Genomic DNA, 112,081 nt, shown 5'->3' with positions numbered 1-112,081 from the left:
AAAAAATGAAAAGTTGCGGAATCAAGGAATTGTCTACCAAGTTCCGCTTGGGCAAGCGACTAATAATGCGCTGCTTGGAAATCTGGGTCCGCTGATTCCGGTTAAATTTCATGCTATTGGTGACGTTCAAACAGACGTAGTGCGAAAAATCGAGGAGTATGGAATAAATAATGCGTTTCTTGAAGTATCTATCAAAGTGAAAGTAAACATGCAAATCATTATCCCATTTGCAACTAAAAAAACAACCGTTACGGCTACAATCCCAGTCGGAGGCACCGTTATTCCTGGAAATGTTCCTGACTATTTTAACGGTGGAAACTCGTCTTCTCCGGCGATTGAACTTCCGAAGAAAAATTAACAATATTATATTAACGTGATAAAGTATTATTGAAAAAGCAGGTACGGAAGTTCAAAAAGACTTTCATACTTGCTTTTATTCATTGGTTAATTTGTCTGAATTTTCTATAAAAAATATTTTGACATACTATCTTCTCCCTTCTATAATTTGAGATAGGAAGTTATAGAAAGAATAATCTAAAAATTATAAAAATTCTCGTTGATCTGCGATAAAAAGAGAGTAGGGAGAGAACAAGAGGGGGAATTACGGTGGAAAATAGGCCGCAGTGGGGATCAAGAGCAGGGTTTATTTTAGCAGCAGCAGGTTCAGCAATTGGACTAGGGAATATATGGAGGTTTCCAGCTACTGCATATGAAAACGGAGGAGGAGCATTTTTTCTTCCCTATTTATTTGCTTTGTTGACGGCAGGGATTCCTATTTTAATCATGGAGTTTGCTATAGGTCATAAATATAAAGGTTCTTCTCCTTTATCATTAGCGAGACTAAGTCCAAAGGCTGAGTGGCTAGGCTGGTGGCAAGTAGCTATTTCCTTTTTTATTTCAGTTTACTATTCCGTTATTATCGCATGGGCGATGTCGTATTTTATCTTTTCATTTAAGTTAAGCTGGGGAAAGGATACGGAAGCGTTTTTATATGGAGATTACTTAAAGTTAGCCGAAGCACCAGGACAAACAGGAAGCATCGTATTACATGTTTTAATTCCGCTTGTACTTGTATGGATTGTGACGTTAGGTGTGTTATTAAAAGGAATCAAAAAAGGAATTGAAGCGGCAAATAAAATCTTTTTACCAACACTAATTGTTCTATTTTTAATCATTGTCATTCGAGCAGTAACATTGGACGGAGCAATGGAAGGTCTGCACGCTTTTTTTAAACCAAACTGGAGCGCAATTGGAGATGGAAAGGTTTGGATCGCAGCATATGGTCAAATTTTCTTTAGTTTATCTGTTGGTTTTGCTATTATGATCACTTATTCCAGTTACCTTCCAAAGAAATCTGATTTAACTAATAATGCGTTTATTACTGGATTCGGTAATTCCGCTTTTGAATTACTAGCAGGAATCGGTGTGTTTAGCGCACTTGGTTTTATGGCCACTCAGCAAGGTATCCCAATCGATAAGGTGGTTCAGGGAGGGGTAGGACTAGCCTTTGTTGTTTTCCCGCAAATTATTAATGAATTTCCAGCCTTTAAACAGCTGTTTGGCATGTTATTCTTTGCTTCCTTAACATTAGCAGGATTAACGTCACTTATTTCAATTATTGAAACATTTGTAGCAGGCATTCAAGATAAATTTACTATCTCACGTACAAAATCCGTATTAATAGGCGGAGGAATCGCTTCAATTTGCTCCCTATTATTTGCAACACAGGGCGGACTTTATTTCTTAGATGTGGTCGATTATTTCATTAATAACTTTGGAGTTGCTTTAGCAGGCTTAGTAGAAGTTGTATTAGTTGCTTGGGTATTTAAAAAGCTGAGCAGCCTTCAGCAGCATGCAAACGAAGTTTCTGATATTCGAATCGGTTCATGGTGGAAGATATGTTTAGGAGTAGTTACACCGCTTGTACTTGGGTATATGATGTTTGATAACTTCCGAAAAAATATTTCAGAAAATTACGAGCAGTATGCAACGACTTTTGTAGGTCCTTTTGGTTGGGGCGTGGCAGCTCTGGCTGTTATTTTAGGAATTGCTTTTTCTTTTGCACGATGGAAAGATGGGGCGACTCGTTTGTCAGTTAAAGAGAAGGGGGTTTCTAAATAATGGATGGAAGTTCAATTACAATGCTGGTTGTAGGGATGGTCATCATATGGGGCGGCTTGGCCGCGAGTATTGCTCATGCTGTGAAAAAAGCAAAAGAAAGTAAACCATCAGGATAAAAAAACAGGAAGCATTAGCTTCCTGTTTTTTTATTTTTTCTTTAGTTCTAAACGATCATTTCTTTCCCACGTTCTTAACTGAGGATATGGGTCAAACGACCACTCATTTTTGCCGTTATCTTTATACATTCCGTAATGCAAGTGAGGAGGGAATTTCCCAGAAGTTCCAGGAGGTCCATAACCTGAACTTCCTACTCCGCCAATAAGTGTTCCTGGTTCTACAATTTGTCCTACTTTTAAATTTTTTGCAAATCCGCTTAAATGAGCTAAATAGTGATAGTTATTATGAAGGTCACGAATACCGATTCGCCAGCCTCCATATTTATTCCATCCTTTAAGCTCAATAATGCCATAGCAAGGGGATTTTACTGGAACTCCATAATCTGCAAAAATGTCTGTTCCTTCATGGATTCGTTTTCCACCCCAGCCGCGCGCATCTCCCCATGTACTGCGATAACTGTAGTTCGCACGGAGAGGGACAGGAAATGAAGAACCTTTTAAATCAATGCGACCGTAATGGCGAAAAATTTTAGCATTCCCTAAAATAATATCAACCGCTTTAGCCCGGTGATAATAGTTCCAAAGCGCAATTTTAATATAGTCTTCGGACACCCCGAACGTCCGAATATAGTCTGCCATGGTAAAAAGCATATCTTCATCATTAAATTGGTCTGCTTTTTTGTCTCCGTTCCCATCTTTACCCATTCCCCCGAGAAGAGAAATAGTAAGTGGGTTTGTATCTTCCAAATTTGGATTTAAAGAACCTGACCATTTTTCTGGAGGATAATAAATGGCGATCGCACCTTTTTCTCTTGGAATATCTTTATGAGAGCGTCGAATATTTCGTTCATACTGGTCAATCCCAGCAAAGTAATACCAAGGAATTGTAGTAGCGGCTTCCATTTGGTTATACAGCTCTAATCTCTTTTGAATAAGCATTTTTTCTTGATCTGCTGAAGATTCAGCTGTTACGTGGTGCCATCCTGTGAATATAGACATGAACATAAAAAGTAAGATAATCGTTTTGCGCATCGTGTTTCCCCCTTTCTAAAAATAGTGTGTAACACTAGTTTGCAGCGAGAAAAAAGATTTCATAAATATTAATTAATGGAAATCGCTTCAAAACTTTTTAAAAGAATTTTATTCAGAAGATAAATGGAAATTATACGGAGGATGAAAACGCACACATTTGGATGGAAAATAGAAGAAAACTGAGGAAAATAAAGAGCAGACAACTTGTCGAATCTCACTTTTTTATGATAAAGTGACATATAGTTATGTTTTTAATATGTAGTTAAAATTAAGCATATAGGTTATAGACATTTTCTAGATTGGTGGAGTTGATAATATGGCAACAAAAGAAGAGCATGTCCGCAAACCCGAGTGGCTGAAGATTAAGCTAAACACAAACGAAAATTACACAGGCTTAAAGAAAATGATGCGTGAAAAAAACCTTCATACAGTTTGTGAAGAAGCAAGATGTCCAAATATTCATGAGTGTTGGGCTGTTCGTCGTACGGCAACTTTTATGATTTTAGGAGAAGTATGTACACGTGCCTGTCGTTTTTGCGCGGTTAAGACAGGTTTACCAACAGAATTAGATTTAGAAGAGCCAGAACGCGTAGCAGATTCTGTTCAGCTAATGAACTTAAAACATGCGGTTATCACAGTAGTAGCTCGCGATGATTTAAAAGACGGAGGAGCAAGCGTATTAGCTGAAACAATTCGTGCGATTCGTCGTAAAAATCCATTCACAACAATTGAAGTATTGCCTTCTGATATGGGCGGTGTGGAAGAGAACTTACGTATTGTAATGGACGCACGTCCTGATATTTTAAACCATAATATTGAAACAGTACGCAGCCTTACGCCTCGTGTTCGTGCTCGTGCTAAATATGAGCGTTCTCTTGAGTTCCTTCGCCGTGCAAAAGAAATGCAGCCGGATATCCCTACAAAATCAAGTATCATGCTTGGTCTAGGAGAAACAAAAGAAGAAATTATTGAAACGATGGATGATTTGCGTGCGAACAATGTAGATATTATGACGCTAGGCCAATATCTACAGCCAACTAAAAAGCACATAAAAGTTCAGAAATATTACCATCCAAATGAGTTTGAAGAGCTAAAAGAAATTGCATTATCAAAAGGATTCAGCCATGTCGAAGCAGGTCCTCTTGTACGTTCTTCTTACCATGCAGATGAGCAAGTTAACGCTGCTGCCAAAAACAAAGCACAAGAAAGCAAATAAGGTAAAAAGAGGCTGGGACGAAAGTAGTTTAGCCGAAGTGAAAAACGAACCATTAATCAAATTGTTTGATTAGTGGTTCGTTTTTTTGTTACGGTTAACGTGAAATTTATCTGTTTTGTTCCTTCTAGCAGTTGATTGGAGGGCAAGGCGAAGACTCCTGCGGGAACAGCGGAACAGGTGAGACCCCACAGGAGCGCAAGCGACGAGGAGGCTCAGCGGCCGCCCGCGGAAAGCGAAGCCATGCACGGAAATCAACTGCGGTGTCACAAGCGGTTCAGCTCATGTGTCTCATTTCTTCGTCTTTCGATTACATTCTTTTAGTTACGTCTCAACTTTTTTGTCTATTCCACCATATCTTTGTCAGTCATCGGTTCATTCAATTCGTTTTTCTCTCTTCCATTTGCATCTTCTCCGCCGTTCATTTTACGCCCTTGGGGAGATTTTAGCATTTGTTGAATAACAGCATCGATTCGTTTTCTAGCATCATTTGTTTGTGTATTCATTTCACTGATATTTTCGATTTGGTCCATCTGTTTCGGATTATCTGAGACGTATACATGATAATAACGAGGGACTACAGACATAGCTGTACGTTTTACCTGATCGGCTGCGTTATTCCTGTTTTTAGCATCTGTTTTATAAGCAACAAGCACATCTTTATCCGTTACTAGCGTAGCGGCTTGTTTAACATTTGGGATAGCGGTGCTCAGTTTACTAATATTGTCGGCTGCTTCCTCTCGGTTAAATGTTCCTACTTGGTTCATATTGGAACTTTGTTCATTTGTGTTTTTAGTGTATCGGACATATCCATAATTTGTGCCGCTATTATTATTTGGATTATAATAATGATTAGGCTCGTTTACATTAATGGCATCTGGGTTGTTTGGTGATAAATTTTCATTTTCAGCTGTGTTTTTATTTTGACAGCCAATGGTTAAAATACTTGTTATCAAAGCGATTCCAAGAATAGATTTCTTCACCATTTCCACCTCCTGTAGTTAAATATCGTACGCCAGGTAAACCGGCGAACCTTCATGTGGAGCATAAAAGATCAGTAGGTATACCGATAAAACTCCTACAGGATTAGAGTGCTGCTTATACGTGAAAAATTTCATGTTAATTGATGGTTTCATCATCATAATTATGGTATGGTAAATTTTAAGAGAAGAGGTGTGAGCAATGGTCTGTATCAATAATATTTGTTATGAAGTATTAAAAGATGAGCGCGAGGCATTTAATGAAGAGGCGTTTAGAGGTCGCTTTATTGACGTGCTGAGCCGCTATGACTATATTGTGGGAGATTGGGGATACAATCAGCTTCGACTGCGAGGCTTTTTTGATGATCGTAACCAGAAGGCAACGTACGATACGAAGATTAGTACGCTTCAAGACTATTTACATGAATATTGTAATTTTGGCTGTGCGTATTTTGTCTTAAAAAAAGTCCATAAGTAAAAAAAGGCAAGCCGAAGACACTAATTGTCCTTCACGCTGCCTTTTTTTTTAGATGATTTCATATAAAAATTCGCGAAGTTCCTGACCATCTTCGCTGTTTAGTTTAAATACTTCTTCAAGATAGTGGGGTTCTTCAAGGTCATCTTGTCCAATAATGGCAAAGCGTCCTCCTTGAATATCAAGAACAACTTGTTTGCCATAATAACGGTCGGTTTGGATAATAGCTAAATCAAATCGTTGATTTTCGCCCATAAAGCTGACAAACCGGGTCTTTGTAGAGACGACATCGTCATATAGATAAAAGCGTTCGCTCATAGGTATACTCCTTTCATAGGTTGTATTTGTATCATATCAAATAAGGTCAAAAACAAAAATGAATTTATCAAATGGATAATGGGTCATGATAAAATAGAACAGGAACCCCGTTTGTTTATGAAAGAAGATTTATACAGAGCTGACAACTAGGGAGGAAATAATATGTACTTTGTAGATCGTGAAAAAATAGAAGCCACGCTTGTTTTTTTTGATGAACACGTTCGTTTGTTTGCTGAGCATTCGAGCTGGAACACAGAAATAGAGAAAAAGGCATTAGAGAGAATTGTACATCTTTTAATTGAAAACGTTTTAGATGTAGGAAATGCAATGATTGATGGTTTTATTATGAGAGACCCAGGCAGTTACGATGATATCATTGACATTTTAGTTGATGAGAAAGTGGTTAAAAAAGAGGAAGAAACACCATTAAAAGAGATTGTTCAATTGCGTAAAAGCCTTGTTCAAGAATATGTGGATGTTAATCATCAGGATATTTATCAAAAAGTGATGCAGCATAAAGACGTACTGGCAGCATTTTCAGAGCGCGTAAGGACATATCTAGAGACAGAGTTAGGACCTGTGTCTGCTTTTCGTAACTAAAGGCAAGCAATTTGTAGTTGTATAAAAAATAAGCTATGATTTCAAGTATGAGACTTGAAAGGAGATCACACAACATGAAGGAATATAAAGGATATTTGATTGATTTAGATGGAACCATGTACAAAGGAACAGAGCTAATTGCCGAGGCGCGTGATTTTGTTATTAAATTAAAGGAAAAAGGAATTCCTTATTTATTTGTAACAAACAACTCAACAAAAACGCCCGATAAAGTAGCTGAAAAGCTAGAGGCATTTGGCATTCCTGCAACAGAAGAGCAAGTTTTTACAACGAGCCAGGCAACAGCTAATTATTTGCATGAACGCAAAGCAAACGCTTCAGCTTATGTAATTGGTGGAGAAGGAATCCGACATGCGTTGCTTGAAAAAGGATTTACCATTGAAGAGGAAGATACGGATTTCGTAGTTGTTGGTTTGGATCAGGAAATTACATATGAAAAATTAGCAAAAGCATGTTTAAACGTTCGAAACGGCGCCTTTTTTGTTTCGACGAACGGAGATATTGCGATTCCTACTGAAAGAGGCTTACTGCCTGGTAATGGATCTATCACGTCCGTTATTACTGTTTCTACTCAAACAAATCCAGTATTTATTGGTAAACCAGAAAGTATTATTATGGAGCAAGCCCTTGAAGTCATCGGTACGCCAAAAGAAGAAACAATCATGATTGGTGATTACTATGATACAGATATTTTAGCAGGGATGAATGCAGGCTTAGATACATTATTAGTCCATACAGGGGTAACAACAAGAGAGTTACTAGAAGGATATGAGAAAAAGCCAACTTATACGGTAGATTCACTAAAAGAGTGGATGGAGCGAATTTAAAAAGCTGTCAATTGACAGCTTTTTTTGTTTTTAAAACCTATTCTTGACTGGCAGCCCGATGCGCTAACCGGCTAGAAGCAGCGGCAGCAATTGCGCCTACTAAATCATCTAAGAAAGTGTGGCACTCTCCAGTAGATTTATCGTTTAATCTTTCTAAAATACCCGGCTTTTGTTTATCAATATACCCGTAATTGGTAAAGCCGATTGATCCGTACACATTTACAATCGATAATGCTAAAATTTCGTCGATACCATATAAACCTTCATCTTTCTCAAGAATATCCAACAGAGGCGGCTCAATCACTTTTTTTTCCGTGAGGACATCTAGTTGAATACCCGTTAAAATAGCATTTTGAACTTCTCGTTTAGAAATGACGCGCTCAACGTTATATAAACAGTCTTCGATTGTTAAGTTTGGGTGATACTTTTTTTGCAAGTAATAGACCAGTTCAGCAATGTCTGTAAGAGCCACGCCGCGTTCTATTAACCATTCTCTTGCTTTTTTTTCTAATTCACTTTGTGTATGTTTTTTCTCCAAGTATCATCACCTGTTTTCTATATATTTTTAAGTCTAAAGTTGTTTCATACTACTAACCCGGAGTAAATAACTATAAATGGTGTATTTCTAATCTATTCATTCCTCCGTAAATATTATGACAAGTAATGTTGTTTTCCATCATATAATTTCTTGAATGAATGAAGAGAGGGATTAAAATGATACAAACCATTTATGAGCATTACGGATTACGTCCAAATGAATTTATGCCCGTTGGTAAATTTGAAGGTTTTCAGTATCGAGATATTTTATATACAATCATTAATGTAAAGCAAATGGAACAAGACGAGTTAAATGAACTATATCAAATGAGTCAATTTCTGATGGGCCAAGGTGATCGCCATGTGGCAACATTTATGCCTAATTTAAATGGAGAAATGATTACAGAAACTGAAACTGAAAAATTTATCATTTGCCGCTGTCTTGCGGAAGAGAAAAACCCCAATTTTTCACCTGGGCACGAGCTAGCTGTTTTTCATCAAAAAGGGAGGCTGTTTCCTTATGAAGTGGAAAAAGCAAACCGGCTAGGGCAATGGAAGTCCATGTGGGAGAAGCGTCTCGACCAGATGGAGCAATTTTGGTATGGAAGATTACGTGCTTTACCTAATCAAGAGATGGAAAAACGTTTTTTAGAAACTTTTCCTTATTACCTAGGATTAACGGAAAATGCTATTCAATACCTAGTAGACACGGAAATTGACGATTTGCCCCGGTCAGTTGACGCTGCGACGATTTGTCATCATCGGTTCGGCCAAAAAACATGGGGGGAAGACCACGTTTACAAGCTCCCGGCAGACTGGGTTTTCGATCACCCTAGCAGAGATATAGCTGAATATATAAGGGAACAATATTTATTAACATACGCTGTCGATGAAAGGCACATGCATCAGTTTTTAAGTGAATACGAAAAGGTAAATCCACTTTCTTCTTTTTCATGGAGACTGTTATATGCTAGACTTCTTTTTCCCGTTCATTATTTTGAGGTCATTGAAGGATACTACAGTGTACAAGATGAGCGGGAAAAACAAAAGTATTATGAGAAGCTTGAGGGAGTCTTAGCTCATTCTTCTCACTACGAAGCTTTTCTGAAGCGCTTTTACCAGTCGGTAGGCATTTCAACGTCTCGTTATCACATTCCTGAATTAACATGGATTCATTAAAAAGCGATTACTATAGAATATGATAAAATAGAAAAATAGGTGTTGGATAATCCAAACCCGTTTTTCTATTTTGTTTTTGTGCATGCAGTTTAAAAAGGATAAAGAGGTGGCGTACATATGGACAAGCCGTTTGTATTTATTACGAGAAAAATACCGAATGAATTAATTGAACCTTTAAAGGCAGTAGCGAATGTGGAAATGTGGGATAAAGAAGATGAGGCAGTCCCTCATGAGCTGCTTTGTGAAAAAGCTAAGCACGCACATGCTCTATTAACAATGCTTTCAGACCGTATTGACAGTGAATTGCTTACGCAAGCTCCTCATTTAAAGCTTGTAGCTAACTTAGCGGTCGGATTCGATAATATTGACATAGAAGCGGCAACTGAACGCGGAGTTATCGTTTCTAATACACCCGATGTTTTATCTGATACAACAGCGGATTTAACGTTTGGTTTGTTAATGAGTGTAGCTAGACGTTTAGTAGAAGCTGCTGAATACGTGAAAGAAAATCAGTGGAAAAGCTGGAGCCCATTTTTGTTAGCGGGTAGAGATGTTCATCATAAAACATTAGGTATTGTTGGAATGGGGAAAATTGGAGAGACGCTTGCGAAACGTGCTACAGGTTTTGATATGGAAATCTTGTATCACAATCGGAGCCGCAACCTCCAAGCAGAACAAAAGCTCGATGCAGTTTACTGTGAGTTAAATGAGCTGCTTGAGCGATCTGATTTTATTGTTTGTTTGACACCGTTAACGGACGAAACCAAACATTTATTTAATGCTGAAGCATTTAAACAGATGAAAACAACTGCGATTTTTATTAATGCTTCAAGAGGAGCAGTGGTTGATGAGCAAGCATTGTTAAATGCGATTCAATCAGGTGAAATTGCCGGAGCTGGCTTGGATGTATTCGATCAAGAGCCTATTTCTGCTTCTCACCCTCTTCTTCAATTGCCTAATGTTGTAGCGCTTCCTCACATCGGCAGTGCGAGTATCGAAACGCGCACGGAAATGATTTCTTTATGCGTAAAAAACATTAAAGCAGTGCTCACAAAAGAGTCTCCTATTACAATTGTAAATAAAGAAGCGTTTGCGAAAAAATCATAATGGAAAAAGGCAATTTCATTTCGGTGAAATTGTCTTTTTTTTATTAAAAAACAGTGGTAGCCATGTTATGATAATAAAATGAAATATTTTAAAAATTTACATTTATCTTTATATACCAATTTTTTTAACAAGTTTACGAGAAAAGATGTCCAGTAAACCTTGTAAAAAAGAAAAATAAGGTCTATAATGTCCTCTATAAGAGAACAAATGTATACGTAGAAAGAACACAGAGGTGAGGAATATGACAAAAAGTATTTCAGTAGGATTATTAGGATTAGGAACGGTAGGAAGCGGAGTAGTCAAAATTATTGAAAATCATCAGGACAAATTAAGTCATCAAGTCGGGTGCCCAGTAGAAGTTAAAAAAGTAGTAGTTAAAGATATTGATAAGAAGCGTGACGTAGAAATTAGTGAAGATAGATTAACAACGAATGTTGAAGACGTTTTACATAACGCGGAGATTGACGTTGTCATTGAAGTAATGGGTGGAGTTGAAGAAACAAGGGATTATATCTTAACAGCCCTTCGTAATAAAAAGCATGTGGTAACGGCAAACAAAGATTTAATGGCAGTTTACGGCTCAGAATTGTTAACGGTAGCTTCTGAAAACAACTGTGATTTATTTTATGAAGCAAGTGTAGCAGGCGGTATTCCAATTCTTCGTGGATTAGCAGATGGGTTAGCATCTGATCGTATTACCAAAATGATGGGAATTGTCAATGGAACAACAAACTTCATTTTAACGAAAATGACAAAAGAAGGAAGCGCTTATGATGAAGTGTTAAAAGAAGCGCAGGATTTAGGATATGCTGAAGCTGATCCAACTTCTGACGTAGGTGGTTTAGATGCTGCTCGCAAAATGGCAATCTTGGCTACACTAGGGTTTTCAATGAAAATTGACTTGGACGATGTTCGTGTTCAAGGTATTACAGAAGTAACGGAAGAAGACTTGCAATATAGTAAACAATTAGGCTATACGATGAAACTGATTGGATATGCACATCGTGACGGCGACAATGTAGAAGTTAGTGTTCAGCCAACTCTTTTAGCAGATACACATCCCCTTGCTTCCGTAAGCGATGAGTACAATGCTGTGTATGTATACGGAGAAGCTGTTGGAGAAACGATGTTCTACGGACCGGGGGCAGGAAGCCTGCCAACTGCCACTGCTGTCGTATCCGATTTAGTAGGCGTTATGAAAAACATGCGTTTAGGTGTGAATGGTAAAAGTGCGGTAACACCTCAGTATCCAAAACAGTTAAAAGCAGAAGATGAAATGTTCTCAAAGCATTTCTTACGTATTCATGTTAAAGATCAAGTTGGCGCATTTGCAAAATTAACAACACTATTTTCAGAGCGTGGCGTGAGCTTCGAAAAAATTATCCAACTTCCTGTGAAAGGAAGCGAATTAGCTGAGATTGTTGTTGTTACACACAAAACATCTCAAAAAGATTATGAGGAAATCCTTCAGCAGCTTCGGGATTTACCAATTGTAGAAAATGTAAAAAGCAGTTACCGCGTAGAGGGAGTTGGCACAGTATGATGTGGAAAGGTCTATTAGCTGAATATAAAGAATTTTTACCTGTAACAGAGAAAACACCTATGCTTACGCTACATGAAGGAAATACGCCTTTAATTCATCTTGCTCATTTATCAAAAGAGCTAGGCATTGACTTACATGTAAAAGTAGAAGGGCTAAATCCAACGGGGTCATTTAAAGACCGCGGAATGGTAATGGCTGTAGCCAAAGCAAAAGAAGAAGGAAGCAATACGGTTATTTGTGCATCTACAGGTAACACATCCGCAGCTGCAGCAGCTTATGCATCACGCGCTGGCATGCGCTGTATCGTTGTTATTCCAAATGGAAAAATTGCGATGGGGAAATTAGCTCAAGCTGTTATGTATGGTGCAGAAATTGTAGCAATTGAAGGAAACTTTGACCAAGCGCTTTCTATGGTTCGTAAGCTAAGTGAAACATCACCTGTTGCACTTGTAAACTCTGTAAACCCATACCGTATTGAAGGGCAAAAAACAGCTTCTTTCGAAATTTGTGAACAGCTTGGAAAAGCGCCTGATGTTTTAGCTATTCCGGTAGGGAACGCAGGGAACATTACAGCTTACTGGAAAGGATTCAAAGAATACAGTGAGCGTCACCAAACGTCTCTTCCTCACATGCATGGTTTTGAAGCAGAGGGTGCAGCGGCGATCGTGCGTAATCAAGTTATCGAAAATCCAGAAACAATTGCAACGGCTATTCGAATCGGAAATCCAGCAAGCTGGGATTATGCTGTAAACGCAGCAAAAGAATCAAACGGAAAAATTGATGAAGTGACAGATGAACAAATCTTAGAAGCATATCGTACAATTGCACGCAAAGAAGGCGTATTTGCAGAGCCAGGTTCTTGCGCTTCAATTGCTGGTGTGTTTAAAGATGTAGCTTCTGGTAAAATTGCAAAAGGTTCAACGGTTGTAGCTGTACTAACAGGTAATGGATTAAAAGATCCAAATGTAGCAATCGATGCTCATAACGTAAAGCCAGTGGTTTTACCAAATGATGAAGAAAAGGTATTTGAGTATATCCAAGGTGTCGTTGCTTCATGCTAGAAAATGAGCGTTTTGTCATTACGGTCCCAGCTAGCTCTGCTAATTTAGGGCCAGGATTTGATTCCATTGGAGTGGCTTTATCCCGCTACTTAAGATTAGCAGTAGAGCGTCATGACGAATGGGTTTTTATCCCTGAAACGAAAGAAGTGCAAAGTATTCCTACAGGTACAGATAACTTAATGTATGAAGTGGCACAAGACGTGGCTCGTCAATTTAACATTGATCTTCCAAGTGCGAAGGTCAATGTTTGGAGCAATATTCCGTTAGCAAGGGGACTTGGAAGCAGTGCATCGGCTATCGTAGCTGGAATCGAGCTGGCCAATGTACTGTGTGACTTGCGTTTATCAAAAAGAGAAAAGCTTCGCATCAGCAGCTTAATGGAAGGACATCCCGATAACGTCAGCCCGTCTATTTACGGCGGCATCGTTGTTGGTTACCATCATGAAAAGGAAACATATATTGCTCAAATACCTGAATTTGATGTCGATATTGTGATGGCTATTCCAGAATATGAATTAAAAACAACGGATGCCCGTGATGTGCTGCCTTCCGATATTAATTATCGCCATGCAGTAGAAGCTGGAGCAATAGGCAACATGCTAGTAGCAGCTCTGTTAAATAAAGATTTACCTCTGGTAGGCGAATTTATGGAGAAAGATTTATATCACGAACCTTATCGTATGAGACTCGTGCCAGAGCTTTCTCTTGTGCGAAAAGAAGCAAAAGCTCTCGGCGCATACGGTGTGTCACTAAGCGGAGCCGGTCCGAGTGTATTATGTTTAGCACCAAAAGGAAAAGGAAAAGCGATTGCTGAACATATGTATGCTTTACTGCCGAACTGTGAAATAGATGTTTTACAAATTGACCGCAAAGGTGTATTTGTAGAAGCTGAAGTCACAACGAGCTAATAAAAAAATCCTCATTCATTTGAATGAGGATTTTTCATTTGCAAGCCCCAATACAATGGGAGGTTGCTTTTATAATAAAATCAAAGAGATTAGAATACTTGTTCTACTTCAACTACACCAGGTACTTCTTCTAAAAGGGCACGTTCGATACCAGCTTTTAGCGTAATTGTTGAACTTGGGCAGCTTCCGCAAGCGCCTAAAAGACGTAATTTTACAATACCATCCTCTACGTCTACTAGCTCACAGTCTCCACCGTCGCGAAGTAAAAACGGACGAAGTTTTTCTAATACTTCTTGAACTTGCTCGTGCATTTCTGACATAACTATCGACTCCTTTCTTCTACTCTTATTATAAACGGTCTTTCATGAAAAATCTATTGGAGTATACATCGTAATGTTACCTTAAAAGAAAAAGATGTGCAATGAATCAGTTTTGTGTAAAATAGTATTCATAATGAAGTAAAAGTGTGAATAATCGTACAGTTTATATGTAAAGATTCAAGGGGGATGTGCTATGCAGTCAACTGAGGTAGAAGTGTGTATTTATGGAGCTGAAATTGTTTGTGCAAGCTGTGTTAACCTGCCGTCTTCAAAAGACACCTATGATTGGCTAGAGGCAGCTATTTCTCGTAAATATCCGAACCAACCGTTTGCTATCACGTATGTAGATATAAACGAGCCGCATACGGATCCGGAAAAAGCAGCTTTTGCCAAGCGTGTGATTGAAGAAGATTTATTCTATCCTGTAGTGGTCATTAATGGAGAAATTGTTGGGGAAGGCAATCCGAAATTAAAGCGCGTATTTGAGGAAATGGAGAAGTATGGTTTCCGCGCATCATAACGAAAAAAGCCGTTAGATTGTCAGTCATCTAACGGCTTTTGTTTTATCCACTGTGGTGTTTATACATCCAAAGAATACCTGATTTCAATAATCGAGCTACGCGTCCTGTAATCGGACGTTCGGCAACTAAGCCAAACCCATGCTTTTTGCCTAATGAACCAAGTATGCCTTTTAATTTAATAGTTGGCAATTCATCAGGAAGCGCTTCGTCTTTCCAGCGGTGAAGAAGCACTTGCACAATTTGTTCAGCCTGACCTTCTGCAAGCTGAGCACTTGGGGCGTGCGGTAGGCTTGCACAGTCACCCAAAATGTAGACATTTTCATCGTCAGGCAAGTTATGGTATTTTGTCAATACGACGCGTCCTTGAGGATCTTTTTCCACGTCTAAATCGCGTACCACTTTATTTGGCTGAATGCCTGCTGTCCACACGATTGCATCGCTTTGAACGGGCTCATCATGATTATAAAGAATGTTCGGTTCTACTTTTGTAATATTAGCACTATTTACAATTTCGACACCGTTTGAAGTAAACCAAGTTTGAACGTAATTGCTTAAACGTTCTGGGAAAGCAGATAAAATTAATTTACCGCGGTCAAATAAGATGATTTTTAAATCCGGGCGGCTTTCTCTTAGCTCACTTGCCAGTTCTACTCCGCTTAATCCAGCTCCGACAATTGAAACAGTAGCGTGGGCCGGTAAGTTGTTTAATGTCTGATAAGTTGCTCGTGAAGCATCAATGGATTGAATGCTGTATGTATGCTCAAGAGCTCCGGGAACTCCATGATATTTATCTTCGCATCCGAGTCCTACAATCAGGTCATCGTAAGCGATCATTTGATCATCCACATAGACGCATTTCTCTTTCAGGTCTATTCGTTTTACACAGCCGTAGCGGATTTTTAAGCGAGGGTGTTCAGGAAAAGCAACACGGACATGTTGATCAGAGATTGTTCCAGCTGCAAGTGCATAGAATTCAGTTTTTAGTGAGTGATAAGGTGCTTTGTCAATAAGCGTTACTTCTACATCGTTAGGCAATTGATTCGGAAAAAGGCGCTGCAAAATGCGCATACCACCGTATCCGCCGCCCAGTATGACAAGGTTCTTCATGTGAATTTCCCCTTTAGCTTCATGCATTTTTGTTTTCTCTCTATTATTCTTGCTTTTAAGAATAGGAGGGTACAAATTACCGTTAATAAGGATGGTTGCCAAAAAGATATGAAAGGCTATATAAGATAACATATTTTACTTAAATAATAATTTAATATAACCTCGTTTGGTTTTCTATACATAAAAGTATAACTAAATTAATAAAAAACCACAATATGTTTCAACATAATTTCAAGCTATCCACGTAATAAAGCTTATTTATGCGTTTTTGAAAAAAGTCTATAAAGCTAAAAAACGCGCGCGAAATGAACGTGAATTTCTAAAGTTGACGTTGAAAATGAAAGGAGATAGGATAAACTAATAGTAGAGAGGTGAAAAAACGTGATACAGCCAATTATTGAATTTTGCGTTAGCAATTTAGCCAGCGGTTCTCAAGCAGCTTTAGAAAAGCTTGAAAAAGATCCAAATCTAGATATTATTGAATACGGATGTTTAGGTTATTGCGGGAAATGTTCACAATCTTTATTTGCCTTGGTAAATGGAGAGATTGTTACGGCGGAAACACCTGAACAGTTAGTAGATAATATCTACATTCATTTAGAAGAAAACCCAATGTTTTAAACTATCCCCGCTGTCGTATCTCTTTTTAGCAGGAGAGGGACATGAGGCTAATAGAATAGATGATGTAAGCATGGCTAGTCTTGCCGTGCTTTTTTATGCGTTTTTGCGCAAATATATGCGCTTTAACCATCCTTTTTGTAATCATAAAGCTTCTTTTGTTTTTTAATACTCTAAAGGAGAACAAAATAAAAAAACCCCTTAATCTTTATGATTAAGGAGCTAAAAAAACGGGGGATGATATTATTGTGTACAAAAGAGAATCACTTTATACTAGAGCTACATAAAAAAATAATGGGTGATAATATGAAAAAATTTCAGTTTACAAAAATGCATGCACTTGGCAACAACTATATCTACGTAAATATGTTTGAAGAACATATAGAAGAGCAAGAGTTAGCACCGCTTGCTGTAAAAGTCTCAAATGTTTATACGGGAATCGGATCGGATGGAATGATTCTTATTTGTCCATCTGAACGCGCAGATGTGAAAATGCGCGTATTTAATAATGACGGCTCGGAAGCAAAAAACTGCGGAAACGGTTTAAGATGTGTAGCTAAATATGCATACGAACATAATTTAGTAACAAGCGAAAGATTTTTTATCGAAACGCTTTCTGGAGTTGTAGAAGCAACGGTGCATCCGCAGGGAAATGAAGTTCCAGAAGTAACAATCGATATGGGAGAGCCTATTTTAGCTAGAGAACAAATTCCAATGACGGGAGCAAGCCAATACCAAGTTGTTGATGAAGAGATGGAATTTGGAAAAGAACGGTTAAAAGGGACGGCTGTATCAATGGGAAATCCTCACGTCGTCTTTTATGTAAATGATATTGAACAAGCGCCTCTTACTACACTAGGTCCGGTAGTTGAAAAAGATGCGCGTTTTCCAGAAGGAGTGAACGTTGAATTTGTCGAGGTAGTGAACGAAAGAGAGCTGAACTTTCGCGTATGGGAAAGAGGTTCGGGTATCACTCAAGCATGCGGGACAGGAGCATGCGCTGCTGTTGTTTCTTCTGTGTTAAATGAGAAGACGAAAAAAGATGTGCCTACTGTTGTACACCTCGCTGGAGGAGATTTAACGATTGTTTGGCAAAATAAAGGCAATGTGTTAATGACAGGTCCAGCCAATGTGATTTGCGACGGCATGTATTATTATTAAAAATGAAGAAGCAGACGATTTGTCGTCACAGACATTTCGTCGTATACTAAACAAAAAAGGAGGTCTGTTTAAAAATGAGTCAAGATATCCTAACAATTACAGAAGCTGCAAGCTTTCAAATAAAAGATATGATGAAAGAACATGAAGAAGAAAATGCTTATTTACGTGTTACTGTGAATGGAGGAGGCTGCTCAGGTCTTTCTTACGGCATGGGTTTTGCACACGAAGTAAATGAAAACGATACGCTGTTTGAACAACATGGCATTAAGATTCTTGTAGATAGCGAAAGTGCTCCAATTTTAAAAGATGTAAAAATTGATTACAAGCAATCTATGCTAGGCGGAGGGTTTACAATTGATAACCCGAACGCCATTGCAGCATGCGGCTGCGGCTCTTCTTTCCGTACAGCAAGCAACGCAGGTGCTCCTGAAGAGTGCTAAGTATATTTTTATAAAAAAGCTTTCTTCACCTCATCTGGTGAAGAAAGCTTTTTTAGTGAGAAATTTTTGTATGTTACATCATCTACCAAACTTATTGACCAAATAATCAGTCTTTTTTATACTCAATAAAAAAGAGGAGATGAACGGATTTGATAGATGCGACTCGTTACGACGCGGAACAAGTAGGAGGTTATGGAAGTTTTCGTAAAAAAAATACCCTGCCTATTCTATGGAAGGGGTTTATAAACTGGTTAAAACTTGAAAATAGGAAAATGGAGTCTAAGGATGCAAAAAGTATTCACTTCAGTGAATCGCATTTATTTGTTCAACATTTGCCTTTTTCCTCAGGTGAAGTCTGTCATCAAAACTCGTCCTCTGCGCCTCTTAACCATTCTGAACCTTACATTCGCTATTATGAAAATGCTAATGCATCTCTGGCCGAAAGCTATGGAGCAATGGAAGGAGAGCATATTCTGCTGGTTGAACGTATTGTCGGTCAATCAGAGGTAGTAAAATATTTAAGCAAGCTCGAAGGCTTGAAGGCCTACAGAATGAGCGTAACTAGTCAAGAAGGAAACCATTCCTTTTATGAAATCTGTTTAATAAGCAGTGATGCAGAAATGATGAGTGAAATCATTCATCGAATGGTTACACCAATCCAGCAATGAAAAAAAGCAGGCGAGAGCCTGCTTTTTTATGAGAACATTGACGTACTGTGCATAGGCTGTAAGCGAGCCTTTGGGTCAATGTATGCTTTAGCGTTATTAACGGCAGTCGGACCTTCGCCAAATCCTGCCACGATGAGTTTTACTTTTCCATCATATGTGCAGACATCACCTGCTGCATAGATGCCAGGAATATTTGTTTCTTGCTTTGAATTAACAACAATTGCATTTTTCTCTAAATCTAAGTCCCATTCTTTAATTGGACCTAGAGAAGAAACAAATCCAAAGTTTACAATAACATCATCTACGTCTACTACTGTCTTTTCTTCACCTTTTGTATTTTCTAACACAACTTGTGTAATACGGTCATCTCCAATAAATTCAACCGGTACATATGGTGTTTTAATATCAACTGATGAATTATGCAAGTTTTCTACGCTATGTTCATGAGCGCGGAACTTGTCTCGGCGATGCGTTAACGTTACTTTTTCTGCGATCGGCTCTAACATAAGAGACCAGTCTACAGCCGAATCCCCACCCCCGCATACTAATACTTTGCGGCCTTTGAATTTATTCATATCATCCACAAAATAATGAAGGTTCGTTTGCTCAAACTGTTCTGCGTTTTCTAGCTCAATTTTACGGGGCTTAAATGCACCGTTTCCAGCCGTAATAATAATTGTTTTTGAATAGTGGACTTCAGAATTAGTAGTTAATCGGAATACACCGTCCGCTTGTTTTTCTACCTTTTCTACTGCTTGCTCTAGTGCAACTGCAGGTTTAAATTGATCCATTTGCTCTTTTAGGTTATTGACTAATTCTTGAGCACGTACTTTTGGAAACCCAGCTACGTCATAAATATATTTTTCAGGATATAAAGCAGAAAGCTGTCCACCGAGCTGTGGTAAGCTTTCAATAATTTTTACGCTCGCCTGACGCATACCGCCATAAAATGCTGTAAATAAGCCTGTAGGGCCGCCTCCGATGATGGTAATATCGTATACTTGTTTATCTTCTTTCATTTATAATCACCTCTAGATTGTTCTGTGCCAATGCATATTCTACTTTATGATAGCATAGTAAATTATAAAATATCATTAAAACACGCTGGAATGTTTGAGAAACTTTCTCAGCTTAAAGATCAGTATTTGCAATCATTAACATAACCACACGTTTTGGTCAAATATAAAACTGGGTATACAGGAAAGTAATTGAAAATTTAAAAGCTTGTAAATACAAAGTGAAGGGTTGAAAAACCGATGAAAAAAGCATAAGATGTTTGTGTAAATCAAGCTAGGACTTATGCTTACATTTTTTTGAAAAAGAAAAAATGTATTTTTTTAAAAAAGAACGTGAAGTGATTCACATTATTTTTCTTATATGAATAATAAATGGATAGCGATGATCGTTCTTGCTCAAACTAACATAAAAAAGCAAACCAAATAAAATTGCTCTTATCATTATATTTGTAAGACATACTTGTGACTATAACTAAAAAAGGTGGATGACATTCCTATGAAAAAGCCTAAAATCGTCATTTTGGGTGCCGGGTATGGCGGCATTATGACAATTGTTAATTTACAAAAGAAACTGGGTGCTAGTGATGCGGAAATTGTTTTGGTAAATAAAAACGATTACCATTACGAAACGACATGGCTTCATGAAGTATCGGCAGGTACAATTCATCAAGATCGCTCTCGTGTTCCTGTTAAAAATTTAATTAACACGAATAAGGTTACATTTATTAAAGACACGGTCGTAGATATTAAGTTAGATGAAAAGCGTGTTCTTCTTGAAAACAGTGAGCTAACGTACGATTATTTAGTTGTTGCTTTAGGGTACGAAGCAGAAACTTTCGGAATTAAAGGTTTAAAAGAACATGCATTTACCATTACGAGCATTAATGCAGCACGTCAAATTCGTGAGCATATTGATTATGTGTTTGCGACGTACAACAATGAAGTGGAAAAAAGAGACGAACTTCTGACAATCATTGTTGGAGGTGCTGGCTTTACCGGCATTGAATTTGTGGGAGAATTAGCAAATCGAGTCCCTCAGCTTTGCAAAGAGTTTGATATCCCGCGTGAAAAAGTACGCGTTATTTGTGTAGAAGCAGCGCCTACGGCCTTGCCAGGTTTTGATCCGGAACTTGTAGAATATGCGGTAACACAGCTAGAACGAAAAGGAATCGAGTTCAAGATTGGAACAGCGATTAAAGAGTGTACAGAAGAAGGAATTATTGTATCAAAAGATGACCAAGTGGAAGAAATCAAATCAGCAACAGTTGTATGGGCTGCAGGTGTTCGAGGCAGTCATTTAATTGAAAAAGCTGGATTTGAGAACATGCGCGGACGTGTAAAAGTAAGCAATAGCTTGCTGGCACCAGGGCATGAAGATGTGTTTGTTATTGGAGATTGTTCACTAATGATTAACCCAGAAACAGAACGTCCTTATCCGCCAACAGCTCAAATCGCTATGCAACAAGGCGGTACCTGCGCTGAAAATATTAGCCGTTTGATGAAAGGGCAAAAAGAATTAAGCGAGTTCAAACCAGATATTAAAGGAACGGTATGTTCGTTAGGGCATGATGACGCAATTGGCGTTGTATACGGTCGAAAACTATTTGGTTCAAGCGCATCTTTTATGAAAAAAGTTGTTGATAATCGCTCGCTTTTCCTTCAAGGCGGAGCAGGTCTTGTATTGAAAAAGGGAAAATTTAATTTCTTTTAAAACAAAAAGCAAAAGGTCTTCAAACCTTTTGCTTTTTTTGGTATTAACTTACTTTTCTGTGATTGACGCCTTGATTACTCTTAAGTAAACTGAGAGTATAAAGAGTAACGGAGGCGAAAAGCAATGGAAATGAGTGTGCCTGTCCTAATTATCTCCATCTTGTTGTTTTTTGTGTTGTTTTTTGGAATCGGTTTCTTGTTGAATATGCTGCTTCGCATGTCTTGGATTATGGCCATTATTTATCCCGTAATTTTTATTCTTATTATTGATGATGTAAGAGCGGTTGATTACATTCAACATCCCGCTCACTCCTTTCAGCAGCTAGGTACAAAAGTGCTATCTTTAGCCACAGCTGACATTGCGATTTTAATGGCTGGTTTTATAGGTGCACTAACTTCAGGTATTACCATTAAATCTTTACGAACAAGAGGGTACCAAATGTTTTGAATGTAAATTCTTCTCGCGAACGAATAATTTGTTTTTATGTTGGAAACAAATAGATTCGTGAGAGGAGTTGTGGAAATCACAATGATTGGAAAAATAGCAAAGCGATTCATTATGTGCCTACTACTGGTCGGAGCGCTGTTTACAACATATGAAGCAATTACTGGCGTCCCAATAAACACGGTCATCAAATATATGCCTTTTATAAACAGTACAGGGCATCCTCTAATGAATGAAAGGCTCTTACCATCATTTCTAAAACCACTAAGAGTTGAAGCAGCTAGCAATGACAGAGAGCGTCTGACAATTGAAGAAGCATTTGATTGGTCGCGTTATCCAACTAAGAATGTATTGGCTACGGGTTACACAGCTGGTTACGAATCAACTGGGAAAAATCCCAATCATCCAGGGTATGGTATTACATATTCGGGCGTTAAAGTAAAACGTGACTTGTATTCAACCATCGCTGCTGATTTAACCATATTTCCAATCGGCACGATCTTGTTCATTCCGGGCTATGGGTACGGAGTGGTAGCAGATAAAGGTGGGGCTATTAAAGGCAATCATCTTGATTTATACTTTGAAACTGTTTCTGATGTGTATAACATATGGGGTAAGAAAGAATTAAACGTCTATGTAGTCAAATCAGGAGACGGCCGTTTAACTGAAGAAGAGTTAACAATGCTGAATGAAAAGAAATCGATGCAAGTTTTTCGTCAGCAGGTGAAATAAACGAGAAACACATGAAGCATTCTTCATGTGTTTTCTTATGTTTTATGGCCATACATAATACGTTACAAAAGCAACTGCTATTCCTGTTAAGGCTCCAAAGAAAACTTCAATAGGCTTATGCCCAAGCAGTTCTTTTAGCTTCACTTGTTTTTCGTCCTCTTCATTGGTCGTCCACAGCTTTGCCTCTTTTACTGCGCGCTGAAAGTCTTCAACCAAACGATTTAAAACTGTTGCTTGCTCTCCTGCGTGTCTTCTTACTCCTTTAGCATCAAACATGACAATGATGGCAAAAATAGCGGATAGAGCAAAAATAGGGGATTTAAGACCTTCTGCTAGCCCAATGGCAGTTGCTAAGGAAGTTACGGCTGCGGAGTGAGAGCTTGGCATGCCCCCCGTACTAAAAAATAAGCTGCCGTCTATTTTTTTAGTAGCTACAAAAGAAAGGGGAATCTTAATAAATTGAGCAAAGAAAATAGCGATTAATGAACTCCAAAGTGGAAAATTTGAGAATAACTCCATTGAGATGTCCTCCCTCAACTTAAAATGTCTAAAAAGATAAATCCGTATGATGAAAACAGTGGTAGATGAAAGTATATGTGTGAAACTAAGGTTTTTGAACTGTGATTAAAAATTGTATTTCTGCTATCATATGTATATAGATGAAAACAGTGGTGAATATGATATATATTCCACTTGCTGAATAGATTAAACAAAGCAGATGATAAATAAAAATAAAATATCTATACGTAAAAGGGAGGAATTTTATGTTTTCGCACGTAGAAACATATGGTGTTGATCATCAAACAGAAGCGCTCGTAATCGGGTTATTTAATCAAAATCAACAGTTTGAAGGCTTTCTAAAAGAAATTGATGATGCTTTAGGTGGACAGCTCATTCATTTGATTAAGGAAGGAGATATTCGCGTACAGGAAAAGCGGATATCAACGATTCATACACTAGGAAAATTAGGAGCAAAACGTCTTTATTTTGTAGGGCTCGGACGAAAGCAAGCGTTAACTAAAAATGGGCTCAAAGAAAGCTTTGGCCTTTTATTTAAAAAGTTAAAAGAAGCAAAAATTTCAAACGCATCGGTCGTCCTTCCTACATTTGATACAGGAGAGTGGTCAGAGCAAGAAACTGCAGCTTTACTAGGAGAAGCTCAACAGCTTGCTATGTATGAGTTTGAAAACTACAAAAAGAAATCAAATGAGCCTGACAAGCAGCTTGAGAAAATTGAACTGTTTTCTTGTTATAAAGACGTTTTACAATCTGCGTTGGTTGGATATACGTACGGGAAAGCAACAAACTCAGCCCGCACCCTCGTTAACTTACCAAGCAATATGCTAACGGCTACAGATTTAGCTAATTATGCAGTAGAAATGGCACATACATATGGTTTTGAATATGAAATTTTAGAAAAAGAAGAGATGGAAACGCTAGGAATGGGCGCGTTGCTCGCAGTCAATCAAGGTTCCGCAGAGCCTCCTAAAATGATTGTGCTGAAATATCAAGGTAAAGAAAAATGGGAAGACGTTATTGGGTTGGTAGGAAAAGGGATTACCTTTGACACAGGTGGTTACTCTATCAAATCTAAAGACGGGATTGTAGGCATGAAAACAGATATGGGTGGAGCTGCATCTGTTCTTGGTGCAATGGAAGCGATTGGAGAATTAAAACCTCATCAAAACGTAGTAGCGGTCATTCCATCAACTGACAACGTTATTAGCGCGCGTGCCTTTAAACCAGATGATGTTATTACAGCAATGAATGGAAAGACAATAGAAGTGCTGAACACAGATGCTGAAGGGCGTTTAGCACTAGCTGATGGTATTTCATATGCCAAGCATCATGGAGCAAATTATTTAGTAGACGTGGCGACATTAACGGGTGGTGTAATTGTAGCTCTTGGTACACACACAACTGGGGCAATGACGAATGATTCTGCTTTATTGCAGCAAATAGCGAAAGCGAGCATTGAGACAGGCGAACCGATTTGGGAGCTGCCTATTACAGAACGAGACAAAAAGCGTGTTCGGGGAAGTAAGGTAGCAGATTTAAATAACTCTCCTGGACGGGAGGGGCACGCAATTATGGCAGGAACCTTTATTGGTGAGTTTGCAGAGCAAACACCATGGGTTCACTTGGATATTGCTGGAACTGCAACATCCGCTGCTTCTCATGAGTTAGGACCTTCAGGTGCAACAGGCGTGATGGTGCGAACACTAGCTGCGATGGTTTGTTCATTTGAAGCCAATTAATAAAAAGAACATAGCAGTGATAGAAAGAAACGTAAAAAGAAGCATCGAAGATGCTTCTTTTTTAATATGTTTACATAACATTTTTTTCTTTTTAGGAAGAAAAGATTGTTTAAAAAAATCCTTATATTGTTAAGGATGTAGAGAAGTTAAACAAACGTTTATTTAGTAAGATGATTGACTTTTTTTCTATACCTAATATAATGAACATGTTGTTTATCTCTCTAATGTTTTAATGAGATAAAGTAAAAAGAAAAATGGAGGTTTCAAAATGAATGCAGTATTAATAGCTGTGCTCGTGATGCTGATTTTGAGCTTATTGCGTATCAACGTTGTCTTTTCTTTAGCGGTCGGAGCGCTAATTGGAGGACTTGTTGGCGGTATCAGCCTCACAGATACAGTAAGTATATACACAGATGGTCTTGGAAACAGTGCTTCTGTTGCATTAAGCTATGCTTTGCTTGGAGGATTTGCAATGGCTGTTTCGCGGACAGGGCTGCCTGATGCCGTTGTTCAGCTAGCGTTGAAAATAGTAGGAAAAGAAGGAGAAACGAAAAAGAAGTCACTGTCAAAAGTACTGATTTTATTGATCATCCTTATTATTTCGTGTTTTTCTCAAAATGTTATTCCGGTTCACATTGCATTTATTCCGCTTTTAATTCCACCGCTATTAAAAGTATTTAATCAGTTGAAAATAGATCGCCGATTAGTCGCAACAGTTATTACATTTGGATTGGTTACACCTTATATGTATTTGCCGGCAGGATTCGGTAAGATTTATCACGACATTTTATTTACTAACATCAAAGAAAGTGGATTAACGATTGATAAAGGAGATATTACCACGGCGATGGCTCTTCCAGCTTTAGGAATGGTAGCGGGCTTATTGTTTGCTGTGTTTATTTCGTACCGTAAGCCGCGCAGTTATAAAGACATTGACATTGATCAAGGCGCAGAGGAGCGTACAGGTTACACAACAAGAGGGATTATAGTAGCGTTACTTGCGATTGTAGCGGCTTTAACTGTGCAGCTCTTAGTAGATTCTATGATTTTCGGAGCGCTTGCAGGAATTGTGGTCGTTTATTTCAGCGGGGCTTTGAAGTGGAATGAAGCAGATCCAGTATTAACGAACGGAATGAGAATGATGGCTTTCATCGGATTTGTTATGCTGTCAGCCTCTGGTTTTGCAAAAGTTCTTCAAGAAACTGGAGATGTAGAAGCACTTGTAAAAGGCTCTGTTGCTCTTATTGGCGGAAACCAAATGCTGGGTGCATTTCTTATGCTTGTCATCGGGCTTTTAGTCACAATGGGCATTGGTTCTTCTTTCTCTACCATTCCAATTATCGCGACGATTTTTGTTCCTCTTTGCTTAGAACTTGGTATGAGTCCAATGGCAACGATTTGTATTGTTGGTACAGCAGGAGCGCTTGGAGACGCTGGTTCACCAGCTTCAGACAGTACGCTTGGACCAACATCTGGACTAGCAGTCGATCGTCAACATGATCATATCTGGGATACGTGTGTACCAACTTTTCTTCACTATAACATTCCACTCATTATTTTTGGGTGGGTTGCCTCAGTTATCTTGTAAATAGAGGGTCTCTAATGAAAAAAAAGCAGCCGATCAAAACCGGCTGCTTTTTTTTCATGCTTGAGAAAGAGTAGAAGCAGTGCTGTCACAAGCTCCTAATGCTTGCTCTACAGCCTGAAGAGATTGTTCAATATGTTCGCGATTTGAATCTTTCTCTACTGTTTGAAGAGCTTGTTCAAGGCTTGCTTTTGCCTGATTTAATGACGTACAAGAATCCTGCACGTAACCTCTAGCGTTTTTAGACATTCTTCTTCCTCCTAACTAACCAAAAATGAGAATCAATAAGTAGTATGAGTAATTTGCAGGGAATTATGAGGAGAAATAATAAAAAGGATTAACTCTTATGAAAGGAGTTAATCCTGTCAGCCTAACTGTTTAAATTGGTTGGAATGTAGAAGTTCAAGCACTTTCTTATCAAGCTCCTTAATTTTCTTTACAGCCAAATTGTATTCCATTTCACGGTAATGATGTTTGCCGCCTGGCTCTTCATCAGCTTCATCAGCTAGTTTGACTACTTTTTGAAGAGGGCGTTGCTGAATGGTTCCTTCAGGCAAATAGGAGTCTGTGTGTAGTAAAATAGCTAAGGCAATTTCTTTTGCCGCCTGAGGTTCCTCGCCTAAACGAATGAGTAATTTATGTGCACGTTCAGCACCTTTAATAGCGTGAATATCATTTTGACGATACTTCTCATAATCCCACTGACCATTTGTGTACCATTCGTAGTGGCCAATATCATGAAGCAGCGCTGCTTTTGTAGCTAAATCAGGGTTTACATTATGCTGTACAGATAGACGAAACGCATGATAGGCGACCGATACAGCATGCGCAACGCCAGATCGTGTTAAATATTTTTGAGCGATAGGATGCGTGAAAATTTCTACTAGCGTAACATGTCTCATCATGTCATCCCTCCTAAAGAAAAAATATATTTCCAAATACAATATCATATTTATTTCCTAAATACAATTATCGTGTAATTTGTTTTTACATCCAAAAACGGCATATATTATAATATTCGAAACAAAACAACATGTACATCTTTTTCAAAAGAAAATAAGACTTTTTTCCTTGTGTTTTACCATTTAATATTTAACGAAACGTGACAGCAGTCAAATTGGTTATCGGGATGAATAAACGTAATTTTAATATAGTCTGGCGTATAAAAAACATCAATTTTGGCCTTAACGCCTGTTGAAAGAATGAGTCTTTTTACTTCACTCACTTTAGATTCTTGAGCAGCAGCTTTTATTTTTTTTATTAAAGCTGGCGAAGCGTTAGCTCTTTGAATAAATATGGTAGCGCTTTGCATGGTAGAGGGAATCACTTTAAGAGATTGCTGGAAAGTCGCTATGTCCGCCTCAGGTAAGCTAGGTACCCTGTATGTATAAGGGTGAGGCATGTAGTACGATGGCCAGTAGTAAGACAAGGGAGCAAATGGTTTCATATAAGAATCCTCCTAAAAAACGGATTTTTATTATGTATATGTAGAGGGTTCGTATATGTTGTAGCAAAACCGTTATTGTATACTAGATACAAAGGGAGGTATGTATATGAAAACAAAAGATACGCTGTTAGAAGCATTAGGAATTGAGATTATTAGCGCAAGTGAACAAAGAGTGGAAGCGACGATGCCTGTTGATGAGCGAACGCGTCAGCCATTCGGGCTTTTGCACGGAGGAGCATCGGTGGCGTTAGCCGAAACTGTGGCTAGTCTAGGTGCTATTAAAAGTGTAGATATTGAAAAAGAAATCTGTGTGGGTTTAGAGATTAATGCTAATCACATCAAAGGGAAAAAAGATGGAACAGTTACAGCTATAGGCGTTCCTTTACATAAAGGAAAAAAAACAGCGGTTTGGGAAGTGAAAATTCAAGATGAAGAAGAGAATTTAATCTGTATATCCCGGTGCACGCTTGCTATTCTGCCTAAAGCTTAAATATAAGAAAGGCTTAGTCTAAAAGGTGTGAGGTATGCTTTTGAAGTCAGGAGGAGCACCTCACACACTGATGTGAGAGCTTAAAGAGAATTTGGAAGAGCGGATACATAAAAAAGTGAAAAAATAGGTAAAAAAAAGAAGCGAAATTATGTCTATTCGTGACAGTTACCCTGCGCATAGAGACATGCTCTAGAATATAGTAGTAGTAAAGTATTCTTTTTATTCAGCAACTAGAATATTCATAATATTAAAAATAAGAACAGAAAATAGACCTTCCGATTGTTCAATCGTGCTATAATAGCATTAATATAGTAGGGCGGTTTATTTTACAAAGGGGTGATAATATTGGATAAGAACTCTCAGTATTTATTCATTGATTTTGAATTTACAATGCCAGAGTATAAAGGTTTTCCAAAAGGCTTTTTTCCGGAAATCATTGAAGTTGGTTTGGTGTTTGTTAAAAATCAAGAAATCATTGATCGTTTCTCCTCTTACGTACAGCCTACACACTTCACAAAATTAACTGAGCGCTGTAAATCATTTCTCCATATCGAACAAAATCAAGTAAATGAAGGAATTACGCTAGAGCAGCTTGTACAGCGACTGGGCATGTATAAAAACAGCACGATTATTACATGGGGAAACATGGATATGAAAGTATTAAGGCAGTGCTGTCAAAAAAATAAGGTGCCGTTTCCTTTTACAGGTAAAGAAATTGATCTTTCGATGGAGTATAAGCGCTTTTTTGGAGATCAAAATCAAACCGGCCTTTGGAAAGCTGTGCAAGAGTATGGTAAAGAAGGAACTGGAAAGCACCACTGCGCGCTTGATGATGCGATGACGACACTCAACATCTTTAAGCTTGTAGAAAAAGATAAGCGGTACCTTCAAAAACCGGAGCCGACGACCATAGGAGATCGAATCGATTTTTCAAAAGTATTAAATAAATTTGCATTATAAAAGCCAAATCACTTCTATGTGAATTTGGCTTTTTGTTTAATGAATACCGTACTCTTTTTTTAACTCTTCTAAACAGGCAATACTTGCTTGAGCAAAAGCGCTATCTTTGGCTTGTTGTTCAGCTATCTTTAATTCAAGGGCTTTTTTTAGTGAATGCTTATAATCAGGAACGCTGTCTTCATAGAGATGAACCATTTTTTGAGGAATGTTGGCCTGCTCTCGAAACGCAAGTGCTTTTCGCTCGTGAAAAAAAGGTACGTCCACTTGTCCAGGATTATGTAAGTCACCTTGTTCTGGATGCTTCAACACAGCTTGAATTCGTACAACATAATGCAGATCTCGAACTTGTGTAATTTCACCGATGTATTTCCCGGTTTTATAAAGTGCTGTAACGGTTTGACCAATTGTAAATGTCATATTGCCAGATCTCCTTTAAGTAAAGTGTTTGTTATAAACAGTATAAATCAAAACCTACTACCGTTTCTATGAAAGGATGTTGTACATGATGTATTTAATGTTTTTGCTTTATTTTCCGGAAGATAAAACAGAATATATTCCTGCTTTTGCTACAATGGCGATTTTTGTACTAGCAGCAGTTGCAGTCTGGCGGTTCATCATCAAGGTGTCTAAAAAAGAAGAAGAAAAAACGAAGGAATTAGAAGCAAAGCTGAAAGAACAAGAAAATAAGAAGTCACTCTAATGAAATGCAAATAAAATGTAAGCGTTTAAAATGATATGTTGCTGGACAATCTATGGAAAGACATCTAAAACTTTCGCTAGTGCGTATGCGATTGGAGGGCAACATGAAAAAACTACTACTCATTGGAACCGTGCCTTTTTTCTTGTTAACGGGGTGTATGGAAAAAGAAATATCCAATAAAGAAGTCAAAGTCTATAACGCAGATGGAGATAGCATCGGTACAGTCAAATTGAAAGAGCAGGCTGATGGAATTGAGTTTACGTACGATTTAAGCGGACTTCCACCTGGCGAACACGGCGTACATATTCATGAAATGGGGATTTGCAAAGCTCCTAACTTTAAAAGTGCAGGAAATCACCTTGATCCTGATAAAAAGAAACACGGACTGTTAAATCCAAAAGGACCACATTTAGGCGATATGAAAAATATTGTGGTAGAAGACGATCAGACGTATAAAGGAACGGATATGGTTCCTCAAGTCACGTTAAAAGAAGGAAAGACGTCTCTCGTTAAGCGTATGGATGGTTCCTCTCTTGTAATTACTGAACAAGGTGATGATGGAATGACAGAGCCATCAGGTAATTCTGGCAAGCGAATCGCGTGCGGAGTTATTTCAAAAAAACATTAAAAACAGCGTTCTTTCGTGAGAAAGAACGCTGTTTTTTACGTTAAAGCTATTTTTAAGCGATTTAATCCTTCTTGAAGTTGTTCATGTGAACAGCCAATGTTCAAGCGAATAAAACCTTTTCCATATGTGGAACTGTATTTTTCGCCTTTTTCTACGGCGATTTTGCCTTTTTCTAATAAACGTTCATGTAATTCTTCTTCTGATAAGTGCAGCTTGTTGCAGTCAATCCATAGTAGATAAGTTCCTTCCGGCTGAATGACTCGCAGTTCAGGTAAGTGTTCACTTATAAACCCTGTCACGAGATCTACATTTTTCTTCAGATACACAAGCAGTGCTTCTAGCCATTCGCCACCTTCGCTGTAAGCTGCTTCTAAACCAATGATTCCAAATGTATTTAAATTAGAGAAACCTTGTTTTTGCTGCTGCTGAACATACTGTGTGCGCAGCTTCTCATTTGGAATAATAATAGCTGAAGCTTGAAGTCCTGGTATATTGAATGTTTTGCTAGGGGCCATACACGTAATGGTTCGATTGGCTGCATCTTCACTCACCATGCTGATGGGAATGTGTTTATAAGAATGGTAAATTAGATCAGAATGAATTTCATCTGAAACAATTAATACATTGTATTTTTGACAAAGATCGGCAAGTTTTTTCAGTTCTTCTTTTGTCCACACGCGTCCTACTGGATTATGAGGACTGCAAAGAATCATTAATTTTACGCCTTCTGCAAATTTTTTCTCTAAATCTGCAAAATCAATTTCGTATTTATCGCCCGCAAGTTTTAACGGATTTTCAACAACTTCTCGATCATTTACCTCTATCATGTTGAAAAACGGAGTATAAACTGGAGGTTGAATTAAAATTGAATCTCCAGGTTCCGTAAATGCTTGAATAGCCATACTCAGGGCAAATACAACTCCTGGACTGTATGTAATCCATTCATGATCAATGGTCCACTGATGCTTGTTTTTTACCCAAGATGATAAAGCATTTGCCGTAGATTCAGTAGGGGAAGTGTAGCCGAAAATACCGTGTTTGACACGCTCATTAATGGTTTGAAGAACATTAGGCGGCGCTTGGAAATCCATATCAGCTACCCAAAAAGGCAGAACATCTTTTGCTCCAAAAACGAGATCCGTTTTGTCCCACTTTACGGACTGCGTACCTGTACGATTAATTAATTGATCAAAAGAAAAAGTAGACAATAAAAGTACCCCCTTTTTTAATATAATAGTTTGCTTATTTTTAATACGTTTGTCAACGAAGTTAACTTGTGAAGTCAATAAAGAAAGTGGGAAAATTGGCTGAAGCACCACTAATAAATTTTTTATTAAAGTTAGCGCCTCGTGTGAAATATATGAACTCGCTCCGTCATTATTGAGACAGGGCTTTTTCACCGTACAAGAAATCGACCATATGAGACTGCACAATGTCGGGACACTCTTCTGGTAAAAGATGTCCAATTTCCTTTAACGAGATAAAGGTAGAGTCTGTCAAATCATCTTTTAATTTACGTCCGAGATGTAAAGGGACAACTCGGTCTTCTTCTCCCCAAATGAGTAAACTTGGTTTTTTTATGTGCTGCAAATCCTTTGAGGAGAGGTCTCCTTCTCGATCACGAATCATTCTTGTCAAAGCCATAAACGTACGGTCATCCAAAAAGGGTTCAGTATAGCCATCAATCATTTCTTCGTCGATTAACTGATGATCAAATACGACATTTTGCAAGTTACCTAATACACCTTTGCGAGACAGCCACGTTTTTACCCACAGATAAAAGAAGGGAACATAAGAAGACATGACCAACCCATAATGTGAAGGGCCTAAATAAGCTGAGCTGCACAGAAGAACGAGTTTTGATACACAAGAAGGCTTTAATTTTGCTACGTTTAAACAAACCTGTCCTCCCATTGAGTGTCCCGATAGTACAACATCTTTCAATTTTAAGTATTCAATCAACTCGATGACAATTTTGGCTAAGTTTTTATACGAGTATTGAAAGGTTAACGATTTTTCACTTCGCCCAAATGGCGGAAGGTCCAGCGTAATGATAGAAAACGTATCTTCAAATAAAGGAATTAAACGCCGAAAGCTAAAACTGGATGATAAAAAGCCGTGAATAAATACAATAGATGGTTTATCAGGGTGATAGTTATGGCATTCGTAGTAAACATTGACGCCATTAAAAGTACGCTGGTGGCAAGTAATTTTAGAGTCAGTCAATTTGTTTCACTCCATCTTTTTCTTTCTAGTCTGTCCTAATTTCCAGCAATCTATAAAATGAAACTCAATTACCGGTATAGATTTCACATTAAAGATGTGTTTAAATTTGATATAATGGAAAAAGTGAAAAAATTTAATCGGTGTAGGAGGGGAACGCGGTGTTCTTAGAAGAAAAAGAGTTAGAAATTTTAGAAATTCTAGAAAAAAATAGCCGTATTTCAATAGATAGTATTTCAAAAATGGTGGATTTAACGTTTGAAGAAACCTCTAATATTGTTAAAAAGTTAGAGAGAGAAAAAGTAATTGTGCAATATTCAGCTGATATTAACTGGAGACGAGTAGATGGACATGAGGGCGTCACAGCTATGATAGATGTAAAAGTTGCACCAAAGCGAGGAGTAGGCTTTGACGAGATTGCGGAGCGCATCTATCGTTTTCAAGAAGTAAAATCCGTGTACCTAATGTCAGGAGCATATGATTTGTCTGTTATTATTGAAGAAAAATCAATGTCTGAAGTAGCATTTTTCGTTTCTGAAAAGCTTTCTACGCTAGACTCTGTTTTATCTACAACGACTCACTTTATTATGAAAAAATACAAGCACGATGGTACCATCTACGATCAAGGCGATGAAGATCGCAGAATCGTGGTGTCTCCGTAATGAAAGAGCGCTTGTCAACAACTGTACAACAGCTGAAACCTTCAGGTATTCGCCGCTTTTTTGATTTAGCAGCAAGTATGGATAACGTCATCTCTCTTGGAGTAGGTGAACCTGATTTTGTCACATCTTGGGCTGTTCGAGAAGCGAGTATTTTATCGTTGGAAAGAGGATATACCTCTTATACAGCAAATGCGGGGCTTTTAGAGCTCCGCTTTGAAATTATGAAGTATATGAAAAGAAATTTTAACGTCTCGTATGATTATAAAGATGATATTATTGTGACCGTTGGAGGAAGTCAGGCTTTAGACATTACAATGCGAGCTTTGATTAATCCTGAAGATGAGATTATTGTCGTGGAGCCAAACTTTGTGTCTTACAGTCCGTTAATTTCTCTAGCAGGAGGAGTTCCTGTGGCAATTGAAACAACGGCGGAAACAGAGTTTAAACTACAGCCTAGACAGATTGAAGAAGTCATTACAAGCAACACGAAAGCCCTTCTTTTATGTTCTCCTAATAATCCAACAGGAAGTTCGCTATCTAAAGAAGAGTTGCAGGCTATTGCAGATATTGTAATCAAGCATGACTTGCTTGTTATCACGGATGAAATATATGCAGAATTAACATATGATGAAGAATTTACATCTATTGCTTCTTTAGAAGGAATGAAAGAACGAACTATTATTATTTCAGGCTTTTCTAAAGGGTTTGCTATGACTGGATGGCGTCTTGGGTACATATGTGCACCAACTGAGATTGCTAAAGCAATGCTGAAAATTCATCAGTATACAATGATGTGCGCGCCTACCATGGCCCAGTATGGAGCAATTGAAGCACTACAAAACGGGCAGCATGACGTAGAAGAGATGAGAAAAAGCTATCGCAGAAGACGGAACTATATGGTGAAGTCATTAAATCAAATTGGTCTGGAATGCCATTCTCCCGGAGGAGCGTTTTATGTGTTCCCGTCTATCAAGAAAACGGGATTGTCATCGGAAGAATTCGCTGAGCAGCTTTTGCTTGAAGAACGAGTAGCCGTCGTGCCAGGCAATGTATTTGGAAAAGGTGGAGAGGGACATATTCGCTGTTCATACGCCTCTTCAATGGAATCATTAGAAGAATCCATAAAACGGATTAGCCGTTTTGTTGAAAATAAGTTATAATAAAAATAAGATATTATGTCATATCGTATAGACGGTTTGATATAATATCTTTTTTGCTATGATGAAATGTAGTGTTAGTTTATATTTGTGACGAAATTGGTAAATAATAAATATAGTATAACTACTTTTTGATTCAATCTATGAACTGTGCTATAATTTTAAATTGGCTATAATGGTGAAAATAATAAGGTATCTAGGAGTGTTTATATGTCAAAATTTGAAATCGGTACTGTTACAAAAGGTAAAGTAACAGGAATTCAACCATACGGTGCATTCGTTGCATTAAATGAAGAAACTCAAGGATTAGTTCATATCTCAGAAGTAAAACATGGCTTCGTTAAAGATATTAACGAACATTTATCAGTAGGAGACGAAGTAAACGTTAAAGTTTTATCTGTTGATGAGTCAACTGGTAAAATTGGTTTATCTATTCGTGCAACTGAGCCAGCTCCAGAAAAAACTGAAGCTTCTGCACCTAAAAAACCTGCTAAAAAGCGTCAAGGTCAAGCAACAGTTCATACTGAATCTACTCAAGGATTCAACACATTAAAAGAAAAATTAGAAGAGTGGATTGAGCAATCAAACCGCGAAGATCTAATTAAGAAATAAGAAAAAAAGAAGGATAGCTTAGCTATCCTTCTTTTTTAATGTTCCGTTCTAGGTTCTGTACGCTCTACTTCAGCAGAAGGTTTAAATAATAGACCTAGGTTAATCAGTCCTGCGATTCCAACCAATCCATAAATAATGCGGGAGAAAGCAGATGTTTGACCGCCGAAGATTGCTGCTACTAAATCAAATTGAAAAAAGCCAATAAGTCCCCAGTTAATTGCTCCAATAATCGTTAATACGAGCGCAATACGTTGAATACCACTCATGATGAACCCTCCTTGTTTTGTAGTTCACTTATTAGCCTGCTTTTTTTAGAGGGAAATATGCATATTTGCTTTTGGAAGATACAGACAAATAAACGTTCATTTGGATGGGGTGAGCATCTAGCCAACAGGGAATAATCTTTAGGAAGTCAATTTTCTTTACAATCAAAAAGTTGTTCTTCATAATGATGCATGTAATCAAGCTCGTAAGGAGGAGTTTATAGTGAACAATTTTACATTTTATAATCCTACAAAATTAATTTTTGGTAAAGGTCAATTAGAGCAATTAAAAACAGAAGCAAGTCGCTTTGGTAAAAAGATATTATTAGTATACGGTGGAGGAAGTGTAAAACGCAGCGGTTTATACGATCAAGTAATGGATGTACTGAATGACATGAATGCAGAAGTACATGAGTTAGCGGGAGTAGAACCGAATCCTCGTCTGACAACTGTTCGCAAAGGAATCGATATTTGTAAAGAAAACGGTATTGAATTTTTACTTGCAGTAGGTGGAGGAAGCGTAATCGATTGTACAAAAGCAATCGCAGCTGGCGCAAAATATGATGGCGACGTATGGGACATCATTAACCGCGACGTATTCGCAGCTGAAGCTCTTCCATTTGGAACAGTGCTAACATTAGCAGCAACAGGTTCAGAAATGAATGCTGGTTCTGTTATTACAAATTGGGAAACACAAGAAAAATACGGCTGGGGCAGTCCGGCAACATTCCCTCAATTCTCTATTTTAGATCCGGTTAATACATTTACTGTACCAAAAAATCAAACAGTTTATGGCATGGTTGACATGATGAGCCACGTATTTGAACAATATTTCCATGCTGCAACAAATACGCCGCTTCAAGATCGCATGTGTGAAGGTGTGCTACAAACGGTTATTGAAACGGGACCAAAATTATTAAACGACTTAGAAAACTACGAGTTACGTGAAACGATTTTATATAATGGTACCATCGCATTAAACGGTATGTTACAAATGGGACACCAAGGCGATTGGGCTACTCATAATATTGAGCATGCGGTATCAGCTGTATATGATATTCCACATGCGGGTGGACTCGCAATTTTATTCCCGAACTGGATGAAACACGTAATGGATGAGAACGTAGATCGCTTCAAGCAAGTAGCTGTACGCGTATTTAACGTAGATACGGAAGGTAAGACAGATAAAGAAGTAGCACTTGAAGGTGTGGATAAGCTTCGTGAATTCTGGTCAAGCCTAGGTGCACCAACTCGCTTAGCTGATTATGATATTGGCGAAGACAAATTAGATCTTATGGCTGATCGTGCGATGGCCAAAGGTGAATTTGGTAAATTTAAAAAATTAAACAAAGAAGATGTACTAGCAATCCTACGCGCTTCTTTATAAGATTCTCGATAAAAAACGCCGTGCAAACCGCACGGCGTTTTTTTTTATTCATGATGGGTAAGCTTTTTCTGCTGTTTGGTTTTCAAATCATCCCGAACGGTTTTATCAGAAAGAGGAACTCCGCTGTAATAAGCTGCTCTTCCTAGTAAATGCCCAGCAATAGGAGAGGTGATAAACACAAAGACAATCGCTAAAATTAACCGTGCACTAATATGGCCAGTGTCAATCCAAAAGTAGAGTAAGCAGCCCACTAATATAAACAGGACGCCTAAGGTAGCACTTTTGGAGGCAGCATGACTTCTTGTGTACGTATCAGGCAAACGAATAAGCCCAATCATGGTTACAACTGTCAGAAGAGACCCTATGAGTACCAAAGCTCCTACAATGATTTCACTGATCACGTTCATATTCAATCACTTCTCCTTTCTCTAAAAACTTAGAAAAAGCAACGGTACCTACAAAGGCTATGATGCCTAGCAGTAAAATGACTTCGAAAAAAGCCTGAGTTCGAAAAATAATCGAGATGATGGCCGTGATAGCAATGATGTTAATTCCAATAGCATCAAGGGCCATTGCTCGGTCAGCAGTTGACGGACCTTTTACCACTCGGTAAACAAACCCAATAGTTGAAGCAGAAATGAGAATGAGCGAAACGTTTAGAAAAATATCGAGCATTTAACGACTCACCTCCATAATAGCTTTTTCGAATGTTTGCTGAATATCTGTAATAATGTCATCAATATCGTCGGTATTGATTGCATGAATATAGATAGTAGAATTGTCATCTGACACATCCATTACCAGTGTGCCTGGCGTTAGCGTAATTAAAAGAGAAAGAATGGTAATTTCCCATTCACTCTCCAGACGGGTTGGCATTGCAAAGATGGCTGGCTGAATATTTAATTTAGGGCGCAATACGTCTTTCGTCACTGCAATATTGGCTTTGAATAATTCTCGTATGAAAATAAACAGCAGCTTAATGATCGCATACACTTTATGCAGGTAAAAACGTCTGTGAAAAAAACGGCGGAAAACAAACAGCAGTACCGCTCCCCAGAAAAATCCTATAATAAAAGAAGGTAGTGTCCAAATCCCTCTCAAAAACATCCATGTGAATGCAATGATTACGTTTAATAATAGTTGAAATGACATGCAGATCTACTCCTTTAACACCGATTGGATATAAATTGAAGGATCCATAAGCGTTTGAGCGGCTGTCGACACATAAGGAATAACAGCTTCTGCACCTAGTCCTAAAAAGACAGAAACAGCAAGTAAGATAGCGGATGGGTATAGAATACCTTTAAGGGATACTTTTTCATGCTCAGAAGAAAGCGTAGGTTCACCCCAGAAGCAGCTCATGAAAATCTTAATGGCAGAATATAAAACGAGCAGGCTTGAAACGAGTAAAACTCCTACAAACGTGTAGCTCTCTGATTCTAAACCGCCTTGAACTAAAAGGAATTTTCCAATAAAGCCGCTTAGGGGAGGAATTCCTGCCAACGAAATAGTAGCGATAAAAAACATCCAGCCAAGCAGCGGATAGTCTTTAATTAACCCACCCATTTTCTTTAATTTTGTTGTTCCAGTTATTCGAATGATGCTTCCAGCAAGAAGGAAGAGAGCTGCTTTAATAATCATGTCGTGAATTAAATAATAAATGGCTCCTTCAAAACCTGCTTTTGTTGTTAAAGTTACACCGTAGACAATGACTCCCACAGCAATAATAATATTATAAATTAAAATTTTATTCACATCCGAATAAGCAATGGCGCCTACTGCACCAACAACGATAGTCAAAAGCGCAACGTAGCCGATAATTTGATGAGTGAATTCAGGATGATGGTAAAACAGTAAAGTGAAAGTCCTGAAAATCGAATAAACGCCTACTTTTGTGAGCAACGCACCAAACAATCCGATAATAACGGGTGGAGGCGCACTGTACGAACCTGGAAGCCAAAAATACATTGGGAATAAAGCTGCTTTTAATGCAAATACAATAAATAAAAGCATGCCAATGGTTGTTAAAATTCCCGGCTGATTAGCCTCTGCAATTCGCTGCGAAAGGTCTGCCATGTTGAGAGTTCCTGTTACGGCGTACAAATAAGCAACAGCAATTACAAACAAAGCAGATGAAATGACATTGACTAAAATATACTTAAGAGACTCTCGAAGCTGTTCTTTTGTACCGCCAATTACAATAAGAGCGTACGAAGACATAAGCATGACTTCAAAAAAGACAAATAAGTTAAAGATATCACCTGTCAAGAAAGCGCCAAATACGCCTACTAATAAAAACTGTACAAACGAATAAAAGTAAAAGCGTTCACGTCTTTCGCCAATTGTATGAAAAGCAAAAAGAACGCAGCATAGTGTTACGATACTAGCAGTAAGTACGAGAAGGGAAGCGAACATGTCCGCTACTAGAATAATTCCAAAAGGAGGTTTCCAGTTCCCAAGCTCATGAGTTAAAACACCTTTTGATTGAACCAACTGTACCAAATATGCAGCAAAAGCAGTGGTGGTGATTAATGATAAAACACTGATTATCCTTTGAAGTTTAATATTGTCTTTGAAAAAAATGAGCACAACACCTACAACAAACGGGATAAGCAGTGGGATGATTACAAAATTACTCGTCATGTTCATTTCCCCTTAACTTGTCCATATCGTCTGTTCCGAGTTCTTGATAAGCCCTGTAAGCTAGTACAAGGAAAAAAGAAGTGACACCAAAGCTTATGACAATGGCAGTTAAAATAAGGGCTTGAGGTAAAGGATCTGTATAAGAAGAAGCCTTTTCTCCCAAAAGGGGAACACTCCCCCCTTTTAATCCGCCCATCGTTAAAATCAACAGGTGAACACCGTGGCTTAATAAGCCTGTTCCAATAATAATTCGCAGTAAACTGCGGGATAACATGAGATATACAGCGGCAGTGAATAGAATCCCTGCCACTATGGACATTAATATTTCCACTATTCACTCTCTCCAATCGTTTGAATAATGGTCATCGTAACACCAACAACTACTAGATATACGCCTAAATCAAACAGTACAACGGTAGCTAAAGATGTTTTCCCGAGAAGGGGAAGGTTAAAGTAGCTATATGTGTGAGTCAGAAATGGGACTTTGAAAATAAATGACCCAAGCCCCGTTAAAATAGCTAGCAGCAGTCCAGAGGCCGCCACCTTCTTATAGTCAAATGGGATGACTTTCGATACCGTTTTTATATCGAAAGCCAGCAGTAGTAATACAAGGGCTGCTGAGGTAGTAAGTCCCCCAACAAACCCTCCCCCGGGTGTATAATGACCTGCAAAGAAAAGATGAATGGCAAAAATGATAATAATGAACGTGACTACTTTCGTTGTGGTTTGTAGTATCAAATCATTTTTTTTCATTCTTCTTCCTCCTTTGTTAACCGAAGACGAATCATGCCATAGATAGCAAGAGCTGCTATACAAAGTACGGTAATTTCAAATAATGTATCAAATCCGCGGAAGTCCACAAGGATTACGTTCACCATGTTTTCGCCGCCTGCTTTTTCATAGCTGTTTTCAATAAAGTAATGTGAAATCGATTCAAATAGTTTTGTACTGTTTGCTGATATGCCAAGCAATGTAACGGTCGTTCCTACAAGAAGGGCAACCAGTAAATTTGGCAGTTGAAACTTCACCCTTACTTTTCGCTTCCGAAACTCCGGCAAGTAGTAGAAACATAGTAAAAACAGTGATACGGATACAGTCTCAATAACTAATTGAGTCAAAGCTAAGTCAGGAGCGCGGAATAATACGAAAAATAAAGAAAGCGTATACCCGACAACTCCCAGCGAAATAATGGCTGTGAGGCGTGATTTTGCCAATAAAGTTGTAATAGTAGCCGCAACCATTACAACTGCTAGTATGGCTTCATAAACGCCGATAGAAGCAGTATCTTTTAGATCAATCGCAAAGGCATTCTGAGAAAAGAGCGTTACGAGAAGTAAAATGCCTATGAAAGTAAAAATGATTAAAAGATAGTCTCTAATAAATCCTGTCATTAATGTTTTCATGATGCGCGTTGAGCCTTTTTCCATCCCTTTAATGCCATAATTATATCCGTTATTAAGCGTTAAAGAAGAAGGGAATCGTGTATAAATTTTTGACCACTTTTGAAGCGTCATAAACAACAAAATACCAAATGTGATGACCCCTAGCGTCATAAATAATTCTGGCGTAAAGCCGTGCCAAAATTTAATATGCACTTGATATTCTTTACCTTCAGCTAGCAGGCTAGGTGCGATAGAGGCCATTGTTGGCTCAATAAGGGTTGATTCTAATAAATTAGGAGCAAAGCCAAAAATAACAACCAATGATGCTAAAATAACCGGTGAAATCAGCATGCCTACTGGTGCTTCATGCGGCTTCTTCTCCAACTTTTCGGGCTGGTATTTGCCTGTAAAGGTTTTAAAGACAAGAATCATACTATAGACGAACGTAAAAATACTTCCCACCCAAGCGATGATAGGCAGCAAAATTCCCCACGTCTGCATGCTATACATATCCATTTTTGTCACGTTTACCATGCCTGTAAAAAACATCTCTTTACTTAAAAATCCGTTAAAGGGAGGGAGACCTGCCATTGAAAATCCCCCAATGATAGCAATGGTAAATGTGACAGGCATGAAGCTCATTAACCCGCCTAACTTTCTAATGTCACGCGTGCCTGTTTCATGATCGACAATGCCTACTACCATAAATAAGCTGCCTTTGAAGGTAGCGTGGTTAATCAAATGGAAAACTGCTGCAGTAAGAGCCACTAAGTAGATATTATCGTCTAAAAAATCATAGTGAATAGCTGCGCTACCTACTCCTATAAGTGACATAATCATCCCAAGCTGACTAATTGTTGAAAAAGCTAAAATCCCTTTCAAGTCTTGTTGCTTTACTGCTGAAAACGAGCCCCAAAACAGTGTAATTAGTCCTATGATTGAAATAACAAAAAACCAAGTGGCGCTTATAGCAAAAACAGGGCTGAGTCTTGCTAAAAGATAAATTCCCGCTTTTACCATTGTAGCTGAATGAAGGTATGCACTCACTGGGGTTGGAGCTTCCATTGCATCTGGCAGCCAAATATGAAAAGGAAACTGAGCAGATTTTGTAAAGGCCCCTAATAAAATGAGGACTAGAGCTGGAATAAATAGATGACTTGATGTAACCACATCTACGTTTGAGATAATTTCGCGTATGCTGAAAGTACCTGTCATGACGTATAAAAGTACAATTCCTGCTAATAGGGAAAGTCCTCCGAATACGGTAATGAGCATAGATTTTAAGGCTCCGTATTGAGATTTCTCTCGTTTGTACCAATAACCAATCAATAAAAAAGATGAAAGGCTTGTTAATTCCCAAAAGCTGTAAAGACTCATTAAATTGTCTGATAATACAACTCCTAGCATAGATCCCATAAAAAGAAGCAAATAGACATAAAACGAATGCAGCGCTTCTTTTGTCTTAGAAAGATAATAAATGGAGTAAAGAATAACAAGTGTCCCAATTCCGGTGATTAACAGAGAAAATAGAAGACCGAGTCCATCCACATAAGCATCAAAGTTAATGCCCAGACTAGGTATCCATTTCATTGAATGTAGATATGTTTCCCCCTTAGAAACACCACTGATATATTGTGTGAAATAAATGAACAACACAAGTGGAAGAGGTAAAACGAACCACCCTGTATGAATACGCTGGAATTTCCTATACAGAAGCGGGACAAAAAAGGCTAATAAAAAAGGCGATAAAATCACCAAGTGCAACCACGACAAAAGACAAACCTCCTTGTGATATTCAATTCTGTAACCGATTATATAATAATTTAATTATGCATGCATCCATGCTAATTCTTAGTATCAGCAGAATTTTCAAGGCTTATTAAATAAATAGAAACTCGTCACAAAATCCATAAAAAAAACATAAAAAAATTTTTTTCGACGTATAAAAATCATGCGAAATTGTCACTCTAAGAGTGAGGTGATGGAAATGTATAGGAAACAAATAGCCATCAGTTTTCTCATTTTTACCGCACTATGTATGAGTGGATTTGTGCTAAATAATCACTTGGAAATGAAAGAAGAAAACAGGATGCTAATCACTTCTAAAAGTGAAGCTGAAAATTCCATATCAATAGACTCTTCCCTGTTAAAAGCCTCTTATAAACCGAGACAATATGTAAAGATAGGTGAAATGAACTATATTGCACCATCCGGTAAGCAAATAAAAAACGATTGAAGACCACTCTTTAGTCGTTTTTTATTTGCTTATTATTTGCGTCATCGTGCATGAATTCCGTTCTGTAATCAAAGAACATTAGTTGACTTCATAACGGAATTTATCGTTAAATAAAAGGGTACATACAATGATTGCAGTTTCAACAAACTATAATGATTGTGTCAAATTGTAAGTGGATTCACTTGAATTCAGCTAACAGTTTCGATAAAGTGGAAAATAAAGATATTTTAATGGAGGAACAGACTATGACACATGTTCGTTTTGATTATTCAAACGCGTTATCATTTTTTGGTGAACATGAACTTACATACTTACGTGATGCCGTGAAAGTAGCTCACCATTCAATTCATGAAAAAACAGGTGCTGGGAACGACTTTTTAGGATGGGTAGACCTTCCTACGGAGTATGACAAAGAAGAATTTGCACGCATTCAAAAAAGTGCAGAAAAAATTAAATCTGATTCAGATGTATTAATTGTTATTGGTATTGGAGGATCTTACTTAGGTGCTCGTGCTGCTATTGAAATGCTTCAGCATTCATTCTATAACACATTATCAAAAGAACAGCGTAAAACTCCGCAAGTTATTTTTGCTGGTAACAACATCAGCTCAACATACATGAAAGACTTAATGGATGTTTTACAAGATAAAGATTTCTCTATTAATGTTATTTCAAAATCTGGTACAACAACAGAACCGGCGATTGCTTTCCGTATCTTCCGTAAATTATTAGAAGAGAAATACGGCAAAGAAGAAGCACGCAAGCGTATTTATGCAACAACAGATAAAGCGCGCGGCGCATTAAAAACATTAGCGGACGAAGAAGGCTATGAAACATTTGTTATTCCAGATGATGTAGGCGGCCGTTATTCAGTATTAACAGCAGTTGGCTTATTGCCAATTGCCGCTGCAGGTCTTGATATCGAACAAATGATGAAAGGGGCAGCTGATGCTCAAGAAGCATTTTCATCATCAGAGCTAGAAGAAAACGCAGCTTATCAATATGCTGTAGCTCGTAATGTTCTTTATAATAAAGGAAAAACAATTGAAATGCTGATTAACTATGAGCCAGCTCTTCAATACTTTGCTGAGTGGTGGAAACAGTTATTTGGTGAAAGTGAAGGAAAAGACCAAAAAGGTATTTACCCTTCATCTGCTAACTTCTCAACGGATCTTCATTCTTTAGGTCAATATGTACAAGAAGGTCGTCGTGATATTTTTGAAACAATTGTACAAGTTCAAGATTCTCGTCATGAGCTAACAATTGAAGAAGATGCAGCGGACTTAGATGGACTAAATTACTTAGCTGGGGAAACAGTTGACTTTGTAAATAAAAAAGCGTTCCAAGGTACAATGCTTGCTCACACAGACGGAGGCGTTCCAAACTTAGTTGTAAACATTCCGGCGCTAGATGAGTATACATTTGGATATGTTGTATACTTCTTCGAAAAAGCATGCGCAATCAGCGGCTATTTACTAGGAGTAAATCCGTTCGATCAGCCTGGAGTAGAAGCATATAAAGTAAATATGTTTGCTCTTCTTGGAAAACCTGGTTTTGAAGAGAAAAAAGCAGAATTAGAAAAGCGTTTGAAATAAATAAAAAGTTCACCTTCTTGTTAGAAGGTGAACTTTTTTGCTTTTGAGATAAAGGATAAAAAGCTGGAAAAAGGACATGTTAAAACAGAGGAGGGATAAGATGATTGAATTATCTTCAAGATTAGACGGCACATTATTCAAGCTTTATGAATTGGAAAAAACGCTTAAGCCGCTTGGGTATAACATTGGAGGAAATTGGGATTATGATCATGGTTCATTCGACTATAAGATGAATGATGAAGTCGGCTATCAGTTTTTACGTATCCCGTTTACAGCTACGAATGGAGAACTGGATTCTAAAGGAACAACCGTACAGATTGGTACGCCATTTTTACTTTCACATAAGTATCAAATTGGCTTAGATGACAATGTTCACAATGGAAACATGGGTGCTTCATTTAATCAGTTTGCAGAACCCCAAGACCCAGACGCTTCATTTCCAGAAAAGTATATCAGTTTAGGAGAAGAGCTAATTAGAGAGGCAGAAGAGGCGCTGCTTCAATAATTGAAAGGATTATTCTTTTCTTAAACTCTCTAATTTCTTTACAAAAATATGTTCGTACATGACTTGACTAATCAACTCGTTTGTTTTAATCATTTCATTTACCCCCAAATTTTGCGCATTTTGAATATGCTTTTTTGTTAACAGTTCAACGATGCTGTAAATAGAAGGGTTCAATCCTTGCAGAGCGACTAGCGTAACAATCGTATTCATGTCTGCATATTCTTCTGTCTTATGCTGATCCGCAGTAATCAGCACTTTTTTTGCGTACCGAGCATTGGCAAGTTCTAATACTTCATAGTGAGAGGGACTTCCTTTAATAAAATGAACGCGATCACAGATCATGGGATTTTTAGTCAGAGAGTCGTCGATAAGAACAATGTCTTCTTTATGAAATGCGTCGCGATAAGACTCTAGCACGAGTTTGGCGCGCTCATTCCACCCCACAACGATGAAGTGATCTTTTCCATAAAACTTTAAATTTCCTTCCAGATAAGCGCTCTCAGCGGAAACAGCAATTTTAGAAAGCGTGACAAAATAAGTAGTAATAAATCCCGTTCCAATGAGGACTAAAATAATTGCAGCTAACCTTCCAATCGTAGTGGTGGGAGCAAAATCACCGTACCCTATAGTAGAGATTGTAATAATAACCCACCAAATTCCTTCAAACACATTCCCAAACGTTTGCGGCTCTAGGAAATGTATAAGCATGCCGAAAAGTAAAACAAGGCAGCCGATAATAAAAAGAAGCCGCACTAAAATAGAACGACGAAAAAGTCGAAATAATAGCCATTCCATCATAAAAATACCTCCAGTGATTAGTCATAGCCACAGTATGACCATTTTTCACTGAAGGTATAAGATATCTTTATCTTTTTACTTCGTAATATTCAATCCATTCTTTGTCTGGACCATAGAAAAATAAGTATCTTGCTCCATTTGGCAAAGTTACAATGTTTTCTTCCACAAATGAAACGCCTGCTGATTTTAAACGCTCAAACTCCTCTTCAATTCCATCTACTGCCAGCGCAAAATGATGAACTTTACCTTCATTAGGTAAGCTTGAGTTATACCCTTGAATTAACTCTACGATTACATTGCCTTCTAAACCTAGAAAAGCTAGCTTCAAAGACGGATCGGTATGTGGTAGTGTTTCGATGAGCTCTAATCCCACCTTTTGTGTATAGAACTCAATAGATTTTTCTATATCCTTTACTTGAACGCCTACATGTTCAAATTTTAAAATTGCCATATGCATCACCCGTATCTATAGTATGTAAAAACTATGAAATATATTAAAGAGAAAGGATATAGAAGTCAAGATAGGGCTGCTTATTAGGAAAGGGCTCTTAAATCATATTTTTGCTGGAGTGAATAGGGTAGAGGCTTCCATCAAGCGCAAACGAAATTTTGCCTGTTTCTTCAGATACAACTAAAATTAATGCATCCGATTTTTCTGACATTCCAATGGCTGCACGGTGACGTGTTCCCAATTTTTTGTTCGTTGAAATAATAGACGAGAGAGGTAAAACATTAGCAGCCGAAATAAGCTGATTATTTCTAATTAGGACAGCTCCGTCATGTAAGGGTGTCCCTGGATAGAACAGTGTCTCAACTAGCGTAGCGCTGACAGGAGCTTGAATAGGCATTCCTTTTTGAATAAGAGGATCAACATTTTGTTCCCGTTCAATGACAATTAAAGCGCCGTGACGTTTCTCAGAGAGGTTATGAATAGCTAGGGACAGAGCAGCGTATTCAAATGTATAAGGCGATAAGTAATGACGCAAGTAATAAGAGGCGGCCGTAGCTTGAACATCTTGAAATAACCTTCTCATCTCCTCAAAATCACATAGGATACAATGATCACTCGTGTCTAAATGTTTAATTAAATTAGAGGCTTCAGTTGAAATCTGCTGTAAATATGTTCGTACATTATTTTTAATTGTATCGTCTAATTGAAAGGGTTGTCTCTCCATCTTATATAGCTCCTATCTGTCAGTCAGTGTTATCTGTAATGTGTGCTAATGTGGGTGAATTATCCGTAAAGCTTATAAATCCGCTATTAATTTTATAGAGAGATTTTGCGTTTTATTTAGCAAGAGAACATCAAAAGTTGGAGAAAAAAGAAAGCGTTTTATAAACTGATATGTTCACATTTGGGTCAAATTTACATATGTTGTTTTAAATAAAAGTATAGATATTTCTGTGAATTTAAAGTATAGTTTTCTTATCGGATATATGATTTTTAATGTTGACAAATATTCTAAATATGCTAAAATTTTTAAAAAATGCTTATCAAGAGTGGTGGAGGGATCTGGCCCGTTGAACCCCGGCAACCTGCTTAGCAAGGTGCTAATTCCAGCAAAGTGTGTATCATTTTGAAAGATAAGGTGAAAATTTATTGCCTACCCAGTCTTTCAATACGGAAGACTTTTTATTTTGATATAGCGCAAGCGATAATTTGAGAAGGGAAACCAATGACTGTAAACCCCGACTTAAAACAAATTTTTGAACACGCCGAAGTAAAGTAAGAATTAAATAGTTTCGCTGACTAGACACACTAGAGGCGGTTTTATCCAATTCTAGTGGGTAAAACCGTCTTTTTTTATTGGATAACGCGGATAACTAAGAATTGGAGTGGAGAAAATGGCAGACTTATATACGTACGAAAACTGGAGCGATACATTTCCAGAGTTCGACAGTAAAGATGAAACAAAAGGAGCCCTTTCAGCATTGCAGTGGGCGTATGATACCTACGGAGATTCAATTATTTATGCGTCAAGCTTTGGGATCGAAGGAATCGTGTTAATTGATTTAATTTCAAAAGTGAAAAAAGACGCTGAAATTGTCTTTTTAGATACAGGCGTTCATTTTAAAGAAACATATGAAGTGATTGATGCAATTAAAGAACGCTTCCCTGATTTACGTATTCATATGAAAAAGCCGGATTTAACTCTTGCAGAACAAGCTGAAAAACATGGAGATGAGCTTTGGAAGAGTCAGCCTAACTTATGCTGTCAAATTCGAAAAATCATTCCGCTAAGAGAATCCCTTGCTCCTTATGATGCGTGGATTTCTGGTTTGAGACGCGAGCAGTCTGAGTCTCGTGCCAACACGAATTATTTTAATAAAGATGAGAAATTCAAGAAGGTGAAAGTTTGTCCGTTAATTCATTGGTCATGGAAAGAAATTTGGCGCTATGTGTATAAGCATGATTTGCCGTACAACAAACTTCATGATCAAGGCTACCCAAGTATCGGCTGTGAGCCCTGTACCGCACCTGCCTATAATGTAGACGATTTACGTTCAGGAAGATGGGCAGGTACACAAAAAGTTGAGTGCGGATTACACGAATCTTAAATACGAAAGAGCTGAATAAATGATGCTTTTATATGTTGCCTTTATCATTGCGCTTTTTTTTGCAATGAATATTGGGGCAAGCGGTGCAGCAGCTGCTATGGGCGTTTCATACGGCTCCGGTGCAATTAAAAAGCGAAGAGTGGCCCTGTTCATCTGTGCTGTAGGAATTGTGCTCGGAGCTGTTACCGGAGGCGGTGAGGTGGTAAAAACCATCAGTTCAGGTATCATACCTGAAAAACTGCTGTCAGTAGAATTAGTTATTATCATTCTGGCTGCTGCAACGCTGTCACTCTTTTTCGCGAATTTGATTGGTATCCCTCTATCAACAAGTGAAGTAACAGTTGGCTCAGTTGTTGGAGTAGGAGTAGCTTATCAATCTCTGTATGTAGAAAAACTTTTAATTGTCATGTCTTTTTGGATTATTGTTCCGCTAGTTTCATTTGTCATTGCTTTTTTGATTGGGAAAGTGATAAAACGCAGAGCGCATAAAAAAGAAGCAGAGGGAAAGTGGAAAAGAGTTTTAACGATTTTAGTTATAGCGACGGGATTCTTTGAAGCCTTCTCAGCTGGAATGAATAATGTGGCAAATGCTGTCGGTCCTCTAGTAGGAGCTGGGTTAATGGATGCTACAACGGGTGTCATAGCAGGAGGATTGGCGGTGGCACTCGGAGCTCTTTTACTAGGAGGCCGAGTTATTGAAACAAACGGAAAAAAAATTACTCGCTATTCTGTAGGGGAAGGCTGCATTATTTCAGGTACTGGTGCTTCTCTTGTTACAGCAGCTTCACTGTTTGGTTTGCCAGTACCGCTTACACAGGTCACTACGTCTTCTATTATTGGGATAGGCGCAGCGAAAACGGGATTTACGAAAGAACAGCGCGAAGTGGTCATTCAAATGTTAAAGGTTTGGGTGGTATCCCCTGTATTTTCACTCGTAATCTCATATGTTCTTGTGAAATTAGTACTTGAAAGCGACTTATATTCATTTGTGGTGCTAGCTAGTGGCTGCATTGCCACAGCAGGTGTTCTAAGCTTAGCTAGAACGACTAGAAGAAAAAGAGCAAGCTTGCAGTCGGAAAAAGAAAAAATGACTGCGTGATTCAATTGCTTTTTATTATATTGTGTTAATTACTTAAGGAGGATTTTACAAAATGACAACAATTCAAGCACACGGTGGAGAATTAATTAATTTATATCAACCAACATATGACTACACTTCACTAACAAAAGAAATTGAAGTAGACAACATGGCTCTAAGTGATTTAGAACTAATTGGGATTGGTGCTTACAGCCCAATTACGGGGTTTTTAGGAGAAAAAGATTATCAATCAGTTGTTGAAAATATGCGTCTAGCAGATGGAACTGTATGGAGTATTCCTATTACTCTTCCCGTAACAGAAGAGCAGGCTAAAGAATTAAACATTGGCGACAAAGTAAAACTAGTTCAAAGCGGTGTGACATATGGTGTTTTAGAAGTTTCTGAAGTATATACGCCAAATAAAGAAAAAGAAGCGGAAAATGTGTACCGCACAGCAGAACTTGCCCACCCTGGTGTGAAGAAAATGATGGAACGCCCAAATGTATATGTAGCAGGTCCAATCGTACTTGTAGAACGTACACCTAAAACGCGTTTTGAAAAGTATTACCTAGATCCAACTGAAACAAGAGCAGCATTTGAAGAGCGCGGTTGGAAAACGGTTGTTGGATTCCAAACTCGTAACCCTGTTCACCGTGCGCATGAGTATATTCAAAAAACAGCATTAGAAATTGTAGACGGCCTGTTTTTAAATCCACTTGTAGGAGAAACAAAGTCAGATGATATCCCAGCAGATATCCGTATGGAAAGTTATGAAGTACTTTTAGAGAACTATTATCCTAGCGATCGTGTAGCTTTGGCAGTTTTCCCTGCTGCAATGCGCTATGCTGGACCTAGAGAAGCTATTTTCCATGCAATGGTTCGAAAAAACTTTGGATGCACGCATTTCATTGTAGGCCGTGACCACGCTGGTGTTGGTGACTACTACGGAACATATGATGCACAAAAAATCTTCAGTAACTTTACGGCAGATGAATTAGGAATTACACCTTTATTTTTTGAACACAGCTTCTACTGCAAGAAGTGTGAAGCGATGGCATCAACGAAAACATGCCCTCACAGCAAGGAAGATCATATGATTCTATCTGGTACCAAGGTACGTGAAATGCTTCGTAACGGAGAAGTGCCACCAAGCACATTCAGCCGTAAAGAAGTAATTGAAGTGTTAATTAAGGGATTAGCAAAACAAAAAGTATCTTCAAAATAAGGAGCGGTTGAAGTGAGTAAATCAACAAACATTACGTGGCATGATGCTGGAATTACAAAACAGGAAAGACGCGAGCAAAATAATCATCACAGTTTTGTATTATGGTTTACGGGCCTTTCGGGTTCAGGTAAATCTACCGTAGCAAACGCAGTGGCAAAAGCGCTTTTTGATAAAAATATTCGCAATTATGTATTAGATGGTGACAATGTTCGTTTTGGCTTAAACAAGAATTTAGGGTTTTCTGCTGAAGATCGTACAGAAAATATTCGCCGTATCGGTGAGGTTTCTAAGCTGTTCGTAGACAGCGGTCAAGTGGTACTAACAGCATTTATCTCTCCATTCCAAGAAGATCGCGCTCAAGTGCGTGAGATCTTAGAGGGGAATGAATTTTTGGAAGTATACGTAGAGTGTCCGTTAGAAGAATGTGAAAAAAGAGATCCAAAAGGCCTTTACAAAAAAGCAAGAAGCGGAGAAATCCGTGATTTTACAGGAATTGATTCTCCCTATGAGTCACCTGCTAATCCTGAAGTAACAATTAATACAAGCACACAGTCTGTAGAAGAATGTGTACAAACTGTTATTGAATATTTATCTAACCGAAAATTCATCTAAATGACAGCGGACTTTGTCCGCTGTTCTAATTCAAATTAAAATTTGGGAGCGCTGCGGAGACGTGGAAATGATGGAAGGGTGAAAGGCATTCATGGGGAAAGTATATCTAGTCGGTGCAGGACCAGGAGATCCAGATTTAATTACATTAAAAGGGTTGAAAGCAATTCAGCAAGCAGATGTTATCTTATATGATCGTTTAGTGAATAAGGATCTGCTGGAGTATGCTAAAAGTAATGCTGATATTATTTACTGCGGAAAGCTTCCAAACTACCATACCCTCAAGCAAGAAACAATCAATAACTTTTTAGTGAAATTCGCTAAAAAGGGGAAAATTGTAACGCGCTTAAAAGGCGGAGATCCATTTGTTTTCGGACGCGGAGGGGAAGAAGCAGAAGCTCTCGTGCAACAGGGCATTTCATTTGAAATTGTTCCAGGAATTACATCAGGTATCGCAGCTGCTGCTTATGCAGGAATCCCTGTCACTCACCGGGAATACAGCGCAAGCTTTGCTTTTGTAGCAGGACACCGTAAAGACAGCGAGCATGATGCAATCAAATGGGATAGCCTAGCCAAAGGTGTAGATACTCTTGCCATTTATATGGGAGTGAGGAACTTACCGTACATTTGCCAACAGTTAATGGAACATGGAAAAACCTCAGCTACGCCAATTGCCTTGATTCACTGGGGCACATGTGCGGACCAGCGCACTGTAACTGGAACTCTTGGTACAATTGTTGATATTGTTAAAGAAGAACAAATTGAAAATCCCAGTATGATTATCGTTGGTGAAGTTGTAAATTTTCATGACCGATTGAATTGGTTTGAGAAGACTGGACAGCATTACTATTCGTATGCACAAGAAGCTTACTAAAGAGGTTGATTATATGGATGCAGTTTTATATGTTTGCCATGGCAGCCGCGTAAAAGAAGGCGCTGATCAGGCAGTTGCTTTTATTGAAAGATGTAAAAAAAATCTAGATGTACCGATTCAAGAAGTTTGTTTCCTAGAGCTAGCTTACCCTACTATTGAACAAGGATTTGAAGCGTGTATTGAACAAGGTGCTACTCGTATTGCCATTGTGCCGCTGCTGTTATTAACAGCTGCCCATGCAAAACATGATATACCTGAAGAAATACACAAAGTATATGAACGCTATCCACAAGTAGAAGTACTGTACGGAGAACCGTTCGGCGTAGACGAACGAATTGTTGATATCTTAGTAGAGAGAATCAATGAAACTAATGTGGATAAGCATGAAGATTCGATGGTATTGCTGGTCGGCAGAGGAAGCAGTGATCCTGCTGTAAAAAAAGATTTTAACGAAATAGCTCAACTGCTAAAAGGTAAAGGAGCTTTTAAAGAAGTGAGCACATGCTATTTAGCTGCCGCTGACCCTAATTTAAAAGAAGGGCTGCACCTTGCTAAACAAACTTCGTATAAGCAAGTATTCGTTCTCCCGTACCTTTTGTTTACCGGTATTTTAATGAACGAAATTAAGGAAGAATTGGAGCAGTTATCAACAGATGACCAGCAGTTTATCTTAGCAAACTACCTAGGTTATCATGATGGACTTGCACACATTTTAAGTCATCAAGTAAAAACGTTATTATCGAGCAGAGGAAATCAATACGATGTATACCGTTATGCTTGATTTAAAGGATCGTTCGGTCTTAGTAGTTGGAGGCGGAACAATCGCAACTCGTAGAATTAAAGGTTTTTTACAAGAAGGAGCAGCCATTACAGTGGTTGCTCCAACTGTTTCAGCTGAAATAAATGAGTGGGAAGCTAAGAATCAGCTGTGTGTAAAAAGAAAAAAAGTAGGAGAAGAAGACTTACTTAATGTTTTTTTTATTGTTGTAGCTACAAATGATAAAGCTGTGAATAAGTTCGTTAAGCAGCATATTAAAAATGATCAGTTGGTTAATATGGCCAGCGGTTTTTCCGATGGAAATATTCAAATTCCTGCACAGTTTTCTAGAGGGAGATTATCGCTAGCAATATCCACAGATGGCGCTAGTCCTTTGTTGACAAAACGAATAAAAGAAGAATTATCTTCGAATTATGATGAGAGTTACACACAGTATACACAGTTTTTGTACGAATGCAGAGTTCTTATCCACAGATTGAATGTGTCAAAGAGCCGTAAACATGAGTTGTTAACAGAAATTATCGATGATCAATACCGGCTGTCTCTAGTAAAACAGAGGGAATTTTTACAACAGATTGAAAAATATAAATAAAAAAACGGCCAATTGGCCGTTTTTCATTTATACATTTTCAACTTCAATGCTACGAATACCGCTGATTTTTTGAATCTCGTAATACACTTCTGTAGTAGGACGCTGATTATTAACTGACACTTTCATACGTATATATAATTCATTGGTGTCTAAATCTTTGATTCGAATATTTTTTATTGTAATATTCTTTTCTCTAATGCTGTTAGTTGTATCAAAAATATTGTGCTTATCAGCCAGCTTAAGTTGAAGAATAAGCTCTTTCTCGCGCAGTTGCCTAGGCCCTAGAATAGTAATAAGGAAAGGGAGAAGTTCAACGCTGATGATGAGCAGTACAACTCCGGTAATGGCTTCGGGATAAAACCCTGCACCTACAGCAATACCTATACCTGCTGCCCCCCAGATAATAGCGGCTGTTGTAAGCCCAGAGATGCTGTCATTTTCTTTTCGTAAAATAACACCCGCTCCTAAAAAACCAATTCCAGAAACAATTTGAGCAGCCAGACGAAGCGGGTCCATTGTGATATGATCACCTTTATTAAAAATTTGAGAAGACTCAATCGAAACAATCGTGAGTAAACAGCTAATAATGGAAATTACGAGAGATGTTTTTAAACCAACAGGCTTTCGTTTTAGTTCCCTTTCAATTCCAATAATAAGACCAAGTACAGCAGAAATACCTAATTTGAGCAACATTTCATTTTCCATTATTTTCACCTATTTCAATAGACATTGTTGTTTATATCTGTATGAAAGAAGAAAAACAGATATGTATCAGTATAGTAAACTTTTCTTCATAATGACAGGTGAAATTCGAAAAAATCTGATTATTTATAAAGCGCTACGATCGTTTCTTTTAATTTATATTTTTGAATCTTGCCGGATGCCGTCATGGGAAAGTCGTCTATAAAATAAATATGTTCGGGAATTTTGAAATGAGCAAGCTTACCTTTGCAAAAGTCTTTGATTTCTTGAGCGGTAAGAAAAGAATCTTGCTTGAGTTTAATGCATGCAGCAACTCGTTCTCCATACTTTGGATCAGGAATACCGACAATTTGCACATCTTCTACCTCGGGTAATCTATATAAAAACTCTTCAATTTCTCTTGGGTAAATGTTTTCTCCACCTCTAATAATCATATCTTTTAGACGTCCTGTAATTTTTACATAGCCATCTTTATCGATGGTAGCTAAATCTCCTGTATGTAGCCAGCCCTCTACAATTGTTTTTTCTGTTTCTTCCGGCATTTTGTAATATCCTTTCATTGTTAAATATCCTTTTGCACAAAGTTCTCCTTGTTCTCCAAAAGAAGCTTGTTTACCTGTAATTGGATTAATAATTTGAATCTGTACATGATCATGTACTTTGCCAACCGTTTGTACTCGCCGCTCGATAGAATCAGTTGGGGTTGTTTGGGTGATTACAGGAGATGTTTCGGTTTGACCATAGGCGATGGTAATTTCGCTGATACCCATGTCATTTATGACTCGTTTCATTACTTCTGCTGGACAATTAGAACCAGCCATGATTCCTGTGCGAAGAGTAGATAAGTCATATTGATTAAACTCAAGTGCATTTAATTCCGCAATAAACATAGTTGGTACACCGTGAAGCGCTGTACATTTTTCTTTCTCTACGGTGCGTAAAACAGAGGAAGGCTGAAATTCAATAATCGGTAGCATAGTAGCACCTACGGATACGCATGCTAGAACGCCCAGTACACATCCAAAACAATGAAAGAAAGGAACTGGGATGCATAAGCGGTCTTCGTTAGTCAGTTTCATAGACTGAGCAACTAAAAAGCCGTTATTTACTATATTATGGTGACTTAGCATAACTCCTTTTGGAAAACCTGTTGTTCCGGAAGTATATTGCATATTGATAACTTCATGGATATGTAGGGATTGCTCATACTTATCGAGCACCTCATCCGATACCATTGAGCTACTCATTAAGAACTCGTTCCAAGAAGTATGTTCGCTTGATTTACTTAAGTTTATAAGATGTTTTAGATTGGGAAGATTATGTTCAATACCGGTGATAATAGACGTATAAGAAGTGCTTTTAAATTCATCAATGAAAAATAGCGCTGCTGTATCAGAATGCCTCAATACATACTCTAATTCAGAGGATTGGTAGCTTGTATTAAGGGTAACCAAAACAGCGCCTATTCTAGCTGCTGCGAATTGCAGAAGTAACCATTCCGGCACATTTGTAGCCCAGATAGCGATATGATCGCCTTTTTTGAGACCGGTGGCTAGAAGTGCCTTTGCAACTCGAGAGGTTTCTTGATAAAACTCTGCGTACGTATAGCGAATATTTTGTTCAGAGTAGATAACCGCTTCTTGATGCCCAAACTTTTTTGTACTTTCTTTTAAAAGTTCTCCAACCGTTACTTCAAGCAATGGTTTCATTTGGTTTCCTCCTTGAATAATGTTAAAGTATATATGAAAGCGTTTTCTAAAAGTAGTTTATCAAATTTAAAGAAAGTGTTCCAAAAAATCATTCGACAAATTCCTTCACTGTCCATCGCACGTATGAAGAAGGGGGGAGCTGAGTTTATCGTATTGATTTCAATAAGTAAGTATACCGAATGCGAATATTGTAATAAAATAAAGAAATGTCTCCTTATTATAAGAAGACAACGTAACATCATGTTAATAAAGAATGGTATAAAAATATGAAGTAAACAAACAAAAAATCATGCTGAATGTTGAAAGTGAAATAAATGAAAGGCCGTTGACTTTGCCTTCTTTATTAGACATTTGAATTGATTCCCAATAAGCAAGTGAAATTAAGAGAATAGACATACAAAAGGACAAATAGAGTGCAGCTGCAATTAAGGTATCCAAGTGAACGCCTCCTTGGCGGATAATGATTTAATAGACATTATGCTAGCTTAGGTCTAGATATGCTAGTATCTATTAATTGGCTAACGTTTCGTGTACAAGAAAATAGTTTTTAAAAATATATCGAAAAACTATTGCACAATAAAAGAAGGCATGGTATATTATTAAATGTCGCTAAGATGAACTGCTAAAGCAAACATCGAAGTGATAAACAAATAAAAAACTTGTTGACAACTAGATTGCAACTTGTTATGATGGTAAAGTCGCTTAAGAGCGGCGGTTGAACTTTGAAAACTGAACAAAGCGACAAACGTCAACGTTAATTTTTATTTTTTAAATGAGCAAGTCAAACATTTCTTCGGAGAGTTTGATCCTGGCTCAGGATGAACGCTGGCGGCGTGCCTAATACATGCAAGTCGAGCGAACTGATTAGAAGCTTGCTTCTATGACGTTAGCGGCGGACGGGTGAGTAACACGTGGGCAACCTGCCTGTAAGACTGGGATAACTTCGGGAAACCGAAGCTAATACCGGATAGGATCTTCTCCTTCATGGGAGATGATTGAAAGATGGTTTCGGCTATCACTTACAGATGGGCCCGCGGTGCATTAGCTAGTTGGTGAGGTAACGGCTCACCAAGGCAACGATGCGTAGCCGACCTGAGAGGGTGATCGGCCACACTGGGACTGAGACACGGCCCAGACTCCTACGGGAGGCAGCAGTAGGGAATCTTCCGCAATGGACGAAAGTCTGCCGGAGCAACGCCGCGTGAGTGATGAAGGCTTTCGGGTCGTAAAACTCTGTTGTTAGGGAAGAACAAGTACGAGAGTAACTGCTCGTACCTTGACGGTACCTAACCAGAAAGCCACGGCTAACTACGTGCCAGCAGCCGCGGTAATACGTAGGTGGCAAGCGTTATCCGGAATTATTGGGCGTAAAGCGCGCGCAGGCGGTTTCTTAAGTCTGATGTGAAAGCCCACGGCTCAACCGTGGAGGGTCATTGGAAACTGGGGAACTTGAGTGCAGAAGAGAAAAGCGGAATTCCACGTGTAGCGGTGAAATGCGTAGAGATGTGGAGGAACACCAGTGGCGAAGGCGGCTTTTTGGTCTGTAACTGACGCTGAGGCGCGAAAGCGTGGGGAGCAAACAGGATTAGATACCCTGGTAGTCCACGCCGTAAACGATGAGTGCTAAGTGTTAGAGGGTTTCCGCCCTTTAGTGCTGCAGCTAACGCATTAAGCACTCCGCCTGGGGAGTACGGTCGCAAGACTGAAACTCAAAGGAATTGACGGGGGCCCGCACAAGCGGTGGAGCATGTGGTTTAATTCGAAGCAACGCGAAGAACCTTACCAGGTCTTGACATCCTCTGACAACTCTAGAGATAGAGCGTTCCCCTTCGGGGGACAGAGTGACAGGTGGTGCATGGTTGTCGTCAGCTCGTGTCGTGAGATGTTGGGTTAAGTCCCGCAACGAGCGCAACCCTTGATCTTAGTTGCCAGCATTTAGTTGGGCACTCTAAGGTGACTGCCGGTGACAAACCGGAGGAAGGTGGGGATGACGTCAAATCATCATGCCCCTTATGACCTGGGCTACACACGTGCTACAATGGATGGTACAAAGGGCTGCAAGACCGCGAGGTCAAGCCAATCCCATAAAACCATTCTCAGTTCGGATTGTAGGCTGCAACTCGCCTACATGAAGCTGGAATCGCTAGTAATCGCGGATCAGCATGCCGCGGTGAATACGTTCCCGGGCCTTGTACACACCGCCCGTCACACCACGAGAGTTTGTAACACCCGAAGTCGGTGGAGTAACCGTAAGGAGCTAGCCGCCTAAGGTGGGACAGATGATTGGGGTGAAGTCGTAACAAGGTAGCCGTATCGGAAGGTGCGGCTGGATCACCTCCTTTCTAAGGATTTTTACATGACGTACGTTTTGACACTTTGTTCAGTTTTGAGAGTTCAATCTCTCAATTATAGAAAGCATACTACTTTCTTCTTATTAGATAAGAAGAATTTTGGTTGCGATTGTTCTTTGAAAACTAGATAACAGTAATTGCTGAGGAAAAGTGAAACTTTTCTTTAATCAAACCAATAAATAACACAACTTTATGTTGTACCATTTATTCGCTAATGGTTAAGTTAGAAAGGGCGCACGGTGAATGCCTTGGCACTAGGAGCCGATGAAGGACGGGACTAACACCGATATGCTTCGGGGAGCTGTAAGTGAGCTTTGATCCGGAGATTTCCGAATGGGGAAACCCACTGTTCGTAATGGAACAGTATCTTTATCTGAATACATAGGATATTGAAGGCAGACCCGGGGAACTGAAACATCTAAGTACCCGGAGGAAGAGAAAGCAAATGCGATTTCCTGAGTAGCGGCGAGCGAAACGGAATTAGCCCAAACCAAGAGGCTTGCCTCTTGGGGTTGTAGGACACTCTATACGGAGTTACAAAGGAACGAAGTAAATGAAGCGACCTGGAAAGGTCCGTCGAAGAAGGTAACAACCCTGTAGTTGAAACTTCGTTCCCTCTTGAGTGGATCCTGAGTACGGCGGAACACGTGAAATTCCGTCGGAAGCTGGGAGGACCATCTCCCAAGGCTAAATACTACCTAGTGACCGATAGTGAACCAGTACCGTGAGGGAAAGGTGAAAAGCACCCCGGAAGGGGAGTGAAAGAGATCCTGAAACCGTGTGCCTACAAGTAGTCAGAGCCCGTTAACGGGTGATGGCGTGCCTTTTGTAGAATGAACCGGCGAGTTACGATCCCATGCAAGGTTAAGCTGATAAGGCGGAGCCGTAGCGAAAGCGAGTCTGAATAGGGCGTTTAGTATGTGGTTGTAGACCCGAAACCAGGTGATCTACCCATGTCCAGGGTGAAGTTCAGGTAACACTGAATGGAGGCCCGAACCCACGCACGTTGAAAAGTGCGGGGATGAGGTGTGGGTAGCGGAGAAATTCCAATCGAACCTGGAGATAGCTGGTTCTCTCCGAAATAGCTTTAGGGCTAGCCTCATGTTGTGAGAGTCTTGGAGGTAGAGCACTGATTGGACTAGGGGCCCCCAACGGGTTACCGAATTCAGTCAAACTCCGAATGCCAAAGACTTATCCATGGGAGTCAGACTGCGAGTGATAAGATCCGTAGTCAAAAGGGAAACAGCCCAGACCACCAGCTAAGGTCCCCAAGTATACGTTAAGTGGAAAAGGATGTGGAGTTGCTTAGACAACCAGGATGTTGGCTTAGAAGCAGCCACCATTTAAAGAGTGCGTAATAGCTCACTGGTCGAGTGACTCTGCGCCGAAAATGTACCGGGGCTAAACGTATCACCGAAGCTGTGGATTGACATCTTTGATGTCAGTGGTAGGAGAGCGTTCTAAGTGCTGTGAAGTCAGACCGTAAGGACTGGTGGAGCGCTTAGAAGTGAGAATGCCGGTATGAGTAGCGAAAGACAAGTGAGAATCTTGTCCACCGAATGCCTAAGGTTTCCTGAGGAAGGCTCGTCCGCTCAGGGTTAGTCGGGACCTAAGCCGAGGCTGAAAAGCGTAGGCGATGGCCAACAGGTTGATATTCCTGTACCACCTCCCCGCCGTTTGAGTAATGGGGGGACGCAGTAGGATAGGGTAAGCGCGCTGCTGGATATGCGCGTTCAAGCAGTTAGGCTGATGAGTAGGCAAATCCGCTCATCATAAAGGCTGAGCTGTGATGACGAGGGAATTATAGTACCGAAGTTCCTGATTCCACACTGCCAAGAAAAGCCTCTAGCGAGGCGGGAGGTGCCCGTACCGCAAACCGACACAGGTAGGCGAGGAGAGAATCCTAAGGTGATCGAGAGAACTCTCGTTAAGGAACTCGGCAAAATGACCCCGTAACTTCGGGAGAAGGGGTGCTCTGGTAGGGTGTATAGCCCGAGAGAGCCGCAGTGAATAGGCCCAGGCGACTGTTTAGCAAAAACACAGGTCTCTGCGAAGCCGCAAGGCGAAGTATAGGGGCTGACGCCTGCCCGGTGCTGGAAGGTTAAGAGGAGGGGTTATCCTTTGGGAGAAGCTCTGAATCGAAGCCCCAGTAAACGGCGGCCGTAACTATAACGGTCCTAAGGTAGCGAAATTCCTTGTCGGGTAAGTTCCGACCCGCACGAAAGGCGTAACGATCTGGGCACTGTCTCAACGAGAGACTCGGTGAAATTATAGTACCTGTGAAGATGCAGGTTACCCGCGACAGGACGGAAAGACCCCGTGGAGCTTTACTGTAGCCTGATATTGAATTTTGGTACAGCTTGTACAGGATAGGTAGGAGCCTGAGAAGCCGGAGCGCTAGCTTCGGTGGAGGCGTCGGTGGGATACTACCCTGGCTGTATTGAAATTCTAACCCGCGGCCCTGATCGGGCCGGGAGACAGTGTCAGGTGGGCAGTTTGACTGGGGCGGTCGCCTCCTAAAATGTAACGGAGGCGCCCAAAGGTTCCCTCAGAATGGTTGGAAATCATTCGTAGAGTGTAAAGGCACAAGGGAGCTTGACTGCGAGACCTACAAGTCGAGCAGGGACGAAAGTCGGGCTTAGTGATCCGGTGGTTCCGCATGGAAGGGCCATCGCTCAACGGATAAAAGCTACCCCGGGGATAACAGGCTTATCTCCCCCAAGAGTCCACATCGACGGGGAGGTTTGGCACCTCGATGTCGGCTCATCGCATCCTGGGGCTGTAGTCGGTCCCAAGGGTTGGGCTGTTCGCCCATTAAAGCGGTACGCGAGCTGGGTTCAGAACGTCGTGAGACAGTTCGGTCCCTATCCGTCGTGGGCGTAGGAAATTTGAGAGGAGCTGTCCTTAGTACGAGAGGACCGGGATGGACACACCGCTGGTGTACCAGTTGTCTTGCCAAAGGCATCGCTGGGTAGCTATGTGTGGACGGGATAAGTGCTGAAAGCATCTAAGCATGAAGCCCCCCTCAAGATGAGATTTCCCATAGCGCAAGCTAGTAAGATCCCTGAAAGATGATCAGGTTGATAGGTCAGAGGTGGAAGCGTGGCGACATGTGTAGCTGACTGATACTAATCGATCGAGGACTTAACCAAACTTTAAAAGTGTAAGCTTTACTCAGCAAACTGTTATCTAGTTTTGAAAGAATAAATCTTTCGAAAAAAGTATTGCTTTCTTTATATAATAGTGTATAATATAATATGTCTGGTGGCGATAGCGAAGAGGTCACACCCGTTCCCATACCGAACACGGAAGTTAAGCTCTTTAGCGCTAATGGTAGTTGGGACTTTGTCCCTGTGAGAGTAGGACGTTGCCAGGCTTTTATATCGGAGGATTAGCTCAGCTGGGAGAGCACCTGCCTTACAAGCAGGGGGTCGGCGGTTCGATCCCGTCATCCTCCACCATCGACTATTTAAGTCAGAGATTGCACGCCGGTGTAGCTCAATTGGTAGAGCAACTGACTTGTAATCAGTAGGTTGGGGGTTCAAGTCCTCTTGCCGGCACCATTTTTTTCGAGCCATTAGCTCAGTTGGTAGAGCATCTGACTTTTAATCAGAGGGTCGAAGGTTCGAGTCCTTCATGGCTCACCATTTAATATTCACACGCGGGTGTGGCGGAATTGGCAGACGCGCTAGACTTAGGATCTAGTGTCTTACGACGTGGGGGTTCAAGTCCCTTCACCCGCATCTTTACTTAATTTCATATATGCGCGGAAGTAGTTCAGTGGTAGAACACCACCTTGCCAAGGTGGGGGTCGCGAGTTCGAACCTCGTCTTCCGCTCCACGTATATAAGTCCTGCCGGGGTGGTGGAATTGGCAGACACACAGGACTTAAAATCCTGCGGTAGGTGACTACCGTGCCGGTTCAAGTCCGGCCCTCGGCACCATTTTAATAAGCGCCCGTAGCTCAATTGGATAGAGCGTTTGACTACGGATCAAAAGGTTAGGGGTTCGACTCCTCTCGGGCGCGCCATAAACGGGAAGTAGCTCAGCTTGGTAGAGCACTTGGTTTGGGACCAAGGGGTCGCAGGTTCGAATCCTGTCTTCCCGACCATTTATGGGGCCTTAGCTCAGCTGGGAGAGCGCCTGCCTTGCACGCAGGAGGTCAGCGGTTCGATCCCGCTAGGCTCCACCAATGAAATTAAATAATTGTAACGAATAATATGGCGGTGTAGCTCAGCTGGCTAGAGCGTACGGTTCATACCCGTGAGGTCGTGGGTTCGACTCCCTCCGCCGCTACCATATAAGTTACATTTGTTATAAATATACGGAGGAATACCCAAGTCCGGCTGAAGGGATCGGTCTTGAAAACCGACAGGGGTGTTAAAGCCCGCGGGGGTTCGAATCCCTCTTCCTCCGCCATTTATTTATATCATATTCATATCATCGCGGGGTGGAGCAGTTCGGTAGCTCGTCGGGCTCATAACCCGAAGGTCGCAGGTTCAAATCCTGTCCCCGCAACCAAAGTGGTCCCGTGGTGTAGCGGTTAACATGCCTGCCTGTCACGCAGGAGATCGCGGGTTCGATTCCCGTCGGGACCGCCATTTTGTTTGGCTCGGTAGCTCAGTTGGTAGAGCAAAGGACTGAAAATCCTTGTGTCGGCGGTTCGATTCCGTCCCGAGCCACCATTTTAAGACGGCGATTGTGGCGAAGTGGTTAACGCACCGGATTGTGGTTCCGGCATTCGTGGGTTCGATTCCCATCAGTCGCCCCATCTTAAGTAACGCGGGTGTAGTTTAGTGGTAAAACCTCAGCCTTCCAAGCTGATGTCGTGAGTTCGATTCTCATCACCCGCTCCAAATAATGGGCCTATAGCTCAGCTGGTTAGAGCGCACGCCTGATAAGCGTGAGGTCGGTGGTTCGAGTCCACTTAGGCCCACCATATTCCACAGTAGCTCAGTGGTAGAGCTATCGGCTGTTAACCGATCGGTCGTAGGTTCGAGTCCTACCTGTGGAGCCATACGGAGAAGTACTCAAGTGGCTGAAGAGGCGCCCCTGCTAAGGGTGTAGGTCGTGTAAGCGGCGCGAGGGTTCAAATCCCTCCTTCTCCGCCAGTCGTTTTAAATTTAAATATGGCCCGTTGGTCAAGCGGTTAAGACACCGCCCTTTCACGGCGGTAACACGGGTTCGAATCCCGTACGGGTCATCTTAAAAAGGTTTGCATATATGCAAACCTTTTTTTTATTTGCGCTTTTTTAAAGATTAAGTAAACAGGAATAATAGTTAGGAATAATTACCATGAATTTTCAGAATAAAAAGTAAGTTTTAAGCAGGATTTTCCCTATATCATATGGAATTATTCATAAAGTAATAAAGTATGAAGAGTATGGAATAAAGAGTAATTTTAGAGAACATTTATTCTATTATATTTGTAGAAAAGGTTTATGTTTTTACTATAAAAGGGAATGAGTGGTAAGAAGCGTATATTATGTGCGTATATTATGTTTGAAGTTAAAGGGGTGGCAAAAGTGAATCTAGCGGTTCAGCCTACTGAATTTGATGTTCATTTGTATCACGAAGGAAACTTATTTCGCAGTTACTCTATTTTCGGTGCGCATCAGGTAACGGTAGAAGGAATTGAAGGCGTACGATTTTGCGTGTGGGCACCTCATGCAAAGGGTGTAAGCGTTGTAGGTGATTTTAATAAATGGAACGGTTTTCAACATTCAATGGTTAAAGTTAATGAAGAAGGTATTTGGATGACATTTATCCCTGAATTAGAACAAGGGACTATTTATAAATATGAAATCATCACACAAAGCAATCAAAAAAAATTAAAAGCAGATCCATACGCTTTCTTCAGTGAAGTGCGTCCAAACACTGCGTCTATTGTTTACTCATTGGATGGGTACAAATGGAACGACCAATATTGGCGTAGAAAGAAAAAACAGCAAAATATATATGAAAGACCACTGTGTATTTACGAGCTGCATGCAGGGTCTTGGAGGACTCATGAAGATGGCAGCCTTTATACATACAGTGAATTAGCACAGGAGCTTATTCCTTATATTGCTGAACAAGGTTTTACACATATTGAGTTATTACCAGTCATTGAGCATCCGCTCGACCGATCCTGGGGATATCAAGGAACTGGATACTATTCTGCTACCAGTCGATACGGTACACCCAAAGAGTTGATGAACTTTATAGATGAGTGTCATCAAAATAATATAGGCGTTCTTTTAGACTGGGTACCCGGGCATTTTTGTAAGGATGAACATGGTCTGTATATGTTCGATGGAGAACCTACTTATGAATACAAAAAAGAACCCGACCGTGAAAACTATGTTTGGGGAACAGCTAATTTCGATTTAGGCAAGCCTGAAGTACAAAGTTTTCTCATTTCGAACGCTTTGTTTTGGTTGGAGTACTTCCACATAGATGGATTTCGAGTAGATGCTGTAGCTAATATGCTTTATTGGCAAAATTCTTCTGGAAAAGCAGTAAATGATGGAGCTGTCAGCTTCTTAAAAAAATTGAATGAAGCTGTTTTTAAATCTGATGAAACGATATTAATGATGGCAGAAGATTCAACGGATTGGCCCCTTGTTACAGCACCTACGTATGAGGGCGGTTTAGGCTTTAATTATAAGTGGAACATGGGATGGATGAATGACGTTTTAACGTACATGGAAGCTGGCGTGGAAAGACGTCCCTATCTTCACGATAAAATGACCTTTTCACTAATGTATGCGTTTAACGAAAACTTTATTTTGCCGCTTTCTCATGATGAAGTCGTACATGGGAAAAAATCATTGCTTAATAAGATGCCAGGTGATTACTGGCGCAAGTTTGCACAGCTTCGACTGCTATATGGATATTTCTTTGCACACCCTGGAAAAAAGCTTTTATTTATGGGCGGAGAGTTTGGCCAATTTGATGAGTGGAAAGATTTAGAAGAGTTAGACTGGATGCTTTATGACTTTGACATGCATCGCAATCTTAACGGGTATATGAAGGATCTCATCAAGATTTATAAAAGAAGCAAGCCTTTATATGAATTAGACCATAATCCAGATGGATTTGAATGGATTGATGTTAACAATCATCATCAACAAATTTTCTCCTTTATTCGCAAGTCGAAAGAAAATCAGGAGATTTTTATAGTTGTTAGCAATTTTTCTGAGCATCCATATCATTCTTACAAAGTTGGAGTTCCAGTTGAGACAGAGTACATTGAAGTGATTAACAGTGATGACGAAGTGTACGGCGGTTCAGGCATTGTAAATAAAAAGGCATTAAAATCAGTGGATGAATCGTTTCACGGTCAACCTTTTTGCATTGAAATGAATATTCCGCCGTTTGGCATTAGTATACTACGAGCAAAGAGAAAACGAGGGGAGAGAAAACAACATGTTAAAAAAGAAATGCGTAGCGATGTTATTGGCAGGAGGAAAAGGTAGTCGGCTAAGTTCGCTTACAAAAAATCTAGCAAAGCCAGCTGTACCATTTGGTGGTAAGTACCGAATTATTGATTTTGCTTTAAGTAATTGTACAAATTCAGGTATTGAAACAGTAGGTGTATTAACACAATATCAACCGCTAGTTCTCAATTCATACATTGGAATTGGAAGCGCTTGGGATTTGGACCGACGGAATGGTGGCGTCACAGTATTGCCTCCATACGCGGAGTCAGATGGAGTAAAGTGGTATAAAGGCACGGCTAGCGCTATTTATGAAAATTTAAACTATTTGACACAATATGATCCTGAGTACGTACTGATTCTATCAGGTGATCACATTTATAAAATGAACTATGAAAATATGCTTGATTATCATATAAACAAAGAAGCAGATGTAACGATTTCTGTTATTGAAGTACCTTGGGAAGAAGCGAGCCGTTTTGGTATTTTAAATACAAATAGTGACCTAGATGTAATGGAGTTCGATGAAAAGCCACAGCGTCCTAAAAATAATCTAGCTTCTATGGGGATTTATATTTTTAAATGGAGTATTTTAAAAGAATATTTAGAAATGGATGCACGCAATCCATACTCAAGCCATGATTTTGGTAAAGATGTTATTCCGCTTTTACTAGATGAAAAGAAAAAGCTAATTGCATATCCATTCCAAGGTTATTGGAAAGATGTAGGAACTGTAAAAAGCTTATGGGAAGCGAATATGGATTTGTTATGTGATAAAGACGAGCTTAATTTATTTGACTCTTCATGGAAAGTATACTCTGTTAACCCTAATCAGCCTCCTCAATATATTGCGCCAAACGCCTGCGTGGTGGAGTCATTAGTAAATGAAGGGTGCGTTGTCGAAGGAAACGTAGAGCAGTCCGTGTTATTTCCAGGTGTACAAATCGGTTCAGGTTCTGAAGTTAAGAAAACGGTTGTCATGCCTACTGCAAAGATAGGCTCTAACGTATATATTGAAAACGCAATTGTTCCATCGGACATTGAAGTTCCAGACGGTACTATCATTCGACCGACCAAAGGAAGCGAAGAAGTAATTCTTGTTACTCAAGAATTGATTGAATCAGTTGCTAAATGCATTTAACGAACAGAGAGGATGAACGACATTGAATAATCAAATGCTTGGTATTATTGATGCTTGTACAAACACAACAGCGCTGCAGCCTTTAACCTTTTATAGATCGATTGCTGCCATTCCTTTTGCAGGGCGCTATCGATTAATCGATTTTACGCTTTCTAATATGGTGAACTCTGGAATTTCGAGCGTTGCCATTTTTCCTCGTGATCGCTATCGCGCATTGATGGATCATATAGGTTCAGGAAAAGAATGGGATTTGGATCGGAAGCGAGATGGATTGTTTATCTTCCCTCCTATGACAAGTGATTTACACTTAGAGAGTCCATCACTATTCACGCAGTTCCGTTATCATATTGATTATTTCTTAAGAAGTAAGCAGGAATACGTATTAATTGCTAATAGTTATACGATATGTACAGTTGACTTTGAGCACGTGCTGCAGCGTCATATTGCTTCAAATGCAGATATTACTGAAATGAAGCAGGGTGATAAATCGCTTAATATGTATATTATTAATAAATCTATTCTAGTTAATATTTTGCAAAATGAATCGCATGATTTTTATACGATTAAAGAAATGGTTCGATATATGGCACAATCTCATCGTGTAGAAAAGTACGAGCACCATGGATATACGGCTGAGATTTCTAGCTTAGATGCCTACTATAAAACAAGTATGGAAATTTTATCTCCAGATGTTTGGAAGCAGTTATTTATCAACGAACGTCCTGTTTTCACTAAAGTAAAAGATGAACCGCCTACTCGTTACGCAAAAAAAGCGGTTGTGAAAAACTCAATGATCGCAAACGGGTGCGTGATTGAAGGACATGTGGAAAATAGTATTATCTTCCGAGGCGTTAAAATTGGAAAAGGTACGGTCGTTAAGAATAGCATTGTGATGCAAAAAGGCGTTATTTTAGAAAATAGTGTATTAGAAAATGTTGTTTTAGACAAAGATGTGAAAATAGGAAGTAATGAAACGTTGCTAGGTGAGTCAGGTCTACCTAGAGTCATTGCTAAAGGAACAACTCAAGGAGCGTTGATGAAGTCGTGAATGTATTATTTGCTGTATCAGAATGTGTACCTTTTATTAAAACAGGAGGATTAGCAGACGTAGCAGGTGCCCTGCCTAAAGAATTAAAAAAGTTAGGAACGAACGTATGTGTAGTCATGCCAAAGTACGGAACCATTCCTCAACATTATCAAGATGAAATGGTGCTTGAAAAAGTTATTCATGTGCAGGTTGGGTGGAGAAGACAGTACTGTGGGATTGAATCGTTAACGATGGATGGCGTTAAATATATTTTCATTGATAATGAATATTATTTTAAAAGAGATAGCTTATATGGGCACTACGATGACGCTGAACGATTTGCTTTCTTCAGCAGAGCTGTGCTTGAAGCTATCCCATTTTTAGAGAATGAGCCTGATATCATTCATTGTCACGACTGGCATACGGCTATGATTCCATTTTTACTTCGTGCTAATTATGATATGTATGATCATATCCAGACGGTCTTTACGATTCATAACTTGCAATTCCAAGGAATTTTCCCTAAAAGCAATTTATATGAGCTATTAAATTTAAATGATTATTATTTTACTACAAGCCAGCTCGAGTTTTATGGGAATATTAATTTTATGAAAGCGGCTCTTGTATCAGCTGATAAAATTACCACGGTAAGTCCTACATATCGAGATGAAATTCAAATGCCCTATTACGGAGAAAGTTTAGATGGATTATTGCGTCAGCGAAATCAAGATTTAATTGGGATTGTAAATGGAATCGATGAAGAAGCTTATAGCCCAGACGCAGATCAGCTTATATCTTATCCTTATTCTGTAGAAGAGATTGAAGGAAAATATAAAAATAAAAAAGAGCTCCAGCGCTATCTTGAATTAGAGGAAAATAACGATGTTCCAATTATTTCGATGGTTACAAGGTTAACCCAGCAGAAGGGATTGGATTTAGTCAAGCACGTTTTCCATGAGACGGTTAACTTAGGAGCCCAAATTGTTATTTTAGGAACTGGCGAACACGAGTTTGAGCAGTTTTTCCGTGAGATGGAAGATACGTACCCGCAACAAGTAAAAGCCATTATTGGTTTTAATGAGGAACTTGCTCATAAAGTTTATGCCGGTACGGATTTATTTTTAATGCCTTCCCGTTTTGAGCCTTGCGGACTCGGACAATTAATAGCCTTAAAGTATGGAACCATTCCAGTCGTGCGTGAAACGGGCGGCCTGAATGACACGGTCAAAGCTTATAATGAATATAGCGGAGAGGGAAATGGCTTCTCTTTTAAGAATTATAATGCTCATGACATGCTTCATACGTTAGAAAGAGCTGTTTCATTTTATCACCAGAAAGATGTATGGAAAAAATTAATGATGGATGCTATGAGTCAGGATTATAGCTGGGGGCAATCGGCATTTAAATATAATCAATTGTATTCAAATTTGACATCTACTCCATCGTGAAAGGGTGAGCAGATTGTTCTCTGATAAAAAAAGCTTTCAAGAGGCTTTTTTAAAAAAGCTGGAAATGACATATGGAAAGAGCTTTAAAGAATCTACTGTTCAAGATCACTATCATACATTAGGAAATATGGTGCGAGAGTATATTAGCAGCGATTGGATTTCAACCAATGAAATTCATAGGTCTTCACATACAAAGCAAGTGTATTATCTTTCTATCGAATTTTTATTAGGCAGACTGTTGGGTCAAAATCTGTTGAACTTAGGAATTCGGGAAGTTGTAAAAGAAGGATTAAGTGATCTGAATATTTCACTTGAAAATATTGAGGAAATCGAAGTAGACGCAGGATTAGGAAACGGGGGATTAGGCAGGCTTGCTGCTTGTTTTTTAGATTCTCTTGCTTCACTTAATCTTCCTGGTCACGGTTATGGGATTCGCTATAAACACGGTTTGTTTGATCAAAAGATTGTAAACGGCTTTCAAATTGAGCTCCCAGAACAATGGTTAAGGCATGGGAATTCATGGGAAGTACGCAAATTAGATCAAGCAATCGAAGTGAACTTTTGGGGCGAAGTTGAAATGGTACAGGAAGACGGAACATTCTCTTTTCGTCATGTAAAAGGAGAACCCGTCTCTGCTGTTCCTTATGACATCCCGGTTATCGGGTATAAAACAGATACAGTGAATACACTTCGCCTTTGGAATGCGGAGCCTTCATCATTTCCAGTACATAAAGATGTGATGGAGTATAAGCGTCAAACAGAGGCTGTATCAGAATTTTTATATCCGGATGATACACATGAAGATGGTAAAATATTAAGGTTGAAACAGCAATATTTTCTTGTGTCAGCTAGCTTACAAAGTATTATCAGAGCACATCGAAATACCTATCAAACACTTACAAACTTTCACGAAAAAGTAGCCATTCATATTAACGATACGCATCCTGTACTTGCGATTCCTGAGCTAATGAGAATTTTACTGGATGAAGAAAAAATGGAATGGGAAGATGCATGGCATATTACGTCCAATACCATTTCATACACAAACCATACGACTCTTTCTGAAGCCCTTGAGAAATGGCCGATTGATTTATTTCAACCCTTGCTTCCACGAGTGTATATGATTATTGAAGAAATTAATGAGCGCTTTTGTAAAGAATTATGGGAAGCATATCCAGGAGACTGGCAGCGGATTGAAAATATGGCTATTTTAGCGCACGGGCTAGTAAAGATGGCTCATTTAGCAATTGTGGGAAGTTATAAAGTAAACGGCGTGGCAAAGATTCATACTGATATTTTAAAAGAACGAGAAATGAAAGATTTTTATCAGTTTTATCCTGCTAAATTTAACAATAAAACGAATGGAATTACCCACCGGCGCTGGTTGTTAAAAGCTAACCCGCAGCTTTCCTCTCTTATTACCGAGGTGATAGGAGATAAATGGATTAAACAGCCGCATTCTCTTATAAAGCTCCAAGAGTATGTGGAAGATCCAAGCTTTTTACAAGGACTAAAAACAGTAAAACAACAGCGTAAAAAGCTGCTTGCCGATATTATTCAAGAGCAAACGGGAATTAAAATAGATTCACATTCTATTTTTGATGTACAGGTTAAAAGGCTTCATGCTTATAAAAGACAGCTTTTAAATGTACTGCACATTATGTATTTGTACAATCGATTAAAAGAAGACCCTAATTTTCAAATCGTGCCTCGTACATTTATTTTTGGTGCGAAAGCTTCTCCCGGCTATTATTATGCAAAAAAAGTCATCAAGCTAATTAATTCTGTAGCTGATGTTGTCAATCATGATCCACAAACATCACCGTTTTTAAAAGTCGTTTTTTTAGAAAACTATCGAGTGTCACTTGCTGAGTATATCTTTCCTGCAGCGGATGTCAGCGAACAGATTTCAACCGCCAGCAAAGAAGCTTCGGGAACGGGAAATATGAAATTCATGATGAACGGAGCGTTAACTCTTGGTACGATGGACGGAGCGAACGTCGAAATTAGCGAGGCAGTAGGAAAAGATAATGTCTTTATTTTTGGGTTAAAAGCCGAAGAAGTATTGAGCTATCAGCAAAATGGAGGATACCGTGCCTATGATTATTACCATCATGATAAGCGGATTCGACAAGTGCTCGAGCAGCTCACAAACGGCTTCTTACCTGACACATATGACTTATTCGAGCCTATATATGATTCATTATTAATGCAAAATGATGAATACTACGTACTCCGTGACTTTGACTCATACGTTACGGCACAGCAAAAAGTAAACGAAGCTTATGGAAATGAAAATAAATGGCTTCAAATGAGTGCGACGAACATTGCACATTCCGGCTTTTTTTCTAGTGACCGAACGATTGAGGAATATGCATCTGATATTTGGGGAATTCATTCCACTAAAAATTTATTAAATCAATAAATAAAAAAGGTGTAGTCAACGACTACACCTTTTTATTTTATCTGTTGTCACCGTTTAAGAAATCACCTAAAGAACCAAGGATACTGCCTTCACCTTTACCTCCCGTTGGTGAAACTGCACTTGATAAAACGCGATCGGCTAGTCGACTAAAAGGAAGAGATTGAATCCAAACTGTTCCCGGTCCTGACAGAGTAGCAAAAAACATGCCTTCTCCTCCAAACAGAGCTGTTTTAATTTTCCCTACATATTCGATGTTGTAATTTACATCACGGGTCATGGCCACTAAACAGCCAGTATCTACACGAAGGCGTTCACCCGGCTGCAGCTGTCTCTTATGAATGGTGCCGCCTGCATGCAAAAATGCGAGGCCATTGCCTTCTAATTTTTGCATAATAAAACCTTCACCGCCAAAGAAGCCCGTTCCTAGTTTTTTTTGAAAGTCAATACCAACGGATACGCCTTTGGCAGCGCATAAAAAGGAGCTTTTTTGACAAATGATTTTATGATCGAGCTGCTCTAAATCGACAGGAATAATCTTACCTGGAAAAGGTGAAGCGAAAGATACTTTTCGCTTGTGATATCCGTTATTTGTATATACCGTCATAAATAAACTTTCACCAGTTAATACGCGTTTCCCAGCACCTTTTAGTTTATTAAAAAGTCCGCTGCTGTTGGAGGAAGAACCGTCACCAAAAATGGTTTCCATCTCAATATCATCTTCCATCATCATCATTCCTCCAGCTTCTGCTATCACACTTTCTGAAGGATCTAATTCAATTTCAACAAACTGCATGTCATCTCCATACAATTTATAATCAATTTCATGTGCATTCATTATGTTCACCTCATTATTAATTCTAATCTCCTATTCATTCGATGTCATCTCCCATAGCTCCTACTAAAAATAGAAAAAAGAGTAGTATGAAGAACTACTCCTTTTCAGTGTATGGATCTTTCTCATAGGCCGGTAAATCTCCAAATATGGTCATCGTACCTTCTTCATCCAGTGCATTTTCATATCGCTCATGCTCTTTTGAAGGGTAAATAGGAAGAGGCTGTCCATATAAATCGGTAGCGGCAAAGTTTTCATAATCTTCAACGTACCCGATAGCTTCATCCGCCTCAATATAGGTTTCACTATAGTTAGACGTATCTTCTATAAAATCAGAAGGAGATTCAGACGTCCCGTAACGCGCAACGTCTTGCCAAGAATCTTCTGCGTCGTATCCTGTCGTCTCGGTATCGTCATAGTCGTATTGACCAAATGGGTGATGGAGAACATTTTCTTCTACAGGTCTGTGCTTTGGAATATCCTGTGATGGGCTATGTTCTCTACAGTATAAAGTAGTTGGTACAGCCTGAAGTCTTTCAAATGAGATATCTGCTCCACATACTTTGCATGTTCCATACGTGCTGTGAGCGATTGCCTGCAGTGCTTCTTCTATTTCATGTAGCTCTTGTTTTGCATGTTCATTTAGTGCAAGGTCTTTTTCACGCTCGTATGTTTCTGTGGCTGTGTCACCAGGGTGGTTATCGTAGCTTGAAAGTTCTCCTACAGCATCGTGAGCGTCGCTTCGAGTTAGACCAAAATGATCATTTTGATCAAAGTGCGATTGAATATCAGCCTGCTGCTGCTGTAAATTTTGTTTTAACTGACTGATTTCTTGTTTTGAAAGTGTCATGAAGCTCCCCCTTAAAAATTTAGTGTGCTTTTGTAGTATGTGTTAAAAATTCAAAAAAACACGATTCATATTAGGAGGATTTGGGGTATTCATGAAGCTAAGAGAGAAATGGAGTGGAAAATTAAAGAAAGGTAAAGGTTATAGAAAAGGGTATGATAAAAATAATGTTCTTGAGGGCTAAAGGGTACTAAATAGATCATAAAGATTTTTTTATTGGTTTACTGAAAAGGCGTAATTTAGACAAGCAAAATTAATTTTTGCTCATGAATCGCGATGCTAGATTTTTTTGAACTGAAAGTTTATAATAAGTTAGTTACAGACTTAAGAAAAAAAGATGAACGGGGGGACGTAGTGTGATTGCAACGACCGAACAGTTAGTACAAGAATACATTAAAGATGCGATTGAGCGTGCAAAAAATGAAAATCAGCCAAAATTGGTCAGTTTAGTGAAAAAAGTAAGACCTATTGACCCCCTTATTTTTTATGCGAACGGACATGACCAGTTTTATAAAGAACGCTTTTTTTGGAAAGATCCCAACAGTTATTATACATTTGTTGGATTAGGATATGCGCATACTATTTGCACCAATGCGGCAAAAGAACGTTATTTCCACATTGAAAATGAATGGAAGCGCTTTATAAAAGAAGACTTTTATAAAAATAACCAAATTTTCCCTGATGGGACAGGTCCTCTTTTATTTGGAGGATTTTCATTTGACCCAAATCAGTATCGAGAAAACTATTGGAGTGATTTCCCGAGTTCAAAATTTATGATTCCAACTGTGTTATATACCCAGGTAAATAAAGAAGGATATCTTACCGTTAATATGATGGTTAAAGGACAAGATTCTGTAAAAGAGCACATCAATTATTTCGAAGAGGTCCAAAAACTTGTTCTTTGTGAAGAGTACGACGGGGAATCTCATATTTCACCTTTGCTGTTGGAAAAAGAAGAAATTGGGGTAGAGAAATTTAAAGGAAATATTGAAAGAGCTACTACTTTAATTAAGCAACAGGTTATAGAGAAAGTGGTTCTTGCTCGCCAATTAAAAGTAAAATTTAATGAAGATATTTCTACTGAATACGTGCTTCAGCGTCTGTTAAAGGAACAGCCAACTAGCTACACATATATTTTAGAGGGAGAGCATCAGCATTTTATCGGCGCTTCCCCAGAAAGACTAGTACAAAAACAAGGAGATTACGTGTTTTCCACTTGTTTAGCGGGTTCGATTCCAAGAGGAAAGACAAGGCAGGAAGATCACGAACTAGGTGAGGAATTGCTTCAGGATCCTAAGAACTTAATTGAGCACGATGTTGTTGTTCATATGATTAAAGAAGCGATGAATTCTTATTGTTATGAAGTAGAAATTCCAAGTAAGCCAAGTTTATATAAAACAAAGCATATTCAACATTTGTATACACCTGTGAAAGGGCGTATAAAGGAAGATGTGACGCTATTTTCATTTATTCAAAAGCTCCATCCAACACCAGCGTTAGGAGGATATCCTCAACAGGAGGCCTTGCCTATTATTCGAAAGCTAGAATCCTTTGACCGAGGGTGGTACGCAGCTCCTTTAGGATGGATGGATATCAATGGAAACGGTGAATTTATAGTAGGAATCCGCTCGGCTGTTATTCAGCAAAAAGAAGCTGTTTTATTTGCGGGCTGTGGAATTGTAGCAGATTCTACGCCTGAAAGTGAATATGAAGAAACAAAAATTAAATTCAACCCGATGCTTTCAGCTTTAGGAGGGATTATGCGTGGAACACATTAAATCATTAACAACGTATATTGCGTCATTCGTGGATGAATTAGTAGAAGCAAATGTTGAAGAAGTAGTGGTCAGTCCAGGGTCACGTTCAACGCCTATTGCGATGCTTATGGCTGAGCACCCTGATATTCATGTGCACTTAAACATTGATGAACGTTCTGCCGGCTTTTTTGCTCTAGGAATAGCAAAAGCAAAGAAAAAACCAGTGGCGCTTGTATGTACATCTGGAACAGCTGCAGCGAATTATTATCCTGCAGTAATTGAAGCTCACTACTCACGCATTCCTTTAGTCGTTATCACAGCCGATCGGCCGCACGAGTTAAGGGATATAGGTGCCCCGCAGGCAATTAATCAGAATCATCTTTTCGGTCAGTATGCGAAGTGGTTTGTAGATACAGCTTTACCAGAAGAAAGTGCAGATATGAATCGTTATATTCGAACAGTAGCTTCAAGGGCTGTTCATACAGCTCAAGCTATACCGAGCGGTCCTGTACACATTAACGTACCTTTACGTGAACCGATTGTACCAGATTTGTCTATTGAAGATTTATGGAGTCAGGGGAAACGCGGTAAATCATATGTGGCTGCTATTCATGGAGAAGCATCTCTATCTGAAAAAGGATTCGAAGAAATTGCGAAGCGCCTAGAGGGAACAACAAAAGGACTTATTATATGCGGAGATCAAATGTCTTTAAAAGCAGTAGACAGCGTATGCCGTTTAGCTGACGCTTTAAGCTTTCCGGTGCTCGCAGATCCGTTATCACAATTAAGAAGCGGCAAGCATTCAAAAGAAAATGTAATAGAGACATATGATACATTTTTAAAAAGTGATAAGGTTGATGAGCGTTTTTACCCCGAAGTTGTCATTCGTTTTGGCGCGATGCCGGTATCGAAACCGCTATTGCAATTTTTAAAAGCACACGAGCCGAAAGAAATGTTTGTAGTTGACCAAGGTAAAGGCTGGAGAGATCCTACTTTGCGTTCAACAGTGATGATTGAAGCCAATGAAACATTATTTTGTGAAGAACTGATCAAGCGCCTTTCAGCGAATCAAGAGGAGTCTACTTCATGGCTGAGTCTATGGAAAAAGATTAATGCTCAAACTGCACAGGCTCTCAAAACATTAACTTCTGGCCAGGAATGGTTCGAAGGACAAGTAGTTCAAGAAATTGTGGATGTAGTACCTGAAGGCACGGCTTTGTTTGTTGGAAATTCAATGCCTGTTCGAGATATTGATTCTTTCTTCTTAAATACGGAGAAAGATATTCCACTTTTTGTAAACCGAGGAGCAAATGGAATTGATGGTGTGGTTTCGTCTGCTCTAGGCGTAAGCACGGCTTACGATCACACCGTTTTATTTATTGGTGACCTATCTTTTTATCACGATTTAAATGGTCTGCTGGCAGCTAAGATGCATAATTTAAATTTAACCGTTGTGCTAGTTAACAATGACGGCGGAGGAATTTTTTCATTTTTACCGCAGTCAAAACAAGAAAAGCACTTTGAATTTTTATTCGGTACGCCAACTGGATTGAATTTTGAGCATGCCACTCGTCTGTATGATGGCACATTTTCTTCAGCAAGCAGCTGGGAAGAATTTCGACATGCAATGAACCATGCTTTCACAAAAGGCGGGTTACATGTTGTAGAGATTCGTACAACTCGTACAGAAAATGTAGAGACTCATCGCAGTTTGTGGAAACTTGTTTCCGAGGAAATAAATTTGTCAAACGGTGTGGAATAAGCAATGATGTATCAATTAAATGGTGTATCTTACTATGTGCACACCGAGGGAAAAGGAGAGCCGCTGCTGCTTCTTCACGGCTTTACCGGTTCTTCTCAAACCTGGCGTACCTTTATGAAGAAATTCGTTAAAGACTATCAAGTGATTGCTGTTGATATTATTGGTCATGGCCAATCAGCAGCTCCGAAAGAAATCAAACCATATTCAATGGAAGCAGTTGTTGAAGCACTGCATGAGCTGCTTCAACAGCTATCTCTATCACAGGTGAATGTAATTGGATATTCGATGGGAGGAAGGCTTGCTCTCTCATTTGCTCAGCGATATCCACACCTTGTGAAAAAGTTGGTATTAGAAAGCGCATCGCCTGGTTTAAAAACGCGAGAAGAACAAAAGCTAAGAAAAGAAAAAGATGAGCAGCTGGCGAGCCGCATTGTGAAAAATGGAATTGAAGAATTTGTGAACTTTTGGGAGGAAATCCCTCTTTTTCGTTCTCAAAAGCAATTGCCTAGCTATGTTCAAGAAGCGGTGCGTCAAGAAAGACTTTCGCATACAGAAATCGGCCTTTCCAACAGTTTGAAAGGAATGGGAACAGGAGTCCAGCCGTCCCTTTGGGAGAAGCTGGACGATCTGTTGATGCCGGTTTTGCTTATTACAGGAGAAGTAGATCAAAAGTTTTGTTTAATTTCCAAAGAAATGCAAACATTAATACCAAATGCTACTTCTAAAATTATTTTAGGGACAGGCCATGCAATTCACGTGGAACAACCCGAGATTTTTGGTAGAATAGTAAGTGAGTTCTTAGCTACTACATAATTAGGAGGAAATAAAGATGACAGTTGAATGGACATCAGTACGTCAATATGAAGACATTTTATACGAAACATATAACGGAATCGCTAAAATTACGATTAACCGTCCGGAAGTGCACAATGCATTCCGTCCAAAAACAGTAATGGAATTGATCGATGCATTTGCTTATGCTCGTGACGATGCAAGCGTTGGAGTAATTGTATTAGCAGGTGCTGGGGATAAAGCATTTTGCTCAGGCGGAGACCAAAGAGTTCGCGGTCACGGCGGCTATGTAGGAGAAGATGAAATTCCACGTCTAAACGTTCTAGATTTACAGCGTTTAATTCGCGTAATTCCAAAGCCGGTTGTTGCAATGGTATCAGGCTATGCAATTGGTGGAGGCCACGTTCTTCACGTTGTATGTGACTTAACAATTGCAGCGGATAACGCAGTCTTTGGACAAACAGGTCCTAAAGTTGGAAGCTTCGATGCAGGATATGGCTCTGGTTACTTAGCTCGCATCGTAGGCCATAAGAAAGCGCGTGAGATCTGGTTCTTATGCCGTCAGTACAACGCTCAAGAAGCACTAGACATGGGATTAGTAAACACGGTCGTTCCATTAGAACAGCTTGAAGCTGAAACAATTCAATGGTGTGAAGAGATGTTAGAAAAAAGTCCAACCGCTCTTCGTTTCTTAAAAGCAGCATTTAATGCTGATACGGACGGCTTAGCTGGTATCCAGCAATTTGCGGGTGACGCAACGCTTCTTTATTACACAACGGACGAGGCAAAAGAAGGTCGCGATGCATTTAAGGAAAAACGCAATCCAGACTTCCAACAGTTCCCACGTTTCCCTTAAACAGCTGAAACAGCTTGGTGATTATCATCAGGCTGTTTTTTCAATTTGATTTAGTTAATTAGTATAAAAAGGAGAGAAATTTATGAGTGGCCAAACGATTCCTAATGGGCTTATGCAAAGAGCATATTTGACGCCAAACCGAGTGGCGGTAGAAACACTGCAAACGTCGCTTACTTTTCAAGAGCTTCATAAGCGTGTTCAAAAAGTAGCGCAGCAGCTTTCGTTTAACGGTGTAAAGCAAGGTGATACCATTGCTTTATGCATGAAAAACAGCGTGGAGTTTATTGAGATTTTACATGCGGTTTCTTATATTGGCGCTCGGGTGCTGCTCGTCAATACGCGTTTGACAAATGAAGAAATCAATTATCAGCTAACAGATGCAAACGTGTCGTTGCTTATTACGGATGAAGCATTTTTAACGAGAGAGTTCCAAAGTTCCATTACTCAGCTTCCTTTATCTTCTTTAAAAAGTTCTCCAGAAACAGAAACGTATTTTCAGAAAACGTGGAATCTCGAGGAGACGTTCACCATTATGTATACGTCTGGAACAACAGGTAATCCAAAAGGAGTGCTGCAGACATATGGAAATCACTGGTGGAGTTCCATTGGTTCAGCGCTTAATTTAGGATTAAATGAAAAAGACTGCTGGCTTATAGCGGTTCCTTTGTTTCATATTAGCGGATTATCCATTTTAATGCGGAGCGTCTTTTACGGAATGAAAATCATTTTAGAAGAACGATTTGAAGCAAGAGCGGTGAATGAAGCCATTGAAAACAAAGGAGTAACAATTATTTCGGTTGTCACTTCCATGCTATCGAATATGCTGGATGAATTAGCTGAACGTAAATACCCAAATACATTTCGCTGTATGCTTTTAGGAGGAGGACCCGCACCGCTTACTATTTTAGAGGCTTGTGTGAATAAAGAAATTCCTGTTTATCAAACGTATGGAATGACAGAAACATCTTCACAGTTCGTTACGCTTTCACCTGAAGATAGTTTGCGAAAACTGGGATCAGCAGGTAAACCATTATTTCCGTGTGCAATGAAAATTGTAGATGAGAATGGAAATGAAACACGTGAAGCAGGAGAAATCATTGTTAAAGGTCCAAATGTTACAAAAGGATATTTAAATAAACCTGAAGCTACTAAAAAAGCCCTTCAACAAGGCTGGTTCTATACAGGAGATATCGGGAAAGTGGATGAAGAAGGTTTTCTATATGTATTAGACAGACGTTCGGACCTTATTATTTCAGGTGGAGAAAATGTATATCCAGCTGAAATTGAAAATGTTTTGTTGAAGCATCCCGCTGTTAAAGAGGCCGGTGTAACGGGAGTAGCCGATGGAAAATGGGGACAAGTTCCTGCAGCATGCATTGTTATAAACGAAGACGTTTCAGATGAAGAGTTATCTTTACACATTCAACAATTTTTAGCAAAGTACAAACTTCCAAAGTATTTCGTTCGAGTAGAGGAGCTGCCGCGAACGGCCTCTAATAAAATCATACGCCGGAAGCTATCATCGTTCATACAGAAAGGGATTTAATCGATGATTATCAAAAAAGTACATCTTTATAAAATTGACATGAAGCTTCTTTCTCCTTTTTCAACAAGCTATGGTACGGTCCAGGATCGAGAATTGATTTTGCTTGAAGTAGAAGATGAAAAAGGATTTACAGGATGGGGAGAAGTCGTTGCTTTTTCATCTCCTTGGTATACGGAAGAAACGATTCAGACATGTTTTCATATGTTAGACGATTTTTTAATTCCTTCGCTTCTTCACCAGCAGCTTCAAAAACCAGAGGATGTTCAAAAGTTATTCAAACCTCTAAAGCGGAACAACATGGCTAAAGCAGCTTTGGACTGTGCTGTATGGGATTTGTATGCAAAGCGCCAAAATAAGCCCTTAGCTGAAGTAATTGGCGGAATAAGGCCTGCTGTAGAAGCTGGAGTGGTAGTTGGCTTAAATGATATTTCCATCATGAAAGAACAAATAAAGACTTATATGAAAGATGGTTATAAGCGCTTTAAAGTGAAAATTAAGCCAGGCGCTGACTATGAGCTACTGAAACAAATTCGAGATGAATTTCCAAGCATTCCTCTTATGGCTGATGCCAATTCAGCCTATACGTTAAGCGATAGTGATTCATTGAAAAAACTAGATGAATTGAATTTAATGATGATCGAACAGCCGTTAAGTTCGGATGATATCCTTGATCATCGATTATTACAAAAGCAAATGAAGACGCCGATTTGCTTAGATGAAAGTATTGTGAGCTATGAAGATGCACGTCATGCAATCGAACAAAAAAGCTGCAAGATTATCAATGTGAAAATCGGTCGAGTTGGCGGAATGTCTGTAGCAAAAAAAATTCATGATTTATGCGCCCTACACGGTGTAAGGCTTTGGGTTGGCGGAATGTTAGAAGCCGGGATTTCACGAGCTCATAACATCGCCCTTGCCACACTGCCTTCTTTCACGATACCAGGTGACATTTCTGCGTCGTCTCGCTATTGGGAAAAAGATATTATTAAGCCCGAAGTAGAGGTAGAAGCCGGAGTAATAAAGGTGAAGGAAAAACCGGGGATAGGATACGATATTGATAAAAAGTTTATCAAAACAATCACAGCATTTGAAAAAGAATACAAATAATTAAAAACCGTTTTTTATGAAAAACGGTTTTTTTATTGATGTTGGCAATGTTTAGTAGAAAAATAGGACAAATTTTTTAAAAAGAGCACATTGTTCCATCAAGCGTGTCAAAACATGTTATGATGGAGTAGTTTGATGAAAAAAGTCGAAGGATTTTATCGTAAAAAACAAAATTATTTTTGAAAATAGGTTGATAGTTTTCTAAGTTGTCCTATATAATGTGTTTATAACATAACACAATATGTTGTTTGTTAAACAATAATAAAATACTATATTTTGTGTTTTCCAGTGAAAAAGGTGTCTGATAAAAAGACTTAAAAGGGAATTTGGTGAAAATCCAAAGCTGTCCCCGCAACTGTGAATGCTGATGAAATAAGGAGATCCACTGTGAGTAAACATCATGGGAAGGCCTTAAAGTAAAAAGAAGCATAAGTCAGGAGACCTGCCTTTTTTATGTCGTTTTATCTTCTTCGGGAGGTGAGAGGGTAGAGCGAGGATTGAGAAAAGACTTAGTGTCTTCTTCTATCTTCGTTCTATTCGCTCACCGAGGTACGGTGAGCGATTTTTTATTTTGAAGTGAAGAGAGGAGCCATATTTATGGTGAATACATTAAAGCCTACAATTCTACATGAATTAACTGCATATATTGAACGTTTAAAAAAAGAATTTACGCAACTTGATTTTTCTTTGTATGAGGAAAAGGTTATTCAAACTGTTACAGTAAAGGAAAATATGACGGACGAAAAGGTTGCAAACGTACTAATTTTGGCAGCCCTAGAGCGTATTTCAATGGAAGAACCAGATTGGACGTACGTGGCGGCAGACGTCTACTTAAACGAACTATATCGAAAAGCAGCGGACAACCGAGGTTATGATAAAAAAGAGAAGTACGGTTCGTTTTATCAGCTTATTCAAGAACTAACAAAAATCGGCATTTATAATAAACAGCTATTAAAAACATATACAGAAGAAGAAATTAATGAAATTGCTTCAGTCATTATTCCTGAACGCGATCGTTTATTTACATACATTGGATTGCTGACATTAGCAGATCGCTATTTAGCGACATCACATGATAAGCGTGTATACGAATTACCGCAAGAACGTTTTCTTATCATTGCTATGACGCTGATGTCTCAAGAAAAGAAAGAAAATCGAACAGCATTAGTAAAAGAAGCGTACTGGGCGCTTTCTAGTCTATATATGACGGTTGCCACACCAACACTCTCAAACGCAGGAAAGAGCTACGGACAGCTATCTAGCTGCTTTATTGATACGATTGATGACAGCTTACGCGGTATTTATGATAGCAATACAGATTTGGCCACGCTTAGTAAAAATGGAGGCGGAATTGGTGTCTACCTCGGTCATATTAGAAGCCGAGGAAGTGATATAAAAGGTTTTAAAGGCGTATCATCAGGAACAATTCCATGGATGAAACAGCTAAATAATACGGCTGTAAGTGTCGATCAGCTAGGTCAACGACAAGGAGCTATTGCTGTATATTTAGATGTTTGGCATAAAGACATTTTTTCATTCTTAGACGCGCGTTTGAACAATGGTGATGAACGCCAGCGCACGCATGATTTATTCACTGGCGTATGTTTGCCAGATTTGTTTATGGAAAAAGTAGAAGCACGTGAAGACTGGCACTTATTCGATCCTCACGAAGTTCGTACGCTGATGGGCTACTCGTTAGAAGATTTTTATGATGAAGAAGAAGGCAGCGGTTCGTTCCGCACTCGTTACGCTGAGTGTGTAAACAATGAACAGCTTTCAAGAGAAACAGTGCCTGCTATTGAGATCTTCAAGCGCATTATGCTTTCGCAGCTTGAAACCGGAACTCCTTATATGTTCTATCGTGATACGGTTAACCGAGCTAATCAAAACCGACACGCGGGCATGATTTACTGCAGTAACTTATGTACAGAAATCACGCAAAACCAAAGTACAACGGTCGTAACAGAGGAAATTACGGAAGACGGAAAAATTATTATTACAAAGAATCCGGGCGATTTTGTTGTATGTAATCTTTCTTCTATTAACTTAGCGAGAGCCGTAACTGAAGATGTACTTGAACGTTTAATTCCAATTCAAGTACGCATGCTTGATAATGTTATTGAGTTAAATGATTTGCCGGTACTTCAAGCAAAGCTAACGAATCAAAAGTACCGCGCAGTAGGGCTTGGCACATTTGGCTGGAACCATTTGCTTGCCTTAAAGAAAATAGCATGGGAGACAGATGAAGCGGTAGCATATTGCGATGAATTGTATGAACAAATTTCTTACTTAACCGTGCAGGCAAGCATGAACTTAGCTAAAGAAAAAGGCGCATATCCATTATTTAAAGGCTCAGATTTTGAGTCAGGCGCTTATTTTGAAACACGTGAATACACGAGCGAAGCGTGGAGTGAACTGCGTAGCGAAGTTCAAAGCAATGGGATAAGAAATGGATATTTAATGGCTGTAGCACCTAATTCATCAACATCTATTATCGCGGGTTCTACGGCAAGTATTGATCCGATTTTCCGTAAGTTTTATTCAGAGGAAAAGAAAAACTATAAAATCCCAGTGACGGCACCAGATTTATCGCCAGCAACAAACTGGTATTATAAGTCCGTTTATTTAATTGATCAGCACTGGAGCATTAAGCAAAACGCCAAGCGCCAGCGTCATATTGATCAATCTATTTCATTCAATTTATATGTACAAAATGATATCCGAGCAAAAGAGCTGCTGGATCTTCATATGACGGCATGGAAAGAAAAATTAAAAACGACCTATTACGTACGTTCAACATCAAGTGAAGTCATTGAAGAATGTGAAAGCTGTCATAGTTAAAAGGAGTGAATAATTGATGACAAGCATGTTAAAACGAGAATTAATGAACGAAACAGCTCCGAACCGTTCGACAGGAATCATCAACGGCAAGAGCTCCAATATTCTAAACTGGGATGACGTCCGATTTTCATGGGCGTTCCCTAAATACAAGCGTATGCTAGCTAATTTCTGGACGCCGTTTGAAATTAATATGGGTCAAGATATTAAACAGTTCCCTCAGTTAACCGCTGACGAACAAGAGAGCTTTCTAAAAATTATTGGCCTGCTGGCGCTACTGGACAGTATTCAATCAGATTATGCTAGCAAAGTAGCTGACTATGTAACCGATTCTTCGATTAACGCTCTAATGATTATTTTAGCGCAGCAAGAAGTGGTTCATAATCATTCGTATTCATATGTTTTATCAAGTCTTGTACCAAAAGGAAAACAAGATGAAGTATTTGAATACTGGCGTACAGACGAAAAGCTTCGCGCACGAAATGACTTTATTACAAACGGATATAAAGCATTTAGCGAAGAAGCAACGGTTGAAAACTTTTTGAAGTCTATGGTATATGATGTTATTTTAGAAGGACTTTTCTTCTATAGCGGATTTGCGTTCTTCTATAATCTTGCGAGAAATCAAAAGATGGTGGCGACATCTACGATGATTAATTATATCAATCGTGATGAACAGCTTCACGTTGGGTTATTTGAAAAGATTTTCAAGGAAGTACTAAATGAAAATCCAGCTTATCGTACGGAGGAGCTAGAAACGTTTGTAGTTGAAACGTTCCAAGAGGCAGCTCGTCTTGAAATTGAATGGGCGGAATCTGTTATTGGAGAAAAATTCGACGGCATTACGATGAAAGAACTGCAGCAGTACATTGAATATATGGCGAATAAACGCTGTAATCAGTTAGGCTTCGGTCGAGCTGCTTTCCCAGAAGCACCGATTGAAAATCCTCTTCGTTGGATTATTGCTTATCAAGAGGTAGATTTAGGGAAAACCGATTTCTTTGAACAGAAATCACGACAATATACAAAAGCATCAGATGCAAATGGATTTGATGATTTATAAACACAAAAGCTGACTAATTTCCTTATTGATTAGTCAGCTTTTTTTAAGTGAATAAGTCCAAGTTCTAACGCACGTGTGGTAATTAAGTCATCAATTTCTTCTGGAATGTTTTCAAGTGTTCCCCATTTGTATGTCCATAAATGAGTAAATGATTGTACATAGATTGGAAAGGTTTGTTCATTTGCTTTTATGGCTTCTTCTTTAAAAAAATGAATCAGTTGTTCAGTCTTCATACTAGTCTCCTTTTTTATGATCTTGAAGAGAGAAAAAAGACAACCCAGAGGCTGTCCTTTTGCGGGTTACGCTTCAGTTGGCTTGAACGTTTTACAGTCTGTTTCATAGCTGCTTGCTGCATGTTTTCCGCTATGACTTACTACGTAAATTTCTTCTGCACTGCAGTGATTTCCATTTTTCCAAAAGTGACAGTTATTTACTTCACAAAGAATGTTTTGTTCCAACGTTAACCCTCCTTTGTATGTGATAGCTATAGTATGGTCAAAATTCAACTAACTTATAAGAAAGGTGGTAGACTTTCATTTTAATTGAGAATTTTTATCAATTAAACATTGACAAAGAGAATCATTCTCAATTAAACTGTATATATAGTAAAGAATACAGGTTGTTGTCAAATCATTAAATGAATAATTAATTGGGAGGGAACAAACATGTCATCAGTCATGGTTGTAGGAGGAGACAGGTTAAAGCATATTACAGATCGTCTAGCGGGAGAAGGGTTTAATGAAGTAATTCATTTAGATGGCCGTAAAAGCAATATGGTGAAGCGAGAAATTCCCGAACATATTGGGTTTGTATTAGTTATTACGGATTTTATTAATCACAATATGGCAAAAGTCATTAAAGAGAAAGCAAAAAAACAGCAAAAACCAATTTATTTCGTCAAACATTCATGGAGTGCTATTCGTAAAGTGATTGAGCAAATTTCATGATTTAATTTTTGATCATTATTGAGAATGAATTTCAATTAGGGTGGTGAGACATAGATGGAACCGATAAAAGTGCATATAAAGACACTCTCCAATAACCACATCGAACAATTTATTCGATGTCCGTACAAATTTTATCAGCAGCAGCTTCTTTTGAAAAAGACATCTATAGATTGGAAACAGCATGTTCAAGTAACCGTCCATCAAATCATTAAAACATACTATAGCAAGCCAGTTGAGTATCGCTCAAACCTCTATGTTTTACAGCTTATTGAAAAATATTGGCGCCTAAAGCCAAATATGTTTTCATCACCCATTCACTATTACGATGTGTTAGCTAAAGTAAGTGATTATTTACTGAGGTTTTTAGGCGAGAAAACACATGTGGAGCTACCACTTTTTGTGTTTGAAAAATACAGCGTTTATGTAGAAGAAATTCAAAGCAACCTTTCTCTGACCATTGATTTTGCTGCATGGACAGAGAAGTCTTATACGGTAACAAAATTCATTCTAGATGACCATGAAGAAGTGAAGAACGCAATGAAAGACTTTATTATCGTTTTTTCGAAACAAGCTTTTCAAAAGGTTCCTGAACAAATTCGTTTTTATTCATTATTAACCGGAGAAACAACAACTTATTATATTGCAACAGGCGATTATGAAAAGGCCATACTTCAACTACATATTGTCAAAAGTGTGTTAATGGAACCAAAACATTTTCAAAAGAACTATGCATCCAGTGAGTGTGAAAACTGTCCTCTTAAGCAAGAATGTGATGAAGAAGGGGATGTGCGGCCCACACTGCTGGTGTAAAGGAGCGTCATTTACATGAAGGAAATCTTACTAGCTTATGCGAGTATGTCAGGCAACACAGAAGCGATAGCCGATTTGATCGAAGAAGAATTAGTCAAGCATGGATTGCATGTGAAACGAGCAGAAGTATATGACATTGCTGCTTCGGACCTTGTATTGGCAGAATCTATTATCTTTGGAGCTTATACGTGGGGAGATGGAGAGCTGCCAGATGATTTTTTAGATCTTTATGATGAAATGGATGATATAGATCTCAGTCAAAAGCAGATGGCTGTATTTGGTTCAGGTGATTCATCATATGATGTTTTTTGCGGAGCAGTTGATTTAATTGAAGAAAAAATAAAGGGACGCAACGGAAATATAGCTGTTCCTGGTTTGAAAATCGAGCTTTCTCCCTTTGGAGAAGATGTAGAAAAATGTAAGGTATTTGCTAAAGACTTTGCTGAAGTAGTGGCAAAATCTGCTGCTTCATAAGAAAACCCGGTCAAGTGCTGACCGGGTTTTTAATATGGCTTCTTTTTGCTGTATTCTTTATTATCTTTCATAAATAGACGCCAGAAATAAAAGAATCCAGGAAATAAAATCGCAAAGCCAACAATATACACAATAAATAACGAATGGAACGCATCGGGATGTGTAAATCCATTCTCAATCGTTACGTTTGGATACACGACATACGGTAAATGACTTCGTCCGTATACGTAACTTGCTAAGAAATATTGAAGGACGATTGATACCACGGCTAAACGAGGCATTCCTTTTCCTTTTTGAGAAGGCAGCAGCAGAGCAATACCAGCTACTACAAATAGACCTACAGACCCGTAAAGAAGAGGCTTAAACTGCATCATTTTATCATATAACCAGCTGGCTTCTGATTGCATTGTAATCATAATAAAGATAGCCATTAGCAGTGAAAGAGGTCCTGTAATGAGCGCATCGCGCCGATAGACCGCATAAGCTTCCATTTCGTCAGATGACTTCGAGTAGTCTGCTAATAAAAGAGACGACAGAAACAGGGAAGAAGTAATGGCAAAACCAATAAATGAATAGACGTGCGGACTTGAAAACACTCTTGCTAAATTTAATCGCTGCGTTCCGTCAATTACATCAATAAATCCACCTTGACTTACGGGCAGTACGGCGATTAAAAAAGCGGGAATTAATACGCCAGATATACCAGATACGTAAACCAACGCTCTCCGATATTTGAAGCTGCCAGCATAGTGTGAAAACACTAAAAATCCGCTTCGAATAGATAAGAGAAGTAAAATGATACTCCCCGGTACTAGTAGCACTGTTCCAAGCGTAAATGTAGCTCGCGGAAAAAAGCTAAACAGCGCAACAACAATCGCAACGATAAATACATTGGTTACTTCCCAAGTAGGCGATAGATATCTGTTTGCTACATCTGTAGCATTTGTTTTCGTACGGTTAATATAGACCATCGACCAAAAACCAGCTCCAAAGTCCATCGTTCCCATTACAGCATAGATAAAAATGAAGCCCCATATTACAGTAATTGCTAGTAATGAATCACCCATATTCTCACATCCTTTTTAATCTGCTTGCGCAGCAAGCTCTTTAGAAAGCGGATTTCGTCTAAAATAAAACACCAGTACAAGGGCGACTGCGGCCACGAGTACGATATAAACAAGCAAAAACAAGAAAAATAAAATATGCAAATTAGCAGAAGTAGTAACGGCTTCTGATGTACGCATGATGCGGTAAATGACCCAGGGTTGTCTGCCTGTACATGCGAAAATCCATCCGAATTCAATGCCCATGATCGCGAGAGGGCCCGTTGCGACAAATGCCCACATGAAAACTTTAGGGAAGCTTTTCTTCTTTAAAAACTTGTACCAAACAACGCCCACTAGCGCCACTAAAATTAAAATCGATCCGATAATGACCATACCGTTAAACAAGGTATGCACAAAAAGCGGCGGCCAATAATCTCTAGGGAAGTCATTGAGTCCAGTAATCACTGTATTAAAGCTATTACCCGACAAGAAGCTGAGCATCCATGGAAACTCAATGCCATACTTGACTCGCTGTTCTTTTTCATCTGTAAATCCGCCTAAAGCTAATGGCGCATGATCTTGCGTTTCAAATAGACCTTCAGCTGCTGCAAGTTTTTCGGGTTGATATTCGTATACTTTTTGCATCGATTCATGTCCATTCAAAGCTGTTACAAAAGAAAAAATCCCGCCGATTACTAATCCCATCATCAATGCTTTATGATGAAATTTATATTCTCTTGGATTATGTTTTCGCGCACGAAGCATTTTAAAGGCAGCGACTGAAGCAATGACAAAGCCTCCGGTTGTATAAGCAGAAACGGCTACGTGACCGGACGTTACAAAGAAACTCGGATTAAAGAAAGCTGCCCAAGGATCTACGCTTACAATTTCGCCATTTAAAATTCGAAAGCCAGCAGGTGTTCCTTCAAATGCGTGCACGTTTGTAATTAAAACGGCAGAGGCAAGAGCGCCTATTGCTACTAAAATGAGACTGATAATCCTCATTTTTCGAGAAATACGGTCCGCTGCGTATACGTAAATAGAGAGAAAAAGAGCCTCAATAAAGAAAGCATAAATTTCAATTTGAAAAGGAAGAGCCATCACTTTTCCTACGATTTCCATAAAACCCGGCCAAAGCAACGCTAATTGCACACCAGCAATCGTTCCCGTAGGAATAGCGACTCCAAGCAGGACAGCAGCTCCTTTTGTCCAGCGCTGTGCCATAAGTTCATAATCTTTATCTTTTGTTTTGTAGTAAAGAATTTCAGCCAATAAAATCATGAGAGGAATGCCGACGCCAAGAGTGGCAAAAATGATATGTACTCCCATGTTCAGACCAAACATTGAACGTGCAGTAACTAAATGATCCATTCATTTTTCAACCTTTCCAGTAAAGTATTGATAAACCTTATTGTCCACTTTTTACCACGCTTTATGCATCAGAATTGGTAAAACATATAACTTGAAAATAGTAATCATTACGATTATAATGAGTATATATTGTTTTAAAGGAGAGATATTTAATGAAAACAAATATTCATCCAGACTATCGTAAAGTTGTATTTATGGATACAAATAGCGGAACATCATTTTTATCAGGATCTACAAAACAATCAAATGAGAACGTTCAATGGGAAGATGGCAACACATATCCGCTCTTAAAAGTTGAAATTAGTTCGGATACACATCCATTTTATACAGGAAAACAAAAATTTGCTGATAAAGGCGGCCGTGTGGAACGCTTTAAGCAAAAATATAAATTACAATAAAAAAACTAGCCGAGAGGCTAGTTTTTTTATTAATATAATGCTTTTTTCAACGTATCAATGTTGTGTTGCATAATGGAGAAATAATCTTCTTTATTTTTAACATCGTTTTTCGTTAATGACTCTAAGTTATGAAGTGTTAAAGCTTGAGCTCCCACTTCATTTTTTACAAGTGTAGACACTTTAGGCTTTAAATTTTGGTCAAAGATAAAGTATTTGATATGGTCTTTTTTTGCTTGTTTTACGATGTTTTCTAATTGTTTTTGAGACGGCTCATTTGTAGGAGATAAACCCGCTACGCTAATTTGCTTTAATCCGTATCGTTTTTCCCAGTAGCCGTAGGCTGCATGTGATACTAAAATTTCTTTATGAGGTGCGTCGCCAATCGTTGTTTTTAACTCTTGGTTCACATCTTCAAGCTGAGTCTTTAAGGATTGGAAGTTCTTTTCAAATTCTGCTTTTTTATCTGGTTTTAATTCAACAAGTTCATTTTTAATATTTTCTGCTAATTGAATAGCTAAAATAGGATCAAGCCAAACGTGAGGGTCTGTATCTCCGTGGTGATGCTCTTCTTCATGTGCATGTTCGTCCTCATGGGCATGCTCATCTTCAGAACTCTTTGCTAGTTCAATTCCTTTTGCAGCTTCTACTAAAGCGACATCTTCATTCTTTAGCGTAGACTGTGCTTTATCTGCAAAGCCTTCAAGCCCAATTCCTGAGTAAACGAATGCGTCCGCGTTTGCGATTTTGACCATTGTTTTTGTGGTAGGTTCAAATGAGTGAGCATCTACACCTGTTGGTAAAATGCTTTTAGCTTCTACATATTTTCCACCGATTTTTTCAGTGAAATCCTGTAAAGGGTAAATTGTTGTGTAAACTTCTAATTTTTTATTTTTATTATCAGATGCGTTATTTGCACTGCTTGAACTGCACCCTGCAAGGGCTGTTCCAATTCCTAATGCCAGCACCATTAAAAGTGGTTTGAATTTCATTATGTTGCTCCTTCCGTTCGTATCGTAACCATTTATGACCTATGTTATTATATCGTAATTATTACGATTTGAAAACTAAAAATTTACGCACTTACTGTAAACTTAGGAAGGGGGTCTTTGAAAGTAGCCCAATCTTGATTCATTTCCTCATTTGTCAGCAAACAGTGGTCTAAAGTTTCAATTATTTCAGCTTTGTTCATATCAATACCAATGAATACAAGCTCGTTAATACGGTCTCCAAATTGTTCATCCCATTTTGCTCGTAATTCAGGTTCTTCCTTTAAGGTTTGTTCCCTTTCCTCTGCTATGTACGTTGCGACCCATTCACCCGCTCCTTGAATCATAATGGACGTACCTGCTTGAGAAAGAAGTCCTGCCATATGGTTACGTGAAGCAAGCCAGAAAAATCCTTTTGCACGTACAATATCAACCGGCCAGTCCTCTAACCATTTCATAAAGCGTTCAGGATGAAGGGGACGATTCCTTCTATATACAAAAGAAGAAATACCAAACTCTTCTGTTTCAGGCGTATGGTGTTCTTCATTTAATTCTTTAATCCATCCGGCTCCTTGACTAGCTTTTTCAAAGTCGAATAAGTCGGTATGAAGTATGGTTTCAAGTTTTACCTCACTATTAATTGTTTGGATAACAGTGGCCTCTGAGTTTAATTTGTGAAGAACAGCCTGCAGCTCATCTGCATCATCTTTTGTTAACAAATCAACTTTGTTTAATAAAATGACGTTTGCAAATTCAATTTGATCGATTAATAAATCAACCACTTCTCTTTTATCGTTTTCATCCGTTCCTTCTTTGCGGTCTAATAAGCTTTCACCTGATGAAAAGTCTTCCCAAAAGCGATTAGCATCTACTACAGTGACCATCGTATCTAATGAACATTTCTGAGTTAAATCAATGCCAAGCTCTTCATCAATATAAGTAAATGTTTGAGCAACAGGGATAGGTTCGCTGATTCCGGAAGATTCAATGACAATATAATCAATATCATCATTGTCAGCCAGGCGTTCTACCTCTTTCATTAAATCATCTCGAAGCGTACAGCAAATACAGCCATTTTGCATTTCAACAAGTTTTTCTTCTGTTCGAGAAAATCCGCCTTGTTTAACTAAGTCTGCATCAATATTTACTTCGCTCATGTCATTGACAATGACCGCGACCTTTAAACCTTCTTTATTTTTTAAAATATGGTTCAAAAGAGTTGTTTTACCTGACCCAAGGTATCCGCTTAAAACGGTAACGGGAATTTTTTTCACTGTTATAACCTACTTTCTTGTCTTTAAATAATAATGATTACGATTTAACACTTTTCATCTTATAGGAAAAAGTATTATAATACAAGAAAGAATTTTTTTTATGAAGGAGAAGACAGCAAATGAGCTTATTACAAGATGTTTTAGAATTCAACAAAAAATTTGTAGAAGAAAAGAAGTATGAACTTTACGAAACAAGCAAATTCCCTAATAAAAAAATGGTTATTTTATCGTGTATGGACACAAGATTGGTAGAACTGCTTCCGCACGCTTTAAATCTGCGTAACGGAGACGTGAAAATTGTTAAAAATGCAGGAGCACTTGTTTCACATCCATTTGGAAGTATTATGCGAAGCATTTTAGTAGCTGTGTACGAGCTACAAGCTGATGAGGTATGTGTAATTGGTCACCATGACTGCGGAGCAGGTAAACTTCAGGCGGAACCTTTTTTAGAGAAAGTAAGAGCAAAAGGCATCTCAGATGAAGTGATTAATACCATTGAATATTCTATGGACTTGAAAAAATGGTTAACGGGTTTTGATTCAGTAGAAGAGACTGTTCAGCATAGTGTAGAGACAATTCGTAATCATCCTCTATTTTCAAAAGATACTCCTGTACATGGACTAGTTATTGATCCAAATACAGGAAAGCTAGATGTTGTTGTAAATGGGTATGAAGCAATCGAAAACAACTAAAGCTTAGTGTGATTTTTTCTCAGGTACTTCATCGATGCCACCCGGATGGAACGGGTGGCATTTTAAAATGCGTTTTATAGTCAAATAAGATCCCTTTACGGCACCAAAGCGTTTAATGGATTCAACTCCGTACTGGGAGCAAGTAGGGTAAAACCGGCACCTTGCCGGAAGAAAAGGCGAAATTCCTTTTTGATATCCTTTTATAAGTAAAAGCAAAAGCTTTGCAATCATTTATTATCACGTTCTTTCTTTCGTGTTTGCTCATACTATAAGGGATAGAAGGAATAAAAAGCAACTAAAAGAAATAAAGGTTATTAAATGGATGAAATATATCGGAATTGCATGTTATGATAGGTGAAAGAAGAAAAAAGGAGTGGTATTATGCCATCAGTAGAAAGTTTTGAGCTAGATCATAATGCGGTTAAAGCACCTTACGTAAGACACTGCGGTGTTCACAAAGTGGGAAGCGACGGCGTTGTAAATAAATTCGATATTCGTTTTTGCCAACCAAACAAACAAGCAATGAAGCCGGACGTTATTCATACGTTAGAGCATTTATTAGCTTTTAATATTCGTACTCATGTAGAAAAATACGATCACTTTGATATTATTGATATTTCGCCTATGGGATGTCAAACTGGGTACTACTTAGTAGTGAGCGGCGAGCCAACTGTACGTGAAATCATTGACTTGTTAGACGATACGTTAAAAGATGCAATTAATATTACTGAAATTCCAGCAGCAAACGAAAAGCAGTGTGGTCAAGCGAAACTTCACGATTTAGAAGGAGCAAAACGCTTAATGAAGTTCTGGTTAGAACAGGACAAAGAAGATTTAGAAAAAGTATTTGGCTAAAAATAAGCAGTCCGCTGGGCTGCTTATTTTATTTGGAAAAGATAAATGATTAAAGAAAGGGAAATGTCTCTTTTTATGAAAAAAATGTTTTAATCAACTAAAAAAGGGTACAACTATACTATACAAAGAGTTCACAAAGGAGCGAAAAACATGGCAGCAAATGTAAATGAAATTGTTAATAAACAAGTGGCAAACTTTAGTGTAATGTACATAAAACTTCATAATTTTCATTGGTACGTGAAAGGTGAACAATTCTTCACTCTTCATGAAAAGTTTGAAGAGCTGTATACGGAAACAGCTACAATTATTGATGACCTTGCAGAACGCCTCTTAGCATTAGAAGGAAAACCTGTGGCAACAATGAAAGAATCGTTAGAACTTTCTTCTATTAAAGAAGCGGATGGAAGCGAAACGGCTAAAGACATGGTTGCTTCTTTAGTAAGCGATTTTGATACGCTAACTGCTGAATTAAAAGAAGGAATGGATGCAGCCGGTGAAGCGGGCGACGAAACAACAGGAGACATGCTGTTAGCCATTCATCAAAGCTTAGAAAAACATACGTGGATGTTAAAATCATTCCTAGGCAAGTAAGTAAAACCTGCGAGTACTCGCAGGTTTTTTTTATGATAAGATGGACGAACACTTTTTTTTCACTGGCATATACTGTAGGGATATGACTGCTTATGACTGCTGAAAGGGTGAAAAAAGTGGATATGCAGAAGCTTTCTGTCTTAATAATCTCAAGTTTAGGTTCACTGGCTTTTTTTTTATTTGGAGAGTGGGACTATTTACTAATGGCTTTAGTAGCATTAGTGGCAATGGATTACTTGACGGGTACAATTGCAGCTTTTATAAATAAACGTTTATCTAGCAAAGTAGGTTTTAAAGGAATTGCCAAAAAGATTTTTATTTTTGCCATGATTGCTGTAGCAAACTTTATCGATTCTGTATTTTGGGAAAACGGTCATATTATTCGAGATGGAGCTATTTTGTTCTATATTTTAAACGAAATGATTTCAATTACAGAAAACGCAAGAATTGTAGGGGTTCCGATTCCAGAGCCGTTAAAAAAAGCAATAGCGATTTTAAAAGACCGCTTTAAATCGTAGAGTGTATAAAAAAAGAATAAGATACACATAAGAAAGATAAGTTGGCACTAGAAAGAAGGAGCTGAATATCTTTCATGACAAAAAAATATTATGTATCTCTGAGTTCAGGAGAAATCAATCAGTCAAATACTGCTTCAGATTGGAATTATGCGATTGAAGCAACAGATGAAGAAGTGGAGCAGCTGAGAATCTATTTAGATCAGCGCGCTTCAAGCGATTGGTCAAGCTTTTGGCGATCACATATTCCGTATCTGGAATATCATCATGATTCTCAAAATGATATGTACGATAAAACAACAGTTGAGATATATGCCATGCTTTATAAGCTGGGAGACGATGAAACAAAATCACATATCAAACAGATGAATATTTTATCTTCAGATAGAACGGAATAAGGGGTAAAAAGCAAAGAAAAAAAGTACGAGCATACTTTTCTTATCAGGTATGGCCGTAATGTATGATAAAATAAGGGAAAAATCAAATGGAGTTTGAGTCGACCATGTACACATTTAAGGATGCATATCATAATCAAGTATTTTTATCATTTGAAAAAAATCCATTCTCGAAAACTCCACGTCATGTTTGGGTCGTATGCAGGTATGAAAATCAATGGTTGCTAACGAATCACTCAAAACGAGGTTTAGAATTTCCCGGAGGAAAACTAGAAGGCAATGAAGTACCAGAAGAAGCAGCGGTTCGAGAAGTGTTTGAAGAAACAGGCGGAGAAGTCTCTTCTTTAACTTATATTGGTCAATATAAAGTAGTAAGTAAAGGAAAGACTATTATTAAAAACATTTATTTTGCTACGATTGGAAATGTAATTAAAAAAGAAGACTACATGGAAACAGATGGTCCCGTAATGATTGACGAACTACCTTCGGGCATTCAACAAGATGATGCGTACAGCTTCATCATGAAAGATAATGTTTTACAATATGTAATGAAATATGTAAAGCGAACATTTTTGTAAAAGCATCATATCAACGAAAATACCCCCGTTTGTACGGGGGTATTTTTTATGAGCGTCGGATCAATTTCTTTTCTAAATAAGCCACGCCTTGGTACATAATCGTAGCGAAAATGGCAATTAATAATAAGCTGAGAAGAACAAGAGTAAAGTTGAAGACTTGGAAACCATAAATAATCATATATCCAAGCCCTTTTGAAGAAACTAAAAATTCTCCTACGATGACGCCTACCCAAGATAAACCGACGTTTACTTTAAATGTGGAAATAATGGCAGGCATGGAAGCTGGAAGAATTGCTTCTTTAAAACAGCGGGTTTTCGTTGCCCCGAAGCTTTTTAGTAATTTAATATAGTTTGGATCCACTTCTTTAAAGGCTGTGTAAACGACGATGGATGTAATAATAACGGATATAATCGCTCCCATCGTTAAAATTGAGAAAAATCCTGGACCGATCGCTACTATTAAAATAGGGCCCAGCGCTACTTTAGGCATGGCGTTTAAAATAACGAGGTAAGGGTCTAATATGTTTGCAAGCCTAGTTGAATACCAAAGGGCCGTTGCAAGTAAAATACCTAGCAATGTGCCTAAAATGAAGCCAAGAACCGTTTCAAATAATGTAAAACCAATATGTTCTGCTAGCGAGCCGTCGGCAAGTTTAATTAAAAATAAATGCCACACTTTAGTAGGGGAACTGAAAATTAAAGGATCAATCCACTTTAAACGAGAAGCTAGTTCCCAGAAGCTAAAAAAGGCTAAAAAAATGACCATCTGCACGCTCAGTACTAATCGTTTTTCGCCCCGAACCTTGCGAAGGTAGCTTTCGTGAAGAGTATCTAGGGAGCTAGTGGGTTTCAAGTTGATCAAGCTCCTTCCATATGTCCATAAATAAATCGTTATAGACAGGATGCTGTCGTGCTTCAAACGGAGAGAGGGTTCGTAAAATAGAAGGAACCGTAAATGTTTTTGCGATCTTCCCCGGCTTGGCTGAGAATAAAAAGATTCGGCTGCTCATAGCAATGGCTTCGCCGATATCGTGCGTGACCAAAACGGCCGTTTTTTGATAGGTCATCAGTGTTTTGGAGACAAGTTCTTCAAGCTTGAGTTTTGTTTGAAAATCAAGTGCTGAAAAAGGCTCATCCAAGAGTAAAATAGCGGGGTCAATGGCAAGTGTTCGGACTAAAGCGACGCGTTGTCTCATGCCTCCGGATAACTGGTGCGGATATAGGTCATCTACGTCCTGTAAACCAATTTCTTTTAGAAGTGAAAGTGCTTTACTCTCTGTTTTATCTGTTAGCTGTCCGCGAATTTCAAGCCCAAGTAAAATATTTTCTTTAATGGTTTTCCACGGAAACAAATAATCTTGTTGAAGCATATAACCGATGTTTGGGACTGATGTTCCGATATTTTCACCGTCTATTGTGACAGAGCCGGACGTTGGTTCAATCAAGCCTGCAATAATCGATAGAAGCGTCGTTTTTCCACATCCGCTTGGGCCGAGAAAGGAAACGAATTCTCCTTCTTCAATAGACAAATTAATATGTTCAAGTGCAGTGGTAGCAGACTTTGTCGTAAGGTACATATGTTGAATATCTTGAATGTGAAGTTTTGTCATATTACTCCCTCATTGCATCTTTTGCGAATTTTGTGTTGACTAGCTTGCTGTGATCAATGTGTCTTGGAAGTTCTCCAGATTCGTCCATGATTGTTTGTAAATGATCCCACTCTTTCTCATCTAATAAAGGGTTAGTTGCAAAGGATTTTTGCGATTTATAGCGGTCAATAACAGTTTTTAGCGTGTCTTTAGGTGTATCTTCAAAATACGGTGCAACCACTTCAGCAATTTCATCTGTGCTATGTGTATTCACCCATTTTTGTGCTTTGTAAATAGCTCGAGTAAATTTAGCTGCTGCTTCAGGGTTATCTTTTAAATAGCTTTCTTTGGCCATAAATGTTGTATAAGGAACTGTTCCTGATTCTTTTCCGAAGGAAGCAACGATATGTCCTTTTCCTTGTTTCTCTAAAATACTAGCCGTTGGCTCAAATAATTGAACGTAATCTCCAGTACCAGAAGCAAAAGCATTCGCAACGTTAGCAAAATCAATGTTCTGAACGAGTTTTACATCTTTTTTAGGATCAATATTATGCTGTTTTAACACATATTCCCCTACCATTTGCGGCATGCCGCCTTTGCGTTGACCAAGAAACGTTTTGCCTTTAAGCTGATCCCATGAAAATTGATCGACCTTTTTACGTGCTACTAGAAATGTTCCGTCGGTTTGGGTTAGCTGTGCAAAGTTGATGACGGGATCACTAGACCCTTGTGCATATACGTAGATTGACGTTTCCGAGCCGACTAAGGCGACGTCGATGCCATCAGATAAAAGTGACGTCATTGTCTTATCTCCGCCCCAAGTTGTTTTTAAATCTACCTTTAGTCCTTCTTCTTCAAAAAAGCCTTTTGAAATAGCGACGTACTGGGGAGCATAAAAGATAGAGCGAGTTACTTCGCCGACACGAACCGTTTGTACAGATGTTGTTTTGCTGCAGCTAATTAGTGGAATGAGTAAAATCATAATAGCAAGCAAAGAAAAAAGCCATTTAATTGGTTTCATAAAGCAAACCTCCTTAAAGTAATAAAATATTTTATGATAATGTATGTAAAGAAGTGGAAGAAGGTGAGTGCCTATATAACTATGTGGAAAATCAAAGAAGTAGTAGTCAACGACTGAAAGTAAACCTTAGCGGAAGAAAGTAGGCTAGTTATATAAAGAATGGAGGAAAAAAATGAAAGATGGAACAATTCTTCATAAACAGCGTTTCCCATCATCAAATCCTCGCGTGACGCTGTGGGTGATTACATATGCATGTCAAGGGCTTAAGATTAAAGGAATGCTTGCAGAGCCAAAAGAAAAAGGAATGTATGACGGCTTTTTATACTTAAGAGGAGGTATTAAGAACGTAGGAACGGTTCGCCCTGCTCGACTCATTCAATTTGCTTCACAAGGTTTTATTGTGATGGCTCCGTTCTATAGGGGAAATCAAGGAGGCGAAGGAAACGAAGATTTTGCAGGAGATGATCGTTACGATGCTTTTGCTGCTTACGATTTACTGAAACAGCTCCCTAACGTCCACCATGACCGCATTCATATTTTTGGGTTTTCACGAGGGGGAGTGATGGCTTTACTCACAGCCATTGAAAAAAAAGACAGCCGTTCTCTTGTGCTATGGGGAGGCGTCACGGATATGGTGCTGACATATGAAGAAAGAGAAGATTTAAGAAGAATGATGAAGCGGGTGATTGGAGGAACTCCTTCTAAATATCCTGAAAGATACGAATGGAGGACACCTTTGCATCGTGCTCATCTCGTCGAGCCGCCGGTCTTGCTTATTCATGGTTTAGAAGATAAAAACGTCTCAATTGATCATTCCTATCAGCTCGAATCTAAACTAAAGAAGTCCAATAAAAAAGTTACCAGCTGGTATTTTGAAAACTTTCCACATGCTTTTCCACCAAAAGAAAACCGAGAAACGGTAAAGAAGTTAACGAAGTGGATGAAAGCGCAATAAAAGATATGCTACGATAGAAAAAACAAGTAGAATAACAGTGAGGAGTGAGAGAAAATGGGGATGCCGCTAGAATTAAATACAATGATTGTGACAAAAGGCAACGAAAAGCGTGTAACAGATAACATTTTTCAAGTTGAGAAAAAAGGATATCGTTTGTATCCGTTGGATATTCCATTAAACATTCACAAAACGAAAAATGGAGAATGTATTGGAACTGCTGTTGTGCGTAAGGTAGAAATGGAGCAGGAAAAAACCATTGTCACATATGAACTGACAAAATTACATTCGACTAACTAAAAAACCGATCGTCTATAAGACGATCGGTTTTTTATTAGACTCTAGGTCCGCCTAATGTTGAAATGTCCGATGCTACATCATTAAAACGCTTGAAGTTCGCTTTGAATTTAGCGGCAAGTTCAGTTGCTTTTTGGTTATAAGCTGTTGCATCGTTCCATGCTTTAGAAGGCTGAAGCACTTCATCAGGAACTCCCGGAACATGAGTTGGAATCGATAAACCAAAAATAGCATCTGTTACTGTTTCGGTATTAGCTAGTTCTCCTTCAAGAGCTGCTTGAACCATAGCTCGAGTGTAACTTAACTTCATTCGTTCACCCACGCCGTATTCACCGCCGGTCCATCCAGTGTTTACAAGGTAGACATTTACGTTATGTTCATCGATTTTCTTTCCTAGCATTTCTGCATAAGTTGTTGGAGCAAGAGGTAAGAAAGGCTCACCAAAGCATGTAGAGAAAGTAGCCTGTGGCGATGTTACGCCGCGCTCTGTTCCAGCTAACTTACTAGTGTATCCGCTCAGAAAATGGTACATCGCTTGTTCTTTTGTAAGCTTGCTGATTGGAGGTAAGACGCCGAAGGCATCAGCAGTTAAAAAGACAATAGCTGTAGGGTGCCCAGCAACGCTTGGCAATACCGTATTATCAATAGAGTCAATTGAATAAGCGGCACGAGTATTCTCTGTTAAACTATTATCATTGTAATCTGCTACTTTCGTATTTTGATTCAACACTACATTTTCCAGTACTGCGCCGAAGCGAATTGCATTAAAAATTTGCGGTTCTTTTTCTTCGGAAAGCTGAATGCACTTCGCGTAGCAGCCTCCTTCAATATTAAATACACCAGAGCTTGACCAACCGTGCTCGTCATCTCCGATTAAACGACGGTTTGCATCAGCAGAAAGCGTTGTTTTACCCGTTCCAGATAAACCAAAGAATAATGCAACGTCACCTTCTTCTCCTACGTTAGCAGAACAGTGCATGGATAGAATATTGTTTTGAGGAAGCAAGAAGTTCATCACTGAGAAAATGGATTTTTTCATTTCACCAGCGTATTCAGTTCCTCCAATTAGCACAATGCGTCGCTCTAATGAAAGAATAATGAAGGTTTCCGAATTCGTCCCGTCTGTTTCAGGGTCAGCTTTGAACGTTGGAGCTGCTACAATTGTAAACGGCTTCACATCATCATTTGTTTTTTGTTCAGCTGAAGGGCGAATGAATAACTGCTGAGCGAATAGGTTGTGCCATGCAAATTCATTAACTACTTGAATTGGTAACTGATACTTTTTATCAGCTCCAGCATATCCATTAAAAACAAAAAGTTCATCCTGCTTCTTTAAGTGGGTTAAGACTTTTTTGTATAGCGCATCGAATCGCTGAGCAGAAATTGGCTGATTGACGGGTCCCCATTCAACCGTTTTTGAAGATACAGCATCGCTTACAATAAATTTATCCAAAGGAGAGCGGCCTGTATATTTTCCGGTTTCGACTGACACAGCACCTGTAGAAGTCAGCGTTCCTTCGCGTCGAGCTAGAATTTTTTCAACAAGTTGTGGAACAGATAATTGGTGTTTTGTTGTTTTTAATTGAAGCAAACCATTTAATTCGATAGACATATCAACAGTACTCATGTGCACTACCTTCCTTTTTTAGCTATTATTTATTCATTAATGTTTGAAATTTATAATTAGTATAACACATTTATTTAATTATTCTATACTATTTAACTAAAAATGTTTGTGTATTATAAAAAAATGTACGTTATACCTATTTTAGACACATGTATATGTGCTAGAAGCGAAAAAAGTGAAGCTATTTCAAGTGAAAGCCTTTTTTTGGTCTGTCTTGTTAACCAAACTTCGTGATCATTCTTAATAAGGTATACTATTTTTAAATTTGAGTATGTTACATTAAAACAGATTCAAACATAAAGAGATGATTTCCATTTGAATGTTGTTGACAGTGAAGCGCTTTTTCATGTATTATATGTCCTTGAACGGATACTCTCTTATCCCGAGCTGGTGGAGGGACAGGCCCTGTGAAACCCAGCAACCATCGTCATTTTTTTGTGTAGACGATAAGGTGCTAACCTGATGCAAGGGCACAACCTTGATCGATAAGAGTGAAAGGCTTATGTAGAATTTGATACCTTTCCTCGATACAAGGAAAGGTTTTTTTATATTTTTTAACGTGTAATGAAAATAAGGGAATGAGTACCGTATCACAATGTATCGTATTTATAAGGAGGAAAACTGATGTCAACACAACGTCGTCTGTTCACGTCAGAATCTGTTACAGAGGGACATCCCGATAAAATTTGTGACCAAATTTCTGACTCAATTCTTGATGCTATCCTAGCAAAGGATCCAAATGCTCGTGTTGCTTGTGAAACAAGCGTAACAACTGGTTTAGTTTTAGTAAGCGGTGAAATTACAACTTCTACTTACGTGGATATTCCTAAAACAGTTCGTGAAACAATTAAAGGAATTGGCTATACTCGTGCAAAATACGGATTTGATGCTGAAACTTGTGCAGTATTAACATCTATCGACGAGCAGTCAGCTGATATCGCTGCTGGTGTAGACCAAGCGTTAGAAGCACGTGAAGGTCAAATGTCCGATGAAGAAATCGAAGCAATCGGAGCTGGAGACCAAGGGTTAATGTTTGGTTATGCATGTAACGAAACAAAAGAATTAATGCCTCTTCCAATTTCATTAGCTCATAAACTTGCTCGCCGTCTAACAGAAGTACGTAAAGAAGAAATTCTTCCTTACCTTCGCCCGGATGGTAAAACACAAGTAACAGTTGAATATGATGAAAACAACAAACCTGTTCGCATCGATACAATTGTTATTTCAACTCAGCATCACCCAGAAGTAACGTTAGAGCAAATTCAACGTAACTTAAAAGAATATGTAATTAATCCAGTTGTTCCAAATGAGTTAATTGATGAAAATACAAAGTATTTCATTAACCCAACAGGACGTTTCGTAATCGGCGGCCCTCAAGGAGATGCTGGTTTAACTGGTCGTAAAATTATCGTTGATACTTACGGCGGATATGCTCGTCACGGCGGCGGTGCATTCTCTGGTAAGGACGCAACAAAAGTAGACCGTTCAGCAGCTTATGCAGCTCGTTATGTTGCGAAAAACATTGTAGCAGCTGATCTTGCTGATAAATGTGAAGTACAACTAGCATATGCAATTGGTGTTGCACAGCCAGTATCTATTTCAATTGATACATTCGGTACAGGAAAAGTTTCTGAAGAAGTACTAGTAGATGTAGTACGCAAAAACTTTGACCTACGTCCAGCAGGCATCATTAAAATGCTTGATTTACGTCGCCCAATTTATAAGCAAACAGCAGCTTACGGTCACTTTGGTCGTACAGATGTGGAGCTTCCTTGGGAGTTCACAGACAAAGCTGAAGCATTAAAAACTCAAGCTTTAGCTAAATAATAAAAAAATCTCCGTGAAAACGGAGATTTTTTTATGCCCATTGAATACCTTCAGCAGATTTTTCTACGACATCTTCATATTCTGAAAGCAAATGCTGAAAAATGGCGTCCCATGATTGAGTAAGAGCATAGTGTCTCGCTGCATGGCTAAAGTGAAGCCGCTGGTGCAAATCATCAAGTAAACCTGTAATAGCCGAACTGAATTCTTCTAAGGAGTGAGGTTTGCAAAGGTAGCCGTTTCGCCCGTGCTGAACCATCTGTTTAACTCCTCCTGCATTTGCTGCCACCACGGGAGTTCCAGAAGCAAGAGACTCCAGTACGACATTTCCGAACGTTTCTGTTTCTGAAGGGAAAACAAACAAATCAGATGAAGAATAGATATGAGCAAGTTGCTTACCTTCAAGAAAGCCTGTAAATGTCATATGCTCAGATGCTTGCTGTTGCATTTGTTCTTTTAAAGGACCATCTCCCACAATAAGCCAGTGAACTTGGTGGCGGATATGATCAGGTAAAGATCGGGCAATTTTTAGTAAAAAATCAGCGTTCTTTTCTTTAGCTAACCTTCCTACATACGTTAAGATGTAGGGTTTTTTTATATTATATTTAATACGAATATCAAAGCGGTCATAGTGGGGATGGAACAATTTGTGATTTACCCCTCGCGACCAAATAGCTACGTTGTGAAACCCTTGTTTTTCTAGCTGCTGTTTGGTCACTTCGGAGGGAGCGAATAATTTTTGTACAGGTTTATAAAACCATTTCATATATTTTTGCAGTGGTACACGCATTTTTTCAAGTTCATAGTGAGATAAATAATCATCAAAATTGGTATGATAAGAGCCGACAAGAGGAATACCTAATCTTTTCCCGTAATAGGAGCCGCAAAGCCCCATTGTAAAAGGAGTGGCCAAATGAATAAGAGAAGGGTTGAATTCCTGCAGCTGCTTTTTAATTTTTAGAACGTTTGGCAATGAAAAGCGGCTGTTTGGATAAAGGAAAAACGGCATGCTAGGCGAGCGGTGAACGTATGTTGAAAACGACCGATTATGAGCAAATTCAGGAGCAAATACCTGGATGGGAATTTGCTTTGATTTGACATACTGAGTAAATTGATAAAGTGTTTTAGCAGCTCCGTTAACTTCCGGAGCAAATGTATCTGTAAATAAAGCAATTCTCATGAGTACTCCTCCTATCAATTAGACTAAAAATATGTTCAGTGAAACAGCACCTGAAAAGATGCCGAGTATCAGGCCTACCATGACATCCGTCGGATAGTGCAGACCGAGATAAATTCTTGAAATGCCTACCGTTACTGCAAGCGGCAAAAGAACGGCAGCGAAGGCTGGGTAAGTAATCATCAGAGGGGTAACTAACGAAAAAATAGCCGTTGTATGCCCCGATGGAAATGAATGATCTTTTAATGGATTTTCTAATACTTTTGTATGCTTTAGTTGAATATAAGGCCGTTGTCTCGGATATAGCTTCTTAGCAATGGCAACAGGAATATGGCTAACGGCTAGAGAAAACGCACAGGCGTAAGCGACGGATGAAGGATGCAGAAATAGCAGCAAGCACGCTATCACAATGGTAAACGTGGCTCCGCCGGCATGAGTTAGTAAACGTAAAAATCTATTTAAGTGCTTTCGATCAAAATGTTGATTTACACTTTTGAATAATCGGCATTCGGCATCGTATACATACTGAATTAACTTGGCTTTCATAGAGTCGCTCCCTTTTTAATAAATACGTCTTTATTATTCAGTTTAATCTTTAATTGTGGAGGCAGTACTAAAACGATGTAAATTAATATGGAAATTTCTTTACAATTGTGGAGAGAATAGAACATGATTAGAGAGTTTGTGGAGATACTAAAAAAATTCCCTCAGTATGACTTTCTGAGGGAACGTTTCCTTTATAATGAAGAATCAGATTTCTTAATAGACTTATAATACTGCCCTTTTTCTACATATTCTGTACGAATGCGCTGCATATCTTTTAAATCCTCCTCAGTCAGAGTGCGGATTACTTTAGCAGGTCGACCGAGTGCGAGAGTATTAGGTGGTATTTTTTTACCGGGAGGCACTAAACTTCCTGCACCGATAAAAGCACCTTCACCAATTTCCGCACCGTCTAAAATAATAGAGCCCATGCCAATGAGCGCGCGTTTGCGGATGATGGAGCTGTGTAAAATAACTTGATGTCCTACTGTCACATCATCCTCAATAAGCAAAGGAGCATTTGGGCTTTGATGGAGTGTTGATTGATCTTGTATATTTACTCGTTTACCTATAATAGTAGGTGAAACATCTCCTCTAATAACGGTGTTAAACCAAATGCTGCTTTCTTCACCAATGGTGACATCTCCAGTAATCGTGACATAGTCTGCGAGGAAGCAGCTGGGTGCAATATTAGGCATTTTTTCTTTATACGGATAAATCATCAAATCATCTCCCTTTATTAGTTGAAAAAAAGTAGTAAATCTTCTAATGTAAGTGTACAAAGGTTTTTAAAGCAGGTAAACAAAAAAAGGAAGAAGGAGTAACTCAAATGCATAAATGGGAAGCAGTAAATCCAAAAGGCGTTATTGTCATGGTCCATGGAGCAGCGGAGCATCACGGGCGCTATCGCTGGCTGATTGAGATGTGGCGTTCGGTTGGAATGCACGTAATCATGGGAGACCTTCCTGGCCAAGGCTTAACAACGAGAAGAAGAGGACATATCCTATCCTTTGATGAATATGTATATGAAGTGGAAGAATGGGTACGTGAAGCGCAAAAATATGATTTGCCTATTTTCCTGTTAGGACATAGTATGGGAGGACTGGCGGTTATTCGTACGCTGCAGACAAAAAATCTTCCTATATGGGGTGCGATTCTTTCCTCACCTTGTCTAGGATTAAAAGAGCAAGTACCAGCTTACTTAGATATGTTATCTAAAGGATTAAATAAAGTCATGCCGAACAAACTTTTTGATTTGGGTCTTACTGTTGAAAAAGCAACAAGAAATCAAGAAGTTCGAGATGAAGATGAAAACGACTCACTGTACGTTACAAAAGTTTCTGTAAGATGGTACCGAGAATTGATTCAAGCTGTTAACTTAGCTTTTAAAGATATCGATCGTTTGCCGGATGTTCCGCTTCTTGTGATGCAGGCAGGAGAAGATAAAATTATTGAAAAGCTGATTGTTAGACAGTGGTTTGATGAAATAGAGCTAAGTGAAAAAATCTACAAAGAATGGTCTCAGCTGTATCACGAAATCTTTAATGAGCCTGAAAGAGAATACGTTTTTACATACGCGAAAAGCTTTGTTGATCTTCACATTTAATGAGTGCTGTCAGAAATTGAGGTGAAAATAAATGAAGATTCCGTCTCGTCCTATTTCATTAATGAGAAAAATTTATCGAGAAGTGTTTCCCGTCGTTCATCATGAGCTTAACCATTGGCGGGAACGGGCAAAAGAGATTCCTAATAAAGAATTACGCACTCAAGCATTGGCAAGTATCGATACAAAAACTTTTCATTGTGAAGGAGGCGGTATCCTATCGATTTTAGCGAAAGAAAACATGATTGAATGCGTAAAATTTATCGTTGCCTACCAAACAATCAGCGATTACTTAGATAACTTATGTGACCGCAGCAATTCGCTCGATCCTAAAGATTTTGCAGCCTTACACGAATCGATGCCAGATGCGTTGACTCCTCATGCACCTCTTGGGGATTACTATCGTTTTCGAACGGATAAAGACGATGGAGGATATTTAGCGGAACTTGTCCAGACTTGTCAGCAGTCCTTGCGAAAAGCCTGTAATTACCATATCGTCTCTTCACATTTATTAGAACTAGCTACTTATTATTGTGATTTGCAAATACATAAGCATGTTGAAATCAAGGAAAGAGTTCCACGATTAGAGAATTGGTTTGATGCTCACCGGCACAGTGTTCCTGAAATGGAGTGGTATGAATTTTCAGCGTGCTCTGGTTCAACGTTAGGCATTTTTTGTTTGGCCGCTTACAGTTTTCAAGAAGAGATGACCAAAGAAATGACGGAGAAAATAAAAGCGGGATATTTTCCTTATATTCAAGGTTTACATATTTTACTCGATTATTTAATTGACCAAGAAGAAGATAAAGCAGGAGGAGATTTGAACTTTTGTTTTTATTATCCTCACTATCAGCAAATGATGGACCGCTTTTTGCATTTTGTTGTAAAAGCGGACGAATATGCTAAAAAACTACCGGATTATCACTTTCACTGCTTTATCTATAAGGGACTCCTGGGCGTTTATTTGTCCGATCAAAAAGTGAGGGCACAAAAACATGTTCATGTGAATGCACGTCGATTAATCAAAGCGGGGGGAGCACTCAGCTACTTTTTCTATATCAACGGACGCTTGTACCGAATGTTAAAAAGATAAGCCATATGCGGCTTATCTTTTTTCAATAGCAATGATGAACGGAGGATTGTTTTGCTGATTCATGAAGCGGTATTGTAAAACATGGACATCTTTTTGATCCAGATTTTGGACGTACGTTAGTAAATCGTCTCTTTCTTGTTTCCCTTGTTCGTGTCCGTGATAAATAACGAGCACAATCACTCCTTCAGGTGCTAGCAAATCAAGTAACTGCTCAATTGCAGAAATTGTTGTTTCAGAAGTGGTGACGATGTCTTTATCTCCACCTGGTAAATAACCTAAATTAAAGACAGCGCCCGTCACTCGTCCATTAATAGAAGTAGGAAGCATGCTTATATTGCTATGGCTTTCTTGGATAAGCGTGACTCGTTTTTCTACATGATGTTCTGTCAATCGCTGCTGAGTTGCTTGAATGGCTTGGGGCTGAATGTCAAATCCATATACATGACCTGTATCTCCGACTAAGTTGGCTAAGAACAATGTATCATGTCCATTTCCTGCTGTAGCATCAATCGCGACATCTCCTTCGGCCACAGCATTAGTGAGCAACGTGCGGGCAAAAGGCAGGATACGTTCTATTTTCATCTTTCCATCAACTCTGTTTCGTAATATTTTCCTTGATAGCTTTGGCGACGTTCGAGCTCTTGATCAATGGCATTTAATACGCTCCACTTATTTACGCTCCACATCGGTCCGATCATGAGGTCTATCGGTCCATCACCGGTAATACGATGAACAATCATCTCAGAAGGGATTACTTCGAGCTGATCGCATACAAGCTTTACATATTCTTCAAATGAAAGAAATTCAACAAGGCCCTTTTCATACTGTTTGACCATAGGAGTTCCTTTTAGTAAATGAAGCAGATGAATCTTAATTCCTTGAACGTCTAATTTTGCTACTTCCCGTACCGTTTCCATCATCATCTCAGGTGTTTCTAAAGGCAAACCATTAATGATGTGAGAACAAACGCGAATACCGTGTTTTCGAAGCTTTGCTACACCATCTACATAGCATTGATGATCGTGTGCCCGGTTGATAAGCAGTGAAGTTCGTTCATGAACAGTTTGCAGTCCAAGTTCTACCCATAGATAAGTTCGTTCATTTAATTCAGCCAAGTACTCCACCACATCGTCGGGGAGACAGTCAGGGCGCGTGGCGATAGAAAGCCCAACAACTCCGGGAAGCTTTAAGACCGCTTCATATTTTTCACGAAGCTCCTCAACAGGAGCGTGAGTGTTAGTGAATGCTTGAAAGTAAGCAACGTATTTTCCGTCTTTCCATTTATGATGCATTTTTTCACGGATTTCGTTAAATTGTGTCACAAGATCATCCGCTCTGTTTCCAGCGAAATCTCCTGAACCGGCAGCGCTGCAAAACGTACAGCCGCCGTGAGCTACCGTGCCGTCTCTGTTTGGACAATCAAATCCTCCATCTAAGGCTACTTTAAATACCTTATGGCCAAAGTGGTTACGTAAGTGGTAATTCCAGGTATGATAACGTTTGTTTTCAGATTTATACGGAAATGGGTTTGTCTGATTCAAATCAGCAACCTCCTTTTTACATGCAATATACATCAACAAATTGTATCAAAAACGTGAAAAAGTGCCAAACAAATTTAAGGATGCTTATATTTAACAGGTTCTTCTTGTCGTAAAGGAGAGTAAAGTTGCGCAAAATAAGACAGAAATGAACGAATAGGAGGAATAGACAATGACAACTCGTCAAGCAGTGGATCAACTTATGCAGCAGTGTGAGGATGCTATTCGCTTTGGACAAGGTCAGTTACAGGAAGGCATGAAACAAGAACATTACAATGACACTGAATATACAAAAGCACAGGAAAAATTAGAAAATGCTTATAAAGAAATTGAAGAGTTTTCTCACAGTGCAAATGCACAGCAAAGAGAGCAGCTATATCGCATGCGCCTGCAAGTTCAGCAGCTGCAAAATAAATTGATTACAACTCAGCATTAAGGAGAGGATTTTATGGCAACTCGTTCAAATCAAAATAACCCGGAACAAAAAACAAAAAACGGGATCAACAGCAATGATATTGAGCTAGGAAAAGATTTTGATCCTGTAAAAGAATTAAAAGCACGGAACAGCAAGCGTGCCCAGCCGGTTCGTTCGAAGCAAAAATAAGCGGTAAAAAGGTGATTTTGCATGATATTGTCATGTGAAATCACCTTTTTAAATAGTCAGCGAATTTCAAATAAATTGTCTATATGTAAAAGCATTGCGAACCCTTTAAGAAAAGACTAGAATGTACGTTGGCATTCGAATAGATAGGGGGGAGATCAATGCCCAAGTCACTTTGGTTTTTGATTATTGGTATGCTTGTAAACGTAACGGGAGCTTCGTTTTTATGGCCTCTCAATACAATTTATATAAATGAACATTTAGGAAAGTCGTTATCCGTTGCAGGAGTGGTTCTTATGCTGAACTCTGCTGCAAGCGTAGTGGGTAATTTACTAGGGGGAACGCTTTTTGACAAAATTGGAGGATATAAATCCATTTTATCAGGAATTATTATTACCCTTGTTGCATTAGTGGGACTGGTGTTTTTCCATGGTTGGCCTACATACGTTGTTCTCTTGGTTATTGTAGGGTTTGGATCTGGTATTGTGTTTCCATCTATGTATGCAATGGCAGGCTCAGTCTGGCCACAAGGCGGAAGAAAAGCATTTAATGCGATGTACGTTGCTCAAAATGCAGGAGTGGCTATTGGCGCAGCGGTAGGGGGCGTTGTAGCATCCTATTCATTTACGTATATTTTCTTAGCTAATACAATTTTATACGTTATTTTTCTTCTTATTGCTATTTTTTCATACCGTCATATTTCGGTTACAGTTGGGCAAACGAATGTCCTTAATGAAGCCGGTAGTATTCAGCACAAAACGAAACTGACGGCCCTTCTTATTTTATGTACAGGATACGTATTATGCTGGGTCGCGTATGTTCAGTGGCAAACAACGATTGCTACGCATACGCGTGAGTTGAATATACCTCTTTCTAGCTACAGTTTGCTTTGGACGATTAACGGCATTTTAATTGTAGTCGGTCAGCCTTTGATTGTGCCTATCATTCAAAAAGTAGCAAAGACATTAAAAGTACAGGTTCTAATTGGAACGGTTATTTTTGTGGCTTCTTTCATCATCGTGGTGAATGCCACAACATTTTCGCAGTTCTTAACAGCAATGATTGTGTTAACAGTTGGAGAAATGTTTGTTTGGCCAGCAATTCCAGCTGTCGCAAGTCAGTTAGCTCCATCAGGAAAAGAAGGATTTTATCAAGGCGTAGTCAACAGTATGGCTACTGCAGGTAAAATGATTGGCCCTCTCTTTGGAGGCGTTATTTTCGATGCGTTTAATATGTCTACCCTGTGCTATTTATTAATTGCACTATTGTTATTTAGCATGTGTACAACATGGATATACGATTATAAATTAAAAGAAAAACGTCAGCGTTCACTAACCATCTCTAAATAAATAGAGGTGGTTTTATTTTTGACTGTTCAATAAACGTAGGAATGTCTTCAGTATTCCTTTAATAATATAGTAAGGGTCGTGACAAGCAAAGAAAGGAGTATATACCTGTAAAAATGTAAGCGTTTTCTAATTATATGACTTCTTGGGGGGCTAGAATATGCTTAGTATGATTGGATTAATTGGAGGATTATTGCTGCTCATTGTATTAACGATGAGAGGCATGAATTTATTTATAGCAGGTCCGCTTAGTGCTTTAGTTGTTGCGTTAACAAGCGGAATGCCTTTATTTCCA

118 protein-coding genes, 20 tRNA genes, 3 rRNA genes, 1 pseudogene and 3 riboswitches (2 of these 145 only partly in view) are annotated in these 112,081 nt (G+C 38.9%); of the genes and pseudogenes, 96 read left to right on the top strand and 46 right to left on the bottom strand.

The window, feature by feature from the left end; genetic code table 11:
- The 3 genes from yunB to CEQ83_RS24245 all read left to right on the top strand — a co-directional run.
- A protein-coding gene (gene yunB, locus CEQ83_RS24255; protein WP_034264201.1) for a sporulation protein YunB crosses the window boundary here: on the top strand, window positions 1-358 show its 3' portion. Its footprint begins 395 nt before the window's first position; the window shows 358 of its 753 coding nt (coding positions 396-753); the start codon falls outside the window, past its left edge; its stop codon occupies window positions 356-358.
- A gap of 248 nt (window positions 359-606) precedes the next feature.
- The gene (locus tag CEQ83_RS24250; protein WP_028412627.1) at window positions 607-2,121 is read left to right on the top strand and encodes a sodium-dependent transporter; all 1,515 of its coding nucleotides are present in this window, start codon (window positions 607-609) and stop codon (window positions 2,119-2,121) included.
- Window positions 2,121-2,237, top strand: a complete 117-nt coding sequence (locus CEQ83_RS24245; protein WP_155017528.1) for a MetS family NSS transporter small subunit — start codon at window positions 2,121-2,123, stop codon at window positions 2,235-2,237. Before CEQ83_RS24250 ends, CEQ83_RS24245 begins: the two co-directional genes overlap by 1 nt.
- Window positions 2,238-2,267: 30 nt before the next feature.
- Here CEQ83_RS24245 and CEQ83_RS24240 read toward each other — a convergent pair whose 3' ends face one another.
- Window positions 2,268-3,269 (bottom strand): M23 family metallopeptidase, encoded by a 1,002-nt coding sequence (locus tag CEQ83_RS24240; RefSeq protein WP_028412626.1) that lies wholly within the window; start codon window positions 3,267-3,269, stop codon window positions 2,268-2,270.
- A 316-nt stretch (window positions 3,270-3,585) separates the two neighbouring features.
- On the opposite strand from CEQ83_RS24240, the gene lipA reads away from it, so the two are divergent.
- Window positions 3,586-4,485 carry a lipoyl synthase gene (gene lipA, locus CEQ83_RS24235; protein WP_013059637.1) on the top strand — a complete coding sequence of 300 codons (900 nt, stop codon included), beginning with the start codon at window positions 3,586-3,588 and terminating at the stop codon, window positions 4,483-4,485.
- Window positions 4,486-4,616: 131 nt separating this feature from the next.
- Window positions 4,617-4,817 (top strand): annotated as a pseudogene (locus CEQ83_RS27835) (hypothetical protein); the annotation flags it as partial.
- Between the two features lie 9 nt (window positions 4,818-4,826).
- On the opposite strand, the gene CEQ83_RS24230 reads toward CEQ83_RS27835, so the two are convergent.
- Window positions 4,827-5,468, bottom strand: coding sequence for a YhcN/YlaJ family sporulation lipoprotein (locus CEQ83_RS24230; protein ID WP_155017527.1), 642 nt, complete (start codon window positions 5,466-5,468; stop codon window positions 4,827-4,829).
- A 196-nt stretch (window positions 5,469-5,664) separates the two neighbouring features.
- Between CEQ83_RS24230 and CEQ83_RS24225 the strand changes: the two genes are divergently transcribed.
- Entirely contained in the window at window positions 5,665-5,940 is a 276-nt protein-coding gene (locus CEQ83_RS24225; protein WP_013059635.1) for a YutD family protein, read from the top strand.
- Between the two features lie 48 nt (window positions 5,941-5,988).
- Here CEQ83_RS24225 and CEQ83_RS24220 read toward each other — a convergent pair whose 3' ends face one another.
- On the bottom strand, window positions 5,989-6,255 hold the full coding sequence (locus CEQ83_RS24220) for a DUF3055 domain-containing protein (protein WP_033580450.1): 267 nt from the start codon (window positions 6,253-6,255) through the stop codon (window positions 5,989-5,991).
- A 162-nt stretch (window positions 6,256-6,417) separates the two neighbouring features.
- On the opposite strand from CEQ83_RS24220, the gene CEQ83_RS24215 reads away from it, so the two are divergent.
- Entirely contained in the window at window positions 6,418-6,855 is a 438-nt protein-coding gene (locus CEQ83_RS24215; RefSeq protein ID WP_013085332.1) for a DUF86 domain-containing protein, read from the top strand.
- Window positions 6,856-6,929: 74 nt separating this feature from the next.
- Window positions 6,930-7,700, top strand: a complete 771-nt coding sequence (locus CEQ83_RS24210) for a TIGR01457 family HAD-type hydrolase (protein WP_013059632.1) — start codon at window positions 6,930-6,932, stop codon at window positions 7,698-7,700.
- Window positions 7,701-7,737: 37 nt separating this feature from the next.
- Here the strand turns inward: CEQ83_RS24210 and CEQ83_RS24205 are convergent, their stop codons facing one another.
- Window positions 7,738-8,238, bottom strand: coding sequence for a phosphatidylglycerophosphatase A family protein (locus CEQ83_RS24205; RefSeq protein ID WP_013059631.1), 501 nt, complete (start codon window positions 8,236-8,238; stop codon window positions 7,738-7,740).
- A 176-nt stretch (window positions 8,239-8,414) separates the two neighbouring features.
- Between CEQ83_RS24205 and yutH the strand changes: the two genes are divergently transcribed.
- The 5 genes from yutH (at window position 8,415) to thrB (ending at window position 14,035) form a co-directional block, all read left to right on the top strand.
- Window positions 8,415-9,416, top strand: coding sequence for a spore coat putative kinase YutH (gene yutH, locus CEQ83_RS24200; RefSeq protein ID WP_028412623.1), 1,002 nt, complete (start codon window positions 8,415-8,417; stop codon window positions 9,414-9,416).
- 117 nt (window positions 9,417-9,533) lie between these two features.
- Window positions 9,534-10,523, top strand: coding sequence for a 2-hydroxyacid dehydrogenase (locus CEQ83_RS24195; RefSeq protein ID WP_098112219.1), 990 nt, complete (start codon window positions 9,534-9,536; stop codon window positions 10,521-10,523).
- A 241-nt stretch (window positions 10,524-10,764) separates the two neighbouring features.
- Complete coding sequence (locus tag CEQ83_RS24190) at window positions 10,765-12,066, top strand: homoserine dehydrogenase (RefSeq protein WP_014457900.1); 1,302 nt, start codon at window positions 10,765-10,767, stop codon at window positions 12,064-12,066.
- On the top strand, window positions 12,066-13,127 hold the full coding sequence (gene thrC, locus CEQ83_RS24185) for a threonine synthase (RefSeq protein ID WP_025752680.1): 1,062 nt from the start codon (window positions 12,066-12,068) through the stop codon (window positions 13,125-13,127). The genes CEQ83_RS24190 and thrC overlap by 1 nt, the downstream gene beginning before the upstream one ends.
- A complete protein-coding gene (gene thrB / locus CEQ83_RS24180; RefSeq protein ID WP_028412621.1) occupies window positions 13,121-14,035 on the top strand; it encodes a homoserine kinase in 915 nt (304 codons plus the stop codon). Before thrC ends, thrB begins: the two co-directional genes overlap by 7 nt.
- A gap of 89 nt (window positions 14,036-14,124) precedes the next feature.
- Here the strand turns inward: thrB and CEQ83_RS24175 are convergent, their stop codons facing one another.
- Window positions 14,125-14,355 (bottom strand): NifU family protein, encoded by a 231-nt coding sequence (locus CEQ83_RS24175; protein WP_013059625.1) that lies wholly within the window; start codon window positions 14,353-14,355, stop codon window positions 14,125-14,127.
- 193 nt (window positions 14,356-14,548) lie between these two features.
- Between CEQ83_RS24175 and CEQ83_RS24170 the strand changes: the two genes are divergently transcribed.
- Complete coding sequence (locus tag CEQ83_RS24170; RefSeq protein ID WP_028412620.1) at window positions 14,549-14,875, top strand: YuzD family protein; 327 nt, start codon at window positions 14,549-14,551, stop codon at window positions 14,873-14,875.
- A 43-nt stretch (window positions 14,876-14,918) separates the two neighbouring features.
- Here CEQ83_RS24170 and CEQ83_RS24165 read toward each other — a convergent pair whose 3' ends face one another.
- Window positions 14,919-15,983: an NAD(P)/FAD-dependent oxidoreductase gene (locus CEQ83_RS24165; RefSeq protein ID WP_155017526.1), complete on the bottom strand. Its 1,065-nt coding sequence runs from the start codon at window positions 15,981-15,983 to the stop codon at window positions 14,919-14,921.
- Between the two features lie 381 nt (window positions 15,984-16,364).
- Between CEQ83_RS24165 and CEQ83_RS24160 the strand changes: the two genes are divergently transcribed.
- The 4 genes from CEQ83_RS24160 (at window position 16,365) to CEQ83_RS24145 (ending at window position 18,870) form a co-directional block, all read left to right on the top strand.
- The gene (locus CEQ83_RS24160) at window positions 16,365-16,604 is read left to right on the top strand and encodes a YuzB family protein (RefSeq protein WP_033580454.1); all 240 of its coding nucleotides are present in this window, start codon (window positions 16,365-16,367) and stop codon (window positions 16,602-16,604) included.
- Window positions 16,605-16,907: 303 nt separating this feature from the next.
- Entirely contained in the window at window positions 16,908-17,762 is an 855-nt protein-coding gene (gene dapF, locus CEQ83_RS24155) for a diaminopimelate epimerase (RefSeq protein ID WP_063248452.1), read from the top strand.
- A gap of 74 nt (window positions 17,763-17,836) precedes the next feature.
- Entirely contained in the window at window positions 17,837-18,202 is a 366-nt protein-coding gene (locus CEQ83_RS24150; protein ID WP_025752687.1) for a HesB/IscA family protein, read from the top strand.
- Between the two features lie 149 nt (window positions 18,203-18,351).
- Window positions 18,352-18,870 (top strand): hypothetical protein, encoded by a 519-nt coding sequence (locus CEQ83_RS24145; RefSeq protein ID WP_155017525.1) that lies wholly within the window; start codon window positions 18,352-18,354, stop codon window positions 18,868-18,870.
- A gap of 26 nt (window positions 18,871-18,896) precedes the next feature.
- On the opposite strand, the gene CEQ83_RS24140 is transcribed toward CEQ83_RS24145, so the two are convergent.
- Window positions 18,897-19,889, bottom strand: coding sequence for an NAD(P)/FAD-dependent oxidoreductase (locus CEQ83_RS24140; RefSeq protein WP_013059618.1), 993 nt, complete (start codon window positions 19,887-19,889; stop codon window positions 18,897-18,899).
- A 493-nt stretch (window positions 19,890-20,382) separates the two neighbouring features.
- On the opposite strand from CEQ83_RS24140, the gene CEQ83_RS24135 reads away from it, so the two are divergent.
- From CEQ83_RS24135 to CEQ83_RS24125, 3 genes are all read left to right on the top strand, one after another.
- Window positions 20,383-21,597: an NAD(P)/FAD-dependent oxidoreductase gene (locus tag CEQ83_RS24135; RefSeq protein ID WP_033580456.1), complete on the top strand. Its 1,215-nt coding sequence runs from the start codon at window positions 20,383-20,385 to the stop codon at window positions 21,595-21,597.
- Between the two features lie 123 nt (window positions 21,598-21,720).
- Window positions 21,721-22,044, top strand: coding sequence for a YuiB family protein (locus CEQ83_RS24130; RefSeq protein ID WP_155017524.1), 324 nt, complete (start codon window positions 21,721-21,723; stop codon window positions 22,042-22,044).
- 81 nt (window positions 22,045-22,125) lie between these two features.
- On the top strand, window positions 22,126-22,773 hold the full coding sequence (locus CEQ83_RS24125) for a 3D domain-containing protein (protein ID WP_033580458.1): 648 nt from the start codon (window positions 22,126-22,128) through the stop codon (window positions 22,771-22,773).
- Window positions 22,774-22,815: 42 nt separating this feature from the next.
- On the opposite strand, the gene CEQ83_RS24120 is transcribed toward CEQ83_RS24125, so the two are convergent.
- Window positions 22,816-23,292, bottom strand: coding sequence for a divergent PAP2 family protein (locus CEQ83_RS24120; protein WP_013085319.1), 477 nt, complete (start codon window positions 23,290-23,292; stop codon window positions 22,816-22,818).
- A 245-nt stretch (window positions 23,293-23,537) separates the two neighbouring features.
- Between CEQ83_RS24120 and CEQ83_RS24115 the strand changes: the two genes are divergently transcribed.
- Window positions 23,538-25,031: a leucyl aminopeptidase gene (locus CEQ83_RS24115; protein ID WP_033580459.1), complete on the top strand. Its 1,494-nt coding sequence runs from the start codon at window positions 23,538-23,540 to the stop codon at window positions 25,029-25,031.
- Window positions 25,032-25,299: 268 nt separating this feature from the next.
- The gene (locus CEQ83_RS24110) at window positions 25,300-26,619 is read left to right on the top strand and encodes a Na+/H+ antiporter family protein (protein ID WP_033580460.1); all 1,320 of its coding nucleotides are present in this window, start codon (window positions 25,300-25,302) and stop codon (window positions 26,617-26,619) included.
- 54 nt (window positions 26,620-26,673) lie between these two features.
- On the opposite strand, the gene CEQ83_RS24105 is transcribed toward CEQ83_RS24110, so the two are convergent.
- The 3 genes from CEQ83_RS24105 to CEQ83_RS24095 all read right to left on the bottom strand — a co-directional run bounded on the left by CEQ83_RS24105 (window position 26,674) and on the right by CEQ83_RS24095 (window position 28,063).
- On the bottom strand, window positions 26,674-26,865 hold the full coding sequence (locus tag CEQ83_RS24105; protein ID WP_033580461.1) for a hypothetical protein: 192 nt from the start codon (window positions 26,863-26,865) through the stop codon (window positions 26,674-26,676).
- A gap of 116 nt (window positions 26,866-26,981) precedes the next feature.
- On the bottom strand, window positions 26,982-27,518 hold the full coding sequence (locus tag CEQ83_RS24100; protein ID WP_013059610.1) for an HD domain-containing protein: 537 nt from the start codon (window positions 27,516-27,518) through the stop codon (window positions 26,982-26,984).
- A gap of 176 nt (window positions 27,519-27,694) precedes the next feature.
- Window positions 27,695-28,063 (bottom strand): YuzC family spore coat inner layer protein, encoded by a 369-nt coding sequence (locus tag CEQ83_RS24095; protein WP_098627019.1) that lies wholly within the window; start codon window positions 28,061-28,063, stop codon window positions 27,695-27,697.
- 106 nt (window positions 28,064-28,169) lie between these two features.
- Between CEQ83_RS24095 and CEQ83_RS24090 the strand changes: the two genes are divergently transcribed.
- Window positions 28,170-28,553 (top strand): hotdog fold thioesterase, encoded by a 384-nt coding sequence (locus CEQ83_RS24090; protein WP_033580463.1) that lies wholly within the window; start codon window positions 28,170-28,172, stop codon window positions 28,551-28,553.
- A gap of 345 nt (window positions 28,554-28,898) precedes the next feature.
- Window positions 28,899-29,513, top strand: coding sequence for a 3'-5' exonuclease KapD (gene kapD, locus CEQ83_RS24085; RefSeq protein WP_013085312.1), 615 nt, complete (start codon window positions 28,899-28,901; stop codon window positions 29,511-29,513).
- Window positions 29,514-29,549: 36 nt separating this feature from the next.
- On the opposite strand, the gene CEQ83_RS24080 is transcribed toward kapD, so the two are convergent.
- Window positions 29,550-29,930, bottom strand: coding sequence for a kinase-associated lipoprotein KapB (locus CEQ83_RS24080; protein ID WP_034264171.1), 381 nt, complete (start codon window positions 29,928-29,930; stop codon window positions 29,550-29,552).
- Between the two features lie 85 nt (window positions 29,931-30,015).
- Here CEQ83_RS24080 and CEQ83_RS24075 point away from each other — a divergent pair, with 85 nt between their 5' ends.
- The gene (locus CEQ83_RS24075) at window positions 30,016-30,213 is read left to right on the top strand and encodes a hypothetical protein (RefSeq protein ID WP_033580465.1); all 198 of its coding nucleotides are present in this window, start codon (window positions 30,016-30,018) and stop codon (window positions 30,211-30,213) included.
- A 103-nt stretch (window positions 30,214-30,316) separates the two neighbouring features.
- Window positions 30,317-30,841, top strand: coding sequence for a superoxide dismutase family protein (locus CEQ83_RS24070; protein ID WP_033580466.1), 525 nt, complete (start codon window positions 30,317-30,319; stop codon window positions 30,839-30,841).
- 35 nt (window positions 30,842-30,876) lie between these two features.
- Here CEQ83_RS24070 and CEQ83_RS24065 read toward each other — a convergent pair whose 3' ends face one another.
- Window positions 30,877-32,049, bottom strand: a complete 1,173-nt coding sequence (locus tag CEQ83_RS24065) for a MalY/PatB family protein (protein WP_099000355.1) — start codon at window positions 32,047-32,049, stop codon at window positions 30,877-30,879.
- A gap of 169 nt (window positions 32,050-32,218) precedes the next feature.
- Window positions 32,219-33,067 (bottom strand): alpha/beta fold hydrolase, encoded by an 849-nt coding sequence (locus CEQ83_RS24060; protein ID WP_155017523.1) that lies wholly within the window; start codon window positions 33,065-33,067, stop codon window positions 32,219-32,221.
- Window positions 33,068-33,225: 158 nt separating this feature from the next.
- Here CEQ83_RS24060 and CEQ83_RS24055 point away from each other — a divergent pair, with 158 nt between their 5' ends.
- From CEQ83_RS24055 to yugI, 3 genes are all read left to right on the top strand, one after another.
- Entirely contained in the window at window positions 33,226-33,726 is a 501-nt protein-coding gene (locus tag CEQ83_RS24055) for an Lrp/AsnC family transcriptional regulator (RefSeq protein WP_013059601.1), read from the top strand.
- A complete protein-coding gene (locus CEQ83_RS24050; RefSeq protein WP_013059600.1) occupies window positions 33,726-34,886 on the top strand; it encodes an aminotransferase in 1,161 nt (386 codons plus the stop codon). The genes CEQ83_RS24055 and CEQ83_RS24050 overlap by 1 nt, the downstream gene beginning before the upstream one ends.
- 207 nt (window positions 34,887-35,093) lie before the next feature.
- Entirely contained in the window at window positions 35,094-35,495 is a 402-nt protein-coding gene (yugI, locus tag CEQ83_RS24045) for a S1 domain-containing post-transcriptional regulator GSP13 (RefSeq protein ID WP_013059599.1), read from the top strand.
- A 35-nt stretch (window positions 35,496-35,530) separates the two neighbouring features.
- Here the strand turns inward: yugI and CEQ83_RS24040 are convergent, their stop codons facing one another.
- A complete protein-coding gene (locus CEQ83_RS24040; RefSeq protein ID WP_013059598.1) occupies window positions 35,531-35,761 on the bottom strand; it encodes a DUF378 domain-containing protein in 231 nt (76 codons plus the stop codon).
- Between the two features lie 220 nt (window positions 35,762-35,981).
- On the opposite strand from CEQ83_RS24040, the gene CEQ83_RS24035 reads away from it, so the two are divergent.
- Window positions 35,982-37,145, top strand: coding sequence for an iron-containing alcohol dehydrogenase (locus tag CEQ83_RS24035; protein WP_013085305.1), 1,164 nt, complete (start codon window positions 35,982-35,984; stop codon window positions 37,143-37,145).
- A gap of 44 nt (window positions 37,146-37,189) precedes the next feature.
- Here CEQ83_RS24035 and mnhG read toward each other — a convergent pair whose 3' ends face one another.
- Genes mnhG through CEQ83_RS24000 form a run of 7 tightly spaced genes read right to left on the bottom strand, consistent with a single transcriptional unit; the run spans window position 37,190 to window position 42,943 of the window.
- Window positions 37,190-37,552 (bottom strand): monovalent cation/H(+) antiporter subunit G, encoded by a 363-nt coding sequence (mnhG, locus tag CEQ83_RS24030; RefSeq protein WP_013085304.1) that lies wholly within the window; start codon window positions 37,550-37,552, stop codon window positions 37,190-37,192.
- Window positions 37,536-37,820 carry a Na(+)/H(+) antiporter subunit F1 gene (locus tag CEQ83_RS24025; protein WP_013059595.1) on the bottom strand — a complete coding sequence of 95 codons (285 nt, stop codon included), beginning with the start codon at window positions 37,818-37,820 and terminating at the stop codon, window positions 37,536-37,538. Before CEQ83_RS24025 ends, mnhG begins: the two co-directional genes overlap by 17 nt.
- Window positions 37,821-38,297, bottom strand: a complete 477-nt coding sequence (locus tag CEQ83_RS24020; protein ID WP_013059594.1) for a Na+/H+ antiporter subunit E — start codon at window positions 38,295-38,297, stop codon at window positions 37,821-37,823.
- Window positions 38,298-38,303: 6 nt separating this feature from the next.
- Entirely contained in the window at window positions 38,304-39,788 is a 1,485-nt protein-coding gene (locus CEQ83_RS24015; RefSeq protein ID WP_098112216.1) for a Na+/H+ antiporter subunit D, read from the bottom strand.
- Window positions 39,778-40,119, bottom strand: a complete 342-nt coding sequence (locus CEQ83_RS24010; RefSeq protein WP_013059592.1) for a Na(+)/H(+) antiporter subunit C — start codon at window positions 40,117-40,119, stop codon at window positions 39,778-39,780. The genes CEQ83_RS24015 and CEQ83_RS24010 overlap by 11 nt, the downstream gene beginning before the upstream one ends.
- Window positions 40,119-40,541, bottom strand: a complete 423-nt coding sequence (locus CEQ83_RS24005; RefSeq protein WP_013085301.1) for a Na(+)/H(+) antiporter subunit B — start codon at window positions 40,539-40,541, stop codon at window positions 40,119-40,121. Before CEQ83_RS24005 ends, CEQ83_RS24010 begins: the two co-directional genes overlap by 1 nt.
- Window positions 40,538-42,943 (bottom strand): Na+/H+ antiporter subunit A, encoded by a 2,406-nt coding sequence (locus CEQ83_RS24000; RefSeq protein ID WP_098112215.1) that lies wholly within the window; start codon window positions 42,941-42,943, stop codon window positions 40,538-40,540. Before CEQ83_RS24000 ends, CEQ83_RS24005 begins: the two co-directional genes overlap by 4 nt.
- Window positions 42,944-43,157: 214 nt before the next feature.
- Here CEQ83_RS24000 and CEQ83_RS23995 point away from each other — a divergent pair, with 214 nt between their 5' ends.
- From CEQ83_RS23995 to CEQ83_RS23985, 3 genes are all read left to right on the top strand, one after another.
- Window positions 43,158-43,406 (top strand): hypothetical protein, encoded by a 249-nt coding sequence (locus tag CEQ83_RS23995; RefSeq protein ID WP_014457923.1) that lies wholly within the window; start codon window positions 43,158-43,160, stop codon window positions 43,404-43,406.
- 245 nt (window positions 43,407-43,651) lie between these two features.
- Complete coding sequence (locus tag CEQ83_RS23990) at window positions 43,652-45,001, top strand: glucose-6-phosphate isomerase (protein ID WP_028412606.1); 1,350 nt, start codon at window positions 43,652-43,654, stop codon at window positions 44,999-45,001.
- 100 nt (window positions 45,002-45,101) lie between these two features.
- Window positions 45,102-45,506 carry a YugN-like family protein gene (locus CEQ83_RS23985; protein ID WP_099000353.1) on the top strand — a complete coding sequence of 135 codons (405 nt, stop codon included), beginning with the start codon at window positions 45,102-45,104 and terminating at the stop codon, window positions 45,504-45,506.
- A 9-nt stretch (window positions 45,507-45,515) separates the two neighbouring features.
- On the opposite strand, the gene CEQ83_RS23980 is transcribed toward CEQ83_RS23985, so the two are convergent.
- The 3 genes from CEQ83_RS23980 to cdaS all read right to left on the bottom strand — a co-directional run bounded on the left by CEQ83_RS23980 (window position 45,516) and on the right by cdaS (window position 47,479).
- Entirely contained in the window at window positions 45,516-46,304 is a 789-nt protein-coding gene (locus CEQ83_RS23980; protein WP_014457926.1) for a potassium channel family protein, read from the bottom strand.
- A gap of 67 nt (window positions 46,305-46,371) precedes the next feature.
- A complete protein-coding gene (locus CEQ83_RS23975) occupies window positions 46,372-46,755 on the bottom strand; it encodes a VOC family protein (protein ID WP_014457927.1) in 384 nt (127 codons plus the stop codon).
- 97 nt (window positions 46,756-46,852) lie between these two features.
- Complete coding sequence (gene cdaS, locus CEQ83_RS23970) at window positions 46,853-47,479, bottom strand: sporulation-specific diadenylate cyclase CdaS (RefSeq protein WP_028412605.1); 627 nt, start codon at window positions 47,477-47,479, stop codon at window positions 46,853-46,855.
- Window positions 47,480-47,792: 313 nt separating this feature from the next.
- A riboswitch (SAM riboswitch) is annotated at window positions 47,793-47,895 on the top strand.
- Between the two features lie 254 nt (window positions 47,896-48,149).
- Here cdaS and CEQ83_RS23965 point away from each other — a divergent pair.
- The 7 genes from CEQ83_RS23965 (at window position 48,150) to CEQ83_RS23935 (ending at window position 54,019) form a co-directional block, all read left to right on the top strand.
- Window positions 48,150-48,863, top strand: coding sequence for a phosphoadenylyl-sulfate reductase (locus tag CEQ83_RS23965; RefSeq protein ID WP_028412604.1), 714 nt, complete (start codon window positions 48,150-48,152; stop codon window positions 48,861-48,863).
- Between the two features lie 19 nt (window positions 48,864-48,882).
- Window positions 48,883-49,962 (top strand): sulfate permease, encoded by a 1,080-nt coding sequence (locus CEQ83_RS23960; protein WP_028412603.1) that lies wholly within the window; start codon window positions 48,883-48,885, stop codon window positions 49,960-49,962.
- 52 nt (window positions 49,963-50,014) lie between these two features.
- Window positions 50,015-51,166: a sulfate adenylyltransferase gene (sat, locus tag CEQ83_RS23955; protein WP_014457931.1), complete on the top strand. Its 1,152-nt coding sequence runs from the start codon at window positions 50,015-50,017 to the stop codon at window positions 51,164-51,166.
- 12 nt (window positions 51,167-51,178) lie between these two features.
- Window positions 51,179-51,778, top strand: coding sequence for an adenylyl-sulfate kinase (cysC, locus tag CEQ83_RS23950; protein WP_028412601.1), 600 nt, complete (start codon window positions 51,179-51,181; stop codon window positions 51,776-51,778).
- A gap of 91 nt (window positions 51,779-51,869) precedes the next feature.
- A complete protein-coding gene (cobA, locus tag CEQ83_RS23945) occupies window positions 51,870-52,649 on the top strand; it encodes a uroporphyrinogen-III C-methyltransferase (RefSeq protein WP_028412600.1) in 780 nt (259 codons plus the stop codon).
- A gap of 13 nt (window positions 52,650-52,662) precedes the next feature.
- Window positions 52,663-53,430, top strand: coding sequence for a sirohydrochlorin chelatase (locus tag CEQ83_RS23940; RefSeq protein WP_028412599.1), 768 nt, complete (start codon window positions 52,663-52,665; stop codon window positions 53,428-53,430).
- Window positions 53,411-54,019: an NAD(P)-binding protein gene (locus CEQ83_RS23935; protein WP_047749626.1), complete on the top strand. Its 609-nt coding sequence runs from the start codon at window positions 53,411-53,413 to the stop codon at window positions 54,017-54,019. Before CEQ83_RS23940 ends, CEQ83_RS23935 begins: the two co-directional genes overlap by 20 nt.
- Window positions 54,020-54,046: 27 nt before the next feature.
- Here the strand turns inward: CEQ83_RS23935 and CEQ83_RS23930 are convergent, their stop codons facing one another.
- From CEQ83_RS23930 to CEQ83_RS23920, 3 genes are all read right to left on the bottom strand, one after another.
- A complete protein-coding gene (locus tag CEQ83_RS23930; RefSeq protein WP_013059577.1) occupies window positions 54,047-54,724 on the bottom strand; it encodes an MgtC/SapB family protein in 678 nt (225 codons plus the stop codon).
- A 119-nt stretch (window positions 54,725-54,843) separates the two neighbouring features.
- Window positions 54,844-56,430, bottom strand: coding sequence for an AMP-binding protein (locus CEQ83_RS23925; RefSeq protein WP_155017522.1), 1,587 nt, complete (start codon window positions 56,428-56,430; stop codon window positions 54,844-54,846).
- A 243-nt stretch (window positions 56,431-56,673) separates the two neighbouring features.
- Window positions 56,674-56,868 (bottom strand): hypothetical protein, encoded by a 195-nt coding sequence (locus tag CEQ83_RS23920; RefSeq protein WP_013059575.1) that lies wholly within the window; start codon window positions 56,866-56,868, stop codon window positions 56,674-56,676.
- A 352-nt stretch (window positions 56,869-57,220) separates the two neighbouring features.
- Between CEQ83_RS23920 and CEQ83_RS23915 the strand changes: the two genes are divergently transcribed.
- The 28 genes from CEQ83_RS23915 to CEQ83_RS23780 all read left to right on the top strand — a co-directional run bounded on the left by CEQ83_RS23915 (window position 57,221) and on the right by CEQ83_RS23780 (window position 72,243).
- Window positions 57,221-58,772 (top strand): 16S ribosomal RNA (locus tag CEQ83_RS23915).
- 225 nt (window positions 58,773-58,997) lie between these two features.
- Window positions 58,998-61,933 (top strand): 23S ribosomal RNA (locus CEQ83_RS23910).
- Window positions 61,934-62,041: 108 nt separating this feature from the next.
- Window positions 62,042-62,157, top strand: a 5S ribosomal RNA gene (gene rrf, locus CEQ83_RS23905).
- The 16S, 23S and 5S rRNA genes sit together here with 20 tRNA genes alongside, the layout of an rRNA operon.
- Before the next feature lie 9 nt (window positions 62,158-62,166).
- A tRNA-Val gene (locus CEQ83_RS23900) sits at window positions 62,167-62,242 on the top strand.
- Between the two features lie 26 nt (window positions 62,243-62,268).
- Window positions 62,269-62,344, top strand: a tRNA-Thr gene (locus tag CEQ83_RS23895).
- Between the two features lie 8 nt (window positions 62,345-62,352).
- A tRNA-Lys gene (locus CEQ83_RS23890) sits at window positions 62,353-62,428 on the top strand.
- A gap of 14 nt (window positions 62,429-62,442) precedes the next feature.
- A tRNA-Leu gene (locus CEQ83_RS23885) sits at window positions 62,443-62,524 on the top strand.
- A gap of 23 nt (window positions 62,525-62,547) precedes the next feature.
- Window positions 62,548-62,622: transfer RNA gene (locus CEQ83_RS23880), tRNA-Gly, on the top strand.
- A gap of 14 nt (window positions 62,623-62,636) precedes the next feature.
- A tRNA-Leu gene (locus tag CEQ83_RS23875) sits at window positions 62,637-62,725 on the top strand.
- 9 nt (window positions 62,726-62,734) lie between these two features.
- Window positions 62,735-62,811, top strand: a tRNA-Arg gene (locus CEQ83_RS23870).
- 4 nt (window positions 62,812-62,815) lie between these two features.
- Window positions 62,816-62,892 (top strand) — tRNA-Pro (locus tag CEQ83_RS23865).
- A gap of 5 nt (window positions 62,893-62,897) precedes the next feature.
- Window positions 62,898-62,973 (top strand) — tRNA-Ala (locus tag CEQ83_RS23860).
- A gap of 30 nt (window positions 62,974-63,003) precedes the next feature.
- Window positions 63,004-63,080 (top strand) — tRNA-Met (locus CEQ83_RS23855).
- 27 nt (window positions 63,081-63,107) lie between these two features.
- Window positions 63,108-63,200 (top strand) — tRNA-Ser (locus tag CEQ83_RS23850).
- A 25-nt stretch (window positions 63,201-63,225) separates the two neighbouring features.
- Window positions 63,226-63,302 (top strand) — tRNA-Met (locus CEQ83_RS23845).
- A 4-nt stretch (window positions 63,303-63,306) separates the two neighbouring features.
- Window positions 63,307-63,382, top strand: a tRNA-Asp gene (locus CEQ83_RS23840).
- Window positions 63,383-63,390: 8 nt separating this feature from the next.
- Window positions 63,391-63,466: transfer RNA gene (locus CEQ83_RS23835), tRNA-Phe, on the top strand.
- A gap of 10 nt (window positions 63,467-63,476) precedes the next feature.
- A tRNA-His gene (locus CEQ83_RS23830) sits at window positions 63,477-63,552 on the top strand.
- A gap of 11 nt (window positions 63,553-63,563) precedes the next feature.
- Window positions 63,564-63,637, top strand: a tRNA-Gly gene (locus tag CEQ83_RS23825).
- A 6-nt stretch (window positions 63,638-63,643) separates the two neighbouring features.
- Window positions 63,644-63,720 (top strand) — tRNA-Ile (locus tag CEQ83_RS23820).
- A gap of 3 nt (window positions 63,721-63,723) precedes the next feature.
- A tRNA-Asn gene (locus CEQ83_RS23815) sits at window positions 63,724-63,798 on the top strand.
- A gap of 3 nt (window positions 63,799-63,801) precedes the next feature.
- Window positions 63,802-63,892, top strand: a tRNA-Ser gene (locus CEQ83_RS23810).
- 20 nt (window positions 63,893-63,912) lie between these two features.
- Window positions 63,913-63,984 (top strand) — tRNA-Glu (locus CEQ83_RS23805).
- A gap of 295 nt (window positions 63,985-64,279) precedes the next feature.
- Complete coding sequence (gene glgB / locus CEQ83_RS23800; protein ID WP_033579577.1) at window positions 64,280-66,241, top strand: 1,4-alpha-glucan branching protein GlgB; 1,962 nt, start codon at window positions 64,280-64,282, stop codon at window positions 66,239-66,241.
- Entirely contained in the window at window positions 66,192-67,343 is a 1,152-nt protein-coding gene (locus CEQ83_RS23795; protein ID WP_016765788.1) for a glucose-1-phosphate adenylyltransferase, read from the top strand. The genes glgB and CEQ83_RS23795 overlap by 50 nt, the downstream gene beginning before the upstream one ends.
- 22 nt (window positions 67,344-67,365) lie before the next feature.
- A complete protein-coding gene (locus CEQ83_RS23790) occupies window positions 67,366-68,391 on the top strand; it encodes a glucose-1-phosphate adenylyltransferase family protein (protein ID WP_025750736.1) in 1,026 nt (341 codons plus the stop codon).
- Window positions 68,388-69,818, top strand: a complete 1,431-nt coding sequence (glgA, locus tag CEQ83_RS23785; RefSeq protein WP_028411872.1) for a glycogen synthase GlgA — start codon at window positions 68,388-68,390, stop codon at window positions 69,816-69,818. Before CEQ83_RS23790 ends, glgA begins: the two co-directional genes overlap by 4 nt.
- A 13-nt stretch (window positions 69,819-69,831) precedes the next feature.
- A complete protein-coding gene (locus CEQ83_RS23780) occupies window positions 69,832-72,243 on the top strand; it encodes a glycogen/starch/alpha-glucan phosphorylase (RefSeq protein WP_028411871.1) in 2,412 nt (803 codons plus the stop codon).
- Between the two features lie 37 nt (window positions 72,244-72,280).
- On the opposite strand, the gene CEQ83_RS23775 is transcribed toward CEQ83_RS23780, so the two are convergent.
- Together CEQ83_RS23775 and CEQ83_RS23770 are read right to left on the bottom strand one after the other, a co-directional pair.
- Window positions 72,281-73,078: a TIGR00266 family protein gene (locus CEQ83_RS23775; protein ID WP_013059569.1), complete on the bottom strand. Its 798-nt coding sequence runs from the start codon at window positions 73,076-73,078 to the stop codon at window positions 72,281-72,283.
- Between the two features lie 94 nt (window positions 73,079-73,172).
- Complete coding sequence (locus tag CEQ83_RS23770; protein WP_013059568.1) at window positions 73,173-73,925, bottom strand: TraR/DksA C4-type zinc finger protein; 753 nt, start codon at window positions 73,923-73,925, stop codon at window positions 73,173-73,175.
- 353 nt (window positions 73,926-74,278) lie between these two features.
- On the opposite strand from CEQ83_RS23770, the gene CEQ83_RS23765 reads away from it, so the two are divergent.
- The 8 genes from CEQ83_RS23765 (at window position 74,279) to CEQ83_RS23730 (ending at window position 85,643) form a co-directional block, all read left to right on the top strand.
- Window positions 74,279-75,700, top strand: a complete 1,422-nt coding sequence (locus tag CEQ83_RS23765) for an isochorismate synthase (protein ID WP_098627468.1) — start codon at window positions 74,279-74,281, stop codon at window positions 75,698-75,700.
- A complete protein-coding gene (menD, locus tag CEQ83_RS23760) occupies window positions 75,687-77,441 on the top strand; it encodes a 2-succinyl-5-enolpyruvyl-6-hydroxy-3-cyclohexene-1-carboxylic-acid synthase (protein WP_028411868.1) in 1,755 nt (584 codons plus the stop codon). The genes CEQ83_RS23765 and menD overlap by 14 nt, the downstream gene beginning before the upstream one ends.
- A 3-nt stretch (window positions 77,442-77,444) precedes the next feature.
- A complete protein-coding gene (gene menH, locus CEQ83_RS23755; RefSeq protein ID WP_028411867.1) occupies window positions 77,445-78,254 on the top strand; it encodes a 2-succinyl-6-hydroxy-2,4-cyclohexadiene-1-carboxylate synthase in 810 nt (269 codons plus the stop codon).
- 16 nt (window positions 78,255-78,270) lie between these two features.
- Window positions 78,271-79,089, top strand: a complete 819-nt coding sequence (menB, locus tag CEQ83_RS23750) for a 1,4-dihydroxy-2-naphthoyl-CoA synthase (RefSeq protein ID WP_013085280.1) — start codon at window positions 78,271-78,273, stop codon at window positions 79,087-79,089.
- 82 nt (window positions 79,090-79,171) lie between these two features.
- The gene (locus CEQ83_RS23745; RefSeq protein ID WP_028411866.1) at window positions 79,172-80,635 is read left to right on the top strand and encodes an o-succinylbenzoate--CoA ligase; all 1,464 of its coding nucleotides are present in this window, start codon (window positions 79,172-79,174) and stop codon (window positions 80,633-80,635) included.
- A gap of 3 nt (window positions 80,636-80,638) precedes the next feature.
- Window positions 80,639-81,742, top strand: a complete 1,104-nt coding sequence (gene menC / locus CEQ83_RS23740) for an o-succinylbenzoate synthase (RefSeq protein ID WP_028411865.1) — start codon at window positions 80,639-80,641, stop codon at window positions 81,740-81,742.
- A 278-nt stretch (window positions 81,743-82,020) separates the two neighbouring features.
- Window positions 82,021-82,206: riboswitch (cobalamin riboswitch) on the top strand.
- Between the two features lie 133 nt (window positions 82,207-82,339).
- On the top strand, window positions 82,340-84,583 hold the full coding sequence (locus tag CEQ83_RS23735) for a ribonucleoside-diphosphate reductase subunit alpha (RefSeq protein ID WP_028411864.1): 2,244 nt from the start codon (window positions 82,340-82,342) through the stop codon (window positions 84,581-84,583).
- A gap of 16 nt (window positions 84,584-84,599) precedes the next feature.
- The gene (locus CEQ83_RS23730) at window positions 84,600-85,643 is read left to right on the top strand and encodes a ribonucleotide-diphosphate reductase subunit beta (protein WP_013059560.1); all 1,044 of its coding nucleotides are present in this window, start codon (window positions 84,600-84,602) and stop codon (window positions 85,641-85,643) included.
- A gap of 29 nt (window positions 85,644-85,672) precedes the next feature.
- Here CEQ83_RS23730 and CEQ83_RS23725 read toward each other — a convergent pair whose 3' ends face one another.
- Both CEQ83_RS23725 and CEQ83_RS23720 read right to left on the bottom strand, forming a co-directional pair.
- Complete coding sequence (locus CEQ83_RS23725; RefSeq protein WP_013059559.1) at window positions 85,673-85,876, bottom strand: hypothetical protein; 204 nt, start codon at window positions 85,874-85,876, stop codon at window positions 85,673-85,675.
- A gap of 66 nt (window positions 85,877-85,942) precedes the next feature.
- Window positions 85,943-86,101: a DUF1540 domain-containing protein gene (locus CEQ83_RS23720; RefSeq protein WP_013059558.1), complete on the bottom strand. Its 159-nt coding sequence runs from the start codon at window positions 86,099-86,101 to the stop codon at window positions 85,943-85,945.
- A 207-nt stretch (window positions 86,102-86,308) separates the two neighbouring features.
- Between CEQ83_RS23720 and CEQ83_RS23715 the strand changes: the two genes are divergently transcribed.
- Genes CEQ83_RS23715 through CEQ83_RS23705 form a run of 3 tightly spaced genes read left to right on the top strand, consistent with a single transcriptional unit; the run spans window position 86,309 to window position 87,874 of the window.
- Complete coding sequence (locus CEQ83_RS23715; protein WP_028411863.1) at window positions 86,309-86,590, top strand: DUF2325 domain-containing protein; 282 nt, start codon at window positions 86,309-86,311, stop codon at window positions 86,588-86,590.
- 54 nt (window positions 86,591-86,644) lie between these two features.
- The gene (locus CEQ83_RS23710; protein WP_223546271.1) at window positions 86,645-87,400 is read left to right on the top strand and encodes a hypothetical protein; all 756 of its coding nucleotides are present in this window, start codon (window positions 86,645-86,647) and stop codon (window positions 87,398-87,400) included.
- 15 nt (window positions 87,401-87,415) lie between these two features.
- Entirely contained in the window at window positions 87,416-87,874 is a 459-nt protein-coding gene (locus tag CEQ83_RS23705) for a flavodoxin (protein ID WP_028411861.1), read from the top strand.
- A gap of 29 nt (window positions 87,875-87,903) precedes the next feature.
- On the opposite strand, the gene CEQ83_RS23700 is transcribed toward CEQ83_RS23705, so the two are convergent.
- On the bottom strand, window positions 87,904-88,941 hold the full coding sequence (locus CEQ83_RS23700; RefSeq protein ID WP_028411860.1) for a cytochrome d ubiquinol oxidase subunit II: 1,038 nt from the start codon (window positions 88,939-88,941) through the stop codon (window positions 87,904-87,906).
- 15 nt (window positions 88,942-88,956) lie between these two features.
- A complete protein-coding gene (locus CEQ83_RS23695) occupies window positions 88,957-90,291 on the bottom strand; it encodes a cytochrome ubiquinol oxidase subunit I (protein WP_028411859.1) in 1,335 nt (444 codons plus the stop codon).
- Window positions 90,292-90,443: 152 nt separating this feature from the next.
- Between CEQ83_RS23695 and CEQ83_RS23690 the strand changes: the two genes are divergently transcribed.
- The gene (locus CEQ83_RS23690) at window positions 90,444-90,689 is read left to right on the top strand and encodes a type B 50S ribosomal protein L31 (RefSeq protein ID WP_028411858.1); all 246 of its coding nucleotides are present in this window, start codon (window positions 90,444-90,446) and stop codon (window positions 90,687-90,689) included.
- A 29-nt stretch (window positions 90,690-90,718) separates the two neighbouring features.
- Here the strand turns inward: CEQ83_RS23690 and CEQ83_RS23685 are convergent, their stop codons facing one another.
- Window positions 90,719-91,678: a metal ABC transporter solute-binding protein, Zn/Mn family gene (locus CEQ83_RS23685; protein WP_028411857.1), complete on the bottom strand. Its 960-nt coding sequence runs from the start codon at window positions 91,676-91,678 to the stop codon at window positions 90,719-90,721.
- 83 nt (window positions 91,679-91,761) lie between these two features.
- A complete protein-coding gene (locus CEQ83_RS23680) occupies window positions 91,762-92,949 on the bottom strand; it encodes a GTP-binding protein (RefSeq protein WP_028411856.1) in 1,188 nt (395 codons plus the stop codon).
- 119 nt (window positions 92,950-93,068) lie between these two features.
- On the opposite strand from CEQ83_RS23680, the gene CEQ83_RS23675 reads away from it, so the two are divergent.
- A complete protein-coding gene (locus CEQ83_RS23675) occupies window positions 93,069-93,641 on the top strand; it encodes a beta-class carbonic anhydrase (RefSeq protein WP_028411855.1) in 573 nt (190 codons plus the stop codon).
- Between the two features lie 3 nt (window positions 93,642-93,644).
- Here the strand turns inward: CEQ83_RS23675 and yidD are convergent, their stop codons facing one another.
- Window positions 93,645-93,872 (bottom strand): membrane protein insertion efficiency factor YidD, encoded by a 228-nt coding sequence (gene yidD / locus CEQ83_RS23670; protein WP_080754454.1) that lies wholly within the window; start codon window positions 93,870-93,872, stop codon window positions 93,645-93,647.
- Between the two features lie 150 nt (window positions 93,873-94,022).
- Between yidD and CEQ83_RS23665 the strand changes: the two genes are divergently transcribed.
- The 5 genes from CEQ83_RS23665 to ytkD all read left to right on the top strand — a co-directional run bounded on the left by CEQ83_RS23665 (window position 94,023) and on the right by ytkD (window position 96,575).
- On the top strand, window positions 94,023-94,496 hold the full coding sequence (locus CEQ83_RS23665) for an S-ribosylhomocysteine lyase (RefSeq protein ID WP_013059547.1): 474 nt from the start codon (window positions 94,023-94,025) through the stop codon (window positions 94,494-94,496).
- 150 nt (window positions 94,497-94,646) lie between these two features.
- On the top strand, window positions 94,647-95,087 hold the full coding sequence (locus CEQ83_RS23660; RefSeq protein WP_013059546.1) for a Dps family protein: 441 nt from the start codon (window positions 94,647-94,649) through the stop codon (window positions 95,085-95,087).
- A 92-nt stretch (window positions 95,088-95,179) separates the two neighbouring features.
- Window positions 95,180-95,605 carry a phage holin family protein gene (locus tag CEQ83_RS23655; RefSeq protein ID WP_014457957.1) on the top strand — a complete coding sequence of 142 codons (426 nt, stop codon included), beginning with the start codon at window positions 95,180-95,182 and terminating at the stop codon, window positions 95,603-95,605.
- Between the two features lie 74 nt (window positions 95,606-95,679).
- Window positions 95,680-96,000: a hypothetical protein gene (locus CEQ83_RS23650; protein WP_028411854.1), complete on the top strand. Its 321-nt coding sequence runs from the start codon at window positions 95,680-95,682 to the stop codon at window positions 95,998-96,000.
- A gap of 104 nt (window positions 96,001-96,104) precedes the next feature.
- Window positions 96,105-96,575, top strand: coding sequence for an RNA deprotection pyrophosphohydrolase (gene ytkD, locus CEQ83_RS23645; protein WP_013059543.1), 471 nt, complete (start codon window positions 96,105-96,107; stop codon window positions 96,573-96,575).
- Window positions 96,576-96,621: 46 nt separating this feature from the next.
- On the opposite strand, the gene CEQ83_RS23640 is transcribed toward ytkD, so the two are convergent.
- The 3 genes from CEQ83_RS23640 to CEQ83_RS23630 form a co-directional block, all read right to left on the bottom strand.
- Complete coding sequence (locus CEQ83_RS23640; protein WP_223269001.1) at window positions 96,622-97,341, bottom strand: ABC transporter permease; 720 nt, start codon at window positions 97,339-97,341, stop codon at window positions 96,622-96,624.
- Window positions 97,342-97,414: 73 nt separating this feature from the next.
- A complete protein-coding gene (locus CEQ83_RS23635) occupies window positions 97,415-98,185 on the bottom strand; it encodes an ABC transporter ATP-binding protein (RefSeq protein ID WP_028411852.1) in 771 nt (256 codons plus the stop codon).
- A 1-nt stretch (window position 98,186) separates the two neighbouring features.
- Complete coding sequence (locus CEQ83_RS23630) at window positions 98,187-99,185, bottom strand: ABC transporter substrate-binding protein (RefSeq protein WP_028411851.1); 999 nt, start codon at window positions 99,183-99,185, stop codon at window positions 98,187-98,189.
- A 172-nt stretch (window positions 99,186-99,357) separates the two neighbouring features.
- On the opposite strand from CEQ83_RS23630, the gene CEQ83_RS23625 reads away from it, so the two are divergent.
- Window positions 99,358-100,140, top strand: a complete 783-nt coding sequence (locus tag CEQ83_RS23625) for an alpha/beta hydrolase family protein (RefSeq protein ID WP_028411850.1) — start codon at window positions 99,358-99,360, stop codon at window positions 100,138-100,140.
- A gap of 54 nt (window positions 100,141-100,194) precedes the next feature.
- Entirely contained in the window at window positions 100,195-100,437 is a 243-nt protein-coding gene (locus CEQ83_RS23620) for a DUF2584 domain-containing protein (protein WP_028411849.1), read from the top strand.
- A gap of 34 nt (window positions 100,438-100,471) precedes the next feature.
- On the opposite strand, the gene pckA is transcribed toward CEQ83_RS23620, so the two are convergent.
- Complete coding sequence (gene pckA, locus CEQ83_RS23615; RefSeq protein WP_028411848.1) at window positions 100,472-102,061, bottom strand: phosphoenolpyruvate carboxykinase (ATP); 1,590 nt, start codon at window positions 102,059-102,061, stop codon at window positions 100,472-100,474.
- A gap of 374 nt (window positions 102,062-102,435) precedes the next feature.
- Window positions 102,436-102,553: riboswitch (SAM riboswitch) on the top strand.
- Window positions 102,554-102,685: 132 nt separating this feature from the next.
- Between pckA and metK the strand changes: the two genes are divergently transcribed.
- Entirely contained in the window at window positions 102,686-103,888 is a 1,203-nt protein-coding gene (metK, locus tag CEQ83_RS23610) for a methionine adenosyltransferase (protein ID WP_013059536.1), read from the top strand.
- Window positions 103,889-103,919: 31 nt separating this feature from the next.
- Here the strand turns inward: metK and CEQ83_RS23605 are convergent, their stop codons facing one another.
- The 3 genes from CEQ83_RS23605 to CEQ83_RS23595 form a co-directional block, all read right to left on the bottom strand.
- Complete coding sequence (locus CEQ83_RS23605) at window positions 103,920-105,065, bottom strand: glycosyltransferase family 4 protein (RefSeq protein WP_028411847.1); 1,146 nt, start codon at window positions 105,063-105,065, stop codon at window positions 103,920-103,922.
- Between the two features lie 18 nt (window positions 105,066-105,083).
- On the bottom strand, window positions 105,084-105,608 hold the full coding sequence (locus CEQ83_RS23600) for a phosphatase PAP2 family protein (RefSeq protein WP_028411846.1): 525 nt from the start codon (window positions 105,606-105,608) through the stop codon (window positions 105,084-105,086).
- Window positions 105,609-105,799: 191 nt separating this feature from the next.
- Window positions 105,800-106,327, bottom strand: a complete 528-nt coding sequence (locus CEQ83_RS23595) for a gamma carbonic anhydrase (RefSeq protein ID WP_028411845.1) — start codon at window positions 106,325-106,327, stop codon at window positions 105,800-105,802.
- A gap of 107 nt (window positions 106,328-106,434) precedes the next feature.
- On the opposite strand from CEQ83_RS23595, the gene CEQ83_RS23590 reads away from it, so the two are divergent.
- Together CEQ83_RS23590 and CEQ83_RS23585 are read left to right on the top strand one after the other, a co-directional pair.
- Entirely contained in the window at window positions 106,435-107,211 is a 777-nt protein-coding gene (locus CEQ83_RS23590; protein ID WP_013059532.1) for an alpha/beta fold hydrolase, read from the top strand.
- A 31-nt stretch (window positions 107,212-107,242) separates the two neighbouring features.
- Complete coding sequence (locus CEQ83_RS23585) at window positions 107,243-108,301, top strand: tetraprenyl-beta-curcumene synthase family protein (RefSeq protein WP_028411844.1); 1,059 nt, start codon at window positions 107,243-107,245, stop codon at window positions 108,299-108,301.
- 12 nt (window positions 108,302-108,313) lie between these two features.
- Here the strand turns inward: CEQ83_RS23585 and CEQ83_RS23580 are convergent, their stop codons facing one another.
- A complete protein-coding gene (locus CEQ83_RS23580) occupies window positions 108,314-108,883 on the bottom strand; it encodes a tRNA 5-(aminomethyl)-2-thiouridylate-methyltransferase MnmM (RefSeq protein ID WP_028411843.1) in 570 nt (189 codons plus the stop codon).
- Window positions 108,880-109,842 (bottom strand): tRNA modification radical SAM protein MnmL/YtqA, encoded by a 963-nt coding sequence (locus tag CEQ83_RS23575; protein WP_028411842.1) that lies wholly within the window; start codon window positions 109,840-109,842, stop codon window positions 108,880-108,882. The genes CEQ83_RS23580 and CEQ83_RS23575 overlap by 4 nt, the downstream gene beginning before the upstream one ends.
- Before the next feature lie 169 nt (window positions 109,843-110,011).
- On the opposite strand from CEQ83_RS23575, the gene CEQ83_RS23570 reads away from it, so the two are divergent.
- From CEQ83_RS23570 to CEQ83_RS23555, 4 genes are all read left to right on the top strand, one after another.
- The gene (locus CEQ83_RS23570) at window positions 110,012-110,275 is read left to right on the top strand and encodes a YtzC family protein (protein ID WP_013059528.1); all 264 of its coding nucleotides are present in this window, start codon (window positions 110,012-110,014) and stop codon (window positions 110,273-110,275) included.
- Window positions 110,276-110,287: 12 nt separating this feature from the next.
- The gene (locus CEQ83_RS23565; protein WP_013059527.1) at window positions 110,288-110,443 is read left to right on the top strand and encodes a hypothetical protein; all 156 of its coding nucleotides are present in this window, start codon (window positions 110,288-110,290) and stop codon (window positions 110,441-110,443) included.
- Window positions 110,444-110,601: 158 nt separating this feature from the next.
- A complete protein-coding gene (locus tag CEQ83_RS23560; protein ID WP_028411841.1) occupies window positions 110,602-111,789 on the top strand; it encodes an MDR family MFS transporter in 1,188 nt (395 codons plus the stop codon).
- Between the two features lie 157 nt (window positions 111,790-111,946).
- A protein-coding gene (locus CEQ83_RS23555) for a GntP family permease (protein WP_028411840.1) crosses the window boundary here: on the top strand, window positions 111,947-112,081 show its 5' end (the start). Its footprint extends 1,188 nt past the window's final position; the window shows 135 of its 1,323 coding nt (coding positions 1-135); the start codon lies at window positions 111,947-111,949; its stop codon lies off the right edge, out of view.

The organism is Priestia megaterium (genome assembly GCF_009497655.1).
GTDB classification, from domain to species: Bacteria; Bacillota; Bacilli; order Bacillales; family Bacillaceae_H; genus Priestia; species Priestia zanthoxyli.
Note: the sequence above shows the minus strand (reverse complement) of the source record. Positions and strands in the feature narration are given on the sequence as shown.

Excerpts from the sequence above, each read along its gene's own strand:
- CEQ83_RS24245 (WP_155017528.1), top strand. The coding sequence starts at position 2,121 with ATGGATGGAAGTTCAATTACAATGCTGGTTGTAGGGATGGTCATCATA.
- CEQ83_RS24240 (WP_028412626.1), bottom strand. The coding sequence starts at position 3,269 with ATGCGCAAAACGATTATCTTACTTTTTATGTTCATGTCTATATTCACA.
- lipA (WP_013059637.1), top strand. The coding sequence starts at position 3,586 with ATGGCAACAAAAGAAGAGCATGTCCGCAAACCCGAGTGGCTGAAGATT.
- CEQ83_RS24230 (WP_155017527.1), bottom strand. The coding sequence starts at position 5,468 with ATGGTGAAGAAATCTATTCTTGGAATCGCTTTGATAACAAGTATTTTA.
- CEQ83_RS24225 (WP_013059635.1), top strand. The coding sequence starts at position 5,665 with ATGGTCTGTATCAATAATATTTGTTATGAAGTATTAAAAGATGAGCGC.
- CEQ83_RS24220 (WP_033580450.1), bottom strand. The coding sequence starts at position 6,255 with ATGAGCGAACGCTTTTATCTATATGACGATGTCGTCTCTACAAAGACC.
- CEQ83_RS24215 (WP_013085332.1), top strand. The coding sequence starts at position 6,418 with ATGTACTTTGTAGATCGTGAAAAAATAGAAGCCACGCTTGTTTTTTTT.
- CEQ83_RS24210 (WP_013059632.1), top strand. The coding sequence starts at position 6,930 with ATGAAGGAATATAAAGGATATTTGATTGATTTAGATGGAACCATGTAC.
- yutH (WP_028412623.1), top strand. The coding sequence starts at position 8,415 with ATGATACAAACCATTTATGAGCATTACGGATTACGTCCAAATGAATTT.
- CEQ83_RS24195 (WP_098112219.1), top strand. The coding sequence starts at position 9,534 with ATGGACAAGCCGTTTGTATTTATTACGAGAAAAATACCGAATGAATTA.
- CEQ83_RS24190 (WP_014457900.1), top strand. The coding sequence starts at position 10,765 with ATGACAAAAAGTATTTCAGTAGGATTATTAGGATTAGGAACGGTAGGA.
- thrC (WP_025752680.1), top strand. The coding sequence starts at position 12,066 with ATGTGGAAAGGTCTATTAGCTGAATATAAAGAATTTTTACCTGTAACA.
- thrB (WP_028412621.1), top strand. The coding sequence starts at position 13,121 with ATGCTAGAAAATGAGCGTTTTGTCATTACGGTCCCAGCTAGCTCTGCT.
- CEQ83_RS24175 (WP_013059625.1), bottom strand. The coding sequence starts at position 14,355 with ATGTCAGAAATGCACGAGCAAGTTCAAGAAGTATTAGAAAAACTTCGT.
- CEQ83_RS24170 (WP_028412620.1), top strand. The coding sequence starts at position 14,549 with ATGCAGTCAACTGAGGTAGAAGTGTGTATTTATGGAGCTGAAATTGTT.
- CEQ83_RS24165 (WP_155017526.1), bottom strand. The coding sequence starts at position 15,983 with ATGAAGAACCTTGTCATACTGGGCGGCGGATACGGTGGTATGCGCATT.
- dapF (WP_063248452.1), top strand. The coding sequence starts at position 16,908 with ATGAAAAAATTTCAGTTTACAAAAATGCATGCACTTGGCAACAACTAT.
- CEQ83_RS24150 (WP_025752687.1), top strand. The coding sequence starts at position 17,837 with ATGAGTCAAGATATCCTAACAATTACAGAAGCTGCAAGCTTTCAAATA.
- CEQ83_RS24140 (WP_013059618.1), bottom strand. The coding sequence starts at position 19,889 with ATGAAAGAAGATAAACAAGTATACGATATTACCATCATCGGAGGCGGC.
- CEQ83_RS24135 (WP_033580456.1), top strand. The coding sequence starts at position 20,383 with ATGAAAAAGCCTAAAATCGTCATTTTGGGTGCCGGGTATGGCGGCATT.
- CEQ83_RS24130 (WP_155017524.1), top strand. The coding sequence starts at position 21,721 with ATGGAAATGAGTGTGCCTGTCCTAATTATCTCCATCTTGTTGTTTTTT.
- CEQ83_RS24125 (WP_033580458.1), top strand. The coding sequence starts at position 22,126 with ATGATTGGAAAAATAGCAAAGCGATTCATTATGTGCCTACTACTGGTC.
- CEQ83_RS24120 (WP_013085319.1), bottom strand. The coding sequence starts at position 23,292 with ATGGAGTTATTCTCAAATTTTCCACTTTGGAGTTCATTAATCGCTATT.
- CEQ83_RS24115 (WP_033580459.1), top strand. The coding sequence starts at position 23,538 with ATGTTTTCGCACGTAGAAACATATGGTGTTGATCATCAAACAGAAGCG.
- CEQ83_RS24110 (WP_033580460.1), top strand. The coding sequence starts at position 25,300 with ATGAATGCAGTATTAATAGCTGTGCTCGTGATGCTGATTTTGAGCTTA.
- CEQ83_RS24105 (WP_033580461.1), bottom strand. The coding sequence starts at position 26,865 with ATGTCTAAAAACGCTAGAGGTTACGTGCAGGATTCTTGTACGTCATTA.
- CEQ83_RS24100 (WP_013059610.1), bottom strand. The coding sequence starts at position 27,518 with ATGAGACATGTTACGCTAGTAGAAATTTTCACGCATCCTATCGCTCAA.
- CEQ83_RS24095 (WP_098627019.1), bottom strand. The coding sequence starts at position 28,063 with ATGAAACCATTTGCTCCCTTGTCTTACTACTGGCCATCGTACTACATG.
- CEQ83_RS24090 (WP_033580463.1), top strand. The coding sequence starts at position 28,170 with ATGAAAACAAAAGATACGCTGTTAGAAGCATTAGGAATTGAGATTATT.
- CEQ83_RS24080 (WP_034264171.1), bottom strand. The coding sequence starts at position 29,930 with ATGACATTTACAATTGGTCAAACCGTTACAGCACTTTATAAAACCGGG.
- CEQ83_RS24075 (WP_033580465.1), top strand. The coding sequence starts at position 30,016 with ATGATGTATTTAATGTTTTTGCTTTATTTTCCGGAAGATAAAACAGAA.
- CEQ83_RS24070 (WP_033580466.1), top strand. The coding sequence starts at position 30,317 with ATGAAAAAACTACTACTCATTGGAACCGTGCCTTTTTTCTTGTTAACG.
- CEQ83_RS24050 (WP_013059600.1), top strand. The coding sequence starts at position 33,726 with ATGAAAGAGCGCTTGTCAACAACTGTACAACAGCTGAAACCTTCAGGT.
- yugI (WP_013059599.1), top strand. The coding sequence starts at position 35,094 with ATGTCAAAATTTGAAATCGGTACTGTTACAAAAGGTAAAGTAACAGGA.
- CEQ83_RS24040 (WP_013059598.1), bottom strand. The coding sequence starts at position 35,761 with ATGAGTGGTATTCAACGTATTGCGCTCGTATTAACGATTATTGGAGCA.
- mnhG (WP_013085304.1), bottom strand. The coding sequence starts at position 37,552 with ATGAACGTGATCAGTGAAATCATTGTAGGAGCTTTGGTACTCATAGGG.
- CEQ83_RS24025 (WP_013059595.1), bottom strand. The coding sequence starts at position 37,820 with ATGCTCGATATTTTTCTAAACGTTTCGCTCATTCTCATTTCTGCTTCA.
- CEQ83_RS24020 (WP_013059594.1), bottom strand. The coding sequence starts at position 38,297 with ATGTCATTTCAACTATTATTAAACGTAATCATTGCATTCACATGGATG.
- CEQ83_RS24015 (WP_098112216.1), bottom strand. The coding sequence starts at position 39,788 with ATGACGAGTAATTTTGTAATCATCCCACTGCTTATCCCGTTTGTTGTA.
- CEQ83_RS24005 (WP_013085301.1), bottom strand. The coding sequence starts at position 40,541 with ATGAAAAAAAATGATTTGATACTACAAACCACAACGAAAGTAGTCACG.
- CEQ83_RS23995 (WP_014457923.1), top strand. The coding sequence starts at position 43,158 with ATGTATAGGAAACAAATAGCCATCAGTTTTCTCATTTTTACCGCACTA.
- CEQ83_RS23990 (WP_028412606.1), top strand. The coding sequence starts at position 43,652 with ATGACACATGTTCGTTTTGATTATTCAAACGCGTTATCATTTTTTGGT.
- CEQ83_RS23985 (WP_099000353.1), top strand. The coding sequence starts at position 45,102 with ATGATTGAATTATCTTCAAGATTAGACGGCACATTATTCAAGCTTTAT.
- CEQ83_RS23980 (WP_014457926.1), bottom strand. The coding sequence starts at position 46,304 with ATGATGGAATGGCTATTATTTCGACTTTTTCGTCGTTCTATTTTAGTG.
- CEQ83_RS23975 (WP_014457927.1), bottom strand. The coding sequence starts at position 46,755 with ATGGCAATTTTAAAATTTGAACATGTAGGCGTTCAAGTAAAGGATATA.
- cdaS (WP_028412605.1), bottom strand. The coding sequence starts at position 47,479 with ATGGAGAGACAACCCTTTCAATTAGACGATACAATTAAAAATAATGTA.
- CEQ83_RS23965 (WP_028412604.1), top strand. The coding sequence starts at position 48,150 with ATGGCAGACTTATATACGTACGAAAACTGGAGCGATACATTTCCAGAG.
- CEQ83_RS23960 (WP_028412603.1), top strand. The coding sequence starts at position 48,883 with ATGATGCTTTTATATGTTGCCTTTATCATTGCGCTTTTTTTTGCAATG.
- sat (WP_014457931.1), top strand. The coding sequence starts at position 50,015 with ATGACAACAATTCAAGCACACGGTGGAGAATTAATTAATTTATATCAA.
- cobA (WP_028412600.1), top strand. The coding sequence starts at position 51,870 with ATGGGGAAAGTATATCTAGTCGGTGCAGGACCAGGAGATCCAGATTTA.
- CEQ83_RS23940 (WP_028412599.1), top strand. The coding sequence starts at position 52,663 with ATGGATGCAGTTTTATATGTTTGCCATGGCAGCCGCGTAAAAGAAGGC.
- CEQ83_RS23935 (WP_047749626.1), top strand. The coding sequence starts at position 53,411 with ATGTATACCGTTATGCTTGATTTAAAGGATCGTTCGGTCTTAGTAGTT.
- CEQ83_RS23930 (WP_013059577.1), bottom strand. The coding sequence starts at position 54,724 with ATGGAAAATGAAATGTTGCTCAAATTAGGTATTTCTGCTGTACTTGGT.
- CEQ83_RS23925 (WP_155017522.1), bottom strand. The coding sequence starts at position 56,430 with ATGAAACCATTGCTTGAAGTAACGGTTGGAGAACTTTTAAAAGAAAGT.
- glgB (WP_033579577.1), top strand. The coding sequence starts at position 64,280 with ATGTTTGAAGTTAAAGGGGTGGCAAAAGTGAATCTAGCGGTTCAGCCT.
- CEQ83_RS23795 (WP_016765788.1), top strand. The coding sequence starts at position 66,192 with ATGTTAAAAAAGAAATGCGTAGCGATGTTATTGGCAGGAGGAAAAGGT.
- CEQ83_RS23775 (WP_013059569.1), bottom strand. The coding sequence starts at position 73,078 with ATGAATGCACATGAAATTGATTATAAATTGTATGGAGATGACATGCAG.
- CEQ83_RS23770 (WP_013059568.1), bottom strand. The coding sequence starts at position 73,925 with ATGACACTTTCAAAACAAGAAATCAGTCAGTTAAAACAAAATTTACAG.
- menH (WP_028411867.1), top strand. The coding sequence starts at position 77,445 with ATGATGTATCAATTAAATGGTGTATCTTACTATGTGCACACCGAGGGA.
- menB (WP_013085280.1), top strand. The coding sequence starts at position 78,271 with ATGACAGTTGAATGGACATCAGTACGTCAATATGAAGACATTTTATAC.
- CEQ83_RS23745 (WP_028411866.1), top strand. The coding sequence starts at position 79,172 with ATGAGTGGCCAAACGATTCCTAATGGGCTTATGCAAAGAGCATATTTG.
- menC (WP_028411865.1), top strand. The coding sequence starts at position 80,639 with ATGATTATCAAAAAAGTACATCTTTATAAAATTGACATGAAGCTTCTT.
- CEQ83_RS23735 (WP_028411864.1), top strand. The coding sequence starts at position 82,340 with ATGGTGAATACATTAAAGCCTACAATTCTACATGAATTAACTGCATAT.
- CEQ83_RS23730 (WP_013059560.1), top strand. The coding sequence starts at position 84,600 with ATGACAAGCATGTTAAAACGAGAATTAATGAACGAAACAGCTCCGAAC.
- CEQ83_RS23725 (WP_013059559.1), bottom strand. The coding sequence starts at position 85,876 with ATGAAGACTGAACAACTGATTCATTTTTTTAAAGAAGAAGCCATAAAA.
- CEQ83_RS23715 (WP_028411863.1), top strand. The coding sequence starts at position 86,309 with ATGTCATCAGTCATGGTTGTAGGAGGAGACAGGTTAAAGCATATTACA.
- CEQ83_RS23710 (WP_223546271.1), top strand. The coding sequence starts at position 86,645 with ATGGAACCGATAAAAGTGCATATAAAGACACTCTCCAATAACCACATC.
- CEQ83_RS23705 (WP_028411861.1), top strand. The coding sequence starts at position 87,416 with ATGAAGGAAATCTTACTAGCTTATGCGAGTATGTCAGGCAACACAGAA.
- CEQ83_RS23700 (WP_028411860.1), bottom strand. The coding sequence starts at position 88,941 with ATGGGTGATTCATTACTAGCAATTACTGTAATATGGGGCTTCATTTTT.
- CEQ83_RS23695 (WP_028411859.1), bottom strand. The coding sequence starts at position 90,291 with ATGGATCATTTAGTTACTGCACGTTCAATGTTTGGTCTGAACATGGGA.
- CEQ83_RS23690 (WP_028411858.1), top strand. The coding sequence starts at position 90,444 with ATGAAAACAAATATTCATCCAGACTATCGTAAAGTTGTATTTATGGAT.
- CEQ83_RS23685 (WP_028411857.1), bottom strand. The coding sequence starts at position 91,678 with ATGAAATTCAAACCACTTTTAATGGTGCTGGCATTAGGAATTGGAACA.
- CEQ83_RS23675 (WP_028411855.1), top strand. The coding sequence starts at position 93,069 with ATGAGCTTATTACAAGATGTTTTAGAATTCAACAAAAAATTTGTAGAA.
- yidD (WP_080754454.1), bottom strand. The coding sequence starts at position 93,872 with ATGATTGCAAAGCTTTTGCTTTTACTTATAAAAGGATATCAAAAAGGA.
- CEQ83_RS23665 (WP_013059547.1), top strand. The coding sequence starts at position 94,023 with ATGCCATCAGTAGAAAGTTTTGAGCTAGATCATAATGCGGTTAAAGCA.
- CEQ83_RS23660 (WP_013059546.1), top strand. The coding sequence starts at position 94,647 with ATGGCAGCAAATGTAAATGAAATTGTTAATAAACAAGTGGCAAACTTT.
- CEQ83_RS23655 (WP_014457957.1), top strand. The coding sequence starts at position 95,180 with ATGACTGCTGAAAGGGTGAAAAAAGTGGATATGCAGAAGCTTTCTGTC.
- CEQ83_RS23650 (WP_028411854.1), top strand. The coding sequence starts at position 95,680 with ATGACAAAAAAATATTATGTATCTCTGAGTTCAGGAGAAATCAATCAG.
- ytkD (WP_013059543.1), top strand. The coding sequence starts at position 96,105 with ATGTACACATTTAAGGATGCATATCATAATCAAGTATTTTTATCATTT.
- CEQ83_RS23640 (WP_223269001.1), bottom strand. The coding sequence starts at position 97,341 with ATGGTCATTTTTTTAGCCTTTTTTAGCTTCTGGGAACTAGCTTCTCGT.
- CEQ83_RS23635 (WP_028411852.1), bottom strand. The coding sequence starts at position 98,185 with ATGACAAAACTTCACATTCAAGATATTCAACATATGTACCTTACGACA.
- CEQ83_RS23630 (WP_028411851.1), bottom strand. The coding sequence starts at position 99,185 with ATGAAACCAATTAAATGGCTTTTTTCTTTGCTTGCTATTATGATTTTA.
- CEQ83_RS23625 (WP_028411850.1), top strand. The coding sequence starts at position 99,358 with ATGAAAGATGGAACAATTCTTCATAAACAGCGTTTCCCATCATCAAAT.
- CEQ83_RS23620 (WP_028411849.1), top strand. The coding sequence starts at position 100,195 with ATGGGGATGCCGCTAGAATTAAATACAATGATTGTGACAAAAGGCAAC.
- pckA (WP_028411848.1), bottom strand. The coding sequence starts at position 102,061 with ATGAGTACTGTTGATATGTCTATCGAATTAAATGGTTTGCTTCAATTA.
- metK (WP_013059536.1), top strand. The coding sequence starts at position 102,686 with ATGTCAACACAACGTCGTCTGTTCACGTCAGAATCTGTTACAGAGGGA.
- CEQ83_RS23605 (WP_028411847.1), bottom strand. The coding sequence starts at position 105,065 with ATGAGAATTGCTTTATTTACAGATACATTTGCTCCGGAAGTTAACGGA.
- CEQ83_RS23600 (WP_028411846.1), bottom strand. The coding sequence starts at position 105,608 with ATGAAAGCCAAGTTAATTCAGTATGTATACGATGCCGAATGCCGATTA.
- CEQ83_RS23595 (WP_028411845.1), bottom strand. The coding sequence starts at position 106,327 with ATGATTTATCCGTATAAAGAAAAAATGCCTAATATTGCACCCAGCTGC.
- CEQ83_RS23590 (WP_013059532.1), top strand. The coding sequence starts at position 106,435 with ATGCATAAATGGGAAGCAGTAAATCCAAAAGGCGTTATTGTCATGGTC.
- CEQ83_RS23585 (WP_028411844.1), top strand. The coding sequence starts at position 107,243 with ATGAAGATTCCGTCTCGTCCTATTTCATTAATGAGAAAAATTTATCGA.
- CEQ83_RS23580 (WP_028411843.1), bottom strand. The coding sequence starts at position 108,883 with ATGAAAATAGAACGTATCCTGCCTTTTGCCCGCACGTTGCTCACTAAT.
- CEQ83_RS23570 (WP_013059528.1), top strand. The coding sequence starts at position 110,012 with ATGACAACTCGTCAAGCAGTGGATCAACTTATGCAGCAGTGTGAGGAT.
- CEQ83_RS23565 (WP_013059527.1), top strand. The coding sequence starts at position 110,288 with ATGGCAACTCGTTCAAATCAAAATAACCCGGAACAAAAAACAAAAAAC.
- CEQ83_RS23560 (WP_028411841.1), top strand. The coding sequence starts at position 110,602 with ATGCCCAAGTCACTTTGGTTTTTGATTATTGGTATGCTTGTAAACGTA.